Below are 113,493 nucleotides of genomic sequence, written 5' to 3' on the forward strand. Positions count from 1 at the left end.
TTTGAGTTCCGGGCCTGCCATTTAAGGAAGGCAGGCCGCTCAGCCAGCGGTGGATAACGCTGGCGCGTTATCCACCCAACAAAAGCACTCGCCGGGCTGTCCAATCCGCTCATCCAGGTTGGCGGCTTTCGACATTGCCCGCGCGCCAGTGCAGCGGGAACATCAGAGGACTCCACACAAGAACAAACCCAGGAGTTCCGCGATGCGTTCCCATACCGCCGCCACGGCCGAGTTCGACTACTTCGCCGCCGCCGACGCCGTCCTGGCCGGCAACCTCGATGCCCTCAACGCCTGTGTCGAATGCTGCGACCGCCACGCCATTCCCGGCCGCGTCGCGCTGTTCTGGGAGGGCAAGGACGGTGACAGCGCCAGCTACACCTTCACCCAGCTGAAAGAACTTTCCGGCCGCTTCGCCAGCTTCCTGTACAGCCTCGGCGTGCGCCCCGGCGACTGCGTCTCCGGCATGCTGCCGCGTACCCCGGAGTTGCTGATCGCCGTACTCGGTACCTGGCGCCTCGGCGCGGTCTACCAGCCGCTGTTCACCGCCTTCGGACCCAAGGCCATCGAGCACCGTGTCAAGCTCGCCGGCAGCAAGGTGGTGGTCACCGACGGCGCCAACCGCGGCAAGCTCGACGAGGTCCCCGACGCCCCCACGCGGGTCACCGTCGGCGGGCCGAAGGGGCAGGGTATTCGTCATGGCGACTACAGCTTCTGGGCCGAACTGGAACGACACTCGCCGGACTTCGAACCTGTCCTGCGCAGCGGCGAAGATCCCTTCCTGCTGATGTTCACCTCCGGCACCACCGGGCTGGCCAAGCCGCTGGCCGTGCCGCTGAAGGCCATCGTCGCCTTCGTCGGCTACATGCGCGATGCGGTCGGGCTTCGCGAGGAGGATTCGTTCTGGAACCTCGCCGATCCGGGCTGGGCCTACGGCCTCTACTATGGCCTCACCGGGCCGCTGGCCATGGGGCACCCGATCACCTTCTACGAAGGCGCGTTCACGGTGGAGAGCACTTGCCGCATCGTGCGCCAGTACGGCATCACCAACCTGGCTGGCTCGCCCACCGCCTACCGTCTGCTGATCGCGGCTGGCGAGGCAGCGTCCAAACCGCTCAAGGGCCGCCTGCGTGCCGTGAGCAGCGCCGGCGAGCCGCTGACGCCGGAAGTCATCCGCTGGTTCGCCAGCGAGCTGGGTGTAACCATCCACGACCACTACGGCCAGACCGAGTTGGGCATGGTGCTGGCCAATCACCACGAGCTGGAACACCCGGTGCACCTGGGCGCTGCCGGCTTCTCCATCCCCGGCCATCGCGTGGTTGTGCTGGACGAGCAGGGCAACGAGCTGCCCGCCGGCCAGCCCGGCGTGCTCGCCATGGACCGCAAGCGCTCGCCGCTGATGTGGTTCGCCGGTTACCAGGACATGGAAACCAAATCCTTCGTTGGCGACTACTACCTCAGCGGCGACACCGTGGAGCTGAACGCCGACGGCAGCATCAGCTTCGTCGGCCGCGCCGATGATCTGATCACCACTTCCGGTTACCGCGTCGGCCCGTTCGACGTGGAGAGCGCGCTGATCGAGCACCCGGCGGTGATCGAGGCGGCGGTGATCGGCAAGCCGGACCCGGAGCGTACCGAACTGGTCAAGGCCTTCGTGGTGCTCTGCTCGTCCTACCGGCCGGGCGCGGAGCTGGCCGAGGAACTACAACAGTACGTGCGCAAGCGACTGTCGGCGCACAGCTACCCGCGGGAAGTGGAGTTCGTCGACGAGCTGCCCAAGACGCCCAGCGGCAAGATCCAGCGCTTCCTCCTGCGCAACCAGGAGATCGCCAAGCAACGCGAAGCGGCCGAGAAAGCGGCGGCTCACTAAGTCCAGCGGAGAAACTTCATGCAGATCCAGAACAAGGTATTCCTCATCACCGGCGGCGGTTCCGGCCTCGGTGCGGCCACCGCGAAGCTGCTGGTGAGCGCCGGCGCCAAGGTGGTGCTGGCCGATATCAACGCCGAAGCCGGTGCGGCCCAGGCCGCCGAACTGGGCGAAGCCAATGCGCGCTTCATCCGCACCGACGTGTGCAGCGAGGCGGACGGCAAGGCTGCCGTGCAGCTTGCGCTGGATGCTTTCGGCGCGCTGCATGGGCTGGCCAACTGCGCGGGTGTGGCCCCGGCGGAAAAAGTCATCGGCCGCAATGGCGTGCATGGGCTGGAAAGCTTCGCCCGCACCATCAACATCAACCTGATCGGCACCTTCAACATGCTGCGCCTGGCCGCCGAAGCCATGGCGCAGAACCAGCCGGACGCCGGCGGCGAGCGCGGCATCATCATCAACACCGCCTCGGTGGCGGCCTTCGACGGGCAGATCGGCCAGGCCGCGTATTCCGCCTCCAAGAGCGCCGTGGTTGGCATGACCCTGCCGATCGCCCGCGAACTGGCGCGCTCGGGCATCCGCGTGATGACCATCGCCCCCGGCATCTTCGAGACGCCGATGATGGCCGCCATGCCCCAGGAAGTCCGGGACTCCCTCGGCGCCAGCGTGCCGTTCCCGCCGCGCCTCGGTCGTCCCGACGAGTACGCCGCGCTGGCCCGCCACATCATCGAGAACAGCATGCTCAACGGCGAAGTGATCCGCCTCGACGGCGCCATCCGCATGGCCGCGAAGTAAGCAGGAGAATTGCCATGAACGATCCCATCGTCATCGTCAGCGCCACCCGTACCCCCATGGGCGGCTTCCTCGGCGACTTCAAGGATGTCACCGCCGCCACCCTCGGCGCAGCCGCGATCCGTGCGGCCGTCGAGCGCGCCCGTCTGGGTGCCGAAGAAGTGGATGAAGCCGTACTCGGCTGCGTGCTCGCCGCCGGCCAGGGCCAGGCGCCCGCGCGCCAGGCGGTGCTGGGTGCGGGGCTGGCGCGTGGCACGCCGTGCTCCACGGTGAACAAGATGTGCGGCTCGGGCATGAAAGCCGCGATGATGGCCCACGACGCCATCCTCGCAGGTAGCGCCCGCGTCGCCTTGGCTGGTGGCATGGAGAGCATGTCCAACGCACCGTATCTGTTGGAGCGCGCCCGCAGCGGCTACCGCATGGGCCACGGCAAGGTGCTTGACCACATGTTCCTCGACGGCCTCGAGGACGCCTACGACAAGGGCCGCCTGATGGGCACCTTCGCCGAGGACTGCGCCGAGAAATACGGCTTCACCCGTGAGCAGCAGGATGACTACGCCATCACCTCGCTGAGCCGCGCGCAGAAGGCCATGAGCGAAGGCCGCTTCAAGGACGAGATCGTCGCGGTCACTGTGAAGGCTGGCAAGGAACTGCGTGCCATCAGTGAAGACGAGCAGCCGCCGAAGGCGAAGCTGGACAAGATTCCGAGCCTGAAGCCGGCCTTCCGCGAAGGCGGCACCGTGACGGCGGCCAATGCCAGCTCCATCTCCGACGGCGCCGCCGCACTGGTGCTGATGCGCCTGTCCGAAGCCGAGAAGCGCGGTTTGACCCCGCTGGCGGCGATCCGTGGCCATTCGTCCTACGCCGATGCGCCGAACCTGTTCCCGACTGCCCCGGTGGGCGCGGTTGAGCGCCTGATGCAACGCACCGGCTGGGCGATCGGCGACGTCGATCTGTTCGAGGTCAACGAAGCCTTCGCCGTCGTCGCCATGGCCGCCATGCGCGACCTGGTTATTCCCCATGACAAGCTCAACGTCCACGGTGGCGCCTGCGCCCTCGGTCATCCCATCGGTGCTTCCGGCGCGCGGGTGATCGTGACCCTGCTGTCGGCGCTCAAGCAGTACGACCTCAAGCGCGGCGTGGCCTCGGTGTGCATCGGTGGCGGCGAAGCCACGGCCATCGCGGTCGAGCGCCTGGCCTAAGGAGCGAGCCATGATTCCCAGCGAAGAAGACCTCCAGATCCGTGACGTTGCCCGCCAGTTCGCCCAGGAGCGGCTGAAACCCTTTGCCGCCGACTGGGACCGCGAGCACCGTTTCCCGGCCGAGGCCATCAAGGAAATGGCCGACCTCGGCTTCCTCGGCATGCTGGTGGCGGAGCAGTGGGGCGGCGCGCAGACCGGCCACCTGGCCTACGCCATGGCGCTGGAAGAGATCGCCGCCGGCGACGGCGCCTGCTCGACCATCATGAGCGTGCACAATTCGGTGGGCTGCATGCCCATCGCCAAGTTCGGCAACGACGAGCAGAAGCGCCAGTTCCTCGTGCCCCTGGCCCGTGGCGAGATGATCGGCGCCTTTGCCCTGACCGAGCCGCAGGCCGGCTCCGACGCCAGCTTCCTGAAAACCCGCGCACGCCGGGACGGCGACCATTACGTGCTGAACGGCAGCAAGCAGTTCATCACCTCCGGCAGCCATGCTGGTGTAGTGATCGTCTTCGCAGTGACCGATGCGGCGGCAGGCAAGAAAGGCATCAGCGCCTTCATCGTGCCGACCGAAACGCCTGGCTATCGCGTGGTACGCGTCGAGGACAAGCTCGGCCAGCACGCCTCGGACACCTGCCAAATCGCCTTCGACGACATGCGTATTCCTGCGAGCTACAGGCTGGGCGAAGAGGGGCAGGGCTACGCCATCGCCCTGGCAAACCTGGAAGGCGGGCGCATCGGTATCGCTTCGCAAGCTGTCGGCATGGCCCGCGCCGCGTTCGAGTACGCCCGCGACTACGCCCACGAGCGCGAAACCTTCGGCAAACCGATCATCCAGCACCAGGCCGTGGCTTTCCGCTTGAGCGATATGGCTACCGAGATCGCCGTGGCCCGGCAGATGGTTCACCACGCGGCCAGCCTGCGCGAAGCCGGCCTGCCGTGCCTGACCGAAGCCTCCATGGCCAAGCTGTTCGCCTCGGAAATGGCCGAGCGGGTGTGCTCCGCGGCGATCCAGACCCTGGGCGGTTACGGCTATCTGCAGGACTACCCGGTGGAACGCATCTACCGTGACGTGCGCGTGTGCCAGATCTATGAAGGCACCAGCGATGTGCAGCGACTGGTGATCGCGCGCAGCTTGTAAAGGGTTCGCCGGCAGACCCCGGCCTGTTCGTTGGACAGGCACTTCGGCAGGGCGGGGTCTGCAGGTGGCTTGTCGAGCATGACGCCTTCGCTTATGGCGGGGAGCGAAGCGATACCCATCAATGGGATCGCTCCAGGCATCAGGCGCGCTCCGCCGCCTCGCGCGCTTCGCGCGCCGTCACCTGCTGGCACAGCTCGATGATCTGCTCGCGCATCCAGCGGTTGGCCGGGTCCTGGTCGGTGCTCTCGTGCCAGTACAGGTGGGTTTCCAGCTTCGGCACGTCATTCACCGGCAGGTCGACGAAGTGCAGGCCGTGGTGGCGGGCAAAGCGCTCGGGCACGGTGACCACCATGTCGGTCTGCTGTACCACGGTGGAGGCCATCAGGTAGTGCTGCGAACGCAGGGCGATCTTGCGCTGCAGGCCCATCTTGCCCAGCGACAGGTCGACGTAGCCCAAGCCGCTGCGGCGGCTGGAAATCTGGATGTGCGCCACCGACAGGTATTCCTCCAGCGTTACCTTGTCCTTGGCCAGCGCATGGCCCTGGCGCATGGCGCAGACGTAGCGGTCTTCCATCAGCTTGACGTGGCGTACCTGCGGGTCGGTGTTCAGCGGCGCGTCGACGGCGAAGTCCAGGCGGCCGGCGGCCAGTTCCTTGGTGGTTTCGCGGCGCTTGGAGAGGAAGCTCTCGATGTGCACGTTCGGCGCCTGGCGGCGCAGGCGCTGGAACAGAGGCGGCAGGACGATGGCCTCGGTGAGGTCGGTCATGCTGATGCGGTAGGTCTTGTTCGCCTGGGTCGGGGTGAAGGTGCGGCTTTCCTGTACCGACACACGCAGCAGCTGCAGCGCGTTGCGTACCGGGCCGATGATGTTCTGCGCCATGGGCGTGGGCACCATGCCCTGCGCGGTGCGCACGAACAGCGGGTCGTTGAAGGTTTCGCGCAGGCGGGCGAGGGCGTTGGAGACGGCGGGCTGGGTAATGCCGACGATCTGTCCGGCGCGGGTCAGGTTGGCTTCGGTGTAGATCGCGTCGAAGACGATGAACAGGTTCAGATCGACCTTGCTGAGGTTCATTACCGGGGCTCCGCTTGTCATTGTTTTGGCCCGATCATACCCGAACCGACGCTCAGGTCCATACGGGTTATGAATGTTCATTGATTCGGATAATAGGCTGGGTAAATGCCCTTGGCTGTTCTAGCATCATCACCACACAAACAACCGCCGCCAGAAGGTTAGCCCCCATGGATTTCGCTTATTCCGCCAAGGTTCAGGACCTGCGTGAGCGCCTCACCGCGTTCATGGAAGCCAACGTCTATCCCGCCGAAAAGGTGTTCGAGGAGCAAGTGGCCCAGGGTGACCGCTGGCAGCCCACGCAAATCATGGAAGACCTCAAGGTCAAGGCGAAAGCCGAAGGCCTGTGGAACCTGTTCCTGCCCGAGTCCGAGCTGGGCGCTGGCCTGACCAACATGGAATACGCACCGCTGGCCGAGATCATGGGCCGCTCGCTGATCGGCTCCGAACCCTTCAACTGCGCAGCTCCCGACACCGGTAACATGGAAGTGCTGGTGCGCTACGGCTCCGAAGAACACAAGCGCACCTGGCTGGAGCCGCTGCTGCGCGGCGAGATCCGCTCCGCATTCGCCATGACCGAGCCGGGCGTTGCTTCTTCCGACGCCACCAACATGCAGGCCAACGCCGTGCGCGATGGTGACGAGTGGGTCATCAACGGCCGCAAGTGGTGGACCTCCGGCGCCTGCGACCCGCGCTGCAAGATCATGATCTTCATGGGCCTGACCAATCCGGATGCACCGCGTCACCAGCAACACTCGATGATCCTCGTACCCACCGACGCCCCCGGCGTGAAGATTCTCCGTCCGCTGCCTGTATTCGGCTACGACGACGCTCCGCACGGCCACGCCGAAGTGCTGTTCGAGAACGTCCGCGTGCCCTACGAGAACGTCCTGCTCGGCGAAGGCCGCGGCTTCGAGATCGCCCAGGGGCGCCTCGGCCCAGGCCGCATCCACCACTGCATGCGCTCCATCGGCATGGCCGAGCGCGCGCTGGAACTGATGTGCAAGCGCTCCGTCAGCCGTACCGCCTTCGGCAAGCCGCTGGCGCGCCTGGGCGGCAATATCGACCACATCGCCAACTCGCGCATCGAGATCAACCAGGCCCGCCTGCTGACCCTCAATGCCGCGTACATGATGGACAAGGCTGGCAACAAGTTTGCCCAGAGCGAGATTGCCCAGATCAAGGTCGTCGCGCCCAACGTCGCCCTGCAGGTGATCGACCGCGCCATCCAGATGCACGGCGGCGCCGGCGTCTCCAACGACTTCCCCCTGGCCTACTGGTACGCCATGCAGCGTACCCTGCGCCTGGCCGACGGCCCGGACGAGGTGCACCGTGCGGCAATCGGCAAGTACGAGATCGGCAAGTACGTACCGCGTGACGCGCTGCGCAGCAGTCACTGATCGCAACCTGCAATGAAAAAGCCCGCTGATGCGGGCCTTTTTCTTGGGCGGGACAGGGTGCTTTTCGTAGAAGCGGACTCCGTCCGGGATTGGCCTGCATCGTGCCGGACACCATCGCGGACGGTGGGGCGTCCCGCGCAGGGTGTCGGATATCGGTTGTGCAACGGTACACAGAACAAGGCCAGCTTGCGCTGGCCCTGTTCATTCACTGCTCCGGTGACGGCTCCGGCCCATCCGCCTGGCTCTGCTGCGTCAGCAACCACTCCCGGCGCGTGTGCAACTGGGCGGCGAAGGCCCGCGCAGCGGCCTCGTGGGGAAATCGCAGCGCGCGACGACCGAGACGGACCTGCCAATAGGCCCTGCCGCGAAACTCAACGGCTTCGATCCTCACCTCCAGCGCTTGCATGGATCCTCTCCTGGCTGACGATTTCCAGCGGTTCCTCGCCGGTTCTGCGCGTCTTGAGCAAGGATAGCAGTATGCCACCCGCCAAAAGGCCGAAGGTTACGCCAAGGGACAGTGCGGCGGGAACCTTGCCGATGAATCCGTGCAGGAAAATCTTCGTGCCGATGAACACCAGGACCAGCGCCAGGGCGTACTTGAGGTACACGAATCGATGGATCATCGCCGCCAGCGAGAAGTACAGGGCGCGCAGGCCGAGGATGGCGAAGATGTTCGAGGTGTAGACGATGAAAGGATCCTGGGTGATGGCGAAGATCGCCGGCACGCTGTCCACGGCGAATACCAGGTCGGCCAGCTCGATCAGGATCAGCGCCAGGAGCAGCGGGGTGGCGTAGCGCACCAGCTTGCCCGAGGCGTCCGGCATCTTCACGAAGAAGTGGTGTTCGTGAATGGTGTCGGTCATGCGGATGCGCTTGCGCAGGAACTTCAGCACCGGGTTGTTGGCCAGGTCCGGCTCGGCATCATGTTTGCTGAACAGCATCTTCACGCCGCTGAACAGCAGGAAGGCACCGAATACGTACATGATCCACTCGAATTCCTTCACCAGCGCGGCGCCCAGGCCAATCATCAGCGCGCGCATGACGATGGCACCGAGAATGCCCCAGAACAGCACCTGGTGCTGGTAACGGCGAGGGATGCCGAAGAAGCCGAAGATCATCGCCATGACGAACACGTTGTCCATCGATAGCGACTGTTCGACGAGGAAGCCGGTGTAGTACTCCACCGCGCTGGTGGCGCCGAACTCGTACCAGACCCAGCCACCGAAGGCCAGGCCGCAGGCGAAGTAGCCGGCAGAGAGCATCAGGCTCTCGCGCACGCCGATCTCGTGGTGATCGCGTTGCAGGACGCCCAGGTCGAGTACGAGGAGAAGAATCACGATGGCCAGGAAGGCCAGCCAGAACCAGGTGGCGGTTCCGAGGAATGGTTCGGTTAAAAAGGCGTGCAGAGCTGTCATTTGGCCCCTCCCTTAGTGTCGTTGTCGAAAAGTGACTCCGACATGGCGGTTGGCAACCGTCAGAGGGGCCCGGCGTCACTGGCGGGAAAATAGCAGAGCGCCTGGCAGAGACAAGCGAAGGAACGTAACAAGTTCCTACAGTATTTCCAGACCGGGCGATCAGCTTCCTTCAGACAGTCTAGACGCTGATCGCCAGGGGGATCAGTAGACCCAGACTTCGACGCGGCGATTCCTCACCCGTCCGTCATTGTCGCTGTTAGCTGCCACCGGCAGGGCATCGCCCATCCCGCTGATCTCGCGGAACATCACGCCTTCCTTGGCCAGCTCACGGCGCACGGCCATGGCGCGCAGCTTGGAAAGCAGTTCGGCGCGCGCCGGGTCCTGCTTGGGATCGCCGAAACCGACCAGCACGGCCTGCTTGTTCATCTTGCCGGCCTGCTGCAGGTAGGCGAGCAGTCGGTCGATATCGCGCTGTGCCTTGTTGTCCAGGGTTGCGCTGCCTTCGCGGAAACGGAAGTTCACCGACAGGCGCTCGGCGTCTCGCGCCAGGGCCTGATAGTTCTCCGGCATGCTGGCACGCGGTGCCATCTTCACTGCCTGTACACGCTGGCCGACGAAGCCGCTGGCGCTGACCAGGGCCTGGCCCTTGTCACCCTGGGCAAACTGCAGCAGGGCGCGGGCCCAGCGGTTTGGCTCTTCGGGCTTCATGTAGAGGAACAGGCGGCGCGACAGTGGGTAGTCCTCGGTGGCGATCAGCGTTGTCGATGGCGGCATGGCCTGGGAGTCGCCGTCGGCAATGCGCAGCGCCTTGGCATTCTGGACGGACGACAGGCCGACGAAGCCAATGCCCTGCGGGTCCTTGCTCACTTCGGCGGACAACTGGTCGCTGGATTCGAAACGCTGGACGCCACTGGCCAGCGCCTTGCCGTGACTCGCGAGGACAAGCTCCTTGAAGGTATCGAAGGTGCCGGAGTTGTCGTCGCGGGAATACAGGCGAATGGCACCACCTCGCCCGCCAATCTCTTCCCAGGTTTTCACCTCGCCGGAAAAGATCTTCGCCAGCGTATCGGTGGTCAGTTCATCCAGTGGGTTGGCTGCATTGACGATGATCGCCAGGCCATCGATGCCGATCACCTGTTCGGCCTTGGCGCTGCGCAGGTTGCCCGATGCCGAGAGGCCTGCGACTTCGGCGTCCTTGATCGGGCGCGAAGCGGCTGCCAGCTCGGCACTGTTGTCCTTCAGGGCGAGGAAGCCGGTGCTGGAACCGTGGGCGGCCAGGTCGACGATGGCCTCCTTGCCGTCCTGGGTGCGACCGATGATTCGCTGTTCGTTCTCCGCCTTGCCCGGCTTGGCAGTGACGTCGCTGTAGCCCTCGCTCACCAGCAGGCCTTTCACCAGCTCCGGCAGCAGGTGCGCACCGATGGTGTTGGAGCCCTGGATGCGCAGTACCGGCTCGCCGCCCCGGGACGAAGGCAGGGCCGCGAACGCCGACCAGGGGAACGCATAGCAGATGAAGGCGATGGTGAGCCAGGCGATGGTCACGGGCCAGGGTTGGGCGTCGCTGGGGCTCGGCTTGTACTGCATGGGTCAACTTCCATTTGAGGCATCGTTGGCGCGGCAGATTAAGTCGGAATCATTGCACCGATATGACGCATCGCTGGGCTGCTGATTGCCTGCCGCTGCCTTCGGATATGACTGGCGGGTTGTCGGAGATTTCCGATTTCGACTCCGTGCGGGCGGGGTTATACAGGTCACCTTGTGCGAGCAGGCCGGAGAGCAAAATGGACGAGATTCTCGACTTTTCGTCGCTTCTGATGAAGCTGGTGCTCATCCTGCTGGTGACGCTGATGGCTGCAACCCTGGTGGTGGCACCCGAAGCGATGGTGGAGAACGCCTTCGCGACGCTGTGGCTGGTCGCCCCGCTGTTTGTCCTGACGACACTGCTCGACCTGGCTGGCGCGCTGCGTCGCCACCCGCGGGGCCGCTATGCATCGAAGCCATTGCACGATTTTCGCCACCGTTGATCAACGCAGACCCAGAGGAAGGGTGATGGGAAAATACTTCAGGCTCATCAGGATTACCTGATAACGCCAGTTTTCCGGCCAAGCGAAACTTGCGCGGTTTTAACATCCCCGCCGGACATTAATCATGACTCACCCCCGTAGTGCACCAACGCCGGTCGGCCCCGAGCATCCTGTCAAGCTGATTTCCCTGGCTGTACACAACGCCTCTGCCAATCACTGGGGGCGCCCGTGGCGCCGACGCACTTTGAGTGTGCTGTATCCGCGGGAGCTGACGTTCAAGGGGATCAGACTGCCGACGCAACAAGTGCACTCATGGTTGCACCTGCTGGCAAGGTCCGGGATGTTGAACCGGCGTAGGGCCGTGCCTGCAGTCAGTCCTCAAAGCGAGACGGCGAATCAGGCTCCGCTGCCGGTAGAGACGCCGCAAGCCAGTTCAGCACTGGCAGACCTGGCCTTCGAGTGGAGTTCGGAGATGATTCCGGATTTCGCACAGTTCGCCCGCTTGTCGCGATTGAAGAGAGAGCAGGAGCAGGCTTCCATAGTTGGTAGCGAGGATATGTCCGACTCCACCGGTGATCAGGAGCGGTTCGATGGCCTGCCCAGTGACGCCGATGCAGTTCTCAGCCAAGTCTCGATGGATGCCGTGTCATCGGATGTTTTGGATGCGGAATTCCTGGATCCCGTGAGTAGCTCGGACACGGCAGATGACGAGAGCAGCGAGACTACGCAACATGCGGAAGGCACTGCCGTAGAGCCAATTGAACAGCATGGCTCCGGTGGCACCGTGACGGATGAGCTGCAAGCCGTGGAATCGCCAGCTGTTACCGGCCATGAGACCGCCCCAGTTTCGGGGTCGGTGCCGATGTATTCAACGGTGGCTTCGGTGTCAGCCGCTTCCGCGGCGGTGGAGGGCGTCGAGAGGATTGTGGCAGATGCCTCGGAACAGCCCGTTCGCGAAGAGTCGATACTAATCGAGCCGGACAGGCCCTTCCTGCCGGAGCGGGAAGTAGACGCCGAGCCAATCGGCACACCGCCCGAGTCCGCCGAAGCAGAGCCAGTTCCGTCGACGTCCGTATTGACAGCGCAGCCGGATCGGCAAAACACCGAAATATCCCCCGGCATCTTCTCAGATGAGGTCGTAGTACACGCATCGCTCGCCCAGTCTCTGCCAGACGCCCCGGACATTCTGGAGCCGCTGGAGAGTCCGCACACCGAGGCCTTTGCCCACCGCGAGTCCACCGTGGACGAGCGCTCTCTCGAATGGCAGTCGAATGATGTGACGGGTGGTGCCGACCTTGATGAACCTATCGACGACGCCCCCCTCGCGCCTGAGTTGGCTGTTCAGGTTCCGATCGAGTCTTCGGAGCTTTCGGCTGTTGATGCGACCGGTGCCGATGCCCCGGATGAGCCCGAACAGCAGGCATTGGTCGAGCAGGAAATTGTGCAGGTGGAGAAGTTCCCTGAGCCGGATGGTGCCAAGGTGGCGGATCTTCAAGAGGGGGCTGCAGCTGTCGAGCCTTTGTCGACCCCGATGGTGGAGCCAGCGGCGTCACCCGAATCGGCAGTGGCGGCCGGAGTTGGTGCAATGGATCTGCATTCGCTGGACGAAGCGGTTTCCACAGTGCGAATCGCAGCGGAGGCGTTAGGGCATTTCGAGCCGGAAGAAGACACGCTGACGGAAGCCGTCCTGCCCCAGGAGAACCGGACCTCGGCAGGTCAATCCGACCACTTGATGGTGCAGCCTGCAATGGACGAGCAATCCAGTCATGGCGTTTCCGGCTGCGGCCCTGCTCAGAGCGACGTAGCCCTGGAGCCGATCATCGCGAGCCTTGAAGACGCGCTGGCGATGCTGGAGGCAGCCAGTACCACTCACGACGGCAAACACAGCCTGCCGTGCGGCTGCAACGACGAAGAGTCCTCAGGGTCGGAGTTCCTCGTTACCACCTCGACCGATGTCGCGGCGGCGACCACTTCCCAGTCGAGCGTGGCTCCTGCAGTTCCCGCAGTCGAGCCCCAGCCACTGGCTGACAACCACCTTGAGGCAGCGGTGCTTCAGGGAGTCTTTATCCAGAAGGAAACTGAAATGACCCATGTGCACGATGAGTTACCTGAGGCCGATGTGCGGGAAACGGCTGTCCCAGTAACCTCGGTGGAGTTGCAGGAAGTGTCGGCTGTGCTGAACGTGCCTCAGCTCGAGGCGGACCCGGAAGATGTTCTCTCCGACGTCCAGAGTACCCTCAACTCCCTTGCCGGGATGGCCCAGGGACTGACCCAGCAGAAGCAGGCCGCCGGCCGTTTGCAGGAAGAGCTGGAGGAGTGGAGCACCCAGTTGCAGGAGCGCGAGCGCCTGGTGGGTGACAAGGAAGAGCGTCTGCTGCAGCTCGAGAACCACCTCAAGGAGGCCAAGGCCAATCTGGATCGCATGGCCGCCGAGAACAATCGCCTGCTGGCAGAGCGCAGCGAAGCACTGAAGGAGCTGGCCCAGACAGTCGATATGCGCGACAAGGCGACTCTTAAACGTGCCGAGTCTATCCAGCTGGAGCAGCAGCGCATCGATGAGCACTCGGCCAGCCTGCGCGGCCGAGCGAGCGAATTGGATGAACTTGAAAGCGCACTCAAGCGCAAGACCGAGGAACTGGCGGTGCGGCTCAAGCAGTTGCAGAGCGCCAAGGATAAGTTCAGCACCATCGTCAAGAGTTTCAACGAGACGGTGCAGTTCAACAGCACCTTGTCGGCCATTTCCAAGACAGTGAGCGAGTAACCGAGCAGGCCGGTAGGTTGGAAAACCTGCTGGCCGAGCTGCTGTCACAGCGGATGCGCTGTCGTATGGGCGTTGCCGAGACCCGGATTGGTCCGTTTACGTTCATTTGATTGCCATGAATACCGTTGCGGCAGCCATTCAATGACATTCTGCGGGAACGACTGCGGCGGCGATTTCTGTCGATGCGCCATGTCGCACCCGGCCCGTGGGGCCTTTGCTGCAAGGAGGAACATGGCCCGCGTAGTTCTCATCGAACCGTTGCGACGTGACTTCGTCGCGCTTCGCCGGTTTCTGCTGGACCACGGTCATCAGTGTGACGTGCATTTCAAGTTTGCACGCCAAGCCTTGAGTGGCCTGGATACCAGCAGCTGTGATCTCCTGGTGGTGACCCTGGAGCTGCCCGACATCCATGGCATGGAACTGGTCACCATGCTTCGACGGGATGGCCGACTCAAGGCCACTACCCCGGTGCTGGTCTGCTCCAGCCTGGGATCGCCACTGAACATTCAACGGGCGATTCGCATCGGCGTGTCGGGGTTTCTGCTGATGGACGACCGTCCGACCCTGATCGGTCGGGCCGTCGACGCCGTTCTCGCGGGCGGAAAGATATTTCCCGAGCACGCGCGTCTGCCGTTGGACCGTGATCCCCGACTGGAGTCCGCACTAGCACTTCCCACCCATTTGGTGGCCGTTCTCTATGGGTTACGCAGGGGACGCTCGGTCGGGGCGCTGGCCGATGTCCTGGCATTGTCGGGAGCAAGCATCGGCCAGCACAGGAGGCAACTGATGCGGAAACTGTCCGCCACGACTCTCGATGAGCTGTTCAGCATCAGCGAACAGATTGGGCTGCTCTAATGGCGGGGCGCTCGAGCTATCAGTCGGATCCTGGAGCCCAGTGGGTTGATTGACTTGCGAGGCGTCGAATGATTCGGGTGGTCTTACATAGTTTTCCTTCGCCCATGCAGGAAGTTACTGACATTCATGACGACATAGGGCTGTGAGAATCCTTCCCGCAACCTGTCCCGGTCTCAAACTATCAAGGTAGAGCGGGGCAGCCCATCGGCTCATCCAGTCGGCCTGATTGCCTCTGCTTTCGAAGCGCAATCACCATCAGATTCCAGGGCTCGTTCGCATTGTCGAGCGTTCTGTCGGGACGGTGGGGCTGACCACCCTTCAGGGTAGGACGTTTCATGACTTCAGATGCGAAGCGGTACGAAGGACATCAAGAAGAGGGCTTGTCAGCCATGACCGCCACTCAGCCGTCCGTTCAGGAAACCGCATTTCTTTCCCCAGATATCGAGGAGGATCTGCCCGGGCTCCTGTCTCCTCTGCCTGCGACCACTGAAGGCATGGTTCGCCCTGCCGTGTCGGTGGGATATATCCCAATCCAAGTGAACGCCGTGACTGGAGTTGGGGAGCCGGCCGATCTCCATTCCGTGAAGGCTTTCGAAAACCTGGAGCGGGATCTCGACGATCTCGCCTCGGCCTGCTCGGGGCTGGGCCCTGTGGAGCCCAGTTGCTCCGACTCCATCGAGCCGTTGGCAATGATCAGCGACGCAGCATCTGCCTGTCCGGCGATCAATGAAGCTGAAGCCGTCACGACTCTGCTCGATTCGCTCCAACTGCCGGCATATGCGCATGACGCCGAATGCAATGTGGCTGACGCAGCAATCCTCTCGTCTGCCGGCGAGCCGGCCTTCCACTTTTCCAACGAGGAATCCTCCACCATGAATGCCCAAGCCCAATCCGTCAGCTCCGGAGTCGCAAATGCCCAGGCGCCCGTGGAGTCGGCTGTGACTGTACGTCAGTCGTCCTCCCTTGAAACCGACGGCGTACTGCACGACGTGCAGTCCACGCTCGATTCCCTGGCGGGAATGGCCCATGGCTTGTCGCAGCAGAAGCTGGAGATCGTGAAAATGCGCGAGGCGCTCGAGGAGCGTCGCCTGGCGGCGCTTGAGCGTGAGCGTCAGCTGGCCGAGCGTGAGGAACGCCTGAGCCAGCAGGAACAACGGTTGCAGGAAGAGAAGCACGGTATCGAACGTATTGCCGAGCACAATGCTGCCGTGCTCGCAGAGCGCAGCAGCGCGCTGCAGGCCCTTGCTGAAACAGTCGACAGCCGCGACCGCGCGACGACGAAACGTGCCGAGATCCTGAGCCAGGAGCAGCAAAGCATTGACCGTCAGTTGAATCAGCTACGCGCACGGGTGCAGGAACTGGATGATCGAGAGGTGGGGCTGCAACGTCAGGGAGCGGAGCTGTCCGATCGTTTCAAGCAACTGCTCGATGCCAAGGAACGCTTTGGCGCCATCGTCAAGGGATTCAACGAAACCGTACGCTTCAACACCACCTACAGCGCTATCAGCAAGACTGTGGGAACCGGCACGGAAGAGGCCTGAGCCCGAAGCCGAGCCTGAGAATGAAATAGCCCGGCCCTTGCCGGGCTTTTCACTCAGGGTGTCACTTCAGCTGCAGCCAGATCGGCGCATGGTCGGACGGCTTTTCCATACCGCGGATGTCGTAGTCCACACCGGTATCGGCAATGCGCCCGCGCAGGGCCTCGGAGGCGAGGATGACGTCAATGCGCAGGCCGCGCTTGGGGGTGTCCTCGAAGCCGCGACTGCGGTAGTCGAACCAACTGAAGCGGTCATCCACACTCGGGTTCTGCAGGCGGAAACTGTCTACCAGGCCCCAGCCCTTGAGGCGCGCCAACCATTCACGTTCTTCCGGCAGGAAGCTGCACTTGCCGGTCTTCAGCCAGCGCTTGCGATTCTCTTCGCCAATTCCGATGTCGCAGTCTTCCGGCGAGATATTGATGTCGCCCATCACGATCAGTTGCTGGTCGGGCTGGAAGCGGGTTTCCAGCAGGTCCTGGAGGTCGGCGTAGAAGCGCTGTTTGGCCGGGAACTTCACCGGATGATCACGGCTCTCGCCCTGCGGGAAGTAGCCGTTCATCACGGTGATCAACTGGCCCTGGGCGTCCTTGAAGGTGCCCCAGATGAAGCGGCGCTGGGACTCCTCGCCGTCGTTGGGGAAGCCGCGCTGCAGTTCCAGCGGCTCCTGACGGGAGAGCAGGGCGACGCCGTAGTGGCCTTTCTGCCCGTGGTAGTGCACGTGGTAGCCGAGGGCTTCGATTTCCTCGCGGGGGAACTGCTCGTCGGCGACCTTGGTTTCCTGCAGGCCGATCACGTCCGGCTGGTGGCGTTCGATGATCGCCTGGAGCTGGTGGGGACGTGCGCGCAAACCGTTGATATTGAAAGAGACGATTTTCATCCTGGGCGCCCTGGCAAAAGCACGATGCTAGCCCAGGTGGACGGACCCTGGCGACCCCGGCGAGGCGCTGCTAGGGTTTTGTGGCTGGACTCATAACCATAAGAAGAACTCACAAGAAGAGGCGTCCGCATGCCTGATACCCGCGCCGAAGTCCGTCTGCTGGACGGCAGCTACAGCCGTGAAGTCCGCTCGCTGCTGTACCACGCCTATCGTCACGAACCCACTTTTGCCTATCTGTTCGAATCCGATCGCCCTGGATTCGACCAGCGCGTGCGAGCCACCATCCGTGAACTGGTCAACCAGCACTTCCTCGAGGAGTTGCCATCCATCGGGCTGCTGCTCGAGGACCGCTTGGTGGGCGTCGCGCTGATCGTTCCGCCGCAGCGCCGGCTGGATGTCACGGAAAGCTGGTTCTGGCGCGTGCGCATGCTGCTGACCACCGGCCTGGGCTGCACCCGGCGCTATCTGGACTACCACGCCGCCGTGATTGGCTGCCTGCCGCCGGGGCCATACCACATCCTGCCGCTGATTGGCGTGCACCCGGAGTTCCAGGGCAAGCACCTGGGCGAACAGCTTCTCGACGCGCTGCATACCTGGTGCGCCGAGGATGGCGGCTCGCAAGGGCTGGTGCTGGATACGGGTAACGCACGGTACCTGGAGTTCTATCGGCGTCATGGTTACGAGGAACTCGGTGAAGTTGCCCTGGGACCGATCCGCGAGCATGTCCTGTTCCATCCGAATGCCGGGCGCGAGGCGGCAAAGGCAGCTGCGGGATAGGCCGGCGGTCAGTCGCTCAGACGTTTCCTACGCTCTAGGGTGAGGCATCGCGGGGAAAACCCGTGCTAGCATTTCGCGCCATGAGAGTTGTCCAAGGATTGCTTGGGCTGCTGCTGGTAATGGCCTTCTGCTTGCAGAGGGCGCTGGCGGTCGAAGCCCATCTCGACGTTCGTGTCACCCCCGCCAACGCTGCGCTCAAGGCCAATATCGAGGCCTATGTGGGCAGCCTTGGCGAGCGTGATCAGGCGGCCCTGCAAAGATTCCGGCGCAATGCCGTGGAGCAGGCGCAGAAGGCCGCCCAGGCTTTGGGTTACTACCAGGCGCGGATCCGTGGCCGGGTGACCGATGACAAGGTGCCCACGCTGCGGATCAATGTGCGGCCAGGCGAGCCCGTGCACCTGCGTAATGTGACGGTGCGAGTTGACGGGCCGGCCGCCAAGCTCAAGAGCTTCCGCGTTCCCGGCGGGGATTCCCTGAAGCCTGGCGCGCAACTCAACCACGGCGCCTATGAGGACGCCAAGCGGCTGATCCAGAACCAGGCTTCGCGCTTCGGTTTCTTCCGCGGGCAGTTCACCCAGCAGCAGTTGCGCATCGACCCCGAGGCGGGTGTGGCGGATATCGAGCTGGTCTACGCCAGCGGGCCGCGCTACCGGCTGGGCAAGGTCGACTTCGCCGGCGATTTCCCCTTCGACGAGGACCTGCTGCAGCGCATGGTGCCGTTCAAGGAAGGCAGCGACTACGATTCCGAGCAGATCGCCGATCTCAACCAGGCTCTGCAATCCAGCGGCTATTTCGATGGCGTGCGGGTCGACGCTGCACCGACCAATGCCGATGGCGAGGTGGTGCCGGTGCACGTTCACCTGGAAGCGCGCAAGCCGCGCACCATGGGGCTTGGCCTCGGCTTCTCGACGGACGTGGGGCCGCGCGCACGGGCGACCTGGACCCGTCACTGGGTCAACCCGCAGGGCCACAGCCTGGGCTTCGAGGCGGAAGTTTCCGCGCCCCGGCAGAACGTCGGCGCCTGGTACGAGATCCCGCTGGACCCGCCGCTCACCGACAAGCTGCGCTTCACCAGCGGCTACCAGTACGAAGACCTGGTGGACACCGAGAGCAAGCTGCTCACGCTCGGTGGCGAGTGGCACCACAAGCTCGACAGCGGCTGGCAGCGGGTCGTCTCGCTGAATTGGCAGCGCGAGGAATACAAGCTGGGTGACGATTCGGGCCTGAGCAGCTTCCTGATGCCGGGGATCGGCTACTCGATCCTCGAAGCCGACAACAAGATCGACCCTGGCAAGGGCTACCGCCTGCAGTTCGAAGTGAAGGGCGCCAAGGAAGGTCTGCTGGCGGACGCCGATGTGGCGCACATCAACGCCATGGCCAAGGGCGTGACCAGTTTCTGGGGAGGGCAGCGCTTGCTTGGACGCATCCAGGTCGGCGGCATCGCCACCAATGACTACAGCGCGATCCCGCCGTCGCTGCGCTTTTTCGCCGGTGGCGACCAGAGCGTGCGTGGCTACGACTACCAGACGCTGTCGCCGAAGAATTCCGATGGCGACCGCATTGGCGGCCGCTACATGGTCGCCGGCAGCGTCGAATACCAGTATCCCATCGCCGAGCGCTGGCGCATCGCCGCCTTCGTCGACCAGGGCAACTCCTTCAACTCGCTGGACTTCCCCTCGATCAAGACTGGCGTCGGGATCGGCATCCGCTGGATTTCCCCGGTCGGCCCGCTGCGCCTGGACCTCGCCGACGGCCTGGATGAGGACGGCGGCATCCGCCTGCACTTCTCCATGGGGCCTGAGTTGTGAGTCGCGTGGGCTGGATGCGCGCACTGCGCTGGAGCCTGGGCGGCCTGCTCGGGCTGATTCTGCTGCTGGTTATCGCCGTGGCTGCCTTGCTCGGCACTCCAGCCGGCAGCCGTGCAGTGTTGAGCTGGGTGCCGGGCCTGAACGTGGAAGGATTCGACGGTCGCCTCGCCGACGGTTTCAGCGCCAAGCGCCTGGAGTGGAGCGATGGTGCAACGCATCTGGTGCTCGATCAGCCGCAGATCGACTGGTCGCCTGCCTGCCTGCTGCGCATGACCCTGTGCCTGCACAAGGTGGTGGCCAACGAAGTGCTGCTGACCCTGCCGCCAAGCGAGCCGAGCGAGTCCTCCGGCCCAATCGAGTTGCCCGACCTGAGCCTGCCGCTGTCGCTGGAGCTGGGTGACATCCGTATTGGTCGCTTCCTGCTGGATGGCCAGGAACAGCTGCGCGACGCCGAACTGGCGGCGCACTGGGACAGTGAAGGCCTGCATATCGACTCGGTAAAGCTCGTCCGCGATGGCCTGAACCTGTCGCTCATGGGCTTGCTGAAACCCACGCAGGGCTGGCCGCTGGAGGCCGAGGGCACTCTCGGCCTGCCGGCGCCGGGTGAGAAACCCTGGACCCTGCGACTGCAGGCCAGTGGCGAGCTGATGGGCCACCTGAAGTTGCAGGCGCAGAGCAGTGGCTATCTGAACGGCACCCTGGAAGGTGACCTGCAACCGCTGGCGGAGAACCTGCCGGCCACCGCACTGGTGATTGCCGACGGCTTCAAGGCGGACGCCTCGCTGCCCGATACCCTGACGCTGAATCAATTGCGCCTGAACGCCAGCGGCAATCTCAAGGATGGCTACCAACTGGCCGGCGCTGCCGTGTTGCCCGCCGAGCAAAGCCCGGTGGTACTGACGCTGCGCGGCCGTGTCGACGCCCAGGGCGCGGATATCGCCGCGCTGGACCTGAGTGCCGCCAAGGACCAGCGCGTGGCGCTGACCGGCCGGCTCGACTGGAAGGATGCCTTCGCTGCCAACGCTCAGCTCGACTGGCTCGACTTCCCCTGGCGCCGCCTGTATCCGGCCATCGACGAGCCGCCGGTGAGCGTGCATACCTTCAAAGCCGAAGTGAGCTACAGCGAGGGTGCCTACCTGGGCAACTTCGATGGCGCCTTCAAGGGGCCTGCCGGCGATTTCACCCTGGCCAGCCCGGTGTCGGGCAACCTCTCGGAAGTCTTCCTGCCGTCGCTGAAACTGGTGGCGGGGCAGGGCAAGGCCGAAGGACACCTGAAGGTCGGCTTCGCCGACGCGGTGACCTGGGATGCGGCCCTCGGCCTGTCCGACCTCGACCCGGCCTACTGGCTGGAGGAGATGCCCGGCCGCCTTGGCGGGCCGCTGCGCAGCAAGGGCTCGCTCAAGGGCGAGGCATTGAACCTTGATGCCAACCTCGACCTGCAGGGGCGCCTGCGCGGCCAGTCAGCCATTTTCAAGGCAAATGCCGTGGCGGCTGGTCAGGCGTGGAAGGTCGATGGACTGACGCTGCAACTGGGCGACAACCGCATCAGCGGGCAGGCTGCGCTGGACCAGCGGTTGTCCGGCCGCCTGGATATTGCGCTGAATCGCCTGGGCCAGTTGTGGCCGCAATTGTTCGGCAAGGTCAGCGGCCAGCTCGATCTTGCCGGCACGCTGCAGGCGCCGCAGGGGCAGCTCAAGCTCGACGGCCAGCGCGTCGCCTACGCCGACCAGGGCCTGCGCACGCTGGACCTGACCGCCTCCCTGGATGCCGCCCAGCGTGGCCGGGTCAACCTGACGGCCCAGGGCCTGCGCAGCGGCGATACGGATTTCGGCGTGCTCAAGCTGGACGGCAGCGGCGATCTCAAGCGCCAGCAGCTTGCCCTGAACCTGCAAGGCAAACCGGTGGTGCTCGACCTCGGTCTGGACGGCAACTGGAACGGCAAGGACTGGCGCGGGCGCCTCGCGAAAGGCGATATACAGAGCGGCGGACAGGACTGGCGCTTGCAGCAGCCGGCGCGCCTGGAGCGTCTGGCGGACGGGCGCATCAACCTTGGCGCCCATTGCTGGGCCTCCGGCCCGGCCAGCCTGTGCATGGAAGACCAGCGCCTGATGCCCGACCCGCGCCTGCGCATGCACCTGCGCGAGTTCCCGCTGGACAGCCTGGCGCGCTGGCTGCCGGAAGACTTTGCCTGGAAGGGCAAGCTCGACGGCGACGTGCAGCTCGACCTGCCTGGCAGCGGGCCGAACGGTTCGATCCTGATCAATGCCAATGACGGCACCCTGCGCATCAAGGAGCAGGAGGAATGGGTCGACTTCCCCTACCAGCGCCTGCAGCTGGAAAGTCGCCTGACGCCACGGCGCATCGACACCAACCTGCAGTTCCAGGGCGACAAGCTCGGCAGCCTGCAGGCCCAGGTCCAGCTCGATCCGCGCCCGAAAAACAAGCCGGTCAACGGCACCTTCAGCCTCAATGGCCTGGATATCTCCCTGGCCCGGCCGTTCGCGCCCATGGTGGAAACCCTGAAAGGCCATCTCAATGGCAGCGGGCAGATTTCCGGCGGCCTGCTGGCGCCCCGGGTGGACGGCGAACTGCGCCTGAGTGACAGCGAAATCTCCGGTGGCGATCTGCCGACGCGCTTCGAGCAGTTGCAGGTCACCGCGCGGATCGCCGGCGAGCAGGTCGACCTGAGTGGTGACTGGAAGGCGGGCGAGAACGGCAACGGCAGCCTGTCCGGGCGCATCGCCTGGGCCAGTGGCCTGGATGTCGACGTGAAGCTGCGCGGCAATCGTTTGCCGGTCACCGTGGAGCCTTACGCCAACCTTGAGGTGGAACCGGACCTCAGCGTGCAGATGGCGGGTGAGAAGCTCGCGGTTTCCGGTTCGGTGCAGGTGCCGCGCGGCGCCATCACCATTCGCCAGTTGCCGCCGTCCACGGTCAAGGTCTCCGACGACACCGTGATCGTCGGCGCGAAGCAGGAACCCAGGAGCGCCCTGGCGCTGAACATGGACATCGACGTCAAGGTCGGCAGCGACAAGCTGACCTTCAGCGGCTTCGGCCTGAATGCCGAACTGGCCGGCCAGGTGCACATTGGCGACAACATGGACACCCGCGGCGAGCTGCGCCTGAACAACGGCCGCTACCGCGCCTACGGTCAGAAGCTGACCATCCGCCGCGCGCGGCTGCTGTTCGCCGGGCCCATCGACCAGCCTTTCCTCGACGTCGAGGCGATCCGCAAGGTCGACGACGTGGTGGCCGGCCTGCGCCTGACCGGCAATGCCGAGCAGCCGCGCAGCGAGGTGTTCTCCGAGCCCGCCATGAGTCAGCAGCAGGCGCTGTCCTACCTGGTGCTGGGCCGGCCGATGTCCAGCGGCGAGGACAGCAACATGCTGGGCGAGGCGGCCCTGGCGCTCGGTCTGGCGGGCAGTGCGCCATTGACCGGCGAGGTGGCGCAGAGGCTGGGTATCCAGGACTTCCAGCTGGACACCGAGGGCACCGGCAACAGCACCAGCGTGGTCGCCAGCGGCCAGCTCTCCGACCGTCTCAGCCTGCGTTATGGCGTGGGCGTGTTCGAGCCGGCCAACACCATCGCGCTGCGCTACCTGCTGAGCAAAAAGGTCTACCTGGAGGCCGCCAGCGGCCTGGCCAGTTCGCTGGATATCTTCTACAAGCGCGACTTCTGAGTGCAGTCGGCAGCGTTGCTGCCGACTCTTCCGCCCTGGCCCCGCCAGCCTTCATGGCCCCTTAAGGTAGCCGGCACAGACTTCCCCCGCCGCCGGACGACGTGGCGCACAAGGGGAGAGTCATCATGCGCCTGGACCTCATCAGGACCCACCTGCTCGAATTCATCAACAAGGGCTTCCCGGCCCGTCAATTGCGCCGGCTGGCCGCGCGCGACCTGCTGCGGGGGGCCGCCGTCGGGCGCCAGGCGTCCAATGCGCTGACCGCGAGCCTGCTGGAATGGTCAGCGCTGGAGTCCGCCTCTGTGCTGGAGCGCCTGGAAAGCCGGCGCGAGGGCCTCAGCGAAACCGAGGCAGAGGAACGCCGCCAGCGCGACGGGCTGAACGAGGTCGACCAGGACCGGCCGATCGGCGCCTGGATGCACCTGTGGTACTGCTACTGCAATCCCTTCAACCTGCTGCTCACCGTGCTGGCGACCATCTCCTGGCTTACCGAGGACGTCGAGGCCGCCGTGGTGATCGGCAGCATGGTGGCTATTTCCACGTTGCTGCGTTTCATCCAGGAGAAGCGCTCCAACCGGGCCGCCGAAAAGCTCAAGGCGATGGTCAGCAACACCGCCACGGTATTCCGCAGCGCCGAGGACGATGGCCCCGCGCTGCGCGTGGAGGTGCCGATCCGTCAACTGGTGCCCGGCGATGTGCTGTGGCTGTCGGCCGGCGACATGGTGCCGGCGGACGTGCGCCTGCTGAGCGCCAAGGACCTCTTCGTCGGCCAGGCTGCACTGACCGGCGAATCCCTGCCGGTCGAGAAGTTCGCCCAGCTGCGCGATGCCCGCCAGGGCAATCCGCTGGAGCGCGACAGCCTGTGCTTCATGGGCACCACGGTGGTCAGCGGCTCCGCCCTGGCGGTGGTGATCGGCACCGGCACGCGCACTTACTTCGGCTCCCTTGCCGAGCGAGTGATCGCCAGCGATCCGACGCCGACCGCGTTCCAGACCGGGGTGAACCGCGTCAGTTGGCTGCTGATCCGCTTCATGCTGGTGATGGCGCCGGTGGTCCTGCTGATCAATGGCTTCACCAAGGGTGACTGGCTGGAGGCCGCGCTGTTCGCGCTGTCCATCGCCGTCGGCCTGACCCCGGAAATGCTTCCGATGATCGTCACCTCGACCCTGGCCAAGGGCGCGGTGGTGCTCAGCAGGCGCAAGGTGATCGTCAAGCGTCTGGACGCCATCCAGAACTTCGGCGCGATGGACATCCTCTGCACCGACAAGACCGGTACCCTGACCCAGGACCGCATCGTCCTCGAACGCCACACCGACGCCTTCGGCCAGGTGCAGGACCGCGTGCTGCAACTGGCCTTCCTCAACAGCCACTACCAGACCGGCCTGAAGAACCTGCTGGACGTCGCCGTGCTCGAACACGTCGAGCTGCGCCATGCGCTCAAGGTGGACAGCCGCTTCCGCAAGCTCGACGAGATTCCCTTCGACTTCGCCCGCCGGCGCATGTCGGTGGTGGTCAGTGAACGCGAGGACAACCACCTGCTGATCTGCAAGGGCGCGCTGGAAGAAGTGCTGGCGGTGTGCGAATCGGTGGAGACCGCCGAGGGTATCGAGCCGCTGACCGGTGCCCGCCTGGACAGCATTCGCGCGGTGGCCGACGAGCTCAACCAGGAAGGCTTGCGGGTGGTCGCCGTCGCCACTCGCGAGTTGCCGCCGACCCGCGATACCTACGGCGTGGCGGACGAGAGCCGGCTGTGCCTGGCCGGCTACATCGCCTTCCTCGATCCGCCCAAGGAAACCACCGCTCCGGCGCTGCGCGCGCTGGCACAGAACGGCGTGGCCGTGAAGGTGCTGACCGGCGACAACGACCGGGTAAGCCTCAAGGTCTGCCGTGATGTGGGCCTGGTGGTCGAGGGTGTGCTGCTCGGCCCGCAGCTGGACGAGCTGGACGATACCGCGCTGGGCGAACTGGCCGAGCGCACCACGCTGTTCGCCAAGCTCACCCCCAGTCACAAGGAGCGCCTGGTGCGCGTGCTGCGCGAGCGCGGCCATGTGGTCGGCTTCCTCGGCGACGGCATCAACGACGCTCCGGCGCTGCGCACGGCGGACATCGGCATCTCGGTGGATTCGGCGGTGGACATCGCCAAGGAAGCCGCCGACCTGATCCTCCTGGAAAAGAGCCTGATGGTCCTGGAGGAGGGCGTCATCGAAGGCCGCCGCACCTTCGCCAACATGCTCAAGTACATCCGCATGACCGCCAGCTCCAACTTCGGCAACGTGTTCAGCGTGCTGGTGGCCAGTGCGTTCATTCCGTTTCTGCCGATGCTGCCGCTGCAGCTGCTGGTGCAGAACCTGCTCTACGACCTGTCGCAGGTCGCCATTCCCTTCGACCATGTCGACGACGAGCTGCTGCGCAAACCGCAGCAATGGAACCCGGACGGGCTGGGGCGTTTCATGGTGTTCTTCGGGCCGATCAGTTCGATCTTCGACATCGCCACCTTCCTCGTGCTCTGGCATGTGTTCGGTGCGAACTCACCCGTGCACCAGACGCTGTTCCAGTCCGGCTGGTTCGTCGAGGGGCTGATCTCGCAACTGCTGGTGGTGCACATGATCCGCACCCGGCGCATTCCCTTCCTGCAAAGCCGCGCCGCCTGGCCGCTGCTGGGCATGACCCTGGTGATCGTCGCGGTGGCGATCTTCCTGCCCATGGGACCGCTGGCGCACTCCTTCCGCATGGAGGCGTTGCCGCTGGGTTACTGGCCTTGGCTGGTGGCCATCCTGCTGGGCTACATGGCGCTGACCCAGGCGGTGAAGGGCTGGTTCGCGCGGCGCTACGGCTGGCAGTGAGCGAAACGGGACGAACGTCCGAACCCGATCACCGCTGGTCACGCGGGCATGGGGTTCAATACACTGCGGCGTCCGTCTTCTCCCGCTGTGAGTCGAGATATTGCCATCGCGAGCCGTTCGCCTGCCGTTGCTCCTGCGTGTGCGCTTCAAGCGCCTGGTCCTGCTGGGCCTGGCGCTGGCCAGCTTGCCGCTGGCTGCCTGCGAAAAGTCACTGCGCTGGGATGACGACCCGCCGTTCAGCATGCAGTTGCCCGACGGCCGCATCGGAGGTCTCTACGTCGAGCTGAACCGTGCCGTGCTGGAGCGCCTGGGTTGCCAGGTGCGCATGGTCAAGCTGCCCTGGGCGCGGGCGTTGAAGGAGCTGGAGCTGGGCCGCCTCGACGTGTTGCCCGGCGCCTTCCGCAAGCCCGAGCGCGAGGTCTATGCCTGGTTCTCCGGTGCCCTGTTGCCGCCCTCGCGCAACATCCTCTTTGTCCGACGCGGTTTGCCCCAGCGCGACAGCCTGCAGCAGCTGTCCGATCTGGCCGGCAGCGGCTTCCGTCTCGGCGCACAGATCGATGTGTCCTACGGCGAACCCTTCCGCCAACTGATGGCCGATCCGGACTACGCCGCGCGTGTGTTCTTCAACCCAAACCGCAGCAACCTCTGGCATATGGTCGACAAGGGGCGCATCGACGGCATCATCGCCGACGAGCACAGCGGCCAGTATGAGCTTCAGCAACTGGGCCTGGCGCGGCGCATCGAACCTACGGGCGTGGTGGTGTCAGCGGAGTCGGCGGAGGTCGCGTTCAGCAAGCGCACCCAGGACGAGGGTTTCGTCCGTCGCTATGCGCAGATGCTCAAGACCCTGGTGGAAGAGGGCGAGGATCGGCGCATCCTGCAGCACTATGTCAGCAATTGACTTCAGGGCTTGCGCCAGAGGTTGATTCGGCGCGCCTTGGCTTCGTGTTCCTCGAACTGGTACTGGCCGACTTCCTCGGGCGTCTGCGCGTCGCTCTGCCGCCAGCGTGCGAGGCCGATGCTCAACTGGGCGCGGCCGATATCCAGGGTGTGGCCGCAGTTCGGGCACTCCGCCGGAGTGACCCACACCGCCGCGCGCAGGCTGCCGTCGGCCAGCGGTTCGGCGTGCTTGAGGGTGGCGCTCTTGCCCAGGGCAAGCTGCACCAGGGCTGCGCGGGAACGTTGGCCGAAGGGCTGCTCCAGTTCCGGAGCGGTCACGCCGCGCAGGTGGATGGTGGTGTCGCCACCGTCCGCGCGCTGGCAGGTCAACTGGTCGCCGCTGAAGACGGCCGTCACCTGGCATTCCTCATCCGCGTGGGCGGCGAGGGGAAGGAAGGATAGTACGAGCAGTGCGGCGGGAACGAATCGCATGGAGCCTCCGATGGACCCCGTCAGCATAACCGCTGCGAGCGTCCACCGGAGCGCCGCTGCAGAGCTTTTACTGGATCAGCGCCATCACCTGTTCGCTGTAGCGCCCGCCGGCGGCGGCGCCGGCCGGGAAGATCGCGTCCAGTTCGAGCAGTTCAGCCTGGGTCAGCGCCAGGTTCACGGCGGCGACGTTCTCCTCCAGGTACTTGCGCTGCTTGGTGCCGGGGATGGGCACGAGGTGCTCGCCCTGGGCCAGCACCCAGGCCAGCGCCAGTTGCGAGGGTTTCACGTCCCGAGCGGCGGCCAGCTCGGCGACCTTGTCCACCAGTTGCAGGTTCTTCGCGAAATTCTCGCCGGTGAAGCGTGGGCTGGAGCGGCGATAGTCATCCTCGGCGAAGTCATCGGGGCTCTTCAACGCACCGGTGAGGAAGCCCCGGCCCAGCGGGCTGTAGGGCACGAAGCCGACTCCCAGGCGTGCACAGGCGGCCAGCACGCCGTTCTCCTCCGGGTCGCGGGTCCACAATGAGTACTCGCTCTGCAGCGCGGTGATCGGGTGGACCCGGTGCGCGCGCTCCAGGGTTTCTGCCGAGGCTTCGCTGAGGCCGAGGAAGCGCACCTTGCCGGCCTTCACCAACTCGGCCATGGCACCGACGGTTTCCTCGATGGGTACCTTCGGGTCGACGCGGTGCTGGTAGTAGAGATCGATGTGGTCGGTGCCCAGGCGCTGCAGGCTGCCTTCCACGGCCTGGCGGATGTACTCCGGGCTGCCGTTGGCGCCGCGTACCTGCGGCTGGTCCGGGGTGCGCACGATGCCGAACTTGGTGGCAAGGAAGACCTGTTCGCGCTTGCCCTTCAGGGCGCGGCCGAGCAGTTCCTCGTTGGTGTGCGGGCCATAGATGTCGGCAGTGTCGAGCAGCGTGACGCCCAGTTCCAGCGCGCGGTGCAGGGTGGAGATGGATTCGGCTTCATCGCTGCCGGTGGTGTAGAAGTCGGACATGCCCATGCAACCGAGGCCGATGGCGGAGACGATGGGGCCTTGCGGGCCCAGGCGACGGGTTTTCATGCGGGATTCTCCAGGTGAGGAAAGGGGCAGGACCATTCTTGTTGTTTGTCTGGCATGGATAAACCAGCGGATTACGGTTTAACTATTCGGTATGGATGAATAATCGGAGCGTGTTATGGACCGCTTGCAGGCCATGCAGGTCTACACCCGCATCGTCGAACTCAGGGCCTTCGGCAAGGCGGCGGACAGCCTCCAGCTGCCGCGCGCCAGCGTGACCCAGCTGATCCAGCAATTGGAGACGCACCTGGGCGTGCAACTGCTGCGCCGCACCACCCGGCAGGTGAGTGTCACCGCCGACGGGCAGGCTTACTACGAGCGCTGCGTGCGCCTGCTGGAGGATCTGGAGGAAGCGGAGAACTGCTTCTCCGACTCCCCCGACAACCCGCGCGGCAAGCTGCGCATCGACCTGCCCAGCTCGCTGGGGCGGCTGGTGGTGATCCCGGCGCTGCCGGAGTTCTGCCGGCGCTACCCGCAGATCGAGCTGGAGCTGAGCCTGAACGACCGCCAGGTGGACCTGGTTCGCGAGGGGGTGGACTGCGTGCTGCGCGCCGGAGAATTGCCGGATTCCAGCCTGGTCGGCCGGCGTATCGCCGAGCTCGAGCAACTCACCTGCGTGGGGCGCGCCTACGCGCAGGAGTTCGGGCTGCCCGAGCATCCTCAGCGGCTCGAAGGGCACTTGGCGGTGAACTATCAGTCGGCTTCCAGCGGACGCATCTTCGACCTGGAGTTCCGCTTCGACGGCCAACTGCGTACCCAGCGGTTGCCCAGCCGGATCACGGTGAACAACGCCGATGCCTACATCGCCGCCTGCCGTGCCGGTTTCGGGATGATCCAGGCGCCGCGCTACCACTTGCGCGAGGGGCTGGCCAGCGGTGAGCTGCTCGAAGTACTGCGCGCCTGGCAGCCGCCACCGTTGCCGGTCAGCGTGCTGTATCCAGTGCGCCGGCAGATGTCGCGGCGCCTGCGGGTGTTCTCCGACTGGCTCGGCGGTTTGTTCGAGGCGGGCATCGTTTGAGCCGTCGCTCGTCGGAAAGCTGCCGGCGAAACCTGCCGCCGTCACTGTGCTGGCTATGCTCAAGGCCGCCGTAGAGCGGTTTGCAGTCGCTGAAGTTGCGGCGTTTCTTTTCAACTACTCCCTGAAGGAAACGACCCAAATGAGCATCGTGAAAGCGAAAGATGGCACCGAGATCTTCTACAAGGATTGGGGCAGCGGGCAGCCAGTGGTGTTCTCCCATGGCTGGCCGCTCAATGCTGACGCCTGGGACGCGCAGATGCTGTTCCTGGTGCAGAAGGGCTACCGTGTCATCGCCCATGACCGGCGCGGCCATGGACGCTCGGGCCAGCCGGCCAATGGCAATGACATGGATACCTACGCCGACGACCTCGCGGCGGTGATCGAGGCACTTGACCTCAAGGGCGCCACACTGGTGGGCCACTCCACCGGTGGCGGCGAGGTGGCGCACTATATCGGCCGGCATGGCACCAAGCGGCTTTCCGGCGCTGTGCTGATCGGTGCGGTGCCGCCGCTGATGCTCAAGACCGCCGCCAACCCCGGTGGTTTGCCGATCGACGTGTTCGACGGCATCCGCAAGGGCGTGAAGGAAGACCGCTCGCAGTTCTTCAAGGACCTGGCGCTACCTTTCTACGGCTACAACCGGCCGGGTGTGAAGGTTTCCCAGGGAGTCATCGACAACTTCTGGCTGCAGGGCATGATGGGCGGGCACCTGGGCTTGTACCTGTGCGTCCGTGAGTTCTCCGAAGTGGATTACACCGAGGACCTGAAGAAGATCGACGTGCCGGCGCTGATCCTCCACGGCGATGACGATCAGATCGTGCCCATTGGCGCCGCCGGCCAGCGCTCTGTCGAGCTGGTGCAGAAAGGTGAGCTGAAGGTGTACAAGGGCGGGTCGCACGGCATGTGTACCACCATGGCCGACCAGGTGAACGCGGATCTGTTGGGCTTCCTCAATCGCTGAAGCCATTCGCGAGCAAGCTCGCTCCTGCAGGAGTAGCGCACAGGCAGTTGTAGGAGCGAGCCTGCTCGCACACCCACTTCTTAATGAACATGCTGGAGTGCATTCACCAGCGTCCCCTGGGGATCGCGCACGAAGAACCGCCGCACGCCCCAGGGCTCGAGGGTCAACGCATAGACAATCTCGTGGCCGGCGGCCTGGGCACGCTGATACACCTCGTCGAGATTGTCCACCTCGATGGACAGGCCTGGCACCGGCGCGCCGGAGCCCCCTTCGCTGGCCAGGCTCAACTGCGCGAGTGCGCTTTCGCCGCTGGCGAGCGTGATCAGCCAGCCGTGGTCCATCACGATCTCTAGGTCGAACAGTTCGCGATAGAAACGCGCGACTTCGGCAGGCTCACCGGCAGCGAGGTTGGCGACGATGCGGCGGACGGTCATGGCGGAGCTCCGATAAGGACAACCGCCAGCATAGACCCTCAGTGTGCCGGGCGTGCCGGCGGCATCCGCCGACGATGGATGCGGTAGAACTGGTAGAGCACACCGACGACGAAGACCAGCAGCGCGATAGTCACCGCTGTTTGCACCGGTGGCGAATCCGGACCCTGGCCGATGGGGTTCGACGGCGGCAGGCGCGACAGCGATTCGTTGAGCGTCGGGATCACCATCAGGAAGAAGCTGAAGCTCATCGCCGCCGTTTCCACGTACTCGCCCAGGCCGCCGAGGGCGCCGACGCGCTGCGCGTAGCTACCCACCGCAATGGCGACCAGGCAGAGGATGCCGATGGCGTGCCCCGCGTTGAAGCCGCCGGTACTGGAGAGTCCGAATGCCGTCAGCACGCCGAGGATCATCCCGTAGACATACCACCTGCCGACACGGCTGCGCGGGTCGATGCGCCCCGCCTGATAGAACGCCCAGATGCCCGCGACCAGGGGCACCAGGCTGATGGCGGTATGCACGATACCCAGGGTGGAAAGGGGGTTGGCCATGACGAACGCCTCCGCAGTGAGCACAGGGACGCCACGCATCCACGAGCTGTGCCGGGGCACGGAGGGGCGGGTGTGTTGTCAGGTTAGACGCAACCCGCGTCGGAGCGGGGCCGCGGTGGATTCAGCCGACGAACGTCACAGCCGCTTGTTCAGCCAGCGCGCCAGGCGGTCGCCGCCGAACTGGATCAGGGTCACCAACGCCACCAGCAGGATGATCACGGTGAGCATCACCTGTGTATCGAAGCGCTGGTAGCCGTAGCGGTAGGCCAGGTCGCCGAGGCCGCCAGCACCGATGGCGCCCGCCATGGCCGAGGAGTTGATCATGGTCACCAGGGTGATGGTGAAGCCGGCGACGATGCCTGGCTGTGCCTCGGGCAGCAGCACGTTCCAGATGATGTGCCGGGGTTGGCAGCCCATCGCCTGCGCGGCCTCGATCAAGCCGTGGTCGACCTCGCGCAGGCTGACTTCGGCGATGCGCGCAAAGAACGGCGTGGCGGCGATGGTCAGCGGCACGACCGCGGCCCACACGCCGTAGCTGGTGCCGACGATCAGACGGGTGAAGGGGATCAGCGCGACCATCAGGATCAGGAAAGGGATCGAGCGCAGCACATTGACCACGCTGCCCAGGCCCTGGTTGACCAGGCGCGCCTGGAAGATCCCGCCGGGGCCGGTGGTGACCAGCACCAGGGCCAGCGGAATGCCCACCAGCAGGACGATGGCCGAGGACGCGCCGATCATCAGCAGGGTATCAAGCAGGCCTTGCAGCAAGCGATCAGGCATGGGTGAGCACCTCCAAGCGATCGGCGACGTCGCGGGCACGTTCGAGCAGCTGCGCAGCGCTGGTTGCGGGCGCGGCGACGCTCAGCAGCAGGCGACCAAGGGCGCGGCCCTGGATACGTTCGATGCCGCCGTGCAGCAGGCTGATGCGGCTGCCCAGTGCCTGGGCAATGGCCAGCAGGTCGGGCTCCTGCTCGCGTACACCGGTGTAGTGCAGGTCGAGGATGACCTCGTCGTCCGACGGATTTTCCAGCCGCGCCAGCAGGTCCGGCGGCAGGTGCTGCTGCAGCGAGCCGAGCAGGGTGCGGCTGACTTCGTGCTGCGGGTTGCCGAAGACCTCCCAGACGTCGCCTTGCTCAACGATGCGGCCCCGTTCGAGCACCACCACGCGGTCGCAGATTTCCCGGATCACCGCCATCTCGTGGGTGATCAGCACGATGGTCAGGCCGAGGCGGCGGTTGATGTCGCGCAGCAGGGCGAGGATGGCCTGGGTGCTCTCCGGGTCCAGCGCCGAAGTGGCCTCGTCGCAGAGCAGGATTTCCGGCTGGTGCACCAGCGCGCGGGCAATGCCGACGCGCTGCTTCTGCCCGCCGGAGAGTTGCGCCGGGTAGGCGTGGCGCTTGTCCTGCAGCCCTACGAGCTGTAGCAGTTCGTCCACCCGCTCGGCGATGCGCGCCTTGGGCACGCCGGCCACGCGCAGGGGCAGGGCGATGTTCTGCGCGACCGTCTTGGCCGACATCAGGTTGAAGTGCTGGAAGATCATGCCGACGCGGCGGCGCAGGCCGACCAGTTGCTGGGCGTCGAAGGCGCCGATGTCCTCGCCGTCGATCAGCACCTGGCCGACGCTGGGTTGCTCCAGGCGGTTGAGGGTGCGGATCAGCGAGCTCTTGCCGGCGCCGCTGCGGCCGATGATGCCGAACACTTCGCCACGGCGGACGGAGAGTTCGATATCGCTCAGTGCCTCCACCGGGCCGTGGTGGCCGGCGTAGGTCTTGCCCAGGCCGCGCAGGGCGATGTGCTGGATGGCGAGTTCGAGGTTACGGTTGAAGCTGACCATGGTGGGGGCCTGTTCTGGAGTTCGGAGAAGGCTGGTTGCCCTCTCCCTTCAGGGAGAGGGCTGGGGATAGGGAAAAAGCTCCGCCTCGGCTTCGCAGAAGAAGACATTTACCCTTACCGATGAACGTCGGCGCGCTCACTGCCAGCCGGGTTGGTAGAGCGAGCCATGGGCCTTGTCCAGCGCGGCGCGCACCTGCGGTGAATGCTGGTAGAGGTCGACGAATTTCTTCAGCTTGCCGTCCGGGTCCTTGTAGTCATCGCGGGTGACGAACTGGATGACGTACTCCTTGTTCTCGATACCGTCGAACAGCAGCGCGCTGTTCGGATCGATGGTGCCGGCCAGGCGGATATAGTGCGGGTAGCCCTGGGCCAGGTCGACGTCATCCAGCGCGCGCACCAGCTGCACGGCTTCCAGTTCGATGATCTGAATGTGCCTGGGGTTGGCGACGATGTCGTCCAGCGTCGCCTTGTAGCCCACTCCATCCTTGAGCTTGAGCAGCCCGGCCTTCTGCAGCAGCTGCAGGCCGCGGCCGCCATTGATGGGGTCGTTGGCGATGGCGACCTTGGCGCCCTCGGGCAGGTCGGCGATGGCCTTGTATTTGGTCGAATACAGGCCGACGTTGTTGATGATCCCCGGTGCGAAGGCCTTCAGGTGCAGCCCGCCTTCGCGGTTGGCGTTTTCCAGGAAGGGCGTGTGCTGGAAGTAGTTGGCATCGATGTCGCCGTGGTCGAGGGTGATGTTCGGCGCATTCCAGTCGGTGAATTCCACCAGCTCGACCTTCAGGCCTTGTGCGGCGGCTTCCTTCACCGCCACTTCCAGCGGAGGGGCGAAGGCGGCGGTGGTGCCCAGGCGCAGGGTATCGGCGGCCTGGGCGAGGCCGGCGGCGAGGAGGCTCAGCGAAAGGCCGAGGGTGAGCTTGATGCGTGCATGCATGGCAACGAATCCTTATGGGGTTTAGAGCCTGACGGCCTTTTAAAGAGAGAAGGCTGGAGTCGCTCCAGTGGCGGTTGCCTGGCGATAGCTCGCGCCGACGTGCCGCGCGGGCAGTCGGGCGCGGCCGGCGCCGAAGAGTTTTTCCCGCAGGGTGCCGGCCTCGTAGGCGGTCTTGTAGGCGCCGCGGTTCTGCAATTCGGGCACCACCAGCTCAATGAAGTCGGCGTAGCTTTCCGGCTCCACGGTGCGGGTGAGGTTGAAGCCGTCCAGGCCCGCCTCGTTGATCCAGCCCAGCAGCTCGTCCGCTACCTGCACCGGGTCGCCCACCAGCGTGGTGTAGCGGCCGCCGAGGGTGAACTGTTCCAGCAACTGGCGCACGGTGGCGTCGGTACGGGCCACGGTCAGGGCCTTGGTGGCGGACTCGATGGCATTGGTCTTTTCGTAGCGGATCGGCTCGTCCAGCGCGTAGCGCGAGAAGTCTATGCCGGTGGTGCTGGCGAAGTGCGCAAGCCCGGCCTCGGCGCTGGCGAAGCGGCGGTACTCGGCGAGCTTGTCATGGGCTTCGGCCTCGGTCGCTGCGACTATCACGTTGATGCCCATGAACACCTTGATGTCGTCCGGCCGACGCCCCGCGTCCACTGCCGCCTGGCGGATGCGGTCCACCAGCACGCGGGTGGCTTCACGGCTCTGTGCCGAGACGAACACGCACTCGGCGTGGCGTGCTGCGAAGGCGAGCCCGCGATTGGACGCGCCGGCCTGGAACAAGAGTGGCGTGCGCTGCGGCGATGGCTGGCTGAGGTGGTAGCCCTCGACGTCGAAGAACTCGCCGTGGTGGCGGACCTTGTGCACCTTGCCCGGCTGCGCATAGAGGCGGCGCTGGCGGTCGGCGATTACCGCGTCGTCTTCCCAGCTGCCTTCCCAGAGCTTGTAGAGCACCTCCAGGTATTCGTCGGCGCGGTCGTAGCGGCGGTCGTGGTCGATCTGCCGGTCCTGGCCCATGGCGCGGGCGGTGCTTTCCAGGTAACCGGTGACGATATTCCAGCCGACCCGGCCATCGCTCAGATGGTCGAGGGTGGAGAGGCGCCGGGCGAACGGGTAGGGTGCCTCGTAGGTGAGGTTGGCGGTGACGCCGAAGCCCAGATTTTGCGTAACGCCGGCCATGGCCGAGACCAGCATCAGCGGGTCGTTCACCGGCAGCTGGATGGCCTCCTTCGCGGTGAGCTCGATGCCGTTCTGGTAGACGTCGTAGACGCCGAGGATATCGGCCAGGAACAGGCCGTCGAACAGGCCTTTCTCCAGCAGGCGGGCGAGCTCGGTCCAGTGGCTGAGCCTGTTGAAGTCCGTCGAGCGGTCGCGCGGGTGGGTCCACAGGCCGTGGTTGATATGGCCGACGCAATTCATGCTGAAGGCGTTGAGGAGAATCTGTTTCTGGCTCATAGGGTTCCCCGGCGCGGCGGGAGCTTGCCGTTGAGGTAGTAGTTGCCCACCGCGAAATACTTCCAGCGCGCCGGGTCGTGCAGGGTGTGCACGCGGGCGTTGCGCCAGTGGCGATCCAGGCCCAGTTCGGCGAGGCTGGCGCGGCTGCCGCCCAGTTCGATCAGCTTGCTGCCGGCGAGCAGCGAGACTTCGGTGGTAATGGCGCGCGCCTCGGCCACGGCGATGGACGCGGCGGCAACGCTTTCGGCAGTCGGCTCGGCGGTGGCTGCGTCGAGCACTCGGCCGGAGCGGTCCAGCAGCGCTTCGGCGGCATGCAGGCGGATCGCCAGGCGGCCCACCTCGTTGATCGCCAGCGGATCATCGCTGGCCTTGTCCACCCCCGAATCGATCCACGGCCGTGCCTTCTCGCGCAGGAAGGTCAGCGTGTCTTCATAAGCGCCCCGAGCGATGCCGACATCGATGGCCGCGTGCAGAATCTGTGCGTAAGGGCCAACGGTGGTCGGGCGCTCGAAAGCAGCCTGGAACGAGACGATGTCGTCCTCGCCGACCTGCGCGCCATCGAACACCACGCTGCCGCTGCCGGTGGTGCGCTGGCCGAAGCCGGACCAGTCGTCGATGATCTCGACGCCCGGGGTGTCGCGCGGGATGAAGGCGAATTGCTGCAGGCCATCGTCATCGATCACCAGCGTCGGAATGCGCTGCGCATACAGCGCGCCGGTACAGTAGAACTTGCGGCCGTGAATGCGCAGGCGGCCGTCCTCGCGCTTGAGGCGCGTGGTGCGATCATGGGCGGTACGGGTGCCGATCTCCGCCAGCGCATTGCCGAAGCGCACGCCGGCCAGCACCTCGGCGAACAGGCGGGCTTTCTGCTCGTCGTTGCCATTCACCCGCAGCAGTTCGATGGCATAGAAATGGTTCTGCGGAATCTGCCCCAGCGAGCCGTCGGCGGCGGAGATGATGGCGATCACCCGCGCCACGGTGACGCGGGAGACGCCCGCGCCGCCATACTCGCGCGGCACGGTGATGCCCCACAGGCCGGAGCGGCTGAAGCGTTCTAGTTCGTCCCACGGCAGGCGCCGCTCGCGGTCGCGGGCGATGGCGCCTGCGCGGAAGTCGGCGGCCAAGGCGCGGGCGACGTCGAGGGCTTCGTCGTCGCTGCGGATGATGTGGACGGGATTTGGCTGTACGAGACTGTTCATCGGCGCTCCTCAGATCCAGGAATGTCGCGCCGGGCGGGCGCCGTTGAGGTGGTAGGCGCCAACCGCCTGGACCTTCCAGCGCACCGGGTCGTGCAGGGTGTGCACGCGGGCGTTGCGCCAGTGGCGGTCGAGGTTGAACTCGGCGAGGGTGGCGCGGCTGCCGGCCAGTTCGAAGAGCTTCTCGCTGGCGGCCAGGCTGATCTCGGTGGTCAGCACCTTGGCCTCGGCCACGGCGATGGACGCGCGGGCGGCGGACTCGTCGTCGACGGGGCGTGCGCTGACTTCGTCGAGCACATGGCCGGCGCGCTCCAGCAGCGCCTCGGCGGCGTGCAGTTCGACCTGCAGGCGGCCGATCTCGAAGAGGGTGAAAGGCTCTTCGCTGGCCTGCTCGACGTTGGCGTCGATAAAGGGGCGGGTGCGCGTGCGGATGAAGTCGATGGCGTCTTCCAGGGCGTTCGCCGCGATGCCGGCATCAATGGCGGCCTGGATCAGTTGCGAGACGGCGCCCTGGATGTTCGGGATGTCGGCCAGGCGACCGTTGTGGATCACCAGCGAGTCGGCGACGGGTGCGTTATCCAGCAGCACGGTGCCGCTGGCGGTGGTGCGCTGGCCGAAGCCGGACCAGTCGTCGACGATGCGCAGGCCATCCACGCCACGTTCGACGAAGCCCATGACCGCGCGGCCGTCTTCGTCGATGGCTTTCACCGCGACCCAATGGGCGAACAGCGCGCCGGTTGAATAGAACTTCTCGCCACTGACGCGGAACTGCTCGCCGTCGCGCACCAGTCGTGCCTTGAGTTCGAGGGTGTTCCTGGTATTACGCTCGGGGCCGGCATTGCCGATGCGCCGGCCGTTGAGTACGCCGCCGAACAGCACGCGCTTCTGTGCCTCGCTGGCGACGTTGTCGATGACGTTGAGCAGGCCGAACTGGTTCTGCGGGATCTGCCCCAGAGCCGGGTCGGCGGCACAGATCACGCGGAAGACTTCGGCCACGGTGGCGTAGGAAACCTGCGCGCCGCCGTACTCGCGGGGAATGCTGATGCCGCCCAGGCCGAGGGCGGTGAAGTGTTCCAGTTCGCGCCAGGGCAGCGCGCGCTCGCGGTCGCGGGCGGCGGCTCCGGGTTTCGCCAGGCGGGCCACTTCGTGGGCGGCTTCGATGGCCTGGGCGTCGTTGCTGATACGGCGCGCCGGGAGTAGCCGGGGCGCCTGGTCACGAAGGTCCTTGGGTGCGGATTCGTTGGTCATGCGTTGCCTTCTTTTTTGCTTTTGTTGCTGCCGGTGGTATTGAGGTCTGGCGAGCTAGAGCCAGGCAAGGCGGGCAGGGACTCGGAAGTGCTGTTCACTCCAGTGAATGAGCATTGCGAGTCCCTGCCCAGCGCGGCATGGCCGACGCGCAGCAGACCGTTTCCGGAGCTCGATCAGAACGCCGGCGCAATCTCGCCCTTGTAGCGGGTCAGGATGAACTGGCGGACCTCCGGCGAATTCAGCACCTTGGCCAGCTTCTGGATGCCTGGGTCCTGGATGTTGTCCGGACGCGCCACCAGGAACTCGGCGTAGAGGTCCTTGCCTTTCTCCACGATCAGCGCGCTCTTGGTGTCGATGCCTGCTTCCAGGGCGTAGTTGGCGAAGATGAAGGCCAGGTCCACCTGCTTCACGGCGCGGGCGAGCAGGGCACCTTCCAGTTCACGGATCTTCAGGTGTTTGGGGTTGTCGGTAATGTCGCGCTCGGTGGATTGCGGATTGCTCGGATCCTTGAGCTTGATCAGGCCACTCTCGGCCAGCAGTACCAGGGCGCGGCCGGTGTTCACCGGGTCGTTGGGGATGGCCACGCTGGCGCCGTCGGGCAGTTCGGCGAGGGACTTGTACTTGGTGGAGTAGGCGCCGAACGGCTCGATGTGGATGCCCACCACCGGCACCAGGTCGGTGTGGCGGGTCTTGTTGAAGTCATCGAGGAACGGGCGGTACTGGTAGTAGTTGGCGTCGAGGTTCTTCTGCGCGAGTTGCAGGTTGGGCTGGATGAAGTCGGTGAAGACCTTGATGTCCAGGTCGACGCCTTCCTTGGCCAGTTCCGGTTTGACGAACTCGAGGATTTCCGCGTGCGGCACCGGGGTGGCGCCGACAACGAGTTTTTCCCCTGCGTGGGCGGAGAAGGCGACGACGGCCGCCAGAATGGCGATGGCCTTTTTCATGGGTGTTGCTCCTTGGCAATAGTGGGTGGGCCGTCGTGGTGTGGACGTGGGGCCTTGATGGCAGCGGAGCCCGGCTGCCGGCGGGTGTTCTGGGTGCCGCTCCCGGAGAGGGAGTGGGCGGGGATTTCAGCGCCGGGTGTAGCGCGCCACCAGTCGGTCGCCGCTCATCTGCAGGGCCTGCACCAGCAGGATCAGCAGGGCGACGGTGATGATCATCACGTCGGTCTGGAAGCGCTGGTAACCGAAGCGGATCGCCAGGTCGCCGAGGCCGCCGCCGCCGATCACGCCGGACATCGCGGTGTAGTCCACCAGCACGATGGCAGTCACGGTGACGGCAGCGATCAGCCCGGTGCGGGCTTCCGGCAGCAGCGTGTGCCAGATGATCTGCCAGGTGCTGGCGCCCATCGCCTGGGTGGCTTCCACCAGGCCGCGGTCGACTTCGCGCAGGGCGGTTTCCACCAGCCGCGCGAAGAACGGCGTGCAGCCCACCACCAGTGGCGGGATGGCGCCGGGCACGCCCAGCGAGGTGCCGGTGACCAGCGTGGTGACCGGGATCAGCACGATCAGCAGGATGATGAACGGCAGCGAACGCAACATGTTCACCACCACCGACAGGGCGCGGTACAGGCCGGGTTTCTCGTGCAGCTGGCGCTTGCCGGTGAGGTACAGCAACACGCCCAGCGGCAGGCCCAGCAGCACGGTGAAGGCCAGCGCGCCGCCGAGCATGGCCAGGGTGTCCAGGCAGGCCTGGGCGAGGTCGTGCCAGTCGAGGTTGCGGAACCAGCCGTCCATCATTCGCGGCCCCTGCGCAGCTTGGCGGCGCGGTGCGAAGCGCCCAGGCGGTCGCCCTGGCCGAACAGCTTGTTGCGTAGCGTGCCCTGTTCGTACTCGCGCTTGAACAGGCCGCGCGCCTGCAGTTCCGGAACAAGCAGGTCGACGATGTCGACGAAGGTTTCCGGCGCCACCAGGCTGGAGAGGTTGAAGCCGTCCACGTCGGTTTCCTCGACCCAGGCCTGCAGCTGATCCGCCACGGTCTGCGGCGAACCCACCAGCAGCGGGCCGTCACCGCCCAGTGCGCAGTAGTCGGCGATCTCGGCGGCGGTCCACTGGCGCTGCGGGTCGGCAGCGCTGAAGGCGTCCACCGCGGACTGGATGGCGTCGCTCTGTACGTGGCGCAACACCTGGTCCGGCGCGTACTGGCCGAAGTCGATGCCGGTCCAGCCGGAGACCAGCGCCAGGGCGCCTTCGCGGTCGCTGTACTGGCGATAGTCTTCCAGCTTGGCCAGTGCCTCGGCGTCGGTCGGCGCGACGATCACGGTAAGCTGGTTCAGGACCAGCACGTCGTCGGGCTGGCGACCGGCTTCCACGGCGAGGCGTCGCAGGTCGGCCACCTGGTCGCGGAGGATGTTCTTCGTCGGCGCGGCGACGAACACGCACTCGGCATTGCCGGCGGCGAAGGCCTTGCCGCGGCTGGAGGCGCCGGCCTGGTACAGCACCGGCGTGCGCTGCGGCGATGGCTGGCTGAGGTGGAAGCCGGGCACCTCGAAGTGTTCGCCCTTGTGCTCGATGGGGTGGACCTTGCGCGGGTCGGCGTAGACGCCGCTCTTGCGGTCGGCGACCACGGCGTCATCGTCCCAGCTGGCTTCCCAGAGCTTGTAGCAGACCTCCAGGTACTCGGCGGCCAGGGCGTAGCGCTGCTGGTGGTTGAGCTGCTGCTTCAGCCCCAGGTTGCGCGCGCCGCTGTTGAGGTAGGAGGTGACGATGTTCCAGCCGGCTCGGCCACGGGTCAGATGATCCAGCGTGGACATGCGCCGGGCGAACGGGAACGGGTGCTCGAACGACACCGAGGCGGTGATGCCGAAGCCCAGGTGCTCGGTGGCCGCGGCCATGGCCGGGACGATCTGCAGCGGGTCGTTGGCCGGCACCTGGGCGCCGGCGCTCAGCGCGGCGTCAGCGTTGCCGTGGTAGACGTCGTAGACGCCCAGCACGTCGGCCAGGAACAGGCCGTCGATCCTGCCGCGTTCGAGGGTTTTCGCCAGTTCGATCCAGTAGTGGATGTCGGTGTAGCGCGCGGCCTGCTGGTCGCGCGGGTGGCGCCAGAGGCCGGGCGAGAGGTGGCCGACGCAGTTCATGGCGAAGGCGTTGAGGCGAATCTGCTTGCTCATGGCGATGGCCTCAGTTCCAGTCGTGGCGCGGCGGGCGCTTGTCGTTGAGCAGCCAGTTGCCGACCAGGTGGTACTTCCAGCGCACCGGGTCGTGCAGGGTGTGCACGCGGGCGTTGCGCCAGTGGCGGTCGAGGGCGTGGCGGGCAAGGGTGGAGCGGGTGCCGCCCAGCTCGAACAGCTTGTTGGCGGCATCGATGGCGACTTCGGTGGTCAGCACCTTGGCCTTGGCCACGGCAACCGAGGCGCGGGCCACGCTGTCTTCGTCCGGCGCCGGGCGAGCGGCGTCCATCACCCTGCCGGCGCGTTCCAGCAGGGCATCGGCGGCTTCGATGCGGATGCCCAGTTCACCGACCTGGATGATGGTCAGCGGGTCTTCGCTGGCCTTCTCCACGCCGGCGTCGATCCACGGGCGCGCCTGTTCGCGGACGAAGGCGATGGTGTCGCGCAGCGCAGCGCGGGCAATGCCGGCGTCGATGGCGGCGGTGGTGATCTGCGCGAACGGGCCGGCCAGGGTCGGCACGTCGTAGGAGCGGTGGGTAGGGAAGACGTTGAACGCCGGCACCCGCAGGCCGTCCACCAGCACGGTGCCGCTGGAGGTGGTGCGCTGGCCGATGCTGGCCCAGTCGTCGACGATCACCAGTCCCGGCGTGCCGCGCGGGACGAAGGCCAGCTGGGCGTTGCCCTGTTCGTCCAGGCCCAGCACGCCGAGCCAATGGGCGTAGAGCGAACCGGTGCAGTAGCCCTTGCGGCCGTCGAGCACGACATGATCGCCGTCACGGCGCAGGCGGGTCTGGATGTCCTGCACGGTCTTGCCGCCGGTTTCCGACAGCGCGTTGGCGAAGCGGTTGCCCTTGAGCGCGAGGTCGAAGAAGAAGCGCTTCTGTTCGTCGCTGCCCTGCAGGCGGATGTCTTCCAGCAGGCAGTAGTGGTTCTGTGGAATCTGTCCCAGCGACGGGTCGGCGGCGGAGATGATGGCGATGACTTCCGCCAGCGTGGCGTAGGACACCTCGGCGCCGCCAAAGGCGCGCGGCACGGTGATGCCCCACAGGCCGCTGTTGGAGTAGACCTCGACCACTTCCGGGGGGACTTCGCGGTTGCGGTCGCGCTCGGCGGCGCCTTCGAGCAGGAAGGCGGCGACCTTGTGGGCGACGTCGATGGCCTCGGCGTCGGAGGTGATTACCTGGGCGTTCGGCTCACGGATGTCGTAGTGGGCGGATTCGGGGAGTTGGGACATGGCAGTACAGCGACCTCGGGGCAGATGAATCGGCCCGGTGTTCGGGCCTGTCTGTTCAGGTCATTGCACAAGCTGTGCCGTAATTTAAAAGTCTTTTAAATCAATGATTTGGCGTTTTTGGTAAACAGTTGAGACGCTGAGCGAACAGCAAAGTGTTGGGCGAGTGTTGCTGTGGCAACAGTGGCGGAGCAGGGATATACCTTGGCGGATTGGAGCGGCCTGACGCCCATCGCGGATGGAGTCCGCTGCTAACGGAAGTTTCCAGCGGGTGTAGCAGCGGACTTCGTCCGCGATGGTCGGCAAACCTAAACTGGTTGATCAACCCGCTCCTGGCAGACATCGATCCAGTCCGCCGCCACCAGCTCCGCCATGCGCTGCGGCCCGATCCGCACGGCGCTGTGCACCGCGCCAGCGGCCGGCAGCACCTCGTCGAACGCCTGCAACGACACATCGCAATACACCGGCAACGGCGTCGCCAGGCCGAACGGGCAGACCCCGCCCACGGGGTGGCCGGTCAACTCCACGACTTCCTCGGCACCGAGCATCTTCGCCTTGCCGCCAAAGGCTTCCTTGAGCTTGCGGTTGTCCAGCCGCGCATCGCCGCGCGCCACCACCAGCACGGTGCGTTCGCCGACGCGCAGGGATAGCGTCTTGGCGATGCGGCCCGGCTCCACGCCGTGGGCCTCGGCGGCCAGGGCGACGGTGGCGGTGCTGGTTTCCAGCTCGATGATGGCGATGTCGGGGGCCTTTTCGGCGAAGAAGGCGCGAACCGATTCCAGGCTCATGGGGCAATGCTCCGTATCTTGCGAAAAGGTCTGAATCTAAGAAGCGCGGAGAAGACTGTCCAGCCCGGAAGGCTAGCGTCCGTGGATGAGCAGGGTTTCGATGTCCGGTACGTGCAGCGCCTGCTCGGCGTTCACCAATGCCAATCGCGCCGCGAAAATCCGTAGTTCCCGATCGGCGGCATGCACGGCGCGCATCAGTTCGCTCAATGGTACCGTGACCGAATGCAGCGGCGGGGGCGGGGCAAAGCCCTCGCCCGGCCCGTTGAAGTCGAAATGGGCGGACTGGTTGCGGCGACTGATGTCGGGCGAAGGGTGGCCGCTGTACAGGTAGGCACCCTTGCCAGCGGCGATGCGCTTCCAGCTGTGCAGGTCGCCCAGGTCGCTGCAGCACTGCGGGAACAGCACATCGAGACTGCCGATCCGCAATACATAGCCGCCGGGCAAGGGCTGGATCTGTTTCCAGTTCCCCGAGCCCGCCAGCCCCTCTTCACAGTGCAGCCGTATCAGGCGCGAAATGTCAGCATCGCTCAGCTCGGCGATACGGTGGAATGCGCTTCCCGGCCGGTAGGGCCTGAGGCTCGGATCGAAGCCGCTGGCCCTCAGATTGCGCTCATGGAAGGCCCGCCAGCTTTCCACGTGCTCCCAGTACGGCCCCTCGGTCGGCACCGGCACGGAGTCGACCAGGTAGAACAGTTCGATGACGGGAATGAGCTGGACCTGCATGGGGGCGCCCGGAGTTTTCCGAACGGCACGTTCTAATGGCGTTGGCCCTGGGCGTCCATAGCGAATTTTCCCATTTCTGCGGCTGCGGTCCTTGGCGCGACCTATGCTCAAAGCCCTCGCAGTACCCCTGAGAATATTTTTGCGTGGGCTGTCGATTCGCCGTCCTGCCCTTCGACTATTCGTCAGGAACCGGATGAAACCGGATGAAACCGGCCGCCACGCTGGCAATTACAAGAGAATGACAAGAGGAGAAAACCCATGCGTTTCATGGTGATCGTCAAAGCCACCGCCGACTCCGAGGCGGGTGTGATGCCCAAGGAAGAACTGCTCGCCGCCATGGGGGCGTTCAACGAAGAACTGGTCAAGGCCGGGGTGATGCTGGCGGGCGAAGGGCTGCACCCCAGCGCCAAGGGCGCGCGGGTGCGCTTCGATGGCGCTTCGCGGCAGGTGATCGACGGCCCGTTCGCCGAAACCAAGGAGCTTATCGCCGGCTTCTGGATCATGCAGACCGCGTCGTTGCAGGAGTGCATCGATTGGGTCAAGCGCTCGCCCAATCCCTTCGATGGTGAGTCCGAGATCGAAATCCGGCAGATCTTCGAGGCCGAGGACTTCGGTGCCGAATTCACCCCTGAATTGCGTGAGCAGGAAGAGCGTCTGCGCGCCGAAATCGCCAGCAAATCCTGAATCTGGAGGATACCGCCATGTTGATGAATGCCTATCTGGTCTTCGATGGAAACTGCGAGGAAGCCTTCCGTTATTACGCCGAGGTGCTGCGCGCAGAGCTGCCGGCGCTGATGCGCTTCTCCGATGCGCCGGGTTGCGAGGACATGCCCGAGGCCTTGAAGAACCGCGTCATCCACGTCCGCCTGGAAGTGGATGGCCATGTGCTGATGGGATCGGACGCCTCGCCCCAATGCGGCCAGTACGAAGGAGTGAAGGGTGTGTCGATCACCCTGAACGTCGACAGCAAGGCCGAGGCCCGGCGCCTGTTCGAGGCGCTGGGCAAGGGCGGCAAGGTCACCATGCCGCTGGAGCAGACCTTCTGGGCCGAATTGTTCGGCGCAGTGGAGGACCGCTTCGGCGTGCCGTGGATGATCAACTGCGAGAAGGAAGCTTAAGCGCAACGGCGAGCCTGTCGCGGACGGAGTGCGCTCCTACACAAGGGCCGACCCTGGCGTAGGAGTGGACTCTGCCCGCGCTTGCCTATTCAGCTGAGATCCCGCCCGCTGCGCGGAATCGCTCCGGTGTCGTCCCGGTAAACCGCTGGAATGCCCGGTGGAAGCTGGTGACGTGTTCGTAGCCGAGGAGGAAGGCAATCTCCTGCAGCGCCATCCGGCTGGCCAGCAGATAACGCTGGGCCAGCGCCATCCGCACCTCCAGCACTATGCCCTTGAAGGTCAGCCCGTGCTCCCGCAGCCGGCGTTGCAGCGTATGCGGCGGCAGGCGCAACCAGGCGGCGGTCTGTTCCAGATCCGGTAGTGGGATACGCGCGTTCTGCAGCAGGTAATAGCGCACGTCATCCGGTAGCGCCTGACCGCGTTCGAAACTGGCCAGGGTCGCCGCGCCCTGGGCTTGGCACAGCCGCGTCACGGAAGGGTTGGCGGTCGAGAAGGGGCGATCGTGGAATTCCCGTGGCATCCACAATTCGGCCCGCTCGGCATTGAAATGACAGAGGCCGGGGAAAATCTCGCCGTACAGCGCGGCATGCGCCGGCGGCGGGTAGGGCAGGTGCAACTGCATGCTGGCGCAGTTCTCCAGGTCCGGCAGGCGCTGGCACAACCAGCGCCAGGTGCTGCTCAGCCATTCCTCGCAGAGGGCGATGCGCTCCACTTCACTGAAAGGCGGCAATTGCAGCGTCAGCCGAATGTGCTCGTCGACCTCCTCTCGGTGGGTGTGGATCGGGTGAGGCATCAGGCTCGACGGCTGGCCGAGGGAGATGTCCCAGGAGCGCCGCAGGTTGGCCGCGCTGATCAGCGCGTAGCCGATCACTCCCAGGTCATAGAGGTTGTAGCGCTGGCCCAGGCGCAGGAAGAAGTCGCTCGGGCCGAGCAGTCCGGCGGCCTGCTGCAGCAGGCGATAGTAGCGGGCGAAGTTCATCATGCTGGCTGCCGCTTCTCCGCTCGGCGGCAAGCCGAGGCCACCGAGCAGGGGAGCCACGGGTGGCAGGGCGGGGCGAGCGCGCCATTCGTCGATGAAATGGCGGAAAAGCTGACGCGCGGCGTAATCGATATCGAAGGAAGCGGTGGGCATTCGCGCGGTCAACCTGTTGTTTAGTGCTAGCGAGTTGTCATCTTGTGCTAGTCAATGGTTGAAAGTCGAGCCCTATACTGCCCCCACGGACAAGAACAACAAGGGCTTCCCATGACCGCTCCGGACCGCTTCCGCTCCTCCAATTCCCCAACCGGCCGCTTTGCCGAACTGCTGCTGCACAACGGCCGCTTCTACACCCTCGATCCCGCACGACCCTGGGCCGAGGCCGTTGCCATCCGGGATGGTCGGTTGCTGGCGGTCGGCCTTCGCGAAGAGATGGAGCACCTGATCGGCCCGGACACCCTGGTGCATGATCTCGAAGGCGCCTTCTGCATGCCTGGCCTGCACGACATGCACACTCACCCGGACCTGGCGCTGAATCCGCGCTATGCCGACGACCTCGATGTCGGCATCGAGGACCCGACTCCGGAGCAGCTTGCCAAGGCCATTCGAGACTATGCCGACAGCCACCCGGGCGATGGCTGGGTCTACGGCCAGTACTGGGTGCGCTACACCTTCCGCGAAGCCGGGCTGAAGCCGGGCCGCGAGTGGCTCGACTCGGTGATGCCGGATCGCCCCGTGGCGCTGCTCGACCGCATGTGGGGCACCATGATGGTCAACTCCCGCGCGCTGGAACTGGCCGGCATCGACGCCAATACGCCCGATCCGCGCAATGGCTACCTGGAGCGCGACGAGCTGACCGGCGAGCCCAACGGCCTGTTGATCGACGGCGGTTACGCGCTGATCCACGCTGCCATGCCGCCGACCCCGGCCAAGGTGCTGCGCCAGTCCTACCGCGAAGGCGTGCACTTCCAGAGTTCTCGCGGCGTCACCGCGGCCAAGTACCTGCACGTCTGCGAGAACCGCCTGGATGCGCTTAAGTACCTCGATGACGCCGGCCAGCTGACCCTGCGCGTGGAAGCGGCAATCAGCTGGCAGGACGACATCTTCCCGGTGCGTCGTCGCTGGGAGCTGCTCGCCGGCGAACGCCACTACTACCGCAGCGCACGGTTGTCGGCGAACGCGGTGAAATTCCACTTCGACGGCACCGTCGAGCCGCGCTCGTCCTTCCTTATCACTCCCTGGCCGGGCGAAGACGCCTGGCGCGGCAAGCTGAACCTGACGCCGGAGCACATCACTGACATGGTGGTGGACATGGACCGTCGCGGCATCCGCGTGATCGCCCATTGCACGGGTGATGCGGCGTCCGACGTATTCCTCGATGCGGTGGCCGAAGCACGCCGGCGCAATGGCTTTTCCGGCGTGCGCCACCAGTGCGCGCACAGCACCATCCTGCATCCGGGCAACCTCAAGCGCTTCCGTGAGCTGGAGGTGATCGCCGAGTTCTCCCCGGCGGCCTGGTACCCGACGCCTTTCGCCAGCGGCGCGCGCTCCGGCTACGGCCCGGATCGCCTGAAGCGCATCTACGACTTCAAGGGCGTGCTGGCCGCCGGCGGTGTCGCGGTATTCGGCACCGACTGGCCGGTGGCGTCAATCGACCCGTGGCTGGCACTGGAAACCCTGGTGACCCGGCAGAACCCATGGAATGACGACCCGGCCTGCTTCGGCGAGCCGATCAGCCTGGAACAGGCGATCCGTGTTGCGACCCTCAACGGTGCCTATGCGATGGGCCTGGAAAATCTTACCGGCAGCCTGGAGGCGGACAAGTCGGCGGACTTCATCGTCCTCGACCGCAACCTGTTCGAGCAGCCGGCGCGCAACTACATCCACCGCACCGAGGTGCAACTGACCTTCGTCGAAGGTCGCCCGGTGTACGACCGCCTCGGCCAGTTCAGCGATACCGCCCTGGCGGCGGTGTGGCAGGGCGAGCCGCCGCGTATCGAAGGGGTCAACGCATGAATGCCGCGAGCATCCCGGTAACGGTGGTCGCCGGCTTCCTCGGCGCCGGCAAGACCACGCTGTTGCGCAACCTGCTGGAGCGCTGCGAAGGGCGGCGGCTGGCTGTGATCGTCAATGACTTCGGCGAGCTGAACATCGACGCCGGGATGATCGCCGAGCAGACCGAGGCGGTGTACAGCCTGGAGAACGGCTGCATCTGCTGCTCGGTGCAGGACGACCTGCTGGCGCAGCTGGAACGGCTGGCGAATATGCACCCGCCGTTGGAACAGGTGGTGATCGAGTGCAGCGGGGTGTCCGACCCGCAGCGCATCGTACAGACGCTCGGCTACCCGAAGCTGCGCAGGCGCCTGTACCTGGATGCGGTGCTGACCGTGGTCGACGCCGCCCGTCGTGAGCCGCTCGAAGGCGAGTATGCGCGGCTGGAACGCATGCAGGCGGCTGCCGCCGATCTGCTGCTGCTGAACAAGTGCGACCTGCTCGAAACCGATGAGCTGGCCGCCCAGCACGAGCGCTTCGGCGGTGGCGCGCGGGTGCTGGAAACCATCCAGGCGCAGATTCCCGATGAGCTGCTGCTGGGCGAGCCGTCGCGCAAGCTGCGGCCCCATGGGCAGGAAGGTGTCGACCATGGCGACCTGTTCGACAGCTGGAGTTGGCAGGGGGATGAAAGCTTTGAGGGTGTGCGGCTGAAACTCTGGTTGGAGACGCTGCCGCGTGGCCTGCTGCGCCTCAAGGGACTGATCCGACTGTCTGGACAGGGGGATGCGTTGTGGCTGCAGTACGTTGGCGGGCGCTATCAGCTGCGGCCGGCGACGGCGGCCGAAGCGGCACAGGGATCGCGGCTGGTGTTCATCGCGGAAAAGGACGCAGGATTGCGGGCTGATCTTGCGGCCGGGTTATGCGGCTGCTTTTCATAGGACAGAGCTCGACAGTTGTACCGGCAATAAAAAGCCGGCCTCAGGGCCGGCTCTTTCATGGAACAGCCGAACTCAGCGGTATTCGCAGAGGTAGGCGGTGTCCTGGGCGACTTTCAGCTGGAACTTGCTGTTGGCCGGTACGGTGAAGTTGCTGCCGCCTTCGAAGGTTTCCCAGCTGTCGCTGCCCGGCAGCTTGACGGTCAGCGCGCCGGCGACGACGTGCATCACCTCCAGCTGGCTGGTGCCGAATTCGTATTCGCCGGGAGCCATCACGCCGATGGTGGCGGGGCCTGCGGTCATGTCGAAGGCGATGGATTTGACGGTGCCGTCGAAGTACTCGTTGACCTTGAACATGGGCTTCTCCTGCTAGAGGGGTGAAAAAGGGCCCGCCAGTATGCCCAAGGGCGCAGGCTCCGTCACTAGAGCGGCGCAGGCGACCGTTCGGTCAGTGAATGGAGCCTTCTTTCAGCCGGCCACCGGCAGTGTCAGCGGCAACAGGCGGGCAGTATTGCGGGCATCCTCCAGGGCGCGGTGCGGCTGTCCCTGGAAGTTCAATCCGGCCAGGTGCAGCGCGGCATTCAGGCCCACCGGCCGCTTGAGCTGGCGGGCCTGGGCGAAGCGCTGTTTGAGGTTGACGTGAGGAACACGGGCCAGGTGGCTGTCCAGGTTCTGGCGGCGCCATTCCAGTTCCAGTTGGTGACGGTCGTAGTCGCCCCAGCTGGTCCAGCCGGCCAGGCGCGGGCGGTGCTGGGCCAGCCAGCGCTCGAATTGCGGCCAGACCTCATGCAGGGGCGCGGCGGCATCGACGTTGGCCTGGGTGATGTGGGTGAGTTCGCGACAGAAGGCGGTCAGCAATGGTCGACGTTGCGGGCGCACGAACCGCTGGAAGTGATCCAGCTCGCGGCCGTCGGCCTCGGCCACCAGGCTGGCGCCGATCTCGATGATTTCCATTTCCTCGACCGGCCAGCCGCCTTCCTCGGTGGTGGCTTCCAGGTCGATCACCAGCCAGTGGGGCATAGTCGGTGCTCGTGGTTGGGTACGAATCGAGTATGGAAGGCGTTTGCGGGGCCGGCAAACCGCTGTGCTAGGCTGACCGGCTACCAGGACAAGGGGGATCAAGATGGCGAAAGTGGCATTCATCGGTCTGGGCGTGATGGGCTATCCCATGGCCGGGCATCTGGCGCGCGAAGGGCATGAGGTGTGCGTCTACAACCGCACCGCGAGCCGCGCGGCCCAGTGGGTCAGGCAGTTCGGCGGCAGTTCGGCGGACACTCCGCGCGAGGCCGCGCAGTGGGCTGAGTTCGTGATGTGCTGCGTCGGCAACGATGATGACCTGCGCAGCGTGGTGCTGGGCGAGGAAGGCGCGTTGGCCGGGATGCAGCCGGGCGCTGTGCTGGTGGACCACACCACCGCTTCGGCTGAGGTCGCCCGTGAACTGGCCGTGGCGGCGGCGGAGCGCGAACTGGGCTTCCTTGATGCGCCGGTCTCCGGCGGCCAGGCCGGCGCCGAGAACGGTGCGCTGACGGTGATGGTTGGCGGCGATGCGGACCTCTATTCGCGCGCCGAACCGGTGATCGCCACCTACGCGCGCATGGTGCGGCGCATGGGCTCGGTGGGCAGCGGCCAGCTGACCAAGATGGTCAACCAGATCTGCGTCGGCGGCTTGCTGCAAGGGCTGTCGGAGGCGCTGCACTTCGCCCGGAGCGCCGGCCTCGACGGCATGGCGGCCATGGAAGTGATCAGCAAGGGCGCGGCGCAATCCTGGCAATTGGAGAACCGCCACCAGAGCATGCTGGAAGGGCGCTTCGACTTCGGCTTCGCGGTGGACTGGATGCGCAAGGACCTGGGGATCGTGCTCGACGAGGCCCGCCGCAACGGCGCGCAACTGCCGGTCACGGCGTTGGTCGACCAGTTTTACGCCGAGGTGCAGGCTGCCGGAGGCGGGCGCTGGGATACCTCCAGCCTGATCACCCGTCTGCGGGACTCGTCCGAGTCCTGATCGGTCTTCTATTTCCCCGGGCGGTCGCGGAGATCGTCGTGTGCCGAGTCAGTCCGATTCAGGCGCGGAAGATGAAGTACACCGCGCCCAGCAGGCACAGCCCGGCCCATAGATAGTCGAGCTTCAGTGGCTGCTGCATGAAGTACACGCTGAACGGCACGAAGACCGCCAGCGTGATGACCTCCTGCATGATCTTCAGTTGCCCCACCGACATCACCGTGTAGCCGATGCGGTTGGCCGGCACCTGCAATAAATACTCGAAGAGTGCGATGCCCCAACTGACCAACGCCGCGATGATCCACGGCTTGCTGTTCAGGGTTTTCAGGTGGCCGTACCAGGCGAAGGTCATGAACAGGTTGGAAAGACACAGAAGAAAAGCGGTTTGCAGCCAGACCGGCATGGCAGAGGCTCCAGGGTTGGGGGCTGCGCATGAGCCTACTGGATGCGCCGCGATACAGCCAAGGGGCGGCGATCGCGGCACTGGGACGGCATGCTGTTGCTGTGAAGCTGACATCCCTGGGCCTGGTCGGGGTGAGACGGGAGTCCGAGAGTGTCCGATGGGCGAGCCGTTGCCGGAGTTTCCCGCTGATCTGGCCCGCTTGGCGGAATGCTCGACCCGCTATATGCTCGGCGGCCCCGTTCTGCTCGCCTCGGGATTGCCGCCCGCCGTGCATGTCCGCCCGCGGCGAAAGGGCTTGGCGGGCCTTGCTGGAGAGCTGCCCCCCCAAGATGCTGGCTCGCCGCGCGGTCGAAGTCGATATGTGAAGTGGCGAAGCTGCGCAAGCAGTGGCTGCTGAGCGACCAGCCCCGATGACGTCTTGATGTCGAATAGAGAGTAGATCCATGCAATGCCGTATCGGCTGTGGCGCCTGTTGCATAGCGCCGTCGATTTCCTCGCCCATCCCTGGCATGCCCGACGGCAAGCCGGCGGGTGTTCGCTGCGTGCAACTGGATGAGCGCAATCTGTGCAAACTATTCGGCGACTCGCGGCGTCCAAAGGTCTGTGCGGCCTTCGATGCGGACGCCGATGCCTGTGGCAGCAGCAACGAACAGGCCCTGCGGATCCTCACCGAGTGGGAGCGCATCACCGCCGCCTGATGTGACTTGGAAGTCACGATTTCGCGGTCCATACTGACGCCCCGATCCGCTCAAGACCGCGGATTGCGACAGGGCGCCGGCAATTGCCGACCCTACGAGACCAAGAATAAAGAGAGGTAAGACGATGCGTGGTGTATTGCGTATGACCCTGCTGGCCACTGCCGTGATGGGCTTTGCCGGTACTGCCCTGGCGGAAGACTGGAAGCTGGAGAAGGAAGACGATGGTGTGAAGGTCTTCCTCAGCCCGGTCGCGGGCTCCAAGTACAAGGCCTACCGTGGCGTCGTCGACATCAAGGCCGATGTGGCCAAGATCAACGCCCTGCAGGAAGACGTGGCCGGCTCCTGCAAGTGGATCCACGCCTGCGCCGAGATGCGTCTGCTGAAAACCGAGGGCGACAATTCCTGGACCTACTCGAAGATCGACATGCCCTGGCCGGTGACCGGCCGCGACGTGGTGATCCACGTAACCACCGAGAAGACCGCCGACGGCGGCCTGATCCGTCACCTCAAGGCCGAGCCGACCTATATCCCGGAAGAGAAAGGCGAAATCCGCGTGCCGAAACTGATCGGCGAGTGGAAGCTGGTGCCCAAGGGTGCCGGCGTGACCGAGGTGACTTACCAGGTGCAGACCGAGCCGGGTGGCAGCATCCCGTCCTGGCTGGCCAACAGCTTCGTGGTCGATGCGCCGATGAATACCCTGAAGGGCCTGCGCAGCGCTGCCGAGAAGTAATCGGCGCTGTCGTTCCCTTTCGTGAAGAAGCCGCCCTCGGGCGGCTTTTTTGCTTTTGCAGGAGCGAGGTGACGCCCAGTTCCTGCTCGCGAACCGAGGGGTGGGGAAGCTCGCAGCGGGGCTGTTCGCGAGCAAGCTCGCTCCTCCAGAAAAGCCGTGGCAATAAAAAGGCCGCCCGAAGGCGGCCTTTTCTTTTACGCCGTAGCGCTTAGCGGGCCTTGAGGTCCACGAAGTCGCGCTGGGTGGCGCCGGTGTACAGCTGGCGCGGACGGCCGATCTTGTACGGGCCGGAGAGCATTTCCTGCCAGTGCGAGATCCAGCCCACGGTACGTGCCAGGGCGAAGATCACGGTGAACATGCTGGTCGGAATGCCGATGGCCTTCAGGATGATGCCGGAGTAGAAGTCCACGTTCGGGTAGAGGTTGCGCTCTACGAAGTACGGATCGTGGCGGGCGATTTCTTCCAGCTTCATGGCCAGTTCCAGTTGCGGGTCGTTGATGCCCAACTCCTGGAGAACCTCGTCGCAGGTCTGCTTCATGACCTTGGCGCGCGGGTCGAAGTTCTTGTAGACGCGGTGGCCGAAGCCCATCAGTTTGAACGGATCGTTCTTGTCCTTGGCCTTGGCCACGAACTTCTCGATGTTCGACACGTCACCGATCTCGTCCAGCATGCGCAGAACGGCTTCGTTCGCACCGCCGTGAGCCGGTCCCCACAGGGCGGCGATGCCCGAGGCGATACAGGCGAACGGATTGGCACCCGAGGAGCCCGCCAGGCGAACGGTGGAAGTGGAGGCGTTCTGCTCGTGGTCGGCGTGCAGGATAAAGATGCGGTCCATGGCCTTGGCCAGCACAGGGCTGATCGGCTTGGTCTCGCAGGGGGTGTTGAACATCATATGCAGGAAGTTTTCTGCATAGTTCAGGTCGTTGCGCGGGTACATCATCGGCTCGCCCTTGGAGTACTTGTACACCATGGCAGCGATGGTCGGCATCTTGGCGATCAGACGATGCGCCGAGACTTCCCGGTGCTTCGGATTATTGATGTCCAGGGAGTCGTGATAGAAGGCGGAGAGGGCACCGATTACGCCGCACATCACGGCCATCGGGTGCGCATCACGGCGGAAACCGTTGAAGAAGGTCTTCAGCTGCTCGTGAACCATGGTGTGGTTCTTGATGGTGCCGACGAACTTCTCTTTCTGCTCGGCAGTGGGCAGTTCGCCGTTGAGCAGCAGGTAGCAGGTTTCCAGGTAGTCGGACTTCTCGGCGAGCTGTTCGATCGGGTAGCCGCGGTGCAGCAGTACACCTTTATCGCCGTCGATGAAGGTGATCTTCGACTCGCAGGAGGCAGTGGACATGAAGCCGGGGTCGAAAGTGAAGTGACCCGTGGAGGTCAGGCCCCGCACGTCGACAACATCGGGACCCAGCGTGCCGGAGAGGACAGGCAGTTCGACGGGGGCAGCGCCCTCGATGATCAACTGCGCTTTTTTGTCAGCCATGATGGCCTCCTATTTATGCTTGAAATCATCTGTACGACCCCCCACGCAGGGCCCGCACCACTATAGAGAGATAAATCCGAATGTCAATTTGCACAATCGGAGAAGTTTGGCTCCTCCAAGCCCCTGTTTTGCCGGAAAAATTTGCCTGTTTACGCCTTTTATGGGGGTGCGGCAATTAGTCCTTAGGTGGAGGTCTTTCCGTTGTCATTAGGGGCCTAACTGTCTATACTCGGCGACCAGCCGCCAAGGGCCGTCCGGCCTCGCTTGATTGGTGGTTGTCACTCCCGAAGGTGATGGGTACCTGACAAGTGCACCTCCCGACAACTAGCCCTGATCCATAGAAGGGCTCTCAGTGTGAAAAAAGCCGTGAATAGCAAACGACCCGTAAACCTAGACCTAAGGACCATCCAACTCCCTATCACTGCTTACACGTCGATTCTCCACCGTATCTCCGGCGTCATTCTGTTCGTGGGTATCGCAGTGCTGCTGTTCGCACTGGATCGTTCCCTCGCATCCGAAGACAGCTTCGAGCAGGTGAAGGCGTGTCTGACCCATCCGTTGGTCAAGCTTGTGATTTGGGGCCTGCTGTCTGCGCTGCTGTACCACCTGGTAGCCGGTATTCGTCACCTCGTCATGGACGCAGGTATTGGCGAAACACTGGAAGGCGGTAAGCGTGGTTCGAAAATCGTCATCGCTGTCGCAGTGGTGCTGATCGTTCTGGCGGGGGTATGGGTATGGTAACTAACGTCACTAACTTGTCGCGTTCGGGTCTCTACGACTGGATGGTCCAGCGCGTCTCCGCGGTCGTTCTCGCGGCTTATGTTCTCTTCCTGCTGGGCTTCCTGATCGCTCACCCAGGTATCACCTACGCCGAGTGGCATGGTCTGTTCTCCCACAGCCTGATGAAGATCTTCAGCCTGTTGACGCTGGTGTCCCTGAGCGTGCACGCATGGGTCGGTATGTGGACCATCACCACCGACTACCTGACTCCGATGGCGCTGGGCAAGTCCGCGACCGTCGTGCGTTTCCTCGTCCAGGCGGTATGCGGCATGGCCATGTTCGCATTCTTCGTCTGGGGTGTGCAGATTCTCTGGGGTAACTGATCCATGGCTAGCATTCGCTCTCTTTCTTTCGACGCCATCATCGTGGGTGGCGGCGGTGCCGGCATGCGTGCCGCACTGCAACTGGCTCAGGGTGGTCACAAGACTGCCGTGGTGACCAAGGTCTTCCCGACCCGTTCGCACACCGTATCCGCCCAGGGCGGCATCACCTGCGCCATCGCTTCGGCCGACCCGAACGATGATTGGCGCTGGCACATGTACGACACCGTCAAGGGCTCCGACTACATCGGTGACCAGGACGCGATCGAATACATGTGCTCCGTCGGCCCGGAAGCCGTGTTCGAGCTGGAACACATGGGTCTGCCGTTCTCCCGTACCGAACAGGGCCGCATCTATCAGCGTCCGTTCGGTGGCCAGTCCAAGGACTTCGGCAAGGGTGGCCAGGCTGCTCGTACCTGTGCCGCGGCTGACCGTACCGGTCACGCCCTGCTGCACACCCTCTATCAGGCCAACCTGAAGAACGGTACTTCCTTCCTTAATGAGTGGTACGCAGTCGATCTGGTGAAGAACCAGGACGGTCATGTGGTTGGCGTCATCGCCATCGACATCGAAACCGGCGACACCGTTTATATCCGCTCCAAGGCCGTGGTCCTGGCCACTGGCGGTGCCGGCCGTATCTACGCCTCCACCACCAACGCCCTGATCAACACCGGTGACGGTATCGGCATGGCGCTGCGCGCTGGTGTGCCGGTGCAGGACATCGAGATGTGGCAGTTCCACCCGACCGGCATCGCCGGCGCTGGTGTACTGGTCACCGAAGGCTGCCGCGGTGAAGGCGGCTACCTGATCAACGCCCATGGCGAGCGTTTCATGGAGCGTTACGCTCCGAACGCCAAGGATCTGGCCGGCCGCGACGTGGTTGCCCGTTCCATGGTGAAAGAAGTGATCGCCGGCAACGGCGTGGGCCCGAACAAGGACCACGTACTGCTGAAGCTCGACCACCTCGGCGAAGAAGTTCTGCACAGCCGCCTGCCCGGCATCTGCGAACTGTCCAAGACCTTCGCCCACGTCGACCCGGTCGTCGCTCCGATCCCGGTTATTCCGACCTGCCACTACATGATGGGCGGCGTGGCCACCAACATCCATGGCCAGGCCCTGACTACCGATGCCAACGGCAACGAGCAGATCGTCGAAGGCCTGTTCGCCGTAGGCGAAGTGGCGTGCGTATCGGTCCACGGCGCCAACCGCCTGGGCGGCAACTCGCTGCTCGACCTGGTTGTGTTCGGTCGTGCCACCGGCCTGCACCTGGAGAAGGCGCTCAAGGATGGTATCGAGCACCGCCAGGCTTCCGAGTCCGACCTGGAATCCGCTTTCAAGCGCCTGAACGGTGTGAACGAGCGCACCAGCGGCGAAGAAGTCGCTCCGCTCAAGCGCGAGCTGCAATCCTGCATGCAGAACTACTTCGGTGTGTTCCGTACCGGCGAGTACATGCAGAAAGGTATCGCTCAGCTGGCTGATCTGCGTGAGCGTATCGCCACCGTCAAGATCAACGACAAGAGCCAGGCATTCAACACGGCGCGTATCGAAGCGCTGGAACTGCAGAACCTCCTCGAAGTGGCCGAAGCCACTGCGATTGCGGCAGAAGCCCGCAAAGAGTCCCGCGGCGCGCATGCCCGTGAAGACTTCGAGGAGCGCGATGACGAGAACTGGCTGTGCCACACCCTGTACTTCCCGGGTGAGAAGCGTGTAGCCAAGCGTGCCGTCAACTTCGCGCCGAAAACTGTTCCGGCATTCGAACCCAAGGTTCGTACTTACTAAGGGTGCCCGCCATGTTGCAAGTGAGTGTTTACCGCTACAACCCTGAGAAGGACGCTGCACCCTACATGCAGGACTTCCAGGTCGATACCGACGGCAAGGACATCATGGTCCTGGACGTGCTGGCGCTGATCAAGGAACAGGACGAGGGCTTCTCCTATCGTCGTTCCTGCCGTGAAGGCGTGTGCGGTTCCGACGGTATGAACATCAACGGCAAGAACGGCCTGGCCTGCATCACCCCCCTGTCGGCCGCTGGCCTGAAGGGCGGCAAGCTGGTTCTGCGTCCGCTGCCGGGCCTGCCGGTCATTCGTGACCTGGTCGTCGATATGCGCATCTTCTACAAACAGTACGAGAGCGTGAAGCCGTTCCTGCAGAACAAATATGCAGCGCCGGCCATCGAGCGTCTGCAGAGCCCGGAAGAGCGCGAGAAGCTGGACGGTCTGTACGAGTGCATCCTGTGCGCCTGCTGCTCGACCTCCTGCCCGTCGTTCTGGTGGAACCCCGACAAGTTCCTGGGTCCCGCCGCGCTGCTGCAGGCCTACCGCTTCCTGGCCGACAGCCGTGACACCGAAACTCAGGCGCGCCTGGCGAGCCTGGATGACCCGTTCAGCGTCTTCCGCTGCCGCGGGATCATGAACTGCGTGAACGTTTGCCCGAAGGGTCTGAACCCCACCAAGGCAATCGGTCACATCCGTAACATGCTGCTGCAGAGCGGTACTTGATCTGCGGGCCTTGCGCCCAAAGATCATGAAAGAGCGACACCTGTGCCGCCGGAACATTGTCCGGCGGTACAGTCCTTAGGACCCAAGCCCACAAAGCGGGGGTCCTGTTTTGAAAACGTATATATGACCAGCAGGGGCATCCGGGCTGGTACCCGGACTATCTGCGGGAATCGGTGGCTTGAAGTCGCTGTGTTTGACTTCGCGCCAGAGGTTCCACAGGTGGAGTCCCCTTACCGAGGGTGACCAAGCATGCACGAAAGCGTAATGCAGCGGATGTGGAACAGTGCCCATCTATCCGGTGGAAACGCTGCCTACGTCGAAGAGCTCTACGAGCTCTACCTGCACGACCCGAACGCTGTGCCAGAAGAGTGGCGCACGTACTTCCAGAAGCTTCCTGCCGACGGCAATCCTGCCCCCGACGTTTCGCATTCCTCTATCCGTGATCATTTCGTACTCCTGGCCAAGAACCAGCGCCGCGCCGCGCCTGTTTCCGCTGGCAGCGTAAGCACCGAGCACGAGAAAAAGCAGGTTGAAGTCCTGCGTCTGATCCTGGCATACCGTCTGCGTGGACATCAGGCAGCATCGCTCGATCCGCTGGGTCTCTGGGTGCGTACCGCTCCCTCCGATCTGTCGCTCGAACACTACGGGCTCACCGCTGCAGACCTCGACACTACTTTCCGGACCGGTGAGCTCTACATCGGCAAGGAAGAAGCGACCCTGCGTGAAATCATCGATGCGCTGAAGCAGACCTACTGCAGCACCATCGGCGCCGAGTTCATGCACATCGTCGATTCCGAACAGCGCCACTGGTTCGCCCAGCGCCTGGAAAGCGTCCGTGGCCGTCCGACGTATTCCGCCGACGCCCGCTCCCACCTGCTCGAGCGCCTGACCGCTGCCGAAGGCCTGGAAAAGTACCTGGGCACCAAGTACCCGGGCACCAAGCGCTTCGGCCTGGAAGGCGGTGAAAGCCTGATCCCGATGGTCGACGAGATCATCCAGCGCTCCGGCTCCTATGGCGTGAAGGAAATCGTCATCGGCATGGCCCACCGCGGCCGTCTGAACGTCCTGGTCAACACCCTGGGCAAGAACCCGCGCGAGCTGTTCGACGAGTTCGAAGGCAAGAAGCTGGTCGAGATGGGCTCCGGTGACGTGAAGTACCACCAGGGCTTCTCCTCCAACGTCATGACCACCGGCGGTGAAGTCCACCTGGCCCTGGCGTTCAACCCCTCGCACCTGGAAATCGTTTCCCCGGTGGTCGAGGGTTCGGTACGCGCCCGCCAGGACCGTCGCAAGGACGGCAGCGGCGACAAGGTCGTGCCGATCTCCATCCACGGTGATGCCGCCTTCGCGGGGCAGGGCGTGGTCATGGAGACCTTCCAGATGTCGCAGACCCGTGCTTACAAGACGGGCGGCACCATCCACATCGTGATCAACAACCAGGTCGGCTTCACCACCAGCCGTCAGGACGACGCTCGCTCCACCGAGTACGCGACCGACGTGGCGAAGATGATCCAGGCGCCGATCTTCCATGTGAACGGCGACGATCCGGAAGCGGTCCTGTTCGTGACCCAACTGGCCGTCGACTACCGCATGCAGTTCAAGCGTGACGTGGTCATCGACCTGGTCTGCTACCGCCGTCGCGGCCACAACGAGGCCGACGAGCCGAGCGGCACCCAGCCGCTGATGTACCAGCAGATCGCCAAGCAGCGCACCACCCGTGAACTGTATGCCGACGCGCTGATCGCTGCCGGCGTGCAGAGCACCGAGCAGGCCCAGGAGAAGGTCGACGAATACCGCGACGCTCTCGACAACGGTCAGCACGTGGTGAAGAGCCTGGTCAAGGAGCCCAACAAGGAGCTCTTCGTCGACTGGCGTCCGTACGTGGGGCACGCCTGGACCGCGCGTCACGACACCCGCTTCGACCTGAAGACCCTGCAGGACCTCTCCGCCAAGCTGCTGGAAACCCCGGACGGCTTCGTCATGCAGCGTCAGGTGCAGAAGATCTACGAAGACCGCGCGAAGATGGCTGCCGGCGGCATGCCCATCAACTGGGGCTTCGCCGAGAACCTGGCCTACGCCACCCTGCTGTTCGAAGGTCACCCGGTGCGCATGACCGGCCAGGACGTCGGCCGCGGTACCTTCTCGCACCGCCATGCGGCGCTGCATAACCAGAAGGACGACTCGGTCTACATCCCGCTGGCTCACCTGTTCGACGGCCAGCCGCGCGTCAGCCTGTACGATTCCTACCTCTCGGAAGAAGCCGTACTGGCCTTCGAATACGGCTACGCCACCACCACGCCGAACGCGCTGGTGATCTGGGAGGCCCAGTTCGGTGACTTCGCCAACGGTGCGCAGGTCGTGATCGACCAGTTCATCACCAGCGGCGAGACCAAGTGGCAACGTCTGTGTGGTCTGACCATGCTGCTGCCGCACGGTTACGAAGGCCAGGGTCCGGAGCACTCCTCCGCGCGTCTGGAGCGTTACCTGCAGCTGTGCGCCGAGCAGAACATCCAGGTCTGCGTGCCGACTACCCCGGCTCAGGTCTACCACATGCTGCGCCGTCAGGTGATCCGTCCGCTGCGCAAACCGCTGATCGTGATGACTCCGAAGTCGCTGCTGCGGCACAAGCTGGCCATCTCGACCCTGGAAGATCTGGCAGACGGCTCTTTCCAGACTGTGATCAACGAGATCGACAGCCTGGATCCGAAGAAAGTCGACCGCATCGTGCTGTGCAGCGGCAAGGTGTACTACGACCTGCTGGAGAAGCGTCGCGCCGAAGGTCTCGAGAACATCGCGATCGTTCGTCTCGAGCAGCTGTATCCGTTCCCGGAAGACGATCTGGCCGAGGTGCTGTCGCAGTACAAGAACCTCAAGCACATCGTCTGGTGTCAGGAAGAGCCGATGAACCAGGGTGCCTGGTTCTGCTCGCAGCACCATATGCGTCGTGTCATCGCCGCGCACAAGAAAGGTCTCAACCTGGAATACGCGGGCCGCGAAGGCTCGGCAGCTCCGGCTTGCGGCTACGCTTCGATGCACGCCGAGCAGCAGGAAAAACTGCTGCAGGACGCCTTCACCGTTTAACGCCAACGCGCAGTTGATACCGAATTTAAGGAAACACACATAATGGCTATCGAAATCAAAGCCCCAACCTTCCCGGAATCGGTTGCCGACGGCACCGTTGCAACCTGGCACAAGAAGGTCGGTGAAGCCGTCAAGCGCGACGAACTGATCGTCGACATCGAGACCGACAAGGTCGTGATCGAAGTACTGGCCGAGGCTGACGGCGTCCTGGCAGAGATCGTCAAGAACGAAGGCGACACCGTTCTCTCCAACGAACTGCTGGGCAAGCTGAGCGAAGGCGGTGCTGCCGCTGCCGCTCCGGCTGCTGCCTCGGCTCCCGCTGCTGCACCTGCTGCCGCTGCACCGGCCGCCGCTGGCGACGACAACATCCTCTCGCCGGCTGCCCGCAAGCTGGCCGAAGAGAATGGCATCGACCCGAACAGCCTGGCCGGTACCGGCAAGGGCGGTCGCGTGACCAAGGAAGACGTCGTCGCTGCCGTTGAAGCGAAGAAGAACGCCCCGGCCGCCGCTCCGGCTGCCAAGGCTGCAGCTCCGGCTGCCGAGGCTCCGGTCTTCGCCGCTGGCGACCGCGTCGAGAAGCGCGTTCCGATGACCCGCCTGCGCGCCAAGGTTGCCGAGCGTCTGGTCGAGGCCCAGTCCTCCATGGCCATGCTGACTACCTTCAACGAAGTCAACATGAAGCCGATCATGGACCTGCGCAACAAGTACAAGGACCTGTTCGAGAAGAAGCACAACGGCGTACGCCTGGGCTTCATGTCCTTCTTCGTCAAGGCCGCCACCGAAGCCCTGAAGCGCTTCCCGGGCGTCAACGCCTCGATCGACGGCAACGACATCGTCTACCACGGCTACCAGGATATCGGCGTAGCCGTTTCCAGCGACCGCGGTCTGGTCGTACCGGTCCTGCGTAACGCCGAGTTCATGAGCCTGGCCGAGATCGAAAACGGCATCGCCACCTTCGGCAAGAAAGCCAAAGACGGCAAGCTGTCCATCGAAGACATGACCGGTGGTACTTTCACCATTTCCAACGGTGGCGTATTTGGATCGCTCCTGTCGACTCCGATCGTCAACCCGCCGCAGACCGCCATCCTCGGCATGCACAAGATCCAGGAGCGCCCGATGGCCGTTAACGGCCAGGTTGTGATCCTGCCGATGATGTACCTGGCGCTGTCCTACGATCACCGCATGATCGATGGCAAGGAAGCGGTAAGCTTCCTGGTCACCATGAAGGATCTGCTGGAAGATCCGGCTCGCCTGCTGCTGGACGTCTGATACGTCAGTTCACACGACGGCCCCGTACTACACGACGGCCCCGCGAGGGGCCGTCCGCTTCACCGGAATAAGGATTGAGACATGAGCCAGAAATTCGACGTGGTTGTGATTGGTGCCGGCCCCGGCGGCTACGTAGCCGCCATCCGTGCCGCCCAACTCGGCCTGAAGACCGCTTGCATCGAGAAGTACATCGGTAAAGAGGGCAAGGTTGCCCTCGGCGGTACCTGCCTGAACGTAGGCTGCATTCCGTCCAAGGCACTGCTGGACAGCTCCTGGAAGTACAAGGAAGCCAAAGAGGGCTTCGAGGTCCACGGCATCTCCACCGGCGGCGTGAAGATGGACGTTCCGGCGATGGTTGCCCGCAAGGCCACCATCGTGAAGAACCTGACCGGCGGCATCGCCACCCTGTTCAAGGCCAACGGCGTGACTTCCTTCGAAGGCCACGGCAAGGTCCTGGCCAACAAGCAGGTCGAAGTGACCGGCCTGGACGGCAAGACCCAGGTTCTGGAAGCCGACAACATCATCATCGCCTCGGGCTCCAAGCCGGTTGAAATCCCGCCGGCCCCGCTGACCGAAGACGTGATCGTCGACTCCACCGGCGCCCTGGAATTCCAGAGCGTACCCAAGAAGCTCGGCGTGATCGGCGCTGGCGTCATCGGCCTGGAACTGGGTTCGGTCTGGGCTCGCCTGGGCGCTGAAGTCACCGTACTGGAAGCCCTGGACAAGTTCCTGCCGGCTGCCGACGAGCAGATCGCCAAGGAAGCGCTGAAAGTCCTGACCAAGCAGGGTCTGAACATCCGCCTGGGCGCTCGCGTCACCGGTTCGGACGTGAAGAAGAAGCAGGTCACCGTGACCTTCACCGACGCCAATGGCGAGCAGAAGGAAACCTTCGACAAGCTGATCGTGGCCGTGGGCCGTCGCCCGGTGACCACCGACCTGCTGGCCGCCGACAGCGGCGTGACCCTGGACGAGCGTGGCTTCATCTACGTCGACGACCACTGCAAGACCAGCGTTCCGGGCGTCTACGCCATCGGTGACGTGGTCCGCGGCGCCATGCTGGCGCACAAGGCCTCGGAAGAAGGCGTGATGGTTGCCGAGCGCATCGCCGGTCACAAGGCCCAGATGAACTACGACCTGATTCCGTCGGTGATCTACACCCACCCGGAAATTGCATGGGTCGGCAAGACCGAGCAGCAACTGAAAGGCGAAGGCGTTGAAGTCAACGTCGGTACCTTCCCGTTCGCCGCCAGCGGCCGTGCCATGGCTGCCAACGACACCACCGGCCTGGTCAAGGTCATCGCCGATGCCAAGACCGACCGCGTACTGGGCGTCCACGTGATCGGCCCGAGCGCCGCCGAGCTGGTACAGCAAGGCGCGATCGGCATGGAATTCGGCACCAGCGCCGAAGACCTGGGCATGATGGTCTTCTCCCACCCGACTCTGTCCGAAGCGCTGCACGAAGCGGCACTGGCAGTGAATGGCCACGCCATCCACATCGCCAACCGCAAGAAGCGCTAAGGAACGGGACCACGGCGGGGAGGGCGGCAGTCTTTTGCGAGGGGCTGCCCCCGTCCCGCCGGATCGTTTCTCCCCCGAGGGGGACTCGGTCACAGGTGGCGTGGCGCCACGAGCGCCGCGCCGAATGCGCAATACCCAAGACGAAAACGGTAGACAAGCATGAATCTCCACGAATATCAGGGTAAGCAGCTGTTCGCTGAGTACGGCCTGCCCGTATCCAAGGGCTTCGCCGTCGACACACCCGAAGAGGCCGCAGAAGCCTGTGAAAAAATCGGTGGTACCGAGTGGGTCGTTAAAGCCCAGGTACACGCCGGTGGCCGCGGTAAAGCGGGCGGTGTGAAGCTGGTCAAGAGCAAAGAGGACGCCAAGGCGTTCGCCGCCAACTGGCTGGGCAAGCGTCTGGTGACTTACCAGACTGACGCCAACGGCCAGCCGGTCAGCAAGATCCTGGTGGAATCCTGCACCGACATCGACAAGGAGCTGTACCTCGGCGCCGTCGTCGACCGTTCCAGCCGTCGCATCGTCTTCATGGCCTCCACCGAAGGTGGCGTGGACATCGAGAAAGTGGCGCACGAGACCCCTGAGAAGATCCTGAAAGCCACCATCGATCCGCTGGTTGGCGCTCAGCCGTACCAGGGTCGCGAGCTGGCCTTCCAGCTGGGCCTGAAGGGCGACCAGATCAAGCAGTTCACCCACATCTTCGTTGGCCTGGCCAAGCTGTTCCAGGATTACGACCTGGCGCTGCTGGAAGTGAACCCGCTGGTGATCAAGAAAGACGGCAACCTGCACTGCCTGGACGCCAAGATCAACATCGACTCCAACGCCATGTACCGTCAGCCCAAGCTGCGCGCCATGCACGACCCGTCCCAGGACGACGCTCGTGAAGCCCATGCGCAGAAGTGGGAACTGAACTACGTCGCGCTGGAAGGCAACATCGGCTGCATGGTCAACGGCGCTGGCCTGGCCATGGGCACCATGGACATCGTCAACCTGCACGGCGGCAAGCCGGCCAACTTCCTCGACGTTGGCGGCGGTGCCACCAAAGAGCGCGTGACCGAAGCGTTCAAGATCATCCTGTCCGACAGCAACGTCGCTGCCGTTCTGGTGAACATCTTCGGCGGCATCGTTCGCTGCGACATGATTGCCGAAGGCATCATCGGCGCCGTGAAAGAAGTCGGCGTGAAAATCCCGGTTGTCGTTCGTCTGGAAGGCAACAACGCCGACCTCGGCGCCAAGGTCCTGGCCGAAAGCGGTCTGAACATCATCGCGGCGACCAGCCTGACCGACGCTGCCCAGCAAGTCGTCAAGGCCGCGGAGGGTAAGTAATGAGCGTCCTGATCAATAAAGACACCAAAGTCATCTGCCAGGGCTTCACTGGCTCGCAGGGTACCTTCCACTCCGAACAAGCCATCGCCTACGGCACCAAGATGGTTGGCGGCGTGACCCCCGGCAAGGGCGGCACCACCCACCTGGGCCTGCCGGTGTTCAACACCGTCAAGGAAGCCGTGGAAGCTACCGGCGCCGACGCTTCGGTCATCTACGTTCCGGCTCCGTTCTGCAAGGACTCGATCCTGGAAGCGGCCTTCGGCGGTATCAAGCTGATCGTCTGCATCACCGAAGGCATCCCGACCATCGACATGCTGGAAGCCAAGGTCAAGTGCGACGAGCTGGGCGTACGCCTGATCGGCCCGAACTGCCCGGGCGTGATCACTCCCGGCGAGTGCAAGATCGGCATCATGCCGGGTCACATCCACCTGCCGGGCAAGGTAGGCATCGTGTCGCGTTCCGGCACCCTGACCTACGAAGCCGTGAAGCAGACCACCGACGCCGGCTTCGGCCAGTCCACCTGCGTGGGCATCGGTGGCGACCCGATCCCGGGCTCCAACTTCATCGACATCCTGAAGCTGTTCCAGGAAGACCCGAAAACCGAAGCTATCGTCATGATCGGCGAGATCGGTGGTTCGGCTGAAGAAGAAGCGGCTGCCTACATCAAGGCCAACGTGACCAAGCCGGTGGTGTCCTACATCGCTGGTGTCACCGCACCGCCCGGCAAGCGCATGGGCCACGCCGGCGCCATCATCTCCGGCGGCAAGGGCACTGCGGACGAGAAGTTCGCCGCCCTGCAGGACGCTGGTGTGAAAACCGTGCGTTCCCTGGCCGACATCGGCAAGGCCCTGGCCGAGCTGACCGGCTGGCCGGTCAAGTAAGCGCCTCGCTTATTTAACCGTTCGTCAACAGAGGCCACCTTCGGGTGGCCTCTGTCGTTTCCGCCTCGTCTGAAAAGTGTCGTTCAAGCGACATCGCCGATCATTGCGCGGACGATCTGACGTATGTCAGTGCAGCTCATCGGAATAGATCGTTAGGCTAGCAACTATATGAAGCGTCGCGTTCCCCACAAGGGAGGGCTCGCTCACCGTCCATTCCTACCCGGAAGCGACGGCGATTCCTGACCGTCAAGGATGGCGGGATAACCAGAATGCAGGAGCAAACGGGCCACGAGCCCATGGAAAACCTCTGCTATCGGACTTCCAAGAACAACTCTCCGTACCGATGACAGCAGCATCACAGGATGCGCAGGCTCGCCCCGAGTGAGTCGGCCAGTCCCGTTCGATGCGGCTTTGTCACGTCCGTACGGCGTGCGTGCCTTGGGAGACCACAAACCCGCTAAAGCACTGTGGTATTTCCCTTCATGAAAGTCTTGAAAGGCCAGGACATCCTGGCATTGGGTTTTATGACCTTCGCGCTGTTCGTCGGCGCGGGCAACATCATCTTCCCGCCGATCGTGGGCCTGCAGTCGGGGCCGCACGTTTGGATGGCCGCGCTGGGTTTCCTCATCACCGCGGTCGGCCTGCCGGTAATCACCGTGGTCGCGCTGGCCAAGGTCGGTGGTGCGATGGATACCCTGAGCCACCCGATCGGCAAAGTCGCCGGTGGGTTGCTGGCGGCTGTCTGCTACCTGTCGGTCGGACCGCTGTTCGCCACCCCGCGTACCGCCACGGTCTCCTTCGAAGTCGGCCTGGCGCCGCTGACCGGGGAGGGCGCTCTGCCGCTGTTCCTCTACAGTCTGGTGTACTTCCTGATCGTGCTGGTGATCTCGCTGTATCCGGGCAAGCTGCTGGATACCGTCGGCCGCTTCCTCGCGCCGCTGAAGATCATCGCCCTGGCCGCCCTGGGCATCGCCGCCTTCATGCTGCCGGCGGGCCCCATCGGCGTTGCTGAGCCGGCCTACCAGGCCGCGGCGTTCTCCCAGGGTTTCGTCAATGGCTACCTGACCATGGACACCCTGGGTGCGCTGGTCTTCGGTATCGTCATCGTCAACGCCATCCGTTCCCGTGGCGTGCAGTCGCCGCGGCTGATCACCCGCTATGCCGTCATTGCCGGGCTGATCGCCGGGGTTGGCCTGGCGCTGGTGTACATCAGCCTGTTCCGTCTGGGCGCTGGCAGCCACGACATCGCCGCCGGTGCCGCCAACGGCGCAGCCGTCCTGCACGCCTATGTGCAGCACACCTTCGGCTCGCTGGGCAGCACCTTCCTCGCCGTGCTGATCGCGCTGGCGTGCCTGGTCACCGCCGTAGGCCTGACCTGCGCCTGCGCCGAGTACTTCTGCCGCATCCTGCCGCTGTCGTACCGCAGCCTGGTGATCATCCTGGCGGGCTTCTCGCTGCTGGTGTCGAACCTGGGGCTGACCAAGCTCATCCAGTTCTCCATCCCGGTGCTGACCGCCATCTACCCGCCGTGCATCGTGCTGGTAGCGCTGAGCTTCTGCGCCAGCCTGTGGCGCTCGCAGACCCGCATCGTCGCTCCGGTGATGGTGATTTCCTTCGCATTTGGCATCATCGACGCGCTCAAGGGCGCCAAGCTCGACGCCTGGATGCCGTCCTGGATGGAGCATCTGCCGTTGGCCGAGCAGGGCCTCGCCTGGCTGATCCCCTCGGTCGCCATGTTGGCCGTGATGGTGGTGATCGACCGTCTGCTGGGCAAACCCCAGGAAGCGATGGCCTGATCCCGCCGTACTGAGCCACCAATGAAAAAGGCCGCCCACAAAGCGGCCTTTTTCATTGCTCCAGCAGATGCTTGGCGGCGTCCTTCGTGGACTCGTCGGGTACTATTTGTGCTTCAACTGCTCGTAGGACTTGACCATGTCCCGCGCCCAGCCATCGAGCAGGGCCTTGGCGTCGTTGGCGGTCATGACCTGGGAGGAGTTTTCCAGCTCGGTGCCGGCGCCCTTGCGGACCACCTGGGCGACCACCGTGCCGTTGCTGCCATCGAGGAAGGCGGCTTCGGTGGCGATGCTGGTGTCCTGGTCGCGGATGCCGGTAGCGGTGCTGACGCCGGCAGCGATCAGGGCGATGGGGATGACCTCATAGGGCTGCAGCCCCTTGGTCGAGGCGCTGACGGCGGTGATCGCCGGACGCACGATCAGCACGCCCGGGCCGGGGCCGCTGGCCAGCGGCAGGGCCTTGGAAAATTGCGTCTGCAGGGCCTGATCATAGTACTTGGTGATGCCATCCAGGGTGCTCTGCGGAATCTTCTCGCTGGCTTGTGGTTGTGGATAGAGCTGGCTCGGCTCGACGTACACGCTGGTGAACTGGCTGACGTCGATACCGGGTTTGATCCAGCGCATCACCGGCGCACCGGAAGGGGACTTCTCTTCCTTGAGGACCTTGTAGTCCTTGAGGAAGCCGGAGTAGTTCTCGGGCTCGACGTACTTGCTTGCGCAGCCGGCGAGCGTGATGGAAGCCAGGCACAGGGCCAGGAGTTTGGTGTGCATCGAGTCGCTCCTTGTAGGTACAGCAGGGGTTGGATCGCGTTCTACGTCGCGTGAATGCTTCGTTTGGCGTGAGTGGTCAGAATCGCCAGGTCGCACCGCCGCCAAGAATGTGCAGGGCCGCATTGCGATAGGTGCCGGATAGGGTTTCACCAGAGCGGGACTTGGTCTGCTCGTCGTCCATGTCGCCGAGCCACACCAGGGTGTAGGCGAGATGCAGGTCGAGGCCTTCCTCCAGCTCGTAGTTCACCCCGGTCGCCAGGCGCCAGGCCTCGCCCATGGGGTTGTCGACGGTGCGGTCCTTGTCGTCCACCGCCGAGCTGTCGTAGCCCAGGCCCATGCTCCAGCGCAGGCGTGGGTTGGCCTGATACTGCGCGCCGACGGAGGCGTGCCAGGTGTCCTTGTACTGACGGTCGACGGTGCGGTCGACGCCGCCGGCGTTGGCGTCGACTTCCACGCCGATCTGGCCGAAGTCGCTCCAGTCCTGCCAGCCCAGGCTGCCCAGCAGCTTCCATTGCGGGTCGAGCTGGTGGGCGATGCTCAGGGTCGCCGTCTGCGGGATGTTCATGTCCAGTTCCAGGGAGTCGACATCCAGGCGATTCAGGGCGGCATTGATGATCGGGTTGCTGACCTTGCGTACATCCGGGCTGTCCCTGAACTCCAGCTTGACCTTGCTGGTGTAGGCGAGGCCGATCTGCGTACGGTCGCTCACGTGGTAGAGCAGGCCCAGGTTGACCCCGGTGCCGACGTCGGTGTCCTTGTATTCCAGCTGGCCGTCCGGCCGGTCCGCCAGCCCGAGCAGGTTGTTGTTGATGGCCATCTCGGTGCGGTAGTAGCCGTAGACGAAGCGCGGACCGATGCCCACCGTGAGGTCGTCGGTGAACTTGTGCGCCAGGGTCGGCTGGAAGGACACGCCGATCACTGCCGCCTCCTGCGTGAAGTAGCGGCCGGCCCAGTCGTCGTCGTAATCGAGCGCCAGGCCGAAGTTGCCGTACATGCCGAAACCGATGGCGGAGCGGTCGTCGATCTGGTGGCTGATGAACAGGCTGGAGCCCGGCAGCCATTGCAGGGCGTTGCCGCCTTCGTTGCCATCGAACTGGTTGTCGCTGTCACGGGAAAAGCGGATATCGCCGAGGATCACCTGGGCGTTGACGCTGATCTGCGTGCCCTTGAGTTCGGCGATTCCGGCCGGGTTGCTCATCAGCACGCTCGGATCGGCAGCCAACGCAGCAGAGCCGGCGTTGGCAAGGCCATTGCCTTCCTGCCCGGCCTCGTAGATCAGGATGCCGCCCGCCAGAGCAGGGCTGCTCAGGCAAGCCAGGAAGACTGTCGATAGCAGATAAACAGAAGCAGGCTTGGTTCGTAGGTGATCCGCGTTCATCTGGCGCTCCGGGTGCATACCGTTAGCCACCGCCCCAGATTCAGGTCTGTGGTGGCTCAATGCTCCGAATGCTGTCTGGAGTCGACTGCTGATTCCCCATTGAGTGGGGGACTGTGAAATCAGCCTAGATAGCCAAATGCGATGTGCAAGCCGACTTTAAATTCTTAGTGAAATTAATGCCCACCGCATCCCCCTTCAGATGCAAACCGCTTGCTCAGCTCTGCCGGGGAGTGCGTGAGCCAGGATGAATCTCTCGGACGTGAAATGAAAAAAGCCGACGTAGTGCCGATTGTAGGAGATCGCCAGCTGGGGAAATCATGCACTACCAGGAGCGGTGACCGTTCCCCAGCTCTGCTGCACGAGGCCCGCCAGCATTGCTGTGCATGCTCGAAGTGGCGATGGCAGAAGCCAAGGCTGCAGAGCACGCCGCCAGCCTCCCTGGTTTTGCCTGCCCGCATCATGGCAACCCGCTTCCATAGCGAAGTATTACCGGTGGGCTACTGTTATCCAGCAGGCCGTGGCACGGCAGTGTGGCTGGAGGGCAGCTCCAGCACGCCATCGGCAAGGAACCCGAACCCACGGTACAAGGATCATCCCCGTGTCCACGCGTGAGCAGATTGCTGGCCTGGAAGCCGCCGTGTCGGCGCAGGTGCTCGGCCAGGAAGAAACCGTCCGCCACATCCTGCTGGGCCTGCTGGCCAACGGTCACGTCCTGCTGGAAAGCCTGCCCGGGCTGGCCAAGACCCGCACCGTCAAGGCGCTGTCGAAGCACCTCGATGCACGCATGAGCCGCGTGCAGTTCACCCCCGACCTGTTGCCGTCGGACATCACCGGTGCCGAGATCCTCCAGCAGACCGAGCAGGGCAACCAGCTCAGGTTCCAGCCGGGGCCGCTGTTCGGCAATGTCATCCTCGCCGACGAGATCAACCGCGCGCCGGCCAAGGTGCAGGCGGCGTTGCTCGAAGCCATGGAAGAGCGCCAGATCACCGTCGCCGGACAAACGCATCGGATGCCTGGCCTGTTCATGGTGCTGGCGACGCAGAACCCCATCGAGCAGGAAGGCACGTACCCGTTGCCCGAAGCGCAGATGGACCGCTTCCTGATGAAGCTGCTGATCGACTATCCCAAGGTCGAGGACGAGTCCCGCATATTGCAACTGGTGCGCGCCGAGGAGCGCAGCCAGCAGTCCGGCACCGAGCCGCTGGAGATCACGCCGCTTGCCCAGGACGCCGTGTTCGCGGCGCGCCGGGAAGTGGGCGACGTGCATGTCTCGGACGCCATCGACCGCTACCTGATCGACCTCATCCATGCCTCCCGCCGACCCGCCGACTATGACGCCGACCTGGCCCGCTGGTTGAAGGTCGGCGCCAGCCCGCGCGGCGGCATCAGCCTGGACCGCGTTTCCCGCGCCCACGCCTGGATGGCCGGCAATGATTACGTCACGCCCGACGATGTACGCGCTGTCGTGCATCCCGTTCTGCGCCATCGCCTGCTGCTGTCCTATGACGCGGTGGCCGATGGCGTCGGTGCCGATCAGGTGATCGACCGGCTGCTCGACAAAGTCGCGATTCCGGCCTGAGGAGGAGGGCGTCGATGGCGGATCAGCAGCCGGTCGCCGATGGTTTCGTCTACGCCTCGCTGGACCAGCTGATGCTGCTGGAACATCGCGTGCGCGGCCTGAGCTTCCTGTCGCGGCAACCGTTGTCCAGCATCCTTTCCGGCAGCCACGCGGCGCGCCTGCGCGGCCGGGGGCTGAGCTTTGACGAGCTGCGCCAGTACAACCCTGGCGACGACCTGCGTCATCTGGACTGGCGTGCCTCGCTGCGTTACGGCAAGCCCTTCGTGCGCAGCTATACCGAGGAGCGCGACCGTCCCACGCTGCTGCTGGTGGACCAGCGCATGAGCATGTATTTCGGCTCCAAGCGCAGCTTCAAGTCCGTGACCGCCGCGGAGATTGCCGCGCTTGGCGCCTGGATGGCCCTGCAGGCGGGTGACCGGGTCGGTGGCCTGGTGTTCGGCGACCGCCAGATCGAGTACATCCGCCCCTTGCGCAGCCGGGCCAGAGTCGAGGCGCTGTGTGCGGCCGTCGTGCGGCACAACCATGCACTGCAAGCCACCCGCAGCGACGACGATGCACCCGGCCAGCTCGACCGGGCGCTGCGCCAATGCCTGGGGGTAGCGGGGCACGACAGCCTGGTGGTGATCATCAGCGACTTTGCCGGCGTGACCGACCAGACGCTGCAGCTGTTGCGGCAGCTGAGCTCGCATAACGACGTGCTGGCCTTGCAGGTATTCGATCCGCTTGCCCTGCGCCTGCCGGACCGCGGCCGCGTGACCGTGACCCAGGGCGAGCTGCAGGTGGAACTGGAGGTTGGCCGGCGGCAGGTGCACCGGCCGCTGGGCGAGTTCCTATCCGGCCGCCTGAAGGACGTGGCGACCCTGCTGCGCCGCAGCCAGGTGCCCTTGATGATGTTCAGCAGCGGCCGCGACAGCCTGGAGCAACTGCGCGGCGAGCTGGGGCGCCTGGCCCGATGAGCACTCCGCGCATCGACCAGCTCCAGGAACTGCCGCCGCCACCGACGCTGGTCAGCTACTGGCCGCAGACCTGGGCCTGGGCGGCACTTGCCCTGCTGCTCGTGGCGGCCTTGGCCGTGTGGGCGCTATGGCGCTACCGGCGATGGCGGCGCGACCGCTATCGGCGCGAGGCGCTGCTGCTCCTGGATGATCTGGGCGAGGCCCTGGCGGACCCACAGCGTCGTCTTGCCGCGCTGCGCCAGCTGCCTTCGCTGCTCAAGCGTGTGGCGTTGTCGATGCCCGGTGGCGAAGCCACGGCGGCGCTGGGTGGCCGCGCCTGGCGCAGCTATCTGCAAGGCCGCAGCCCGGCGCAGCTGCCGGCCGATCTGGATCAGCGGCTGGCCATGCTGGCCTATGCGCCGGATGAGCGCGTCCAGGCACTGGGTGAGCAGGAGGCGCAGGCCCTGCTGGCGGTCTGCCGGGAATGGATCGAGGTGCACCATGTGGCAGTTTGACCTGCCCTGGCTGCTGCTCCTGCTGCCGTTGCCCTGGCTCGCCTGGCGCTACCTGCCGGCCTACCGGGAATCGCGCAGCGCCTTGCGGGTGCCGTTCTTCGCCGCCATGAGCCGCGCCGTGGGACAGGAACCCAGCCGCGGCGGAGCCGCCGGCGGGCGCTGGCAACTCCCGCTGAACCTGCTGGTGTGGGGACTGGTGCTGGTGGCGTGCGCGCGTCCGGTGCTGGTGGAGAAACCCATCGAGCGGGTGCGGCCGATCCGCGACCTGATGCTGGCCATCGATATCTCGCAGTCCATGGAGACCAACGATTACCTCGATGCCGGTGGCCAGCGGGTGGACCGCCTGAGCATCGTCAAGGACGTGGTGCGCGACTTCATCGGCGAGCGCAAGGATGACCGTATCGGCCTGATCGTCTTCGGTACCGGCGCCTTCGCCCAGGCGCCGCCGACGCAGGACCACGCCAGCCTGCTGATGTTGCTGGACGAAGTCGGCATCGGCATGGCGGGGCCGAACACCGCCCTGGGCGATGCCATCGGCCTGACGCTCAAGCTGCTCAAGGACGCGCCGGAGCAGGAAAAGGTGCTGATCCTGCTCACCGACGGCAACGACACCGCCAGCGCCATCACGCCCAGCCACGCGGCGGCCATGGCCCATGAGCGCGGTGTGGTGGTGCACACCATCGGCATTGGCGACCCCGCGGCCAGCGGCGAGTCGAAGGTGGACCTGAAGACGTTGCAGTATATCGCCCACAGCACCGGCGGGCGCTACTTCCGAGCCGGCGACCGCGAGGCGTTGAAGGCCGTCTACGTGACGCTGGACCAGATCACGCCGCACCAGGTGAAGACCCTCAGCCACCAGCCCAAGCTCGACCTGTTCTGGGTGCCGCTTGGCGCTGCATTGACGCTGCTGGTGCTGTCGCACCTGTTGGCGGCCATCGCCGGACGATTGGCCGTGCCAGGCGATTCGCGCGCCAACCGGGAAGTGGAGGGCTGATGGACATCGACCTCAGTGCCTTTCATTTCCTGCGGCCGTGGTGGTTGCTGCTCCTGCTGCCGGGAGTGCTGCTGCCGCTGCTGTGGAGCCGGCGTCACGATCTGGCCCGCCGCCTCGACGGCATCATTGCACCCCATCTGCTGGCGCACCTGGTGATCACGCCCACCGAACGCCAGCGTGTGCGCCCGGTACAGCTGCTCGGCGCCGTGCTGGTGCTAGGCGGCGTGGCGGCGGCCGGGCCGACCTGGGAGCAGGACCGCCCGGCCTTTCTGGAGAATCGTGCGCCGCTGATCCTGGCGGTGGACCTGTCGCCCTCCATGGCCGCCAGCGATGTTCCGCCGTCACGCATCGAGGCGGTGAAGCACAAGCTCCACGACCTCATCGTGCGGCGGCCGGGCAGCCCGACGGCGCTTATCGCCTATGCCGGCAGCGCACACCTGGTGCTGCCCGCCACCGACGATGGCGGCTTGCTCGACAGCTTCCTGCAGGCGCTGTCCCCCGGCCTTATCCAGCGCAGCGGCAAGGACGCGCTGGGTGCCATCGAGATCGCCAAGCGACTCCTGGCGGCCGAGCAGTCGCCGGGTACCCTGGTATTGCTGACCGATGGCGCCGACCAGCAGCAGTTCGACGCCATCGACAAAGCCCTGCGCGGCAGTGATCTGCAAGTGCTGGTGCTCGCCGTAGGTAGCCAGGATGGCGGCTTGCTCGACGGTGGCCAGCAGGACGCCGCCGGCCGCCCCTTGTTGGCCAGCTTCGACTCGGACGCCTTGAAGGGCCTCGCGGAGGCGGCGGATGCGCCACTGGGCAGCCTGACCCTGGGGGATGACGACCTGGACTGGATCGAATTGCACGCCCAGCAACATTTCCAGGCGGCCCAGGGGGACGAGCAGCAATTGCACTGGAAGGACGCCGGATACTGGCTGTGCTGGCCGCTTTTGCTGCTCGCGCTGCTGAGCGTGCGCAAGGGCTGGAAGGTGCACTGGATGAGCGCACTGTTGCTCGCCGTCGGGCTGAGTGGTGCCCCGGAACCGGCGCGTGCCGGTGCGCTGGCCGATGCCTTTTTTACGGCGGACCAGCAGGGGCGCTGGGCTTTCGAACACGGCCATTATCCGCAGGCGGCTGCGCATTTCCGTGATCCATTCTGGAGGGGGCTGGCTGCTTATCGTGCCGCAGACTACCCGCTGGCCCTGAGCAGTTTCGCCCGGCTGGATTCGTCCGAGGCGTACTTCTACCTGGGCAATACCTATGTGCGCCTGTCGAAGTTCGATCAGGCCATCGACGCTTATCGTCAGGCGCTGCAGCGCCAGGCGGACTTTCCAGCCGCCACCGCCAACCTCGCCCTGGCGCTGGCCCTGCAGAAGGACCGCGAAGACCAGCAGGAAGCCGGCCCGCCCGACGAGAAGCCCGACCAGGAGGTCTTCGACAACACCGCCGGCAAGGGCAAGAGCGTGCCCCGCGCACGCGCCAAGGCCGACTCGGACGAGCAGTGGCTGAACAACCTGAGCACCTCGCCGGCACAGTTCCTGCGCCGCAAGTTCCTGCTGCAGGACGCCGCAGTGGGGACAGGGTCATGACGCGCGCGCTGCTGCTGTTGCTGTTGTGCTGGCCGTGGCTGGGCTTCGCCGCCGAGCCGGAGGTGAAGGTCCGTACCCAGTTGCTGCCGGGCGATTCGGTGCTGGTCGGTGGGACGCTCACGTTGCAGGTCGATCTGCTGGTGGACACCTGGTTCGCCCAGCCGCCGCAACTGCCCGCGCTGAAGGTCGCCGGCGCGGTGGTCTCCGAGCCGAGCAGCGAGGCTGCCCATCTCAACGAGAAGATCGCCGGGAAGCCGTTCTTCGGCCTGCGCTACGGCTACCAGATAACCCCGCAGAATGTCGGGGAATTCACGCTGCCTGCGCTGGATATCCAGGTGCAGCCAGGGCAGGGCAGCGGTCCGCTGAAGATCACCAGCCAGCCGCTGCACTTCACCGCCAAGGCCCCCGCTGGCGTTGCTGCCGACGGCGGTCAGCGCCTGGTCGCCAGCCAGGTGCAGATGACCCAGCAGCTCAAGGCTTCCCGCGAGCTACTGCGGGTGGGCGACAGCGTGACCCGCAGCCTGCACATCACCGCCGAAAACGCCCAGGCCATGCTGATCCCCGCACCGGACTTCGCCGAGGTGAAGGGGCTGCGCCGCTACGTGCAGTCCCCGACGGTGCAGGCCTTGAGCGATGGGCGTGGCGGCAGCAGCGGCGGTGAGCGCATGGATGCGGCCACCTACGTGGTCAGCCAGGCCGGCGATTTCCAGCTGCCGCCCATCGAGTTGCACTGGTGGGCGGCGGACAGCGGGGAACAACGTACTGTTTCGGTCCCTGCGCTGGAGCTGTCGGCCCAGGCTGCGGCCGTCTACAAGGCGCCTTTCTCCATCAGCGATGACCTGCGCGAGCTGGGGCGCCATGCCCAATTGCGTATCGCCCGTCACTGGTTGCTGCTGGCCGTGTTACTGGCGGTTCTGGTGGGCGCGGGTTACGCCGCGCATGCGTGGGGCGCGCCGTTGCGTACCGGCGTGATGAATGCCATCGAACGCCGCCGCCAGGCATGGCGCGAGTCGCCTGGCTACGCCTGGCGCCAGGTTCGCTCCCAGCTCAAGGGCGACCCGCCGCAGCTCGGTGCGCTGTACCTGTGGCTGCGGCGGACAACCGGAGGTCGTGAATTAAGCACGGCAGTGCCTGATGGTTCCGTCAAACCCGGCAATTCTTTGCTAGCGTTTCTCAGGGCCCGTTACGGCCGGGCCGATGCGCAGGTGCGTAGCGCTCCCGCCCAACTGATACAGGCGTTGCCGGAAATCCACCGGGAGATGGGCCGCGGCAAGCCGGCGAGCCTGCCGGCCCATGCCCTCAAACCTTTGAATCCGTGATCCAGGGATGTGACATGCCTTCGTACCTTGCGCGACCGATTGCCCGCTGGATGCTCCTGCTGCTCTGCCTGCCGCTGCTGGTTCAGGCGGCGGACGAGTTGCCATCGTGGAACGAAGGACCCTCGCGGCAGGCGATCATCGAATTCGTCGAGGCCGTGACCCACGAGGGCGGCAAGGACTTCGTGCCGCCGGCCGAGCGCATCGCCGTGTTCGATAACGACGGTACGCTGTGGAGCGAGCAGCCGATGTACTTCCAGGTGCTCTTCGCCCTGGACGAGGTGAAGCGGCAGGCGCCGCAGCATCCGGAGTGGAAGCAGAAGCAGCCGTTCAAGGCGGTGCTCGAGGGCGACCAGAAGACCCTCGCCGCCAGCGGCATGAACGGCATCCTGGAGATAGTCGCCGCCACCCATTCGGGGATGAGCACCGAAGATTTCATCGCCAACGCCCGCCGCTGGCTCGCCAGCGCCAAGCACCCGCGCAGCCAGCGGCCCTACACCGAGATGGTGTTCCAGCCGATGCTGGAGCTGCTGGGCTACCTGCGGGCCAACGGCTTCAAGACCTACATCGTCTCCGGTGGCGAAGTGGCGTTCATGCGCGCCTTCGCCGAAGAGGTCTACGGCATTGCGCCGGAGCAGGTGATCGGCACCACCCTGGGCAGCCGCTTCGAGGACCGCGACGGCAAGTTGTCGATCCAGCGCCTGCCCAAGCTGGTGCACAACGACGACGGCCCCGGCAAGCCGGAGAGCATCGACAGCATCATCGGCCGCCGGCCGATCCTGGCCTTCGGCAACTCCGACGGCGACCTGCAGATGCTGCAGTGGACGACCGCCGGCAAGGGTCTACGCTTTGCCGGCCTGGTGCACCACACCGATGCCCGGCGGGAGTGGGCCTATGACCGGGAGAGCAAGGTCGGGCGCCTGGACAAGGCGCTCGATGAGGCGAAGAGCAAGGACTGGGTGGTAGTGGACATGGCAAAGGAGTGGAAGCGGATCTACCCGTTTGATCAGTAAGACCAACAAGTGAAACCGCAGGGGCATGGGGATCTCCAGTCGAGCAGTCGGTATCTCCAGTGACGCAGTCGTGGCAAACGATGAGTAACTGGAATGGAGAGACAACAATGAAGCGCACGGGAAGATGGTTATCGCAGTTCGCCCTCGCGGCGACCGCGATAGTGGGGTGCACGGTTGCCAGCGCTGCTGACAAGCCGAACATCCTGGTGATCTTCGGCGACGATATCGGCCAGACCAATATCAGCGCCTATTCGTTCGGCGTGGTCGGCTACCAGACGCCGAACATCGATCGCATCGCCAAGGAAGGCATGATGTTCACCGACTACTATGCGGAGAACAGCTGCACCGCGGGGCGTTCGACTTTCATCACCGGGCAGACGATCCTGCGTACCGGGCTGTCGAAGGTTGGCATGCCGGGGGTGCCGGTGGGGCTGCAGGACCGCGATGTCACCATCGCCCAGGCGCTCAAGGCCCACGGCTATGCCACCGGCCAGTTCGGCAAGAACCACCTGGGCGACCGCGACGAATACCTACCTACCAAGCATGGCTTCGACGAGTTCTTCGGCAACCTCTACCACCTCAACGCCGAGGAAGAGCCCGAGCGCCCGTACTGGCCCAAGGATGACGAGGCCTTCACCAAGGCCGCGACGCCCCGTGGCGTACTCAAGGCTACTGCCGACGGCAAGATCGAGGATACCGGTGCGCTGAACAGCAAGCGCATGGAAACCATCGACGATGACACCACCCAGGCTGCGATCAACTTCATGGACAAGCAGGTGAAGGCGGACAAGCCGTTCTTCGTCTGGATGAATACCACGCGCATGCATGCCTTCACCCACGTGCGTGATTCGATGAAGGGCCAGAGCGGTATGGCAGGCAACGATTACGCCGATGGCATGATCGAGCACGACGGCGACGTCGGCAAACTGCTCAAGGCGGTGGATGACCTGAAGATCGCCGACAACACCATCGTCATCTACACCACCGACAACGGGCCGAACCAGTGGTCCTGGCCGGACGCGGCGACGACCCCGTTCCGCAACGAGAAGAACTCCAACTGGGAAGGTGCCTACCGTGTGCCAGCGATGATCCGCTGGCCGAACCACGTCAAGCCGGGCAGCGTTTCCACCCAGATGTTCTCCGGGCTGGACTGGTTCCCGACGCTGCTGGCCGCCATCGGTGACACCGACATCAAGGACCGCCTGCTCAAGGGCGCCGATATTGGGGGCAAGAACTTCAAGGTGCACCTCGACGGCTACAACCAGCTGGACTACCTGACCGGCAAGACCGACAAGGGTGCGCGCAAGGAGTTCTACTACTTCAACGACGATGCCGAGCTGGTGGGCATGCGCTTCGAGGACTGGAAGATCGTCTGGTGCGAACAACGCGCACCGGGCGGGCTGAAGGTCTGGAGCGAGCCGTTCACCTGCCTGCGGGTGCCCAAGCTGTTCAACCTGCGCATGGACCCCTACGAGCGGGCGGACGTGGTATCGGACCAGTACTACGACTGGCTGACCAAGAACGACTACCTGCTGTTCCAGGGCACGCAGAAGGCGGCGAAGTTCCTCCAGACCTTCGTCGACTACCCGCCGAGCCAGCGCCCGGCCAGCTTCAGCATCGATCAGATTCGCAAGGATGTGGACGCGAAGATCGACGCGAAGATGAAGCAGGGCAGCAAGTAGTGATCCACGCATTGGGCAGCGCTCCGGCATTGCCCACCTCAATCCCCGCGACAGCACAGCTGTCGCGGGGATTCTTCTGTTCGACAAGGTTGTCCCGATGCCGTCACCTGCCAGTTCGTCGACCATGAATGCTCGCCCCGCCAGACAGGCCGCCATTGGGGTTCCGCGCCGGCTGGCCATGTGGATGCCGGCTCTGCTGCTGTTTGCTTCCGGCGGTGCGGCGCTGGTGTTCCAGGTGCTGTGGGTGAAGCAGTTGTCGCTGGTGGTCGGTGTGGAGGTGTACGCCGTGACCACGGCGATCAGCGCCTTCTTCGCCGGCCTGGCGCTGGGAGGACTGGCTTTCGGGCGGCTCGCCGATCGGCTGGCGCGGCCTTTGCGTCTCTATGCAGCGCTGGAGGTCCTGGTGGCGCTGCTGGCCGTCGCGTCTACCGTGGCGCTGGCCAATGCCGCCAGCGCCTTCGCGTTTCTGGAGGAAGCCTTCGGCATCCTGGCCTGGGCGCTGCCGTTGGTGCTGGTGGGCGTGCCGGCATTCTTCATGGGCGGCACGCTGCCGGTGCTGGTGCGCGCCGTGGAGCCCGCCGATGGGCAGATGGGCCGCGCGGGCGGCAGTTTGTACGCCGCCAATACCGCCGGCGCCATCGCCGGCACGCTGATGGCGGCGTTCGTCTTCCTGCCGATGCTTGGCGTGTTGGCGAGCGCCTTTGCGGCAGCCGTGTTCAATCTGATCGCTGCCGCAGGCGCGCTGACGCTGCGGCGCGAGCCCGCCACGCCAGTGATCGCAGGTGAATCGCTGGCCGCTCCGCGCGGCAAGGCGGCGCGCCTGGCCATCGCCCTTTACTGCGTGGCGGGTGGCGTCGCGCTGGGTTACGAGGTGGTCTGGACGCAATCCATCGTCCAGTTCATGAGCACCCGTACCTTTGCCTTCGCCGTGGTGCTGGCCACCTATCTTTGCGGCCTGGTGCTGGGCAGCGCCCTGTATGCCCGGCGCGCGGACCGCCTTCGCGACCCCTGGGGCCTGTTCGGCCTGCTCATCGCGGCGGCCGGGTTGCTGGCCATCCTGCAGGTCGCCGGGCTGGGTACCTGGCTGGTCGGCCTGCAGACCCGCGCAGAATGGCTGGTGCTGCAGGCCGGTGGCAGCGAACTGGCGGGCATGTGCGCGCGCTTCGCCGTGGCCGCGCTGTGCGTGGTGTTCCTGCCGACCACCCTGCTGGGGGCGGCGTTCCCCATCGCCCTGCGCTTGGCGGTGGACCAGCAGCACGTGGGGCGCGATGTGGGCATGGTGGTGGCGCTCAATACCCTGGGCGGCATCGTCGGCGTGATGCTGACGGGGTTCGTCCTGGTGCCGGGGATCGGCCTGGTGCGTACCCTGGCGGTCCTCGGAGCTTTGGCTGCGCTCATCGGCCTGCTGGCAGTCTGGCGGGGGGAGGGCGTGGGCAAGGTCCCGCGCATTGGCGTCGCCATGGTCGCGGTCCTGACACTGGCCATCGGCGCAGTGACGCCAGCGCAGCATCTGGCGCAGCTGATGCCGGGGACGCGCAACGGTCAGATCAGCTTCTATGCCGAGGGCCGCGGCGGCACGGTGGCGGTGATCGAGCAGGGCCGGGGCGACAACCGCTTCAGCCGTCTCTACATCCAGGGCGTTTCCAACACCGGCGATGCCATGCCGTCGCTGCGCTACATGCGACTGCAAGCGCTGTTGCCGCTACTGATCCATAACGGCGAGCCGCGTTCTGCGTTGGTCATCGGTTTCGGCACGGGCATTACCGCAGGCGCGATGCTGCGTTATCGCGACCTGCAGCACCCGGTGGTGGCCGAGTTGCTGCCCGAGGTACTGGCCGCCGCCCCGCGCTTCAAGGGCAACTTCGACGCGATCCACGACCCGCGCCTGGATATCCGCCTGCGCGATGGTCGGCGTGAGCTGCTGCGCAGCGCCGAACGCTACGACATGATCACGCTCGAACCGCCACCGCCCTCGGCTGCCGGGGTGGTCAACCTGTATTCGCGGGACTTCTATGAGCTGGCGGCGTCGCGGCTGGAGGAGGACGGCATAGTCGCCCAGTGGTTGCCGCTGCCGACGCAGAACGATGAGGAAAGCCGCTCGCTGGTGCGCAGCTTCATCGATGTCTTCCCCAATGCCACGCTCTGGACGACCGAGTTCCATGAAATGCTCCTGGTGGGCTCGCAGCAGCCTCTGCATCTGGACGTGACGACCATCCGCCAACGCTTCGAACAGCCCGATGTGGCCGCTGCGCTGGGAGAGGTGGGGATCGATTCGGTCGAAGCGCTGCTGGCCACCTGGGTGACCGACCGCGCGGGCCTTGAGCGCTATGCCGGCGATGCGTTGCCGGTCACCGACGACCAGCCGCGAATCGAATATGCGCCGTGGGTACGTTCCAAGGAAATCGCCCGTGTGCTGCCAACGCTGCTGGCCCTGCGCACGGCACCGCCACTGGAGAACGCCGTGCCATCGGTCCGCGCGTCAGTCGACGATTACTGGGCCCGGCTGCGGCGCTTCTACGATCTGAGCCTGCACGCGTACCGGGGCGACCGCCAGGCCTGGGCACGGGATGCGCGGCAGGTGGCGATCGATGACGGCGACAATCCCTATTACCGATGGTTCCTGGGCTCGCCTTGAGCGTCAGGCTCAGCCGGGTTCATGTGCCGTGCCGCCAGTTCCAGCGCGCCTCGGCCACCACGGCGCAGGCAAGCTAGTAGGGGCAGCCAGGGAATGTCGGTGACACGCACCGAGCCGGCCGGCACCATCCGCACTTCCCCGGCGGTGCCACCGGCAGGGCCGCCATCGGGCAGGTAGACCAGCAGCCAGTCGTCCCGAGTTTCCAGGATCAGCGCGAAACGAAACCCGACGTCCTCCCCCACCAGGCCGACCTTGGCGCCTTCCACTTCGTCCATTCCGGCGAAGCGCGCCGTGGCGTCCTTGAGCAACTGGTAACCCGGCAAGTTGCTCAGCAACCGGTCTTCCAGCGTGCGCAGCGAGGCCGCCGCGGCGCGGGTCCTTGCCAGCAACCCGGCGAGAAAGCACAGCAACAGGAGCAGAACGATGCAGGCCAGCGTTACCGAGGTGACACCCCAGGCGGTGAAGCCGGTGAATAGTGGCAGGATCTTCTGCACCGGTGGAGTGAGCAGGTGAATGGCCTTTTCGATCAGAATGAAGAGCAGCACCAGCGGCAGGATGAACAGCAGGCCACCGGCGATGGTGGTGCGGATGAACTTCAGCATTTCGACCTCCTTGGGGAAGCCGGCCGACGACAGCGCAACGCAGCCGGTGAATCGATGGCGGGCTCAGCCCGCCGTGACGGCGACGATGATCGGACCGCACACCGCCAGCAGTACGTTGGAAATGGCGTAGCACACCGTGAAGCCAATGACGGGTGTATTGCTGCCGGACTGCTCGATGATCTTGTTCATCGAGGCCGCTTCGGTCTGCGCGCCGGCCAGGGCGCCGAACAGGATCATCGGGTGCAGCCCCAGGACGTAGCGGCCGAAGTAGAGCGTCACCAGCGGCGGGATGATGGTCACCAGGGCGCCGGAGAGCAGCAGCGCCGCGCCCTGGCTCTGGATCGCGGCGATGGCGGCCGGGCCGGCCAGCAGCCCCACCACGGCGCCGAAGGCGGTCAGCCCGAACTCCGAGAAGGCCCACTGTGCGGCCGGGGGCAGGGCGCCCACTTCGGGATGCCGCGAGTTGTACCAGCCGATCAGCAGGCCGGCGAGCAGCATGCCGCCACCGATACCCAGCTCCACCGGAATCATGCCGATGTGGGTGGAGAGCATGCCGACCAGCGACCCCACGACCATGCCCAGGGTATGGATGGCGATATCGCTCTTGTAGTCGCTCGCCCGGATGCGGCCGATCTGCGCTGCCAGTGCCTCGACGCTGGCCGTGCGGCCGACCAGGGTGATGACGTCGCCACGGCGTAGCACGGTGTCGGGCAGCAGCGGCAGCTCCAGGCCTTGCCGGGTGATGGAGCGGATGTAGCAGCCCATTCGGTCGGCGCCGACCAGCAGCGTCTTGATCTGGTGGATTGTCTTGCCGGCCAGCCGGGGCGAGGTCAGGACGATATCGGCATCGCGGGTGGCGAAGGACATGCTGTCGGGGTTGTCGATTTCCGGGCCGATCCAGTCGTTGAGGTCGGCCACCGCTTCGCGCAGGGCGTAGACGCCGAGGATGTCGCCGCTCTCCAGGCGCAATTGCGGGTCGCGCTCGAGAATCTGACCGCCACGGATGACCCGCTCCACGCTCAGCGCGGCGTGCCGCGCCTCGACATCGGCGATGCGCTGGCCGATCGCTGCCGCCGACTGGGCACGATGGGCACGGACGACGATGCGGGTGTAGGGAATGCTGATGGCGTTCTCTTCGCGCTCGATGCCCAGCTCCCGCTCCAGCTCGCGTGCGCTCTGGCGCAGGTCGACGCGCAGCAGCTTCGGCGCGATGCTGCCGACGAAGACGATCAGGCCGATGGTGCCGAACAGATAGGTGATGGCGTAGGCCACCGCCATGTGGCTGTTGAGCTGGCTCTTGGCGGCATCGTCGATGGCCAGCTGGGAAATGGCGCTGCTGGCGGTGCCCATGATCGCCGTGTCGGTCAGCGCTCCCGCGCCCAGGCCGGCGGTGAAGCCGGCGTCGAAGTGGAACAGGTGATACAGGCCGAGGATGACGCCCAGGGCAGTGGCGCAGAGCACCACGGAAAGCACCACCAGCTTCAGGGTGCCGCGATTGAGGCTGCCGAAGAACTCCGGGCCGCTCTTGAAACCGACGGTATAGATGAACAGCGCGAAGAACACCGACTTCAGCTCATGGGGCACTTCCAGGCCGATCTGCCCGATCAGCAGGCCCATCAGCAGCGCGCCGGCGACCGAGCCCAGGTGAAAGCTGCCGATCTGTATCCGCCCCAGCAGAACCCCCAGGGAGATCGCCAGGAACACTGCGATCTCGGGGTTGGCGCGCAAGGCGTGGAGGAAAAAATCGAGCATCGACGCGGCTCCCTGTCGAAGTGGCGTCCGTGCAGTATGGACGGTGAATGCCGAGCTGCCGTTATGCAGCGGAGTGTGGAACGACTTTCTCTTTAGTGCGTTTTCGCCGCGCGACCCCCACCATCGAAAAACCTCGACTAGTCTTGTGCAGACTTCATGCGGATCGCTCCAGAGCCTGTGCCCAGGCTCTCGTCGTGGATAGCGATTTCCCTGGCCGGCGCCGTGCGCCGGCTCACCACGAGAGCGCCCATGGCAGCAGCCAGCGACCTGATCATCTGTGAGTACTGCGATGCGGTGTACGAACGCCAGCCGCTGCAGCGACACCAGCGTGCACTGTGCGTGCGCTGCGGCGGGGTACTGCATCGGCACAACGCAATGTCCGTGCAGCAACGCCTGGCGCTGGCGCTGACCGGCGCGGTGCTGCTGGCCTTCGCCAACAGCTACCCGGTGATGACCATCAGCATGCAGGGCCTGAGCAATTCGGCGACGTTGTGGGACGCGGTGATGATCCTGAGCAGCGGCCCCATCACCTTCATCGCACTGGTGACAGCGCTGGCCATCATCCTCGCGCCGGCGCTGCAGGTAACGCTGCTGATCTGGGTGCTCGGCTTCGCCCTGGCCGGGCGCCGCGCGCCGGCCTTCGCCGGGTGCATGCGCTGGCTGGAGTCGTTGCGCCCCTGGAGCATGCTGGAGGTCTGCCTGCTGGGCACCATGGTCGCGGTGATCAAGCTGGCCGGACTGCTCGATGTGATACCTGGTATCGGCCTGCTGGCGATGGCCGCCCTGAGCGTGTTGATCATCTACATCGCCGGCAAGGACATCCGCGATCTCTGGGAGCGGGTATGAACACGCCCCCGCTCGCCGCTCAGCTGAACCTGTGCCTTTGCCACGGCTGCGGCGCCGCCTGCGATACGCGCAGCGGCGGCCATCATTGCCAACGCTGTGGTGCCCCCCTGCACCCGCGCAAGGCCGATGCCATCACCCGCGGCTGGGCGTACCTGGTGGCGGCGCTGATCTTCTACGTGCCGGCCAACCTGTTGCCGGTCATGCATACCGAGATGCTCGGCCAGGGCATTGACAGCACCATCGGCGGCGGCGTGCTGGAGTTCTGGGAAAGCGGCGCCTGGGACATCGCGCTGATCATCTTCATTGCCAGTATCGGCGTGCCGGCGATCAAGTTCTTCTCCCTCGGGCTGCTGCTCTGGACTGCCCAGCGCCGCAGCAACTGGGCACGCCGGCAGCGTTCGCAGCTATACCGTTTCGTCGAGCTGATCGGCTACTGGTCGATGCTCGACGTGATGGTCGTCGCACTGGTGGCGGCCCTGGTGCAGATGCATGAACTGGGCACCATCGAGCCGCGCGCCGGCATCCTGTTCTTCGGCATGGTGGTGGTCCTCACCATGCTTTCCGCCATGAGTTTCGATCCACGACATATCTGGGACGACGGAGATCCGATCGATGGAGCAGGACACCCCTAAGCACGCCGCCCCCGGACAGCCGCAGGTACGCACGCGGCGCTGGAATGTATCGCTGGTCTGGATCGTGCCGATCGTGGCGCTGCTGGTGGGCGCTTCGCTCATCGTGCGCAACTGGATGGAGCAGGGGCCGACCATCGAGATCTCCTTCCGCACGGGGGAGGGCCTGGTCGCGCACAAGACCCAGGTGAAGTACCGCAGCGTGGTGATCGGCGAGGTCGAAGGCGTCGAGCTGGCCAAGGACAAGAAGAGCGTCACCGCCAGCGTCAAGCTGAACAAGGAGGCCGAATCCTTCGCCACCGAGGGGGCGAAATTCTGGGTCGTGCGGCCACGCATCGGCGCTGGCGGCGTGACCGGCGTCGACACGCTGTTGTCGGGCAATTTCATCGGTGCCGACGCCGGTGAATCGAGTGCGCCGAAGAAGCGCTTCACCGGCCTGGAGCTGCCGCCGCCGATCACCTACGGGGAGAAGGGCAAGAGCTTCGTCCTGCGCGCCGACGACCTGGGCTCGCTGGATATCGGCTCGCCCATCTACTACCGCAAGATTCCGGTGGGCCAGGTGACTTCCTACGCCTTGCGCAGCGATGGCAAGGGCGTGGACCTGGGCATCTTCATCGAGTCGCCCAACGACGCTTTCGTGACCCAGAACACAAGGTTCTGGAATGCCAGTGGCGTCGACGTCAACGTCAGCGCCAACGGCCTGAAGGTGAATACCGAATCGCTGTCCGCGCTGCTGGTCGGCGGGCTGGCCTTCGGCACGCCCGAGGGCAGCGAGGAAACGGCCGCCGCCCAGGACAACGAAGCCTTCGACCTCTACGTCGACCGCGACAATGCCCTGGCTCCGCCCACCGGCCTGCCGCAGTACCTGCGCCTGCGCTTCGACCAGTCGATGCGCGGCCTGAGCGTGGGCGCGCCCGTGGAGTTCATGGGTGTCGAGTTCGGCAAGGTCACCAACATCCAGCTGGACTACGACGAGAAGCTGCAGATTTTCCCGGTGGTGGTCGATGCGGTGATCTACCCGCAGCGTCTGGGGCCCGTGCACCAGAAGATGCTCAAGGTCTTCAACAGCAGCGTGGGCGACCAGGGCGGCGTCACCCGCGTGATCGGCAGCTTCGTCGAGCACGGCATGCGTGCCCAGGCGCGCAGCGGCAACCTGCTGACCGGGCAGCTGTACATCTCGCTGGACTTCTATCCCGACGCCAAGCCGGTGGCCTTCGATGCCAGCGCGCGGCCGCTGCGCATCCCGACGGTGCCCAGCAGCCTGGCGAAACTCCAGGAACAGTTGCAGGCGGTGGTCGACCGCATCGGCAAGCTGCCGCTGGAGCGCATCGCCAACAACCTCGACGGCAACCTGCGCGAGTTGCAGGGCAGCCTCAAGCAGTTCAATACGCAGACGTTGCCGGGCGTCACCCGGACGCTCGATGAGGTGCGCACCACGCTCGCCACGGCCAACTCGGCGCTGGGCGAGAACTCGCCGCAACGGGAAAAGCTCAGCGACACCCTGGATGAGCTGGACCGCATGTCGCGCTCGTTGCGTGACCTGTCCGACTACCTCGGTCGCCACCCGGAATCCTTGATCCGTGGTCGTCCGAAGAACGCCAACGCCGACAACCTGCGGCCCTGATTCGCGTACAAGGAGAGACTTCAGATGCCGAAGCTGCCCATGCTGCTCCTGGCCGCACTGTTCCCCGTGTTGTCGGGCTGCAGCAGCGCTCCGATCCACTACCACACGCTGGTTCCCGCACAGCCGGGCAGCCCCGCCAGCGGCCAGGTACGCGTCGAACGGGTGGAGATGCCGCCGCAGGTCGATCGCTCGCAGATTGTCGTCCGCCAGGGCGGCAGCGGGCTGTCGATCCTGGAAACCGAGTGGTGGGGCGCCAACCTGGTGGACGAGTTCCGCAATGCCCTGGAGGACCAGCTCGGCGCTCCGGGGCCAGGCGCTGCATTGCTGCGCGTGGAAGTGCAGCGCTTCGATTCGGTGCCGGGCCAGTACGCGTTGCTCGATGCCCGTTGGCGCCTGCAGCGGCCCGGCTCGAACAAACCGCTGAGCTGCCGTAGCAGCCTGCAGACGGCGGCCAACGGTACCGTGGACGGGCTGGTGGTCGCGCACCAGGCCAATGTGCGCAAGTTCGCCGAACTGGTGGCGCAAGCGAACGCCAGCGGCGGCACGCGTTGTCCTTGATGTTCGGGGCAGGGTGCCAACCGAATCTTTACGAGTACTGAACGCGATACCCTTGGACCGGCGTGCCGCCACGCACGCCGGGGCTTGCAGGTTGGTGCGCGCGATGTCGTTGCACAGGAGAAACCTTCCCGATGAGCTCATCCGGCAAGCCAAGGACAACCCTGAACCCTCCGGTCTTCTATACCAGCGCGGCGCTGATCCTGCTGCTGGTGCTCTACGCCGTGCTCTTCAAGAGCCAGGCCCAGACGCAGTTCGAACACATCCAGCAGTGGATCTTCACCAACGCCAGCTGGTTCTACATCCTCGCGGTGGCGCTGATCCTGATCAGCGTGGTGTTCCTCGCGGTCAGTCGCTACGGCGACATCAAGCTCGGGCCCGATCACAGCGAGCCCGAGTATCGCAGCAGCAGCTGGTTCGCCATGCTGTTCTCCGCCGGCATGGGCATCGGCCTGATGTTCTTCGGCGTGGCCGAACCGGTGATGCACTTCACCAGCCCGCCGGTAGGCGAGGCGGGCACGGTCACCGCGGCTCGCGAAGCGATGAAGATCACCTTCTTCCACTGGGGCCTGCATGCCTGGGCGATCTACGCCATCGTCGGGCTGATCCTGGCCTACTTCAGCTTCCGCAAGGGCCTGCCGCTGACATTGCGCTCGGCGCTGTATCCGCTGATCGGCGAGCGCATCTACGGCCCGATCGGCCATGCAGTGGACATCTTCGCCATCCTCGGCACGGTGTTCGGCGTCGCCACCTCACTGGGTTATGGCGTGCTGCAGATCAACAGTGGCTTCCACCACCTGTTCGGCCTGCCGGTGAATGCGACGGTGCAGATCATCCTCATCGCCGCGACCTGCGCCCTGGCGACACTCTCGGTGGCCAGCGGCCTGGACAGGGGCATCCGCATCCTTTCCGAGCTGAACCTGGCGCTGGCGGTGATCCTCATGCTGTTCGTGCTGCTGCTCGGCCCGACCGTGTTCCTGCTGCAGACCTACGTGCAGAACACCGGTGCCTACCTCTCGGACATCGTCAACAAGACCTTCAACCTCTATGCCTACGAGCCGACCGACTGGATTGGCGGCTGGACCCTGCTGTACTGGGGCTGGTGGCTGTCCTGGTCACCGTTCGTGGGGCTGTTCATCGCACGCATCTCGCGCGGGCGGACGATCCGCGAATTCGTCTGCGGCGTGCTCTTCGTCCCGGCCGGCTTCACCCTGCTGTGGATGACCGTGTTCGGCGATTCGGCGATCCACATGATCCTCAACGAGGGCGTGACCACCCTGGCGGCGGTTGTTGATCAGGACAGTTCCCTGGCGCTGTTCGCCTTCCTCGAGCACTTCCCGCTATCCAGCGTGGTGTCGATGGTGGCGGTGCTGATGGTGGTGGTGTTCTTCGTCACCTCGGCAGACTCCGGGGCGCTGGTGGTGGACATGCTCGCGTCCTCGGGGCACTCCCACTCGCCGTTGTGGCAGCGCATTTTCTGGTCGGTGAGCATTGGCGTGGTGGCGGTGGCATTGCTGCTGGCGAACGGGCTGAAGGCCCTGCAGACAGCGACCATCGCCAGTGCGTTGCCATTCTCGGCGATCCTGCTGGCGTCCATCTGGGGACTGTTCCGCGCGCTGCACCTGGATGCCACGCGGCGCGGCCTGCGCCACCAGTCGCTACCTGCGCCGCGGCATGCGCCACACCACGAAGGCGGTTGGCAACGGCGCCTGCGCAGTATTGCCATGCGCCCCCGGCGCGCCCACGTGACCCGCTTCATTGCCGAAGTCGTGCGGCCGGCTTGCGAGGAAGTGGCCGCCGAGTTGCGCAAGCAAGGCCATGACGTGCAGGTGCTGGAGCGCGAGGATGGCCGCGTGGCCCTGGAGCTGGTGCAGCCGGGGGAGGGCCATTTCCTCTATGAAGTCCGCCCGCGGGCCTTCACCAGCCCCAGCTTCGTTCTACTGGAGGAGGACGAGGGCACCGAGGCGCGCAAGTACTTCCGCGCCGAGGTTCACCTGCGCGAAGGCGGGCAGGATTACGACGTAATGGGGTGGAACCGCGACGATGTGATCTCCGACATCCTCGACCAGTACGAGCGGCACCTGCATTACCTCCATGTCGTGCGCTGAACTCAGGGCTTGTTCGGCGCCACCTTGTCGAGAATCTGCCGGGCCAGGGCATGGTAGAGCGACACCGGCGCTATCCAGCCGGAAATGGCCGCGGCCAGCAGCGTGGCGGCGAGCATGGGAATGGCCAGGTCCGGGCTGTGGGAAAGCTCCAGCACGATCACCGAGGCGGTCAATGGCGAGCGCGTAACGCCCGCCAGATAGGCGCCCATGCCGAGCAGTGCACAGGTCTGCGGGTTGACGCCCGGCAGCAGGGAGAGCACGGGCGCGAACCCCGCGCCGACGCTCAATGATGGCGAGAACAGGCCGCCAGGGATTCCGGCCAGGTACGAGACCACGTTGGCGAGGAACTTCCAGAGCAGGAAGCTGGCGTCGGTCATCGGGTTGCCGTCGAGCAGGGCGCGGGTTTCCTCGTAGCCGGTGCCGAACACGTGGTTGCCGGAAATCACTCCGAGCAGTGCCAGTGCAAGCCCGCAGACAGCAGCGAAGCGCACCGGGAAGCGCTCTCGCACGGCGCACATCCGGCCGATCCAGCCGTGCTGCGCCGGCAGTACCAGCTTCACGTAGAGCCCACCGAGCACGCCGCCCAGCAGCGCGCAGGCGGGCACTTCGCTCCAGCCCCAGCCCGTGGGCAACCCGCCGCTGATGTCGCCAAAGTAGGAGTAGTGCCCCATCAGGCCCAGGGTGACCACGCCGCCGATCAGTACGGCGGTCAGCACCAGCCCGCTGAAGCGCTGCTCGTAGGTGCGGCTCAATTCCTCGATGGCGAAAACCACCCCGGCAAGGGGTGTGTTGAAAGCTGCCGCGATGCCGGCGGCGCCGCCCGCCAGGATCAGCCCTGCCACGGTGCGTCGGCCGTGGAGGCCCAGGCGCGTGCCGAAGGCGTAGATCACCGCGGCGCCTACGTGCACGGTAGGCCCCTCACGGCCGACCGAGCCACCGACCAGCAGGGCGCCGAGGGTGAACAGCATCCGTACCAGCGCCACCGGCAGGGCGAGCACCTGTGCACGGAATCGCCGCGATGGCGATTCCAGCGCGGCAATCACCTGCGGGATGCCACTGCCTTTCGAGTTCACGAACCAGCGCTGGGTGATCCAGGCCAGCAGCGCAAAACCCAGCGGCGTTGCCAGTAGCGGCAACCACGGCGATACCTGCAGCATCCGCTGGAACAACCCGAAGGAGCGATCCGCCAGCCAGGCAAAAGCCAGGGCCACCAGCCCCACCAGCAGGGCGCCGACCCAGAACGCGAGGTGCTGTCGCCATTTCAGCCAGCGCGAGCGAAGCAGTCGCCGCGTGCGCTTGCTTGCGGCGGAAACGCTTCGCGCATCGGGCTCATCTTGGAGGTCAGAGTCGGACATCGGCGGGTAGAGGTTTCGTCCCAGAAAGACCGAGTATGACCGCTACCGGCTGAACCGGGAAAGCCAGGATGACCGTCGACGAGAGCCGCCATGCCGTCAGCCGATCTTCAATGCCCGGTCCAGCGACCAGGCGCCCGCGCCGCGACCAATCAGCAGCAGGAGCAGGCCGGCCCAGGACAGGTGCGTCGGCCAGGCATCGGGGTAGACGAACACTTCGATCACGGCAGTCATGCCCAGCAGCGCGAGGGCGGAGAGGCGGGTGAACAGGCCCAGCACCAGCAGGACCGGGAAGAAGTGTTCTGCGTAGGTCGCCAGGTGCGCGGCTATATAGGGTGGCACCAGCGGCAGCACGTATTCGGTCTGGAACAGCTCGTAGGTGCTCGGCGTGATGGTCAGGATGCCCTCGACCTTGGTGCGCCCGGAGAGGAAGAAGATCGAGGCGATCCCCAGGCGCGCCACCAGGCACAACAAAGAGTCGCTGAGCACGGACTGCAGGCGGCTGGCGATGGTGTTCCAGTGCTGGCGAAGGGCGCCGCCCGGGTAGTGGCTGCGGGAGATGTCCATGGCGGCTTCCTCAGGTGAGTTTCAGCGGTTGGAACACGGCGGCGCCGAGCAGGTTGCCCAGCAGTACCGTGAAGTCGAGGTCGGCTTGCGCCCTGAGCGCCAGGGTCGATGCCTGATCGAGGTCATGACCGCTGGCGCAGGCATCGAGGAAGGCGCAACCGCCCACGTCCAGTGCCTGCCAGGTGACGCCCTCGGCATGGCCGACCAGCAGCGCGCCTTCAGCGTGCCAGGGCAGCTCTTCGGGCAATGGCAGCGCTTCGCGGTTGTAGCGCCAGATGCTGTAGATCGGCTGTTGGTCGAACCAGCGCCAGCGCGCGCTGGCGCGGGGTTGCAGGTGACAGGGAGCAAGGTCGGAAGCGGTCATGCCCGCCAGGTCGGACCACTGCAGCGCAGGCTCCTGTGGCGCGGTGTAGGCTTCCAGCCACAAGCGGTCGAGACGCGCCACGCCGGCCAGGTAGGGCAACTCGCGCGCGGGTTCGAAGGCGTCGAGGAAATCGGCGAAGTCTTCGCCGTAGAGCACCAGGCGAGCGTCGTTCGGCGGTGTCTGCTGTGCGTGGATGGTCGCCGCGCCGCGCAGCCAGTCGGTGCCGACCAGGCGTTCGACACTGGGGAAGTTGTCGCACAAGGCGTCGGTGCAGCCCTTGAGCACGGTGTTGCGGTAGACGCTGAAGCCGGCCTGCTCGGTCAGACCTTGCAGTCCGGGGGGAGAGCGCTGGTACAGCGCTTCGACGAAAGCTTCCTGGAATCTGCCGAGGGACGTCTTCATGCGGCCACCTTCGCCCGGTTGAGGATACCCTGGGCGATTTCGCGCTCGGCCAGCAGTTCGCTGAAGGCGGGGATCTGGTCGTCGCGCTCGATCAGCGTCGGGCGCGGGCCGATGCGCCGGATCAGGTGCTGGTAGAGCTCCCAGACCGGTTCGGCGATGGGGGCGTCGTGGGAGTCGATCAGCAGCTCGCCGCGCTCGTCGTGGCTGTGCCCGGCCAGGTGGATTTCCAGGATGGCCGCGGCGGGGAATCGGTCGAGATAGCGCTTGGCATCGAAGCCGAGATTGTGCGCGCTGACGTGTACGTTGTTGATGTCCAGCAGCAGGCCGCAGCCGGTGCGCAGCGCCAGTTCGGTGAGGAATTCGATCTCGTCCCAGTCGTGGCCGTCGAGGCGAAGGTAGTGGCTGGGGTTCTCGATGGCGATGCGCCGGCCCAGGGCATGCTGGGTGCGCTCGATGTTGTCGACGATGCGGGCCAGGGCCGCGTGGCTGCGCGGGAAGGGCAGCAGGTCCGGCAGGTACCGGCCGCGCCAGGTGGACCAGGCCAGGTGCTCGGAGATCAGCACGGGCTGCACGCGCTCAACCAGCGCGCGCAGCCGCAGCAGATGAGCCTTGTCGGGGGCGGCGTCCGCCGCCAGGGACAGCGAAACCCCGTGCAGCGACAGCGGATGCCGTTCGGCGATCCGCTCCAGCCAGGCAAGGCGAGGGCCGCCGACCATGTAGTTTTCCGGATGCACTTCGAACCAGAGCCCTCGCGCGCAGCAGTCGAGCGCCTGAGCGTAGTGCTCGGCCTTGAGCCCAAGGCCGGCACCCGGTTGAGTCGATACGTTCATGGTCGGCAGCCTGCACTCAGGACTTCATCGGGGTCAGCGAGCCCATGCCGTGCGGCGTCTTGATCGAGGCGCAGGTGCCGGCCGGGACGTTCTTCCAGTGCATGCCGTCGTAGTCCTTCTTGGCGCTGCCTGCGCAGGTGGTGCCGGCGCCGGCCTTGCAGTCGTTCTTGCCGGCCAGGGCCACGCCGTAGCATTTCTCCATGGCCGCGCCCGTGCTGGCCTTGGTATTCATGTCGTCGGCCAGTGCGTTCCCGGCAAGGCCGGCAAGGGCAAGGGCGGCGGTGGCGAGGGTGAGGTTTTTCATGGTGCGGTCTCCCGTTGGGTGGTGGGGCCGCACAGAGACTTCCGGCGGCTTGTCGAGTAGTTCGCCGGGAGTGGTGATCCGGTTACAGCCGCCTGAAGATTTTTTTGAGATTTCCCTGGGGCGGCCCTAAGGTATTGAACAGCTGCCTGTTTTTTCTGCGGGCCGGCGATCTGCCAGCAAGCGTGGGGCAGACTCGGGAAGATTTTCCTTGCGCGCTGTAACCAGGACGGCCGATGCAACGAACTACCAGCCAGGACGTGTTGATCGCGCGCGAAGCGCAGCTTCAGACACTGCTGATGCAGGGCATGGCCGGTGACGCGGCGGCCTACCGCGAGTTCCTCGCCGCCCTTGGCTCGCACTTGCGCGCGTTCCTGCGCCGCCGTCTGGCGCAGCGCCCCGGCGAGGTGGAGGACCTGGTGCAGGAAGTCCTGCTGGCCGTGCACAACGCCCGCCACACCTATCGCGCAGAACAGCCACTGACGGCCTGGGTGCAGGCGATTGCGCGCTACAAGCTGGCTGACCATTTCCGCGCCTTTGCCCGTCGCGAGGCGCTGCATGATCCGCTGGACGGCGATGAGGGCGAGCTGTTCGCCACCGAGGACGACCAGCCGGCGCAGGCCAGCCGCGATCTGGGCAAACTGCTGCAGCAGTTGCCGGACAAGCAGCGCCTGCCGATCGTCCATGTGAAGCTGGAAGGGTTGTCTGTAGAGGAAACGGCAAGCCTGACCGGGCTTTCCAGTTCCGCCGTGAAGGTCGGCATCCACCGCGGGCTGAAGGCCCTGGCGAACATGATCCGAGGGTTGCGAAGCGATGAAGACCAATGAACTGATCGACCTGCTGGCTGCCGGCGAAAGCGCGGTCGATCGGCGAGCGCTGGGCAAGCGCTTCGCTCTGGCTCTGCTGGGCGGCGGCCTGGGCGCGATACTGCTGATGGCCGCGCTCTATGGGGTGCGCGCGGACCTCGCTGACGTCGCGCGGACTCCGCTGTTCTGGGCCAAGGTCGCGCTGCCCGGCAGCCTGGCGCTGATCGCGTACGGGTTGAGCAGCCGCCTGGCGCGGCCGGGGGTCAAGGGCGGTGCTGCGTGGCTGCTGCTCGGGCTGCCGGTGCTGCTGGTATGGCTGGGTGGCGCGGTGGAGCTGGCCGCGGTGCCTGCCGAAGCGCGCGCCGGGCTGATACTGGGCAAGACCTGGCGCACCTGCCCGCTGAACATTGCGCTGCTCTCGATACCCACATTCATCGCCGTCTTCTGGGCGCTGCGTGGGTTGGCGCCCACCCGGCTGCGCCTGGCCGGTGCTGCTGGCGGTCTGCTCGCCGGGGCTACCTCGACCCTGGCGTACTGCCTGCACTGCCCGGAGATGGGCATTCCCTTCTGGGGCGTGTGGTACCTGCTCGGCATGCTCCTGCCTACGCTGCTGGGCCTGGCCCTGGGGCCGCGCCTGTTGCGCTGGTAGGGGCGTGCCGGCAACACGCCTACCAGGCTGCGAAGGCTTGTGAACGCCCGGCGGCCCCCGCGCCCGGACATGCGCCACATACCGGTAAGCCTGCGCAGGGGGCGCGTGTCCTGGCGGGATAAACTGGCGTCTATCGGCTGCGTACCGACTTCATTCCGTCTCCAATCGCAAGGAAATCCATGACCGACGTCGTCGACCTGTTCGACATCCAGTATTTCTGGAACCTGCTTGCCATCCTCTGGTTCCTCTTCTGCTGGATCGGCTACACCCGCTACGCCAAGACCAAGGCCCGCGACACCGCGTGCCTGGCCAGCGTGTTGCATCTCTACCGCCAGGACTGGATGCGTCGCGTGCTGCTGCGCGACAACCGCGTGGCGGACGCCAGCGTGATCGGCAACCTGGAGCGCAACGCCTCGTTCTTCGCTTCCAGCACCCTGATCATCCTGGCCGGTATCCTCACCCTGCTGGGCTCGGCCGAGCGCACGATATCGGTGCTCGCCGACCTGCCTTTCGTGACGCCGCCCACTCGCGGGCTTTCAGAGCTGAAGCTGCTGTGCCTGGCGGTGGTATTCGTCTATGCCTTCTTCACCTTCAGCTGGTGCATGCGCCAATACAACTTCGCGGCGGTGCTGATCGGTTCGGCGCCCATGGTGGGGGAGCGCAACGTCGGCGAGCTGGAGCGCAAATCCTTCGCCGAGCGCGCGGCACGCGTGGTGTCGCTGGCGGCGCACCAGTTCAACCAGGGCCTGCGCACCTACTACTTCGGCCTGGCGATGCTGGCCTGGTTCATCAACCCCTGGATCTTCATGCTGGTGACGGCGGGTGTAGTGGGCGTGCTGTACCAGCGTGAATTCCACTCCAGCGTGCTCCATGTGATGGTCTACACGCCGACGCCCCAGAGCGACGCGCCACGGGACAACGACATTCCTCCCAGCGGCTGAGCGGCAAACGGCAGAAACGACAAGGCCCGCAAAATGCGGGCCTTGTCTTGTGCAGCGCAAGCGACTTACTGTTTCTGCTCGTCGCCGGCGGGCTCCTGCGGCGCAGTGGCCGGGGCAGCCGGAGTGGCCGGGGAGGCTTCAGGTGCCGGTGGAGTGGTCGGCGCCGGAGTAGCCGGCTGCTCGGTCGCGGCCGGTGCCGGCGGCGCTTTCGGCTCTTCTTTCTTGTCGCAGGCGGCAAGGCCCAGACCTGCAACGATCAGCAGAGCGAAGGGAAGGGTTTTTTTCATGCGGAGCCTCCATGTGCGGCTTTCCTGGTGTTAGCCCTTTGAACCAGGCTTGTGTGAATTAGTTCAATGAATATTCCTGCGCCCCTGTATTCCATCACTGCAGGAGTGACAACGACCGGGGTATGATGCGGCCCCGTGCAGTCAATCGGTCGACCCTCCCATGTCCGAAAACCCACTCCTGGAGCGCGCCCAACGCTTCCTTTCGGCGCTGCGTCACTGCCAGTTGCTGGGCATCAGCGCGCATGCGGCAGACGCCTCCGGCCTGACCCTGCGGCTTCCCTACAGCGAGGCCATTGTCGGCAACCCGGAAACCGGCGTGATTCATGGCGGCGCCATCACCACGCTGATGGACACCACCTGCGGCATTTCCACCGTCTGCGTGCTGCCGCAGTTCGAGATCTGCCCGACCCTGGACCTGCGTATCGACTACATGCACCCGGCGCAGCCGCACAAGGATGTCTACGGGTTCGCCGAGTGCTACCGGGTCACCCCGAACATCATCTTCACCCGTGGCTATGCCTATCAGGACGACCCCAGCGAACCCATCGCCCATGTGGTCGGGACCTTCATGCGCATGGGTAAGGCGGTATCCGCCGGCTCGGTGAAGCGCGACGTCGATGGGGGCCAGGGATGACCACGGTGAACATCGAGGCCATGGTGCGCGCCGCGCACGAGAGCAAGGACTACGACCCGCTGATAGACGCGATCCCCTATGCCCGGCTGCTCGGCATCCGCTGCCTGCGCCTGGGCGACGATGCGATCTTCCACCTGCCGGCCAACCCGGAAAACATCGGCAACCCCACGCTGCCGGCCCTGCATGGCGGGGTGATCGCCGGTTTCATGGAGCACTCGGCGCTGCTGCATTTGCTGATGTTCATGGGCATCCCGCACATGCCCAAGATCATTGACTTCTCCATCGACTACCTGCGCGCCGGGCACTTCCGCGATACCTACGCGCAGTGCCAGGTCTGGCGCCAGGGCCGGCGCGTGGCGAACGTCGCCATTACCGCCTGGCAGACCACTCGCACCGAACCCATCGCCACCGCTCGCGCGCACTTCAAGGTCGATGGCGCCTGAATGGATACGCTGCTGATCCTGCTCGGCCTGCTGCTGATCCTCGCGGGGTACGTCTGGCTGATTGCCCGCGCGTTCGAGCGCAGCCTGTTCTGGGGGCTTGCCAGCCTGTTACCGCCGCTGGCCGTGCTGTTCGTCCTGATCCACTGGCGGCTGGCCCGCAGCGCCGTGGCCCTCGGGGCCCTGGGCTGCATTCCGCTGGTGGTCGGCCTGACGATGCTGGCCAGCCGCGACAGTGCGCGCCTGGAGGCCATCCTCCGCCTGGAGTGGCTCAAGCCCGAGGCGGTCGCCAAGCCTGAACTGGCGATCAACCTGCGCGGGGAGCTGAATGGCCAGCCCTTCGTGCCCGAACAGGCCGAGTTCATCGACGGTGTGCTCAGCCTGCGCGAAGGCCAGGACTTCTACGCTCACCGCGAAATCCAGGTGCGCCTGGCTGCGCCGCTCAGCGGCCCGCTCAGGCTGGACGTGCTGCCCGACGACAAGGGACGCCTGCCGGAAATCGAAGTCAGCTGGCTCGCGCCAGGCCAGGACCTGCCCGAAGCGGTCCGTCTGCAGCATGGCTACAGCCTGCACCTGGACCTGACGCCGAAGGCTCCCAACCGCCTGGAGGGCGCCTTCCACCTGGTGCTGCCGGCCCAGATGCAGACCACGCTTTCGGGCACCATCGAAGTCTTCACCGACCGCCTGCGCTATCGCGATGGCGAGGTGGATACCCGCTTCGACTCCCGCGATACCTTGCGTTATGTACTGCAGGACTACCTGCAGCGCCGCTTTGCGCGTCGTGATGTCGCCGTCACCCGCATGCCTGCCCTGGATACCCAGCGTGCCTCCCAGGAGGTTGCACTGACCGTCGAGGTAGGCGGCGCGCCGCAGGACCTGCAGGTCACGCTGGAGAAGACCCCCACGCGCGGCTGGGGTGTGCGGGACGACCGCTACCCGCGGATGAAGGCGTCGAACGTCGCTGCTGCCCCCCTTGCGGCCGCCACGCCGGCGAAATCCAGTGCCCCTGTGCCGCAGGCGCCGGAAAGCGGTCGCCTGGCCATCGAGCGCCTGCTGTCCGCACCGCAGCGCTACGTCAACCGCAGCATGCGCGTGACCACCGAGCGCGGCCGGGTTGCCGAGGGCGTCTTCGTCGGCCTCGATGTCGATGGCCGCATCGTCATCCGCCAGGTCATCGATGGCCCGGGCGAGGCGAGCTACACGCTGCGTCCCAGCGAAGTGACCGACATCGAACTGCCGGCGCGCTGACCTTTCGCCGGTCATTTGCCGGCGAATTTTCTCCAACCCCTTGAATTGGTTCGGGAAGCCCCCATCTCGCTGACATCGGCCGCACGACGCGGCATTTGTCACCCTCGGAGCGAGAAACGATGAGCGCGGAGACTCAAAAAGAAACACTGGGCTTCCAGACCGAAGTGAAGCAGCTGCTTCACCTGATGATTCACTCCCTGTATTCGAACAAGGAAATCTTCCTTCGCGAACTGATTTCCAACGCCTCCGACGCGGCCGACAAGCTGCGTTTCGAGGCCCTGGCCAAGCCCGAGCTGCTCGAAGGCGGCGCCGAGCTGAAGATCCGTGTGAGCTTCGACAAGGACGCCAAGACCGTCACCCTCGAAGACAACGGCATCGGCATGAGCCGCGAGGAAGTGATCGCGCACCTGGGCACTATCGCCAAGTCCGGTACCGCCGACTTCCTGAAGAACCTCTCCGGTGACCAGAAGAAGGATTCCCACCTGATCGGCCAGTTCGGCGTGGGCTTCTACAGTGCCTTCATCGTCGCCGACCAGGTCGATGTGTTCAGCCGCCGTGCCGGTGCACCGGCCAGCGAAGGCGTGCACTGGTCGTCCAGGGGCGAGGGCGAGTTCGAAGTTGCCACCATCGAGAAAGCCGAGCGCGGCACCCGCATCGTCCTGCACCTGAAGGACGGCGAGGACGAGTTCGCCGACGGCTGGCGCCTGCGCAACATCATCAAGAAATACTCCGACCACATCGCGCTGCCCATCGAGTTGCCGAAGGAGCACCACGGGGAAGAGGCCGACAAGCCGGCTGAAACCGAGTGGGAAGTGGTCAACCGTGCCAGCGCCCTGTGGACCCGTCCGCGCACCGAGGTGAAGGACGAGGAATACCAGGAGTTCTACAAGCACATCGCCCATGACTTCGAGAACCCGCTGACCTGGAGCCACAACAAGGTCGAGGGCAAGCTCGAGTACACCTCGCTGCTGTACGTTCCGGCCCGCGCGCCGTTCGACCTGTACCACCGCGAGGCCCCGCGCGGCCTGAAGCTCTATGTGCAGCGCGTGTTCATCATGGACCAGGCCGACCAGTTCCTGCCGCTGTACCTGCGCTTCATCAAGGGCGTGGTGGATTCCAACGACCTGTCGCTGAACGTCTCCCGCGAGATCCTGCAGTCCGGCCCCATCGTCGATTCGATGAAGTCCGCGCTGACCAAGCGCTCCCTGGACATGCTGGAAAAACTCGCCAGCAATGACGCCGAGGCCTACAAGGGCTTCTGGAAGAACTTCGGCCAGGTGCTCAAGGAAGGCCCCGCCGAGGACTTCGCCAACAAGGACAAGATCGCCGGCCTGCTGCGCTTCTCTTCCACCAGCGACGAGAGCGGCGAGCAGAGCGTTTCCCTGGCCGACTACATCGACCGCCTGAAGGAAGGCCAGGACAAGATCTACTACCTCACCGGCGAGAGCTTCGCCCAGGTGAAGAACAGCCCGCACCTGGAAGTCTTCCGCAAGAAAGGCATCGAAGTGCTGCTGCTCACCGACCGCATCGACGAGTGGCTGATGAGCTACCTGCCGGAATTCGACGGCAAGCAACTGGTCGACGTCGCCCGTGGCGACCTGGACCTGGGCAGCCTGGACTCGGAAGAGGACAAGAAGGCTCAGGAAGAGATCGCCAAGGCCAAGGAAGGCCTGGCCGAGCGCCTGAAAGCCGCACTGGGCGATGAAGTCGCCGAGGTGCGTGTCTCCCACCGCCTGACCGACTCGCCGGCGATCCTCGCCATCGGCGAGCAGGACCTGGGCCTGCAGATGCGCCAGATCCTCGAGGCCAGCGGGCAGAAGGTGCCGGAAGCCAAGCCGATCTTCGAGTTCAACCCGGCCCACCCGCTGATCGAGAAGCTCGACGCGGAAGCCGACGAAGACCGCTTCGGCGAACTGACCCACATCCTCTTCGACCAGGCCGCCCTGGCTGCGGGGGACAGCCTGAAGGACCCGGCCGCCTACGTGCGCCGCCTGAACAAGCTGCTGGTGGAACTTTCCGCCTAAGCTGAACCAGCCCAAAGCCCGCTTCGGCGGGCTTTGTGTTTTTCCAGTACTCGATCAACTACACCGACAAGCGAAAGGGGACTACCCGAATGAGCCAGATCAGCGTGCAACCTGTCGCCTACAGCCTCGATGGCGTGTCCTTCGAAGGCCAACTGGTATTCGATGCCGCCAGCAACGCGCCGCGTCCCGGCCTGCTGATGGCGCCGAACTGGATGGGCGTCAGCCAGGGCGCAGTGGATATCGCCCGCAAGGTCGCCGAGCGCGGCTATGTGGTGCTGGTGGCCGATCTCTACGGCAAGGATGTGCGCCCCAATGGCACGGAACAGGCCGGCGCCGCCATGATGCCGCTGAAGAACGACCGTGCATTGCTGCGCAAGCGCATGCAGCTTTCGCTGAAGACCCTGCTGGAACAGGCCGACAAGGCGCCGCTGGATACCGCGAAGCTGGCCACCTTCGGCTTCTGCTTCGGCGGCTGCTGCTCCCTGGAGCTGGCCCGTGACGGCGCGCCGCTGGCGGCTGCGGTGTCCTTCCACGGCACCCTGGATACGCCGAACCCGGCCGATGCGCAGAACATCAAGGGATCGGTACTGGTCCTCGACGGCGCCATCGATCCCTTCGTGCCGCGCGAGCAACTGACCGAGTTCGCCAAGGAGATGATCGACGCCAAGGTGGATTGGGCACTCACCAGCTACGGCGGCGCCGCGCATTCCTTCACCGACCCGCACGCGCAGATTCCCGGCAAGATGCAGTACGACGCCAAGGTGGCGCGCCGTGCCTTCGCCGCGATGTTCGACCTGCTGGAGGAGCGCTTCGGCGCCTGACGGCATCGGGGGGAGGGCGGTCGCGCCGCTCCCCCACGCCGGGCTCAGCGCAGCTTGGCGACCTTGAATTCGAGGTCCGGCCAGGCTGGCAGGCCGGCGAAGTCCTCCCGCAGGAAGCGCGCCAGCGCGACAATCTGTTCGTCGTTGAGGCTGTGACGGAACGCCGGCATGTAGCCCAGCTCCGGTCGGGCGGGTTCGCCGATGCCATCCAGGATCACCCGCAGCAGATTGTCCGGCGTGGCCGCATAGAGTTTGTTGCTCACCGCCAGTGACGGCCGCACGCCATTGAGCTTCGGGCTGTCGCCGTCATGGTGGCAGGCCATGCAGGCGCCATTGAATAGCCTGGCGCCAGTACCGCTGACCGGTTGCAGGGTGCCGTAGGTACGCTCTTCCAACTCGCTCGCCTGCTTCTGTGGCGAGAAATCGACGGGCTGTTCCGGCCGGAGGCTCGCGAGGTAGCGCGCCATGGCTTGCAGGTCCGCGTCCGGTTGCTGCGCAAGGCCTGCAGCTACCGCTGCCATGGGGCCGGCGGCGCCGCCGTGGTAGCGCGAGAAGCCATTGCGCAGATAGTCGTACAACGTCGCCTGGGTCCAGGGAATCGCCGTCTGGCCGCTGCCGTCGAGAGAGGGCGCCTGCCAGCCGTCCACTGTCGCACCGGTGAAGCGTTGCTTGCCGGCACGCTCGGCGCCCAGTGCGTTGCGCGGTGAATGGCAGGCGCTGCAGTGGCCGAGCCCCTCCACCAGATAGGCGCCGCGGTTCCAGGCAGCATCGCGCTGCGGCTGAGGCTGGAAGCGGCCCTGGTCGAAATACAGCAGGTTCCAGGTGGCCATCAGCCTGCGCTGGCTGTAGGGGAAGCGCAGGCGGTTGGCCCTGGGCTGCGCCTTCACCGGCGGCCGGCTCATCAGATAGGCGTAGAGGTCGTGCAGGTCTTCGTCGCCAATGCGGGTGAAGGCGGTGTAGGGGAAGGCCGGGTAGAGGTAGTCGCCCTCCCGCGAGACACCTTCGCGCATCGCTCGCTCGAAGGCCTCGAAGGACCAGCTGCCCAGCCCGGTATCGCGGTCCGGGGTGAGGTTGCTGGTGTAGAGCGTGCCGAACGGTGTGGCCATCGCACGGCCACCGCTCAGCGGCGCGCCACCTTCACGGGTGTGGCAGGCGGCGCAGTCGCCCAGGGCCGCCAGTTTCTGCCCGCGGGCAATGGATTCGGCGCCGAAGCTGTCGACGGCCGGCGGGTCGATGGGCGCAATGCTGCCTTTCCAGGTCATGGCCAGCGCTACCAAGGTGGATGCGGCCAGCGCTGCGATGATGCCCAGTGAATGGTTTTTCATTTGGGTTGTTTCTCGTTCAGGGCAGCCAGTACCCGTTCTGGCGTGAACGGCGGGCGGGTGAAGCGCACGCCGGTCGCGTCGTGCAGGGCATTGGCGATGGCGGCGGCGCTGGGTACCGATGCAGATTCGCCGGCCCCCAGCGGCGGAGTACCGGGGCGGTCGAGCAGCAGCGCGGTGATCCTGGGCACCTGGGGGAATCCGAGGATCGGGTAGCCACCCCATTCCAGGCTGGTGACACCGCTGCGGTCGAAGGTCGAGCACTCCATCAGTGCACGGCTGGTGGCCTGGATCACGTTGCCGTGGACCTGGTGGCGTACCCCGTCGGGATTCACCATCTGCCCGCAGTCCTGCGCCACGTGGACCTCGGTCACGCGGACGGCGCCGGTGTGCGGCTCGACCTCGACGTCGACTATCCGCGCCGCCCAGGCCGCGCCGAACCCTGGGAAGGTACTGTGGAAGTAGCGCGCGTAGGCGAAGCCGCGGCCGACCAGCAGGTTGCCCTGGCGTGCCCGCGGGTTGGGCGAGACGCGCGGCTGCCACTGAGCGGCGGTGGCCAGCGCGTTGATCAGCGCTATGGCACGTTCGTCATGCAGGTAGCGCAGGCGGAATTCGATGGGGTCGGCGCCGGCCATCTGCGCCAGTTCGTCGATGTAGGACTCATGGGCGAAGACGTTGGGCAGTGCCGATACGCCGCGCATCCACGAGGCGCGAACGATGGGGGCTGCGTCGTTGCAGACCACCCGCATGTGCGCAAAGGCGTATTGCGGGACGGCGGTGCGATCGCCCATCTGGGTTATCTGGGGCTTGGCGTCCACCCGCGAGGTGAGCAGCAGGGCCAGGTTGACCGCGTTATTGGAGGGGTAGCAGGTTGAGAAGTCGTACGCCGCCACGTCGCCGTTCTCATCCAGCCCGCCGCGGACTTCGATCAGTTGCGCCGAACCCTTGGGCTCCCAGCCGTGTTCCTGTTCGCGCATCAGTTGCACGCGCACCGGTCGGCCGACGGCCAGGGCGAGCAGCGCGGCATCGGCGCTCACGTCGTCGGCGCAGTTGCGGCCATAGCAGCCCGACGCTTCCATCCGGATGACCTCGACCTGTTCCGGCTGCATGCCCAGCAAGGTCGCCAGGTCGGCACGCAGGTCGTGGGGGTTCTGGCTGCCCGACCAGACCTTCATCAGGCCATCCTCGAAGTGCGCGAGCGCGCAGGATGGGCCGATGGAGGCGTGCTGCTGATAGGGCCAGACGTAGGTGCGCTGCAGTGGGCGGTGGAGCTGCGCCAGCGCGGCATCCATCTGCGTGTCGTCCTGGAGCATGCGTGGCTGCTTGGGATGGGCGCGCAGGGTGGATTCCAGTTCGTTCAGGCCCAGGGGTGGCAGGCCGCTCCAGTGCTTCCAGCGTACTTTCAGCTGGCGGGCAATGTGGATCGCCTGCTCTTCGCGCTCGGCTACCACGCCGATGAAGTCACCTATTATCACCAGCCGGACAAAACCGGGCAGGTGGGCTACGGACTGCTCATCCACTTCCGCCCGGCTCCTGCCCAGCGGCGCGCTGACATCCGCACCGGTGTAGGGCGGCCGCACCACGCGGCCATGGAGCATGCCCGGCAGGCGCATGTCGTGTACGTAGGTCAGCCCGCCCGTGACCTTGGCCGGGATGTCCAGGCGCGGCACCGAGCGGCCGACCACGCGGTAATCGCTGTGGGCCTTGAGCGGCGCGCTGGCATCGACCTTCAGTTCGAAGCGCTCGCCACGCAGCAGTTCGCCGTAGCCGATACTGCGGCTGGGTTTGCCTCTGACGAAGATTGCCCCGCCGGCGCAGTCGAGCTGGCGAATGTCGACCCGGAGGTGTTGCGCCGCGCGCTGCATCAGGAACTCCCTTGCCTCGGCGGCTGCCCGGCGCAGCGGAATGGCGCTGACCTGGAGGGTCGAACTGGCGATGGTCGGCCCCTGGTCGGGCGTGTAGCGGGTGTCACCCAGCAGCAGGGTGATCTGCTGTAGGTCGACATTCAGCTCCTCGGCGACTATCTGGGTCAGGGCAGTGCGTATGCCGGTGCCGAGGTCGACATGGCCGCAGGCAGCGGTGATGGTGCCGTTGCCGGCGATGGCAATGAAGCTGTCGACCTCGTCGAGGGTCAACACGCCATCGGCGCTTTGCGCCAGCAATGGGTCAGGCAGTTGAGTGCTGACCAGCAGGGCCGCGCCGGCCTTCAGGAACTCACGGCGGCCGAGCAGGCTCATGCCGGGTTTTCCTGGCCGCGGTTGCCGATTCGCTCGGCGGCCCTGCGCACGGCACTGAGGATCTGCACGTGGGTACCGCAGCGGCACAGGTTATAGGCCAGTTCCTGGCGGATCTCTTCGTCGCTGGGCGAACTGTTGCGCGCGAGCAGGGCTGCGCTGGTCATGATCATGCCGTTGCTGCAGTAACCGCACTGCGCCGCCTGCTCGTCGATAAAGGCCTGCTGGACCGGGTGCGGGGCATCCAGTGTGCCGAGACCTTCCAGGGTGGTGACCTGGCGCCCCACAGCCGCGGAGACCGGCGTGACGCAGGAGCGGGTGGCGATGCCGTCGAGATGCACGGTACAGGCGCCGCACTCGCCCAGGCCGCAGCCGAACTTGGGGCCATTGAGCTGCAGGTCGTTGCGCAGGACGTACAGCAGCGGCGTATCGGCGGCCACGGCGAGGTGCCGGGGCTGGCCATTGACGACCAGCGAGAGGGGGTCAGCCACGGGGTGTGCTCCTTCCGGGGAAATCGGTCCCTTGCGCCGAAGAGGGTCGGCGGAGGGAAACGGAAGGCAGTCTTCGGGAACGAGCTGACGCCAGCTAGGGCGAGGGGGCCGATAGGCCTGTAGGAATCAGGTGAAAGGGGCGCGGACACCGCGCCCCGTCGCAGTGTGGTTTCAGGGGGTACCGGCAGGGGCGGAGGCTGATTGGTTGGCACGATAGCCGCGCGCACCGAACCAGATGATGTACAGGTAGCACACCAGCGGCACGGCAAAGGAGGGCAGCAGGCCGATGCGGTCGGCGAAGAAGGCCTGCACCAGCGGCATCAGCGCGCCGCCGACGATGGCCATGCAGAGCAGGCCGGAGCCTTTGCTGGTGAGGTTGCCCAGGCCCTCCAGAGCGAGAGAGAAGGTGGTCGGGAACATGATCGAATTGAACAGGCCGATCAGGATCAGCGCCCACATCGCCACGTGCCCGCCCAGGGTCAGCGCTATGCCGATCAGCACCGCGATGGCCACGGCGTTGAAGGCCAGCAGGCGGTTCGGCGCGATCGCGCGCATCAGGGCGCTGCCGATGAAGCGACCGACCATGGCGCCACCCCAGTAGAACGACAGGTACTTGCCGGCCTGCTCTGCCGGCAGCCCGGCGATGTCCGGTTGGCCCATCAGGCTCACCAGGTAGCTGCCGATGGAGACTTCGGCGCCGACGTAGCAGAAGATCGCGATGACCCCGAACACCAGGTGCCGGTGGGCGAGGATCGACTGGCGACCTGCCGCGCCATCGGTGGGTTCGCCGTGATGGATCTTCGGCAGGCGGAACAGGGCGATCAGCACGGCGATGGCGAACAGCAGCCCGGCCAGCACCAGGTAAGGCGTCTTCACCGAGTCGGCTTCGCTGGCGGCGGAACCACCGATCTGCGAAGCGGCACCGGCTCCGATGGCGAGGATGGTCACCGAACCCAGCAGCGGGCCGACCGTCGTGCCCAGGGAGTTGAACGCCTGGGTCAGGTTCAGCCGGCTGGCCGCGGTGGCGGCGGGGCCGAGCACATTCACGTAGGGGTTGGCCGCAACCTGCAGCAGGGTGATGCCCGAGGCGAGGATGAACAGCGCGGCGAGGAAGAACGGATAGGACTGCGAGCCGGCCGCCGGGTAGAACAGCAGGCAGCCGAGGCCGGCCGTGGACAGGCCGACGATGATGCCGCTCTTGTAGCCGACCTTCTCCACCAGCCGCCCGGCGGGGAAGGACATGATGAAGTAGGCGCCGAAGAAGCAGAACTGCACCAGCGAGGCCTCCACGTAGGACAGCGTGAAGACGGCCTTGAGGTGCGGCACGAGGATGTCGTTCAGCGAAGTGATCAGGCCCCACATGAAGAACAGCAGGGTCAGCACGGTGAGGGCGCTGGTGTGGCGTTGGGCGGTCGACTGGTCCATCGCGGACTCCTCGGGCCAGAGGTAGCGGGCTTGCCGGGGGCAAGGGTTCAGGGCGCGCGATGCTACAGCAGGCCTTCGCGCGAGTCCTCAAGCATTCGCCGGTGTTCGACAGCGCGGCGGCGATATCCGATAGGTTTCTCTGTTCGGCTAGCGCGGCAACTCGATGCGTTCCTGCTCACCCGGCACCGTCGGCCAGTCGTGGGCGGCCCAGCGGGCACGAGCGTTGTCGATCAGTGCCGGGTCGCTGGCGACGAAGTTCCAGTTCATCCGTCGCGGACCATCCAGCGGCTCGCCGCCGACGATCACGGCATGGCAGTCGCCGCAGGCACTGAGGGTGAAGGTTTCACCTTCGGGCAGCACCACCAGCTCGTGCGGTGACAAGGGCTCGTCGTCCAGGAGGGCCTCTCCCTCGATGAGGTAGAGCGCCCGTTCGGGGTGTTCGTCGGGTATCACCAGGGTCGCGCCAGCATTGAGTTGCAGGTCGGCGTAAAGCGTTCTGGAGTGCACCGGCACCGGTGACTCCAGGCAGAAGCCGGTGCCGGCGATCATGCGGATGCGCACGCCCAGGTGGTCGCTTTCCGGCAGGCTGGCGCTGGCGTGGTGGCTGTAGCTGGGCTCGCAACTCTCGAGCTCGCGCGGCAGAGCCAGCCAGACCTGCAGGCCGTGCAGGCGCGAGCCGCTGTGCAGCAGGTCGGCGGGGGTTCGCTCGACGTGGGCGACGCCGCGGCCGGCGGTCATCCAGCTGACGTCGCCGGGCAGTACCCGCTGGTCCGAGCCGAGGCTGTCCTTGTGCTGCACCTGGCCCTCGAACAGGTAGGTGAGGGTGGACAGGCCGATGTGCGGGTGCTGGCGGATGTCCATGCCATGCTCCGGCGCGAAGCTGCTTTCGAGCATGTGGTCGAAGAACACGAAGGGGCCGATGCTGCGCCGCTGTGCAGACGGCAGGGGCCGCAGGATGGGCACGCCCTCGACGTCTTCGGCGCGCGGGCGGATGGCTAGCAGGCTGTCGCTCATGATGGTGTCCAGTGGTCCGATCCACGCATGATAGACGCTTGGCGACATGCCTACCCACGCGGCGCCAAGCTGTCATCAGGCTGTCACGGCGATGTCATAGCCTCGCGCGGACCCCAACAAGGAGCGCGACATGCCCATTTCCCGCCTGCCAGCAGTCCTGGCTCTCTCCCTGGCTTCTGCCTTCGCCTCCTCGGCCTTTGCCGAAGTGCGCGTCAACGGCCCGGTCGAGTACGGCGTCTTCGTCAGCAACTACAAGGATTACCAGCCGGGCGAGCGCGTGCTGACGCGCAGCGAGCAGGAGCTCGAGTCCACCACCCGCGTGCCGGCCAAGCTGGGCACCAAGTTCGGCCTGCGCTACCAGCTCAGTGGCAAGGTCGAGGGCGATACTCCGCTGACGCTGCTGTACTTCACTCCCGGCGTGGTCAGCCCCGATGGCCAGCGCCACGACAAGTTCGAAGTGGTGCAGAAGCTGGTCGTGGGCGCGCCCACCGATGTGATGGCCTACCAGTTCACCGAGAATCATGAGGTGGTACAGGGCCAGTGGCGCTTCATGGTGTTTCAGGGCGATCGCCTGCTGGCAGAAAAGACCTTCACCGTCGAATAAGTCACGCAGTAATAACTCTCTGTAAGAGAAGGGCCCGGTCATATGCCGGGCTTTTCTTTGCCTGTTGAAAGAGACGGATTACATCCTTTCCATTGGCAGAGGGGAAACAGTTTGTTACTTTGCCTGCACGATAGTCCCAACTCCAGCGTGCAAGCAGAAGAGGAGGGGGGGCCATAGCGCCCGCAAGCGCTCTGGCAGGAGTGTTACTGCACGGCGGCCCGGTTTTGTCCGAGGCTGGCGGCAGCCGAGAAACGAATAAGAACAGCTCTGGCCGCAATGACCGGGGCGATAAATCTTGGCCATGGAGGTAATGCTGTCTATGAACAGTCGATTGGGTGCGCGCTCGTCCATTTTCTGGGCGCCGCGGCGGGCGGGGGCGGTGATGGGACTCTTGCCGCTGCTGGTGGCGGGCTCGGCCCAGGCTCTGGAGTTCAAGCTGGCCGACAACGAGATCACCGGCTCGCTGGACAGCACGCTGTCCTACGGCGCCATGTGGCGCGTGCAGGGCCGCGACAAGAGCAACATCAGCGACATCAACGCCGACGACGGCAACCGCAACTTCGACACCGGCCTGGTTTCCCAGGTCTTCAAGCTCACTTCCGACCTCTCGGCCAAGTACCAGAACTATGGCCTGTTCATGCGTGGCACCGCGTATTACGACACGCAGATCATGGACAAGCGCAACGACTACTACGACACCACCAATGGCGTGGAGCGTCCCAGTCAGTCGTACCCGCAGGACGACCACTTCACCGACGACACCCGGCATATCGCCGGCCGCAAGGCCGAGCTGCTGGATGCCTACCTGTCCGGCAGCTGGGATGTCGACGAGCACCCGCTGACCGGCCGTGTCGGCCGCCAGGTGCTGAACTGGGGCGAGGGCGTGTTCTACCGTGGCGGGGTCAACACCATCAACCCGGTCGACGCCGCACGCTTCCACCTGCCGGGTTCCGAACTCAAGGAAGTGCTGGTGCCGGTGGAGGCCCTGAGCTTCAACCTCGGCCTGACCGACGACCTGTCCATGGAGGCCTTCTACCAGTGGAAGTGGAAGGAAACCCGCCTCGACTCGGTCGGTACCTACTTCTCCGATACCGACCTGTTCAGCGATGGTGGCGAAACCGCCTATACCACCGAAACCGACCCGCTGATCAAGGAACTGCTGGCCGGCTACCCGACGGTCGCCTCTCTCGGCCTGCTGGGCAACGGCCCGCATGGGCCGAACGCCTTCCTCGATCCGAACACCGGCACCTTCAAGGTGGCCAACATCGGCAAGGACATCGAGGCGCGCGACGACGGCCAGTTCGGCGTGGCGTTCCGCTACATCGCCGAGGAGCTCAACTCCACCGAGTTCGGTTTCTACTTCGTCAACTACCATGCCAAGGAGCCGCAGGTCGCGGTCGATCTGCGCAACTACCAGGGTGTCGATGTCGACGCGCTGAACAGCCTGCTCGGCCCGCTGGGCCTGGGCGAGGCGGTGCCGGGCCTGGCCACGCTGGACATGGCGAGCAACGCCGAAGCCCGCCGTGACTATGTCGAAGACATCCGCATGTACGGTTTCAGCTTCAACACCACCCTGGGCGATGCCTCGGTATCCGGCGAGATCGCCTACCGGCCGAACATGCCCATCAGCATTTCCGCCACCGACGACCTGCTCGGCGACCTGCTGACCCAGGGCGTGCTGGGCCAGACCAACCTCTACGACGGCAATGTGGCCGCCGGCCAGGCCTGCGCCCAGGTGGCCGGCAAGCAGCTGTGCCGCGGCAGCCTGTTCGAGAACTATGAACGCGCCGAGACCTACAACATCTCGCTGTCGACCATCTACAACTTCGGCCCGCACCTGACCTTCGACTCCATGACCGGCGTGGCGGAGCTCGCCTCCGAGCACATCCGTGGCAGCAGCCTGAAGTACACCGCCTGGGACGGCACCGAGCGCAAGTTCGTCGGCGCCCAGGACAAGGCCTACGTCGGCGGCAACGATGACGACGTGCAGATCAGCCGCGACAGCTACGGCTACACCCTGCTGCTCACCGGTAGCTGGAACGACGTCTACGCTGGGGTGAAACTTTCGCCCTACGCCGTCTACCAGGAGGACTTCAGCGGCAACTCCGACCGCACCGGCAACTTCATCGAAGGCCGCAAGGCCTACACCCTCGGCATCGACGCCAGCTACCTGAACACCTTCGAAGTCGGTACCCAGTACACCAACTACTACGGCGCCGGCTCGAGCAACTCCATGCGCGACCGCGACAACGTCTCGATCACCGCGAAATACTCGTTCTGATCCGGAGAGGACCATGTACAAGAAGAGTTCCCTGATCGTCCTTGCCACGCTGACAGCCCTCGCCGTCACCGATGCGCGCGCTGCCGTCTCGGCCGACCAGGCTGCCCAACTGAAGAGCAGCCTGACGCCCATGGGCGCGGAGAAGGCCGGTAACGCCGCTGGCACCATTCCTGCCTGGAGCGGCGGCCTGACCTCGGCACCCGCCGGCTACAAGGGGCCGGGTGCGCACCATGTCGATCCGTTCGCTGGGGAGAAGCCGAAGTTCGTCATCACCAAGGCCAACCTTGACCAGTACAAGGCCAACCTGACCGCGGGGCAGATCGCACTGTTCAACGCCTATCCGGACAGTTACCAGATGCCGGTCTACGAGACCCACCGTACCGGTTCGGCGCCACAGTGGATCTACGACAACATCTACAAGAACGCCACCAGTGCCAAGCTGGTGGAGGGCGGCAACGGCTTCTCCGACGCCTACGGCGGCGTGCCGTTCCCGATCCCGAAAAGTGGCGTGGAAGCGGTGTGGAATCACATCGCCCGCTACCGCGGCACCTATATCGTGCGGCGTTCGTCCCAGGCCGGCGTGCAGCGTAACGGCGCTTACTCGCTGGTGACCTCCCAGGACGAGGCGCTGTTCCGTTTCTACGACCCCAAGGGCAGCTACGACAAGCTCGGCAATACACTGTTCTACTACATGACCTTCACCACCGCGCCGGCTCGCCTGGCCGGCAACGGCGCACTGGTCCAGGAGACCCTCGACCAGGTCAAGGAACCGCGCCAGGCCTGGGGTTACAACCCCGGCCAGCGCCGCGTGCGCCGCGCCCCGACGCTGGCCTACGACACTCCGATCGAAGACTCCGACGGTCTGCGCACCGCCGACGACACCGACATGTACAACGGCGCGCCGGACCGCTACGACTGGACCCTGGTGGGCAAGAAGGAAATCTACATTCCCTACAACAACTACCAGATCACCAGCCCGGAGGTTAAGTACAAGGACCTGCTCACCCCGGGCCACGTCAATCCCAAGTACACCCGTTACGAACTGCACCGCGTGTGGGTAGTGGACGGCAAGCTGAAGCCCGGCGCGCGGCACATCTACTCGCGCCGCACCCTCTACCTCGACGAGGACAGCTGGGGCGCCGCCGTGGTGGACCAGTACGATGGCCGCGGCGAGCTGTGGCGCGTGTCGCTGGCCTACCTGAAGAGCTTCTACGAGCAGCCGATGGTGTGGACCGCCCTGGACACCTTCCATGACCTCCAGGCGCACCGCTACAGTATCCAGTGGCTGGACAACGAGGAGCCTGGCACCGCCGACTTCAGCCAGCCGGCCCCGGACGACTCCAATTTCAGTCCCTCGGCGTTGCGCCGCAAGGCCTCTCGCTAAGCGAGCAAACGACAAAGGCCCCGCAAGGGGCCTTTGTTTTTCGGCTAGCGCGGAGATGCTCCGTGCTTGCCGGCAGCCCAGGCGCTTTGTGGCTCGCCAGCCGCTAGCAGATCCGCGGTAGTTGCTCTCCTGCGAGCCAGTCGACGATGCGGCGGCCACCGAAACGGGTTTGCATCTGTACGAAGCCGTGCCCGTCCTCGATGACGCTGCCGATTCGCGCCGCCTGTGCGCCCAGCGGATGGGCGCGCATCACTTGCAGCAGGGTGTCGGCGTCGCGCGCGTCGCAGATCGCCACCAGCTTGCCTTCGTTGGCGACGTACAAGGGATCGAGCCCGAGCAATTCGCAGGCGGCTTCCACCTGCGGCTGCACCGGGATGGCGGCTTCATCGAGCAGCATGCCCACGTCGGATTGCCCGGCGATCTCGTTGAGCGTCGTCGCCAGCCCGCCGCGCGTGGGGTCGCGCAATACGCGTATGCCTGGTACGGCTTCGAGCATGCACATCACCAGACCGTGCAGTGCTGCACTGTCGGACCGTATCTGTGTCTCGAACTCCAGGGATTCGCGTTGCGAGAGGATCGCTACGCCGTGCTCGCCGATGCAGCCGGACACGAGGATCACATCGCCGGGGCGCGCGCGGTTGCCGCTGGTATCGATGCCGGCGGCCACCACGCCGACTCCGGTGGTGCTGATGAACACGCCATCGCCCTTGCCACGCTCGACCACCTTGGTATCGCCTGTGACGATGGCGACGCCGGCTTCCTGCGCGGCGCGGCCCATGGAGTCGGCAATGCGCTTGAGGTCGGCGAGGGGGAAGCCTTCTTCGAGG

The 113,493-nt window shown here is 65.2% G+C and carries 100 protein-coding genes (1 of these 100 only partly in view); 58 read left to right on the plus strand and 42 right to left on the minus strand.

The window, feature by feature from the left end; all coding sequences use genetic code 11:
* The first annotated feature begins 202 nt into the window (after window positions 1-202).
* The 4 genes from PNI01S_RS05890 to PNI01S_RS05905 are packed head-to-tail and all read left to right on the plus strand — an operon-like array spanning window position 203 to window position 4,993.
* On the plus strand, window positions 203-1,867 hold the full coding sequence (locus PNI01S_RS05890; protein ID WP_084357606.1) for an acyl-CoA synthetase: 1,665 nt from the start codon (window positions 203-205) through the stop codon (window positions 1,865-1,867).
* Between the two features lie 18 nt (window positions 1,868-1,885).
* Complete coding sequence (locus PNI01S_RS05895) at window positions 1,886-2,656, plus strand: 3-hydroxyacyl-CoA dehydrogenase (RefSeq protein WP_054907902.1); 771 nt, start codon at window positions 1,886-1,888, stop codon at window positions 2,654-2,656.
* Window positions 2,657-2,664: 8 nt separating this feature from the next.
* Window positions 2,665-3,855: an acetyl-CoA C-acyltransferase gene (locus PNI01S_RS05900; protein WP_089285774.1), complete on the plus strand. Its 1,191-nt coding sequence runs from the start codon at window positions 2,665-2,667 to the stop codon at window positions 3,853-3,855.
* Window positions 3,856-3,865: 10 nt separating this feature from the next.
* Window positions 3,866-4,993 carry an acyl-CoA dehydrogenase family protein gene (locus PNI01S_RS05905; RefSeq protein ID WP_065084727.1) on the plus strand — a complete coding sequence of 376 codons (1,128 nt, stop codon included), beginning with the start codon at window positions 3,866-3,868 and terminating at the stop codon, window positions 4,991-4,993.
* Window positions 4,994-5,132: 139 nt separating this feature from the next.
* Here the strand turns inward: PNI01S_RS05905 and PNI01S_RS05910 are convergent, their stop codons facing one another.
* On the minus strand, window positions 5,133-6,065 hold the full coding sequence (locus PNI01S_RS05910; protein WP_024765514.1) for a LysR family transcriptional regulator: 933 nt from the start codon (window positions 6,063-6,065) through the stop codon (window positions 5,133-5,135).
* A 167-nt stretch (window positions 6,066-6,232) separates the two neighbouring features.
* Here PNI01S_RS05910 and PNI01S_RS05915 point away from each other — a divergent pair, with 167 nt between their 5' ends.
* Complete coding sequence (locus PNI01S_RS05915) at window positions 6,233-7,462, plus strand: acyl-CoA dehydrogenase (RefSeq protein WP_024765513.1); 1,230 nt, start codon at window positions 6,233-6,235, stop codon at window positions 7,460-7,462.
* A gap of 205 nt (window positions 7,463-7,667) precedes the next feature.
* Here PNI01S_RS05915 and PNI01S_RS05920 read toward each other — a convergent pair whose 3' ends face one another.
* The 3 genes from PNI01S_RS05920 to PNI01S_RS05930 all read right to left on the minus strand — a co-directional run bounded on the left by PNI01S_RS05920 (window position 7,668) and on the right by PNI01S_RS05930 (window position 10,461).
* On the minus strand, window positions 7,668-7,868 hold the full coding sequence (locus PNI01S_RS05920) for a hypothetical protein (protein ID WP_037015017.1): 201 nt from the start codon (window positions 7,866-7,868) through the stop codon (window positions 7,668-7,670).
* Window positions 7,834-8,877 (minus strand): TerC family protein, encoded by a 1,044-nt coding sequence (locus tag PNI01S_RS05925; RefSeq protein ID WP_084357607.1) that lies wholly within the window; start codon window positions 8,875-8,877, stop codon window positions 7,834-7,836. The genes PNI01S_RS05920 and PNI01S_RS05925 overlap by 35 nt, the downstream gene beginning before the upstream one ends.
* A gap of 201 nt (window positions 8,878-9,078) precedes the next feature.
* Entirely contained in the window at window positions 9,079-10,461 is a 1,383-nt protein-coding gene (locus PNI01S_RS05930) for a substrate-binding domain-containing protein (RefSeq protein ID WP_084357608.1), read from the minus strand.
* 197 nt (window positions 10,462-10,658) lie between these two features.
* Here PNI01S_RS05930 and PNI01S_RS05935 point away from each other — a divergent pair, with 197 nt between their 5' ends.
* The 4 genes from PNI01S_RS05935 to PNI01S_RS05950 all read left to right on the plus strand — a co-directional run bounded on the left by PNI01S_RS05935 (window position 10,659) and on the right by PNI01S_RS05950 (window position 16,058).
* A complete protein-coding gene (locus PNI01S_RS05935) occupies window positions 10,659-10,901 on the plus strand; it encodes a hypothetical protein (protein ID WP_084357609.1) in 243 nt (80 codons plus the stop codon).
* Window positions 10,902-11,025: 124 nt separating this feature from the next.
* Complete coding sequence (locus PNI01S_RS05940) at window positions 11,026-13,662, plus strand: hypothetical protein (protein WP_143514248.1); 2,637 nt, start codon at window positions 11,026-11,028, stop codon at window positions 13,660-13,662.
* A 231-nt stretch (window positions 13,663-13,893) separates the two neighbouring features.
* Window positions 13,894-14,517 (plus strand): response regulator transcription factor, encoded by a 624-nt coding sequence (locus tag PNI01S_RS05945; protein ID WP_024765507.1) that lies wholly within the window; start codon window positions 13,894-13,896, stop codon window positions 14,515-14,517.
* Between the two features lie 389 nt (window positions 14,518-14,906).
* Window positions 14,907-16,058, plus strand: a complete 1,152-nt coding sequence (locus PNI01S_RS05950) for a hypothetical protein (protein ID WP_084357611.1) — start codon at window positions 14,907-14,909, stop codon at window positions 16,056-16,058.
* Between the two features lie 61 nt (window positions 16,059-16,119).
* Here the strand turns inward: PNI01S_RS05950 and xthA are convergent, their stop codons facing one another.
* Window positions 16,120-16,932, minus strand: a complete 813-nt coding sequence (gene xthA / locus PNI01S_RS05955; protein ID WP_054907912.1) for an exodeoxyribonuclease III — start codon at window positions 16,930-16,932, stop codon at window positions 16,120-16,122.
* A 129-nt stretch (window positions 16,933-17,061) separates the two neighbouring features.
* Between xthA and PNI01S_RS05960 the strand changes: the two genes are divergently transcribed.
* The 5 genes from PNI01S_RS05960 (at window position 17,062) to PNI01S_RS05980 (ending at window position 26,941) form a co-directional block, all read left to right on the plus strand.
* Window positions 17,062-17,709 (plus strand): GNAT family N-acetyltransferase, encoded by a 648-nt coding sequence (locus PNI01S_RS05960; protein WP_084357612.1) that lies wholly within the window; start codon window positions 17,062-17,064, stop codon window positions 17,707-17,709.
* An 80-nt stretch (window positions 17,710-17,789) separates the two neighbouring features.
* Window positions 17,790-19,517 carry an autotransporter assembly complex protein TamA gene (locus tag PNI01S_RS05965; RefSeq protein WP_084357613.1) on the plus strand — a complete coding sequence of 576 codons (1,728 nt, stop codon included), beginning with the start codon at window positions 17,790-17,792 and terminating at the stop codon, window positions 19,515-19,517.
* Window positions 19,518-19,531: 14 nt separating this feature from the next.
* Window positions 19,532-23,197 (plus strand): translocation/assembly module TamB domain-containing protein, encoded by a 3,666-nt coding sequence (locus tag PNI01S_RS05970; protein WP_084357614.1) that lies wholly within the window; start codon window positions 19,532-19,534, stop codon window positions 23,195-23,197.
* A gap of 125 nt (window positions 23,198-23,322) precedes the next feature.
* Window positions 23,323-26,040 carry a magnesium-translocating P-type ATPase gene (gene mgtA / locus PNI01S_RS05975; RefSeq protein ID WP_038803158.1) on the plus strand — a complete coding sequence of 906 codons (2,718 nt, stop codon included), beginning with the start codon at window positions 23,323-23,325 and terminating at the stop codon, window positions 26,038-26,040.
* A 100-nt stretch (window positions 26,041-26,140) separates the two neighbouring features.
* Complete coding sequence (locus PNI01S_RS05980) at window positions 26,141-26,941, plus strand: substrate-binding periplasmic protein (RefSeq protein ID WP_223186860.1); 801 nt, start codon at window positions 26,141-26,143, stop codon at window positions 26,939-26,941.
* 2 nt (window positions 26,942-26,943) lie between these two features.
* Here PNI01S_RS05980 and PNI01S_RS05985 read toward each other — a convergent pair whose 3' ends face one another.
* Window positions 26,944-27,411 carry a thermonuclease family protein gene (locus tag PNI01S_RS05985; protein ID WP_024765501.1) on the minus strand — a complete coding sequence of 156 codons (468 nt, stop codon included), beginning with the start codon at window positions 27,409-27,411 and terminating at the stop codon, window positions 26,944-26,946.
* A gap of 67 nt (window positions 27,412-27,478) precedes the next feature.
* Window positions 27,479-28,471 carry an aldo/keto reductase gene (locus tag PNI01S_RS05990; RefSeq protein WP_084357615.1) on the minus strand — a complete coding sequence of 331 codons (993 nt, stop codon included), beginning with the start codon at window positions 28,469-28,471 and terminating at the stop codon, window positions 27,479-27,481.
* Between the two features lie 115 nt (window positions 28,472-28,586).
* Here PNI01S_RS05990 and PNI01S_RS05995 point away from each other — a divergent pair, with 115 nt between their 5' ends.
* Both PNI01S_RS05995 and PNI01S_RS06000 read left to right on the plus strand, forming a co-directional pair.
* A complete protein-coding gene (locus PNI01S_RS05995) occupies window positions 28,587-29,486 on the plus strand; it encodes a LysR family transcriptional regulator (RefSeq protein WP_084357616.1) in 900 nt (299 codons plus the stop codon).
* A 139-nt stretch (window positions 29,487-29,625) separates the two neighbouring features.
* Window positions 29,626-30,447 (plus strand): alpha/beta fold hydrolase, encoded by an 822-nt coding sequence (locus PNI01S_RS06000; RefSeq protein WP_024765498.1) that lies wholly within the window; start codon window positions 29,626-29,628, stop codon window positions 30,445-30,447.
* 80 nt (window positions 30,448-30,527) lie between these two features.
* Here the strand turns inward: PNI01S_RS06000 and PNI01S_RS06005 are convergent, their stop codons facing one another.
* From PNI01S_RS06005 to PNI01S_RS06070, 14 genes are all read right to left on the minus strand, one after another.
* Window positions 30,528-30,881, minus strand: a complete 354-nt coding sequence (locus PNI01S_RS06005) for a VOC family protein (RefSeq protein WP_024765497.1) — start codon at window positions 30,879-30,881, stop codon at window positions 30,528-30,530.
* Between the two features lie 38 nt (window positions 30,882-30,919).
* On the minus strand, window positions 30,920-31,429 hold the full coding sequence (locus PNI01S_RS06010; protein ID WP_256576542.1) for a hypothetical protein: 510 nt from the start codon (window positions 31,427-31,429) through the stop codon (window positions 30,920-30,922).
* Between the two features lie 135 nt (window positions 31,430-31,564).
* A complete protein-coding gene (locus PNI01S_RS06015; RefSeq protein ID WP_084357618.1) occupies window positions 31,565-32,209 on the minus strand; it encodes a methionine ABC transporter permease in 645 nt (214 codons plus the stop codon).
* A complete protein-coding gene (locus PNI01S_RS06020) occupies window positions 32,202-33,263 on the minus strand; it encodes a methionine ABC transporter ATP-binding protein (RefSeq protein WP_084357619.1) in 1,062 nt (353 codons plus the stop codon). Before PNI01S_RS06020 ends, PNI01S_RS06015 begins: the two co-directional genes overlap by 8 nt.
* A gap of 135 nt (window positions 33,264-33,398) precedes the next feature.
* Window positions 33,399-34,196 (minus strand): MetQ/NlpA family ABC transporter substrate-binding protein, encoded by a 798-nt coding sequence (locus PNI01S_RS06025; protein ID WP_084357620.1) that lies wholly within the window; start codon window positions 34,194-34,196, stop codon window positions 33,399-33,401.
* Between the two features lie 39 nt (window positions 34,197-34,235).
* Window positions 34,236-35,633 carry an LLM class flavin-dependent oxidoreductase gene (locus tag PNI01S_RS06030; RefSeq protein ID WP_024765493.1) on the minus strand — a complete coding sequence of 466 codons (1,398 nt, stop codon included), beginning with the start codon at window positions 35,631-35,633 and terminating at the stop codon, window positions 34,236-34,238.
* Window positions 35,630-36,832, minus strand: a complete 1,203-nt coding sequence (locus PNI01S_RS06035; RefSeq protein ID WP_084357621.1) for an SfnB family sulfur acquisition oxidoreductase — start codon at window positions 36,830-36,832, stop codon at window positions 35,630-35,632. Before PNI01S_RS06035 ends, PNI01S_RS06030 begins: the two co-directional genes overlap by 4 nt.
* 9 nt (window positions 36,833-36,841) lie before the next feature.
* The gene (locus PNI01S_RS06040; protein WP_084357622.1) at window positions 36,842-38,077 is read right to left on the minus strand and encodes an SfnB family sulfur acquisition oxidoreductase; all 1,236 of its coding nucleotides are present in this window, start codon (window positions 38,075-38,077) and stop codon (window positions 36,842-36,844) included.
* A 173-nt stretch (window positions 38,078-38,250) separates the two neighbouring features.
* Window positions 38,251-39,021 carry a MetQ/NlpA family ABC transporter substrate-binding protein gene (locus PNI01S_RS06045; RefSeq protein WP_024765490.1) on the minus strand — a complete coding sequence of 257 codons (771 nt, stop codon included), beginning with the start codon at window positions 39,019-39,021 and terminating at the stop codon, window positions 38,251-38,253.
* Between the two features lie 126 nt (window positions 39,022-39,147).
* Window positions 39,148-39,813 (minus strand): methionine ABC transporter permease, encoded by a 666-nt coding sequence (locus PNI01S_RS06050; protein ID WP_024765489.1) that lies wholly within the window; start codon window positions 39,811-39,813, stop codon window positions 39,148-39,150.
* Window positions 39,813-41,186, minus strand: a complete 1,374-nt coding sequence (locus PNI01S_RS06055; RefSeq protein ID WP_037016976.1) for an LLM class flavin-dependent oxidoreductase — start codon at window positions 41,184-41,186, stop codon at window positions 39,813-39,815. Before PNI01S_RS06055 ends, PNI01S_RS06050 begins: the two co-directional genes overlap by 1 nt.
* Window positions 41,187-41,196: 10 nt before the next feature.
* Window positions 41,197-42,420 (minus strand): SfnB family sulfur acquisition oxidoreductase, encoded by a 1,224-nt coding sequence (locus PNI01S_RS06060; RefSeq protein ID WP_065084743.1) that lies wholly within the window; start codon window positions 42,418-42,420, stop codon window positions 41,197-41,199.
* A 305-nt stretch (window positions 42,421-42,725) separates the two neighbouring features.
* Entirely contained in the window at window positions 42,726-43,205 is a 480-nt protein-coding gene (locus PNI01S_RS06065) for a YbaK/EbsC family protein (RefSeq protein ID WP_024765487.1), read from the minus strand.
* 72 nt (window positions 43,206-43,277) lie between these two features.
* Window positions 43,278-43,928, minus strand: coding sequence for a hypothetical protein (locus PNI01S_RS06070; RefSeq protein WP_024765486.1), 651 nt, complete (start codon window positions 43,926-43,928; stop codon window positions 43,278-43,280).
* 258 nt (window positions 43,929-44,186) lie between these two features.
* Here PNI01S_RS06070 and PNI01S_RS06075 point away from each other — a divergent pair, with 258 nt between their 5' ends.
* Together PNI01S_RS06075 and PNI01S_RS06080 are read left to right on the plus strand one after the other, a co-directional pair.
* Window positions 44,187-44,612 (plus strand): YciI family protein, encoded by a 426-nt coding sequence (locus tag PNI01S_RS06075; RefSeq protein WP_024765485.1) that lies wholly within the window; start codon window positions 44,187-44,189, stop codon window positions 44,610-44,612.
* A gap of 17 nt (window positions 44,613-44,629) precedes the next feature.
* The gene (locus PNI01S_RS06080) at window positions 44,630-45,046 is read left to right on the plus strand and encodes a VOC family protein (RefSeq protein WP_024765484.1); all 417 of its coding nucleotides are present in this window, start codon (window positions 44,630-44,632) and stop codon (window positions 45,044-45,046) included.
* Window positions 45,047-45,131: 85 nt separating this feature from the next.
* Here the strand turns inward: PNI01S_RS06080 and PNI01S_RS06085 are convergent, their stop codons facing one another.
* Complete coding sequence (locus PNI01S_RS06085; RefSeq protein WP_024765483.1) at window positions 45,132-46,178, minus strand: helix-turn-helix transcriptional regulator; 1,047 nt, start codon at window positions 46,176-46,178, stop codon at window positions 45,132-45,134.
* Between the two features lie 111 nt (window positions 46,179-46,289).
* On the opposite strand from PNI01S_RS06085, the gene PNI01S_RS06090 reads away from it, so the two are divergent.
* Entirely contained in the window at window positions 46,290-48,038 is a 1,749-nt protein-coding gene (locus PNI01S_RS06090; protein WP_024765482.1) for an amidohydrolase, read from the plus strand.
* Window positions 48,035-48,952: a CobW family GTP-binding protein gene (locus PNI01S_RS06095; RefSeq protein ID WP_084357623.1), complete on the plus strand. Its 918-nt coding sequence runs from the start codon at window positions 48,035-48,037 to the stop codon at window positions 48,950-48,952. The genes PNI01S_RS06090 and PNI01S_RS06095 overlap by 4 nt, the downstream gene beginning before the upstream one ends.
* A 72-nt stretch (window positions 48,953-49,024) precedes the next feature.
* Here PNI01S_RS06095 and ppnP read toward each other — a convergent pair whose 3' ends face one another.
* Both ppnP and PNI01S_RS06105 read right to left on the minus strand, forming a co-directional pair.
* A complete protein-coding gene (ppnP, locus tag PNI01S_RS06100) occupies window positions 49,025-49,306 on the minus strand; it encodes a pyrimidine/purine nucleoside phosphorylase (RefSeq protein WP_024765480.1) in 282 nt (93 codons plus the stop codon).
* 111 nt (window positions 49,307-49,417) lie between these two features.
* Window positions 49,418-49,969 carry a 3'-5' exonuclease gene (locus PNI01S_RS06105; RefSeq protein WP_024765479.1) on the minus strand — a complete coding sequence of 184 codons (552 nt, stop codon included), beginning with the start codon at window positions 49,967-49,969 and terminating at the stop codon, window positions 49,418-49,420.
* A 97-nt stretch (window positions 49,970-50,066) separates the two neighbouring features.
* Between PNI01S_RS06105 and PNI01S_RS06110 the strand changes: the two genes are divergently transcribed.
* On the plus strand, window positions 50,067-50,951 hold the full coding sequence (locus PNI01S_RS06110; RefSeq protein ID WP_304362936.1) for an NAD(P)-dependent oxidoreductase: 885 nt from the start codon (window positions 50,067-50,069) through the stop codon (window positions 50,949-50,951).
* A 58-nt stretch (window positions 50,952-51,009) separates the two neighbouring features.
* Here PNI01S_RS06110 and PNI01S_RS06115 read toward each other — a convergent pair whose 3' ends face one another.
* Window positions 51,010-51,351 (minus strand): DMT family protein, encoded by a 342-nt coding sequence (locus PNI01S_RS06115; RefSeq protein WP_024765477.1) that lies wholly within the window; start codon window positions 51,349-51,351, stop codon window positions 51,010-51,012.
* A 443-nt stretch (window positions 51,352-51,794) separates the two neighbouring features.
* Between PNI01S_RS06115 and PNI01S_RS06120 the strand changes: the two genes are divergently transcribed.
* Window positions 51,795-52,049: a YkgJ family cysteine cluster protein gene (locus PNI01S_RS06120; protein ID WP_037012901.1), complete on the plus strand. Its 255-nt coding sequence runs from the start codon at window positions 51,795-51,797 to the stop codon at window positions 52,047-52,049.
* A gap of 124 nt (window positions 52,050-52,173) precedes the next feature.
* Complete coding sequence (locus PNI01S_RS06125) at window positions 52,174-52,779, plus strand: START domain-containing protein (protein WP_089285750.1); 606 nt, start codon at window positions 52,174-52,176, stop codon at window positions 52,777-52,779.
* Window positions 52,780-52,987: 208 nt separating this feature from the next.
* On the opposite strand, the gene gltA is transcribed toward PNI01S_RS06125, so the two are convergent.
* Entirely contained in the window at window positions 52,988-54,271 is a 1,284-nt protein-coding gene (gene gltA, locus PNI01S_RS06130; RefSeq protein ID WP_024765474.1) for a citrate synthase, read from the minus strand.
* Between the two features lie 354 nt (window positions 54,272-54,625).
* On the opposite strand from gltA, the gene sdhC reads away from it, so the two are divergent.
* The 10 genes from sdhC to brnQ all read left to right on the plus strand — a co-directional run bounded on the left by sdhC (window position 54,626) and on the right by brnQ (window position 67,740).
* Window positions 54,626-55,012: a succinate dehydrogenase, cytochrome b556 subunit gene (gene sdhC / locus PNI01S_RS06135; protein ID WP_162483999.1), complete on the plus strand. Its 387-nt coding sequence runs from the start codon at window positions 54,626-54,628 to the stop codon at window positions 55,010-55,012.
* On the plus strand, window positions 55,006-55,374 hold the full coding sequence (gene sdhD / locus PNI01S_RS06140; RefSeq protein WP_024765472.1) for a succinate dehydrogenase, hydrophobic membrane anchor protein: 369 nt from the start codon (window positions 55,006-55,008) through the stop codon (window positions 55,372-55,374). The genes sdhC and sdhD overlap by 7 nt, the downstream gene beginning before the upstream one ends.
* 3 nt (window positions 55,375-55,377) lie before the next feature.
* Complete coding sequence (gene sdhA / locus PNI01S_RS06145) at window positions 55,378-57,150, plus strand: succinate dehydrogenase flavoprotein subunit (RefSeq protein ID WP_024765471.1); 1,773 nt, start codon at window positions 55,378-55,380, stop codon at window positions 57,148-57,150.
* 11 nt (window positions 57,151-57,161) lie between these two features.
* Window positions 57,162-57,869 (plus strand): succinate dehydrogenase iron-sulfur subunit, encoded by a 708-nt coding sequence (locus PNI01S_RS06150; RefSeq protein WP_024765470.1) that lies wholly within the window; start codon window positions 57,162-57,164, stop codon window positions 57,867-57,869.
* A 249-nt stretch (window positions 57,870-58,118) separates the two neighbouring features.
* On the plus strand, window positions 58,119-60,950 hold the full coding sequence (locus PNI01S_RS06155) for a 2-oxoglutarate dehydrogenase E1 component (RefSeq protein ID WP_024765469.1): 2,832 nt from the start codon (window positions 58,119-58,121) through the stop codon (window positions 60,948-60,950).
* Window positions 60,951-60,992: 42 nt separating this feature from the next.
* Window positions 60,993-62,219: a 2-oxoglutarate dehydrogenase complex dihydrolipoyllysine-residue succinyltransferase gene (gene odhB / locus PNI01S_RS06160; protein WP_038803159.1), complete on the plus strand. Its 1,227-nt coding sequence runs from the start codon at window positions 60,993-60,995 to the stop codon at window positions 62,217-62,219.
* An 81-nt stretch (window positions 62,220-62,300) separates the two neighbouring features.
* A complete protein-coding gene (gene lpdA, locus PNI01S_RS06165; protein ID WP_065084750.1) occupies window positions 62,301-63,737 on the plus strand; it encodes a dihydrolipoyl dehydrogenase in 1,437 nt (478 codons plus the stop codon).
* A 159-nt stretch (window positions 63,738-63,896) separates the two neighbouring features.
* Complete coding sequence (gene sucC / locus PNI01S_RS06170; protein ID WP_015477516.1) at window positions 63,897-65,063, plus strand: ADP-forming succinate--CoA ligase subunit beta; 1,167 nt, start codon at window positions 63,897-63,899, stop codon at window positions 65,061-65,063.
* A complete protein-coding gene (gene sucD, locus PNI01S_RS06175) occupies window positions 65,063-65,944 on the plus strand; it encodes a succinate--CoA ligase subunit alpha (protein WP_038803160.1) in 882 nt (293 codons plus the stop codon). The genes sucC and sucD overlap by 1 nt, the downstream gene beginning before the upstream one ends.
* Before the next feature lie 482 nt (window positions 65,945-66,426).
* On the plus strand, window positions 66,427-67,740 hold the full coding sequence (gene brnQ, locus PNI01S_RS06180) for a branched-chain amino acid transport system II carrier protein (protein ID WP_084357625.1): 1,314 nt from the start codon (window positions 66,427-66,429) through the stop codon (window positions 67,738-67,740).
* A gap of 102 nt (window positions 67,741-67,842) precedes the next feature.
* Here brnQ and PNI01S_RS06185 read toward each other — a convergent pair whose 3' ends face one another.
* Window positions 67,843-68,508 (minus strand): DUF3313 domain-containing protein, encoded by a 666-nt coding sequence (locus PNI01S_RS06185; RefSeq protein WP_065084752.1) that lies wholly within the window; start codon window positions 68,506-68,508, stop codon window positions 67,843-67,845.
* A 76-nt stretch (window positions 68,509-68,584) separates the two neighbouring features.
* Entirely contained in the window at window positions 68,585-69,886 is a 1,302-nt protein-coding gene (locus tag PNI01S_RS06190) for an OmpP1/FadL family transporter (protein WP_084357626.1), read from the minus strand.
* Between the two features lie 598 nt (window positions 69,887-70,484).
* Between PNI01S_RS06190 and PNI01S_RS06195 the strand changes: the two genes are divergently transcribed.
* The 9 genes from PNI01S_RS06195 to PNI01S_RS06235 all read left to right on the plus strand — a co-directional run bounded on the left by PNI01S_RS06195 (window position 70,485) and on the right by PNI01S_RS06235 (window position 82,129).
* Window positions 70,485-71,465, plus strand: a complete 981-nt coding sequence (locus PNI01S_RS06195) for an AAA family ATPase (RefSeq protein WP_065084754.1) — start codon at window positions 70,485-70,487, stop codon at window positions 71,463-71,465.
* A gap of 14 nt (window positions 71,466-71,479) precedes the next feature.
* Window positions 71,480-72,421, plus strand: coding sequence for a DUF58 domain-containing protein (locus PNI01S_RS06200; RefSeq protein WP_065084755.1), 942 nt, complete (start codon window positions 71,480-71,482; stop codon window positions 72,419-72,421).
* Window positions 72,418-72,915, plus strand: coding sequence for a DUF4381 domain-containing protein (locus tag PNI01S_RS06205; RefSeq protein WP_084357627.1), 498 nt, complete (start codon window positions 72,418-72,420; stop codon window positions 72,913-72,915). The genes PNI01S_RS06200 and PNI01S_RS06205 overlap by 4 nt, the downstream gene beginning before the upstream one ends.
* Window positions 72,902-73,909: a VWA domain-containing protein gene (locus PNI01S_RS06210; protein WP_065084792.1), complete on the plus strand. Its 1,008-nt coding sequence runs from the start codon at window positions 72,902-72,904 to the stop codon at window positions 73,907-73,909. The genes PNI01S_RS06205 and PNI01S_RS06210 overlap by 14 nt, the downstream gene beginning before the upstream one ends.
* Window positions 73,909-75,483 (plus strand): VWA domain-containing protein, encoded by a 1,575-nt coding sequence (locus PNI01S_RS06215; RefSeq protein ID WP_065084756.1) that lies wholly within the window; start codon window positions 73,909-73,911, stop codon window positions 75,481-75,483. The genes PNI01S_RS06210 and PNI01S_RS06215 overlap by 1 nt, the downstream gene beginning before the upstream one ends.
* On the plus strand, window positions 75,480-76,802 hold the full coding sequence (locus PNI01S_RS06220) for a BatD family protein (RefSeq protein ID WP_084357628.1): 1,323 nt from the start codon (window positions 75,480-75,482) through the stop codon (window positions 76,800-76,802). The genes PNI01S_RS06215 and PNI01S_RS06220 overlap by 4 nt, the downstream gene beginning before the upstream one ends.
* Window positions 76,803-76,816: 14 nt before the next feature.
* Window positions 76,817-77,812: an HAD family hydrolase gene (locus tag PNI01S_RS06225; RefSeq protein WP_084357629.1), complete on the plus strand. Its 996-nt coding sequence runs from the start codon at window positions 76,817-76,819 to the stop codon at window positions 77,810-77,812.
* A 107-nt stretch (window positions 77,813-77,919) separates the two neighbouring features.
* Window positions 77,920-79,494 (plus strand): arylsulfatase, encoded by a 1,575-nt coding sequence (locus PNI01S_RS06230; RefSeq protein WP_084357630.1) that lies wholly within the window; start codon window positions 77,920-77,922, stop codon window positions 79,492-79,494.
* Between the two features lie 124 nt (window positions 79,495-79,618).
* The gene (locus PNI01S_RS06235; protein WP_084357631.1) at window positions 79,619-82,129 is read left to right on the plus strand and encodes a fused MFS/spermidine synthase; all 2,511 of its coding nucleotides are present in this window, start codon (window positions 79,619-79,621) and stop codon (window positions 82,127-82,129) included.
* On the opposite strand, the gene PNI01S_RS06240 is transcribed toward PNI01S_RS06235, so the two are convergent.
* Window positions 82,102-82,731, minus strand: coding sequence for a hypothetical protein (locus PNI01S_RS06240; RefSeq protein WP_065084760.1), 630 nt, complete (start codon window positions 82,729-82,731; stop codon window positions 82,102-82,104). The two genes, PNI01S_RS06235 and PNI01S_RS06240, sit on opposite strands and share 28 nt — an antisense overlap.
* Before the next feature lie 63 nt (window positions 82,732-82,794).
* Window positions 82,795-84,483 carry an aspartate-alanine antiporter gene (aspT, locus tag PNI01S_RS06245; protein WP_084357632.1) on the minus strand — a complete coding sequence of 563 codons (1,689 nt, stop codon included), beginning with the start codon at window positions 84,481-84,483 and terminating at the stop codon, window positions 82,795-82,797.
* Between the two features lie 249 nt (window positions 84,484-84,732).
* On the opposite strand from aspT, the gene PNI01S_RS06250 reads away from it, so the two are divergent.
* From PNI01S_RS06250 to PNI01S_RS06270, 5 genes are all read left to right on the plus strand, one after another.
* The gene (locus PNI01S_RS06250) at window positions 84,733-85,329 is read left to right on the plus strand and encodes a paraquat-inducible protein A (protein ID WP_084357633.1); all 597 of its coding nucleotides are present in this window, start codon (window positions 84,733-84,735) and stop codon (window positions 85,327-85,329) included.
* Complete coding sequence (locus tag PNI01S_RS06255) at window positions 85,326-85,961, plus strand: paraquat-inducible protein A (protein WP_024762437.1); 636 nt, start codon at window positions 85,326-85,328, stop codon at window positions 85,959-85,961. Before PNI01S_RS06250 ends, PNI01S_RS06255 begins: the two co-directional genes overlap by 4 nt.
* Window positions 85,942-87,582, plus strand: a complete 1,641-nt coding sequence (locus PNI01S_RS06260) for a PqiB family protein (protein WP_084357634.1) — start codon at window positions 85,942-85,944, stop codon at window positions 87,580-87,582. The genes PNI01S_RS06255 and PNI01S_RS06260 overlap by 20 nt, the downstream gene beginning before the upstream one ends.
* A 24-nt stretch (window positions 87,583-87,606) precedes the next feature.
* Entirely contained in the window at window positions 87,607-88,140 is a 534-nt protein-coding gene (locus tag PNI01S_RS06265; RefSeq protein WP_024762435.1) for a PqiC family protein, read from the plus strand.
* 131 nt (window positions 88,141-88,271) lie between these two features.
* Window positions 88,272-90,245 carry a BCCT family transporter gene (locus tag PNI01S_RS06270; RefSeq protein ID WP_084357635.1) on the plus strand — a complete coding sequence of 658 codons (1,974 nt, stop codon included), beginning with the start codon at window positions 88,272-88,274 and terminating at the stop codon, window positions 90,243-90,245.
* A gap of 2 nt (window positions 90,246-90,247) precedes the next feature.
* Here the strand turns inward: PNI01S_RS06270 and PNI01S_RS06275 are convergent, their stop codons facing one another.
* From PNI01S_RS06275 to PNI01S_RS06295, 5 genes are all read right to left on the minus strand, one after another.
* On the minus strand, window positions 90,248-91,471 hold the full coding sequence (locus tag PNI01S_RS06275; RefSeq protein WP_420902308.1) for a chloride channel protein: 1,224 nt from the start codon (window positions 91,469-91,471) through the stop codon (window positions 90,248-90,250).
* Between the two features lie 225 nt (window positions 91,472-91,696).
* Window positions 91,697-92,164: a DoxX family protein gene (locus PNI01S_RS06280; RefSeq protein WP_024762433.1), complete on the minus strand. Its 468-nt coding sequence runs from the start codon at window positions 92,162-92,164 to the stop codon at window positions 91,697-91,699.
* A 10-nt stretch (window positions 92,165-92,174) separates the two neighbouring features.
* Window positions 92,175-92,930 carry an HvfC/BufC N-terminal domain-containing protein gene (locus PNI01S_RS06285; protein WP_024762432.1) on the minus strand — a complete coding sequence of 252 codons (756 nt, stop codon included), beginning with the start codon at window positions 92,928-92,930 and terminating at the stop codon, window positions 92,175-92,177.
* Window positions 92,927-93,760 carry an MNIO family bufferin maturase gene (bufB, locus tag PNI01S_RS06290; RefSeq protein ID WP_084357637.1) on the minus strand — a complete coding sequence of 278 codons (834 nt, stop codon included), beginning with the start codon at window positions 93,758-93,760 and terminating at the stop codon, window positions 92,927-92,929. The genes PNI01S_RS06285 and bufB overlap by 4 nt, the downstream gene beginning before the upstream one ends.
* Window positions 93,761-93,776: 16 nt before the next feature.
* Complete coding sequence (locus tag PNI01S_RS06295) at window positions 93,777-94,064, minus strand: BufA1 family periplasmic bufferin-type metallophore (RefSeq protein WP_084357638.1); 288 nt, start codon at window positions 94,062-94,064, stop codon at window positions 93,777-93,779.
* Between the two features lie 233 nt (window positions 94,065-94,297).
* Between PNI01S_RS06295 and PNI01S_RS06300 the strand changes: the two genes are divergently transcribed.
* The 3 genes from PNI01S_RS06300 to PNI01S_RS06310 all read left to right on the plus strand — a co-directional run bounded on the left by PNI01S_RS06300 (window position 94,298) and on the right by PNI01S_RS06310 (window position 96,457).
* Window positions 94,298-94,888: a sigma-70 family RNA polymerase sigma factor gene (locus PNI01S_RS06300; RefSeq protein ID WP_084357639.1), complete on the plus strand. Its 591-nt coding sequence runs from the start codon at window positions 94,298-94,300 to the stop codon at window positions 94,886-94,888.
* Window positions 94,875-95,516, plus strand: coding sequence for a DUF1109 domain-containing protein (locus PNI01S_RS06305; protein WP_037013133.1), 642 nt, complete (start codon window positions 94,875-94,877; stop codon window positions 95,514-95,516). The genes PNI01S_RS06300 and PNI01S_RS06305 overlap by 14 nt, the downstream gene beginning before the upstream one ends.
* A gap of 179 nt (window positions 95,517-95,695) precedes the next feature.
* On the plus strand, window positions 95,696-96,457 hold the full coding sequence (locus PNI01S_RS06310) for a DUF599 domain-containing protein (protein ID WP_084357640.1): 762 nt from the start codon (window positions 95,696-95,698) through the stop codon (window positions 96,455-96,457).
* Between the two features lie 65 nt (window positions 96,458-96,522).
* Here PNI01S_RS06310 and PNI01S_RS06315 read toward each other — a convergent pair whose 3' ends face one another.
* On the minus strand, window positions 96,523-96,744 hold the full coding sequence (locus PNI01S_RS06315) for a hypothetical protein (protein WP_024762428.1): 222 nt from the start codon (window positions 96,742-96,744) through the stop codon (window positions 96,523-96,525).
* Window positions 96,745-96,904: 160 nt separating this feature from the next.
* Between PNI01S_RS06315 and PNI01S_RS06320 the strand changes: the two genes are divergently transcribed.
* From PNI01S_RS06320 to PNI01S_RS06340, 5 genes are all read left to right on the plus strand, one after another.
* Window positions 96,905-97,378 (plus strand): PaaI family thioesterase, encoded by a 474-nt coding sequence (locus PNI01S_RS06320; RefSeq protein WP_024762427.1) that lies wholly within the window; start codon window positions 96,905-96,907, stop codon window positions 97,376-97,378.
* Window positions 97,375-97,821 carry a PaaI family thioesterase gene (locus PNI01S_RS06325; protein ID WP_084357641.1) on the plus strand — a complete coding sequence of 149 codons (447 nt, stop codon included), beginning with the start codon at window positions 97,375-97,377 and terminating at the stop codon, window positions 97,819-97,821. Before PNI01S_RS06320 ends, PNI01S_RS06325 begins: the two co-directional genes overlap by 4 nt.
* A complete protein-coding gene (locus PNI01S_RS06330) occupies window positions 97,822-99,066 on the plus strand; it encodes an MFS transporter (RefSeq protein WP_084357642.1) in 1,245 nt (414 codons plus the stop codon).
* A 119-nt stretch (window positions 99,067-99,185) separates the two neighbouring features.
* Window positions 99,186-101,090, plus strand: a complete 1,905-nt coding sequence (htpG, locus tag PNI01S_RS06335) for a molecular chaperone HtpG (RefSeq protein WP_084357643.1) — start codon at window positions 99,186-99,188, stop codon at window positions 101,088-101,090.
* An 89-nt stretch (window positions 101,091-101,179) separates the two neighbouring features.
* Entirely contained in the window at window positions 101,180-101,911 is a 732-nt protein-coding gene (locus PNI01S_RS06340; protein ID WP_084357644.1) for a dienelactone hydrolase family protein, read from the plus strand.
* Between the two features lie 44 nt (window positions 101,912-101,955).
* Here PNI01S_RS06340 and PNI01S_RS06345 read toward each other — a convergent pair whose 3' ends face one another.
* The 5 genes from PNI01S_RS06345 to PNI01S_RS06365 form a co-directional block, all read right to left on the minus strand.
* The gene (locus PNI01S_RS06345) at window positions 101,956-103,236 is read right to left on the minus strand and encodes a cytochrome c (protein ID WP_084357645.1); all 1,281 of its coding nucleotides are present in this window, start codon (window positions 103,234-103,236) and stop codon (window positions 101,956-101,958) included.
* Window positions 103,233-105,470, minus strand: a complete 2,238-nt coding sequence (locus tag PNI01S_RS06350; RefSeq protein ID WP_084357646.1) for a xanthine dehydrogenase family protein molybdopterin-binding subunit — start codon at window positions 105,468-105,470, stop codon at window positions 103,233-103,235. Before PNI01S_RS06350 ends, PNI01S_RS06345 begins: the two co-directional genes overlap by 4 nt.
* Complete coding sequence (locus PNI01S_RS06355; protein ID WP_065084771.1) at window positions 105,467-105,958, minus strand: (2Fe-2S)-binding protein; 492 nt, start codon at window positions 105,956-105,958, stop codon at window positions 105,467-105,469. The genes PNI01S_RS06350 and PNI01S_RS06355 overlap by 4 nt, the downstream gene beginning before the upstream one ends.
* Before the next feature lie 171 nt (window positions 105,959-106,129).
* Window positions 106,130-107,383: a sugar MFS transporter gene (locus PNI01S_RS06360; protein ID WP_084357647.1), complete on the minus strand. Its 1,254-nt coding sequence runs from the start codon at window positions 107,381-107,383 to the stop codon at window positions 106,130-106,132.
* Between the two features lie 147 nt (window positions 107,384-107,530).
* Window positions 107,531-108,397, minus strand: coding sequence for a pirin family protein (locus tag PNI01S_RS06365; protein WP_084357648.1), 867 nt, complete (start codon window positions 108,395-108,397; stop codon window positions 107,531-107,533).
* A 130-nt stretch (window positions 108,398-108,527) separates the two neighbouring features.
* Between PNI01S_RS06365 and PNI01S_RS06370 the strand changes: the two genes are divergently transcribed.
* From PNI01S_RS06370 to PNI01S_RS06380, 3 genes are all read left to right on the plus strand, one after another.
* Window positions 108,528-109,001 (plus strand): DUF3859 domain-containing protein, encoded by a 474-nt coding sequence (locus PNI01S_RS06370; RefSeq protein ID WP_037013152.1) that lies wholly within the window; start codon window positions 108,528-108,530, stop codon window positions 108,999-109,001.
* 319 nt (window positions 109,002-109,320) lie between these two features.
* Window positions 109,321-111,282: a DUF1302 domain-containing protein gene (locus PNI01S_RS06375; RefSeq protein WP_089285751.1), complete on the plus strand. Its 1,962-nt coding sequence runs from the start codon at window positions 109,321-109,323 to the stop codon at window positions 111,280-111,282.
* A 13-nt stretch (window positions 111,283-111,295) separates the two neighbouring features.
* Complete coding sequence (locus PNI01S_RS06380; RefSeq protein ID WP_024762416.1) at window positions 111,296-112,666, plus strand: DUF1329 domain-containing protein; 1,371 nt, start codon at window positions 111,296-111,298, stop codon at window positions 112,664-112,666.
* Window positions 112,667-112,769: 103 nt separating this feature from the next.
* Here the strand turns inward: PNI01S_RS06380 and hypE are convergent, their stop codons facing one another.
* A protein-coding gene (hypE, locus tag PNI01S_RS06385; protein ID WP_275936777.1) for a hydrogenase expression/formation protein HypE crosses the window boundary here: on the minus strand, window positions 112,770-113,493 show its 3' portion. The gene runs 311 nt beyond the window's last position; 724 of the gene's 1,035 nt are visible here — the last part of the coding sequence; its start codon lies beyond the right edge, outside the window; its stop codon occupies window positions 112,770-112,772.

The sequence above is a fragment of the Pseudomonas nitroreducens NBRC 12694 genome (assembly GCF_002091755.1).
In the GTDB taxonomy this organism is placed as follows: Bacteria; Pseudomonadota; Gammaproteobacteria; order Pseudomonadales; family Pseudomonadaceae; genus Pseudomonas; species Pseudomonas nitroreducens.

Coding starts and splice junctions, on each gene's coding strand:
- PNI01S_RS05890 (WP_084357606.1), top strand. CDS start 203: ATGCGTTCCCATACCGCCGCCACGGCCGAGTTCGACTACTTCGCCGCC.
- PNI01S_RS05895 (WP_054907902.1), top strand. CDS start 1,886: ATGCAGATCCAGAACAAGGTATTCCTCATCACCGGCGGCGGTTCCGGC.
- PNI01S_RS05905 (WP_065084727.1), top strand. CDS start 3,866: ATGATTCCCAGCGAAGAAGACCTCCAGATCCGTGACGTTGCCCGCCAG.
- PNI01S_RS05910 (WP_024765514.1), bottom strand. CDS start 6,065: ATGAACCTCAGCAAGGTCGATCTGAACCTGTTCATCGTCTTCGACGCG.
- PNI01S_RS05915 (WP_024765513.1), top strand. CDS start 6,233: ATGGATTTCGCTTATTCCGCCAAGGTTCAGGACCTGCGTGAGCGCCTC.
- PNI01S_RS05920 (WP_037015017.1), bottom strand. CDS start 7,868: ATGCAAGCGCTGGAGGTGAGGATCGAAGCCGTTGAGTTTCGCGGCAGG.
- PNI01S_RS05925 (WP_084357607.1), bottom strand. CDS start 8,877: ATGACAGCTCTGCACGCCTTTTTAACCGAACCATTCCTCGGAACCGCC.
- PNI01S_RS05930 (WP_084357608.1), bottom strand. CDS start 10,461: ATGCAGTACAAGCCGAGCCCCAGCGACGCCCAACCCTGGCCCGTGACC.
- PNI01S_RS05935 (WP_084357609.1), top strand. CDS start 10,659: ATGGACGAGATTCTCGACTTTTCGTCGCTTCTGATGAAGCTGGTGCTC.
- PNI01S_RS05940 (WP_143514248.1), top strand. CDS start 11,026: ATGACTCACCCCCGTAGTGCACCAACGCCGGTCGGCCCCGAGCATCCT.
- PNI01S_RS05945 (WP_024765507.1), top strand. CDS start 13,894: ATGGCCCGCGTAGTTCTCATCGAACCGTTGCGACGTGACTTCGTCGCG.
- PNI01S_RS05950 (WP_084357611.1), top strand. CDS start 14,907: ATGACCGCCACTCAGCCGTCCGTTCAGGAAACCGCATTTCTTTCCCCA.
- xthA (WP_054907912.1), bottom strand. CDS start 16,932: ATGAAAATCGTCTCTTTCAATATCAACGGTTTGCGCGCACGTCCCCAC.
- PNI01S_RS05960 (WP_084357612.1), top strand. CDS start 17,062: ATGCCTGATACCCGCGCCGAAGTCCGTCTGCTGGACGGCAGCTACAGC.
- PNI01S_RS05965 (WP_084357613.1), top strand. CDS start 17,790: ATGAGAGTTGTCCAAGGATTGCTTGGGCTGCTGCTGGTAATGGCCTTC.
- PNI01S_RS05970 (WP_084357614.1), top strand. CDS start 19,532: ATGCGCGCACTGCGCTGGAGCCTGGGCGGCCTGCTCGGGCTGATTCTG.
- mgtA (WP_038803158.1), top strand. CDS start 23,323: ATGCGCCTGGACCTCATCAGGACCCACCTGCTCGAATTCATCAACAAG.
- PNI01S_RS05985 (WP_024765501.1), bottom strand. CDS start 27,411: ATGCGATTCGTTCCCGCCGCACTGCTCGTACTATCCTTCCTTCCCCTC.
- PNI01S_RS05990 (WP_084357615.1), bottom strand. CDS start 28,471: ATGAAAACCCGTCGCCTGGGCCCGCAAGGCCCCATCGTCTCCGCCATC.
- PNI01S_RS05995 (WP_084357616.1), top strand. CDS start 28,587: ATGGACCGCTTGCAGGCCATGCAGGTCTACACCCGCATCGTCGAACTC.
- PNI01S_RS06000 (WP_024765498.1), top strand. CDS start 29,626: ATGAGCATCGTGAAAGCGAAAGATGGCACCGAGATCTTCTACAAGGAT.
- PNI01S_RS06005 (WP_024765497.1), bottom strand. CDS start 30,881: ATGACCGTCCGCCGCATCGTCGCCAACCTCGCTGCCGGTGAGCCTGCC.
- PNI01S_RS06010 (WP_256576542.1), bottom strand. CDS start 31,429: ATGGCCAACCCCCTTTCCACCCTGGGTATCGTGCATACCGCCATCAGC.
- PNI01S_RS06015 (WP_084357618.1), bottom strand. CDS start 32,209: ATGCCTGATCGCTTGCTGCAAGGCCTGCTTGATACCCTGCTGATGATC.
- PNI01S_RS06020 (WP_084357619.1), bottom strand. CDS start 33,263: ATGGTCAGCTTCAACCGTAACCTCGAACTCGCCATCCAGCACATCGCC.
- PNI01S_RS06025 (WP_084357620.1), bottom strand. CDS start 34,196: ATGCATGCACGCATCAAGCTCACCCTCGGCCTTTCGCTGAGCCTCCTC.
- PNI01S_RS06030 (WP_024765493.1), bottom strand. CDS start 35,633: ATGAGCCAGAAACAGATTCTCCTCAACGCCTTCAGCATGAATTGCGTC.
- PNI01S_RS06035 (WP_084357621.1), bottom strand. CDS start 36,832: ATGAACAGTCTCGTACAGCCAAATCCCGTCCACATCATCCGCAGCGAC.
- PNI01S_RS06040 (WP_084357622.1), bottom strand. CDS start 38,077: ATGACCAACGAATCCGCACCCAAGGACCTTCGTGACCAGGCGCCCCGG.
- PNI01S_RS06045 (WP_024765490.1), bottom strand. CDS start 39,021: ATGAAAAAGGCCATCGCCATTCTGGCGGCCGTCGTCGCCTTCTCCGCC.
- PNI01S_RS06050 (WP_024765489.1), bottom strand. CDS start 39,813: ATGGACGGCTGGTTCCGCAACCTCGACTGGCACGACCTCGCCCAGGCC.
- PNI01S_RS06055 (WP_037016976.1), bottom strand. CDS start 41,186: ATGAGCAAGCAGATTCGCCTCAACGCCTTCGCCATGAACTGCGTCGGC.
- PNI01S_RS06060 (WP_065084743.1), bottom strand. CDS start 42,420: ATGTCCCAACTCCCCGAATCCGCCCACTACGACATCCGTGAGCCGAAC.
- PNI01S_RS06065 (WP_024765487.1), bottom strand. CDS start 43,205: ATGAGCCTGGAATCGGTTCGCGCCTTCTTCGCCGAAAAGGCCCCCGAC.
- PNI01S_RS06070 (WP_024765486.1), bottom strand. CDS start 43,928: ATGCAGGTCCAGCTCATTCCCGTCATCGAACTGTTCTACCTGGTCGAC.
- PNI01S_RS06075 (WP_024765485.1), top strand. CDS start 44,187: ATGCGTTTCATGGTGATCGTCAAAGCCACCGCCGACTCCGAGGCGGGT.
- PNI01S_RS06080 (WP_024765484.1), top strand. CDS start 44,630: ATGTTGATGAATGCCTATCTGGTCTTCGATGGAAACTGCGAGGAAGCC.
- PNI01S_RS06085 (WP_024765483.1), bottom strand. CDS start 46,178: ATGCCCACCGCTTCCTTCGATATCGATTACGCCGCGCGTCAGCTTTTC.
- PNI01S_RS06090 (WP_024765482.1), top strand. CDS start 46,290: ATGACCGCTCCGGACCGCTTCCGCTCCTCCAATTCCCCAACCGGCCGC.
- PNI01S_RS06095 (WP_084357623.1), top strand. CDS start 48,035: ATGAATGCCGCGAGCATCCCGGTAACGGTGGTCGCCGGCTTCCTCGGC.
- ppnP (WP_024765480.1), bottom strand. CDS start 49,306: ATGTTCAAGGTCAACGAGTACTTCGACGGCACCGTCAAATCCATCGCC.
- PNI01S_RS06105 (WP_024765479.1), bottom strand. CDS start 49,969: ATGCCCCACTGGCTGGTGATCGACCTGGAAGCCACCACCGAGGAAGGC.
- PNI01S_RS06115 (WP_024765477.1), bottom strand. CDS start 51,351: ATGCCGGTCTGGCTGCAAACCGCTTTTCTTCTGTGTCTTTCCAACCTG.
- PNI01S_RS06120 (WP_037012901.1), top strand. CDS start 51,795: ATGCAATGCCGTATCGGCTGTGGCGCCTGTTGCATAGCGCCGTCGATT.
- PNI01S_RS06125 (WP_089285750.1), top strand. CDS start 52,174: ATGCGTGGTGTATTGCGTATGACCCTGCTGGCCACTGCCGTGATGGGC.
- gltA (WP_024765474.1), bottom strand. CDS start 54,271: ATGGCTGACAAAAAAGCGCAGTTGATCATCGAGGGCGCTGCCCCCGTC.
- sdhD (WP_024765472.1), top strand. CDS start 55,006: ATGGTAACTAACGTCACTAACTTGTCGCGTTCGGGTCTCTACGACTGG.
- sdhA (WP_024765471.1), top strand. CDS start 55,378: ATGGCTAGCATTCGCTCTCTTTCTTTCGACGCCATCATCGTGGGTGGC.
- PNI01S_RS06150 (WP_024765470.1), top strand. CDS start 57,162: ATGTTGCAAGTGAGTGTTTACCGCTACAACCCTGAGAAGGACGCTGCA.
- PNI01S_RS06155 (WP_024765469.1), top strand. CDS start 58,119: ATGCACGAAAGCGTAATGCAGCGGATGTGGAACAGTGCCCATCTATCC.
- odhB (WP_038803159.1), top strand. CDS start 60,993: ATGGCTATCGAAATCAAAGCCCCAACCTTCCCGGAATCGGTTGCCGAC.
- lpdA (WP_065084750.1), top strand. CDS start 62,301: ATGAGCCAGAAATTCGACGTGGTTGTGATTGGTGCCGGCCCCGGCGGC.
- sucC (WP_015477516.1), top strand. CDS start 63,897: ATGAATCTCCACGAATATCAGGGTAAGCAGCTGTTCGCTGAGTACGGC.
- sucD (WP_038803160.1), top strand. CDS start 65,063: ATGAGCGTCCTGATCAATAAAGACACCAAAGTCATCTGCCAGGGCTTC.
- brnQ (WP_084357625.1), top strand. CDS start 66,427: ATGAAAGTCTTGAAAGGCCAGGACATCCTGGCATTGGGTTTTATGACC.
- PNI01S_RS06185 (WP_065084752.1), bottom strand. CDS start 68,508: ATGCACACCAAACTCCTGGCCCTGTGCCTGGCTTCCATCACGCTCGCC.
- PNI01S_RS06190 (WP_084357626.1), bottom strand. CDS start 69,886: ATGAACGCGGATCACCTACGAACCAAGCCTGCTTCTGTTTATCTGCTA.
- PNI01S_RS06200 (WP_065084755.1), top strand. CDS start 71,480: ATGGCGGATCAGCAGCCGGTCGCCGATGGTTTCGTCTACGCCTCGCTG.
- PNI01S_RS06205 (WP_084357627.1), top strand. CDS start 72,418: ATGAGCACTCCGCGCATCGACCAGCTCCAGGAACTGCCGCCGCCACCG.
- PNI01S_RS06210 (WP_065084792.1), top strand. CDS start 72,902: ATGTGGCAGTTTGACCTGCCCTGGCTGCTGCTCCTGCTGCCGTTGCCC.
- PNI01S_RS06215 (WP_065084756.1), top strand. CDS start 73,909: ATGGACATCGACCTCAGTGCCTTTCATTTCCTGCGGCCGTGGTGGTTG.
- PNI01S_RS06220 (WP_084357628.1), top strand. CDS start 75,480: ATGACGCGCGCGCTGCTGCTGTTGCTGTTGTGCTGGCCGTGGCTGGGC.
- PNI01S_RS06225 (WP_084357629.1), top strand. CDS start 76,817: ATGCCTTCGTACCTTGCGCGACCGATTGCCCGCTGGATGCTCCTGCTG.
- PNI01S_RS06230 (WP_084357630.1), top strand. CDS start 77,920: ATGAAGCGCACGGGAAGATGGTTATCGCAGTTCGCCCTCGCGGCGACC.
- PNI01S_RS06235 (WP_084357631.1), top strand. CDS start 79,619: ATGAATGCTCGCCCCGCCAGACAGGCCGCCATTGGGGTTCCGCGCCGG.
- PNI01S_RS06240 (WP_065084760.1), bottom strand. CDS start 82,731: ATGCTGAAGTTCATCCGCACCACCATCGCCGGTGGCCTGCTGTTCATC.
- aspT (WP_084357632.1), bottom strand. CDS start 84,483: ATGCTCGATTTTTTCCTCCACGCCTTGCGCGCCAACCCCGAGATCGCA.
- PNI01S_RS06250 (WP_084357633.1), top strand. CDS start 84,733: ATGGCAGCAGCCAGCGACCTGATCATCTGTGAGTACTGCGATGCGGTG.
- PNI01S_RS06255 (WP_024762437.1), top strand. CDS start 85,326: ATGAACACGCCCCCGCTCGCCGCTCAGCTGAACCTGTGCCTTTGCCAC.
- PNI01S_RS06260 (WP_084357634.1), top strand. CDS start 85,942: ATGGAGCAGGACACCCCTAAGCACGCCGCCCCCGGACAGCCGCAGGTA.
- PNI01S_RS06265 (WP_024762435.1), top strand. CDS start 87,607: ATGCCGAAGCTGCCCATGCTGCTCCTGGCCGCACTGTTCCCCGTGTTG.
- PNI01S_RS06270 (WP_084357635.1), top strand. CDS start 88,272: ATGAGCTCATCCGGCAAGCCAAGGACAACCCTGAACCCTCCGGTCTTC.
- PNI01S_RS06280 (WP_024762433.1), bottom strand. CDS start 92,164: ATGGACATCTCCCGCAGCCACTACCCGGGCGGCGCCCTTCGCCAGCAC.
- PNI01S_RS06285 (WP_024762432.1), bottom strand. CDS start 92,930: ATGAAGACGTCCCTCGGCAGATTCCAGGAAGCTTTCGTCGAAGCGCTG.
- bufB (WP_084357637.1), bottom strand. CDS start 93,760: ATGAACGTATCGACTCAACCGGGTGCCGGCCTTGGGCTCAAGGCCGAG.
- PNI01S_RS06295 (WP_084357638.1), bottom strand. CDS start 94,064: ATGAAAAACCTCACCCTCGCCACCGCCGCCCTTGCCCTTGCCGGCCTT.
- PNI01S_RS06300 (WP_084357639.1), top strand. CDS start 94,298: ATGCAACGAACTACCAGCCAGGACGTGTTGATCGCGCGCGAAGCGCAG.
- PNI01S_RS06305 (WP_037013133.1), top strand. CDS start 94,875: ATGAAGACCAATGAACTGATCGACCTGCTGGCTGCCGGCGAAAGCGCG.
- PNI01S_RS06310 (WP_084357640.1), top strand. CDS start 95,696: ATGACCGACGTCGTCGACCTGTTCGACATCCAGTATTTCTGGAACCTG.
- PNI01S_RS06315 (WP_024762428.1), bottom strand. CDS start 96,744: ATGAAAAAAACCCTTCCCTTCGCTCTGCTGATCGTTGCAGGTCTGGGC.
- PNI01S_RS06320 (WP_024762427.1), top strand. CDS start 96,905: ATGTCCGAAAACCCACTCCTGGAGCGCGCCCAACGCTTCCTTTCGGCG.
- PNI01S_RS06325 (WP_084357641.1), top strand. CDS start 97,375: ATGACCACGGTGAACATCGAGGCCATGGTGCGCGCCGCGCACGAGAGC.
- PNI01S_RS06330 (WP_084357642.1), top strand. CDS start 97,822: ATGGATACGCTGCTGATCCTGCTCGGCCTGCTGCTGATCCTCGCGGGG.
- htpG (WP_084357643.1), top strand. CDS start 99,186: ATGAGCGCGGAGACTCAAAAAGAAACACTGGGCTTCCAGACCGAAGTG.
- PNI01S_RS06340 (WP_084357644.1), top strand. CDS start 101,180: ATGAGCCAGATCAGCGTGCAACCTGTCGCCTACAGCCTCGATGGCGTG.
- PNI01S_RS06345 (WP_084357645.1), bottom strand. CDS start 103,236: ATGAAAAACCATTCACTGGGCATCATCGCAGCGCTGGCCGCATCCACC.
- PNI01S_RS06350 (WP_084357646.1), bottom strand. CDS start 105,470: ATGAGCCTGCTCGGCCGCCGTGAGTTCCTGAAGGCCGGCGCGGCCCTG.
- PNI01S_RS06360 (WP_084357647.1), bottom strand. CDS start 107,383: ATGGACCAGTCGACCGCCCAACGCCACACCAGCGCCCTCACCGTGCTG.
- PNI01S_RS06365 (WP_084357648.1), bottom strand. CDS start 108,397: ATGAGCGACAGCCTGCTAGCCATCCGCCCGCGCGCCGAAGACGTCGAG.
- PNI01S_RS06370 (WP_037013152.1), top strand. CDS start 108,528: ATGCCCATTTCCCGCCTGCCAGCAGTCCTGGCTCTCTCCCTGGCTTCT.
- PNI01S_RS06375 (WP_089285751.1), top strand. CDS start 109,321: ATGAACAGTCGATTGGGTGCGCGCTCGTCCATTTTCTGGGCGCCGCGG.
- PNI01S_RS06380 (WP_024762416.1), top strand. CDS start 111,296: ATGTACAAGAAGAGTTCCCTGATCGTCCTTGCCACGCTGACAGCCCTC.